At 67.4% G+C, this 112396-nt stretch carries 108 protein-coding genes and 2 pseudogenes (1 of these 110 cut by a window edge); 51 read left to right on the forward strand and 59 right to left on the reverse strand.

What is annotated here, in order from left to right:
* From EYR15_RS15520 to odhB, 3 genes and pseudogenes are all read left to right on the forward strand, one after another.
* A pseudogene (locus EYR15_RS15520) lies at positions 1 to 105 on the forward strand (succinate--CoA ligase subunit alpha); the annotation flags it as partial.
* 137 nt (positions 106 to 242) lie between these two features.
* Positions 243 to 3194, forward strand: coding sequence for a 2-oxoglutarate dehydrogenase E1 component (locus EYR15_RS15525; protein WP_131004488.1), 2952 nt, complete (start codon positions 243 to 245; stop codon positions 3192 to 3194).
* A 129-nt stretch (positions 3195 to 3323) separates the two neighbouring features.
* On the forward strand, positions 3324 to 4616 hold the full coding sequence (gene odhB / locus EYR15_RS15530; RefSeq protein ID WP_131004489.1) for a 2-oxoglutarate dehydrogenase complex dihydrolipoyllysine-residue succinyltransferase: 1293 nt from the start codon (positions 3324 to 3326) through the stop codon (positions 4614 to 4616).
* A gap of 34 nt (positions 4617 to 4650) precedes the next feature.
* Here odhB and EYR15_RS15535 read toward each other — a convergent pair whose 3' ends face one another.
* Entirely contained in the window at positions 4651 to 4974 is a 324-nt protein-coding gene (locus EYR15_RS15535; RefSeq protein WP_131004490.1) for an SWIB/MDM2 domain-containing protein, read from the reverse strand.
* Between the two features lie 143 nt (positions 4975 to 5117).
* Here EYR15_RS15535 and lpdA point away from each other — a divergent pair, with 143 nt between their 5' ends.
* A complete protein-coding gene (gene lpdA / locus EYR15_RS15540) occupies positions 5118 to 6518 on the forward strand; it encodes a dihydrolipoyl dehydrogenase (RefSeq protein ID WP_131004491.1) in 1401 nt (466 codons plus the stop codon).
* A gap of 184 nt (positions 6519 to 6702) precedes the next feature.
* On the opposite strand, the gene dapF is transcribed toward lpdA, so the two are convergent.
* The 9 genes and pseudogenes from dapF to EYR15_RS15585 form a co-directional block, all read right to left on the reverse strand.
* A complete protein-coding gene (gene dapF / locus EYR15_RS15545; RefSeq protein ID WP_131004492.1) occupies positions 6703 to 7575 on the reverse strand; it encodes a diaminopimelate epimerase in 873 nt (290 codons plus the stop codon).
* 60 nt (positions 7576 to 7635) lie between these two features.
* The gene (locus EYR15_RS15550) at positions 7636 to 8379 is read right to left on the reverse strand and encodes an ABC transporter ATP-binding protein (protein WP_131004493.1); all 744 of its coding nucleotides are present in this window, start codon (positions 8377 to 8379) and stop codon (positions 7636 to 7638) included.
* A gap of 3 nt (positions 8380 to 8382) precedes the next feature.
* Complete coding sequence (locus EYR15_RS15555) at positions 8383 to 9213, reverse strand: ABC transporter permease (RefSeq protein ID WP_131004494.1); 831 nt, start codon at positions 9211 to 9213, stop codon at positions 8383 to 8385.
* A pseudogene (locus EYR15_RS15560) lies at positions 9210 to 10198 on the reverse strand (aliphatic sulfonate ABC transporter substrate-binding protein). The gene EYR15_RS15555 and the pseudogene EYR15_RS15560 overlap by 4 nt, the downstream one beginning before the upstream one ends.
* An 84-nt stretch (positions 10199 to 10282) precedes the next feature.
* On the reverse strand, positions 10283 to 10801 hold the full coding sequence (locus EYR15_RS15565) for a flavin reductase (RefSeq protein ID WP_131004495.1): 519 nt from the start codon (positions 10799 to 10801) through the stop codon (positions 10283 to 10285).
* 47 nt (positions 10802 to 10848) lie between these two features.
* Positions 10849 to 12162 carry an NtaA/DmoA family FMN-dependent monooxygenase gene (locus EYR15_RS15570; RefSeq protein ID WP_131004496.1) on the reverse strand — a complete coding sequence of 438 codons (1314 nt, stop codon included), beginning with the start codon at positions 12160 to 12162 and terminating at the stop codon, positions 10849 to 10851.
* Positions 12163 to 12167: 5 nt separating this feature from the next.
* A complete protein-coding gene (locus tag EYR15_RS15575) occupies positions 12168 to 13007 on the reverse strand; it encodes an ABC transporter ATP-binding protein (RefSeq protein WP_131004497.1) in 840 nt (279 codons plus the stop codon).
* Positions 13008 to 13011: 4 nt separating this feature from the next.
* Positions 13012 to 13830 (reverse strand): ABC transporter permease, encoded by an 819-nt coding sequence (locus EYR15_RS15580; protein ID WP_131004498.1) that lies wholly within the window; start codon positions 13828 to 13830, stop codon positions 13012 to 13014.
* Between the two features lie 23 nt (positions 13831 to 13853).
* The gene (locus tag EYR15_RS15585; RefSeq protein WP_131004499.1) at positions 13854 to 14939 is read right to left on the reverse strand and encodes a putative urea ABC transporter substrate-binding protein; all 1086 of its coding nucleotides are present in this window, start codon (positions 14937 to 14939) and stop codon (positions 13854 to 13856) included.
* 105 nt (positions 14940 to 15044) lie between these two features.
* On the opposite strand from EYR15_RS15585, the gene EYR15_RS15590 reads away from it, so the two are divergent.
* Together EYR15_RS15590 and EYR15_RS15595 are read left to right on the forward strand one after the other, a co-directional pair.
* Positions 15045 to 15737, forward strand: coding sequence for a TetR/AcrR family transcriptional regulator (locus tag EYR15_RS15590; RefSeq protein ID WP_131004500.1), 693 nt, complete (start codon positions 15045 to 15047; stop codon positions 15735 to 15737).
* Positions 15738 to 15769: 32 nt separating this feature from the next.
* Positions 15770 to 16462: a cysteine hydrolase family protein gene (locus EYR15_RS15595; RefSeq protein ID WP_131004501.1), complete on the forward strand. Its 693-nt coding sequence runs from the start codon at positions 15770 to 15772 to the stop codon at positions 16460 to 16462.
* Between the two features lie 124 nt (positions 16463 to 16586).
* On the opposite strand, the gene EYR15_RS15600 is transcribed toward EYR15_RS15595, so the two are convergent.
* The 13 genes from EYR15_RS15600 to EYR15_RS15660 form a co-directional block, all read right to left on the reverse strand.
* Positions 16587 to 18572, reverse strand: coding sequence for an acyl CoA:acetate/3-ketoacid CoA transferase (locus EYR15_RS15600; protein ID WP_131004502.1), 1986 nt, complete (start codon positions 18570 to 18572; stop codon positions 16587 to 16589).
* A gap of 230 nt (positions 18573 to 18802) precedes the next feature.
* Positions 18803 to 19522 (reverse strand): cytochrome c biogenesis CcdA family protein, encoded by a 720-nt coding sequence (locus EYR15_RS15605; RefSeq protein WP_131004503.1) that lies wholly within the window; start codon positions 19520 to 19522, stop codon positions 18803 to 18805.
* Between the two features lie 11 nt (positions 19523 to 19533).
* Entirely contained in the window at positions 19534 to 19917 is a 384-nt protein-coding gene (locus tag EYR15_RS15610; RefSeq protein WP_131004504.1) for a thioredoxin family protein, read from the reverse strand.
* 12 nt (positions 19918 to 19929) lie between these two features.
* Entirely contained in the window at positions 19930 to 20511 is a 582-nt protein-coding gene (locus EYR15_RS15615; RefSeq protein WP_131004505.1) for a rhodanese-like domain-containing protein, read from the reverse strand.
* Positions 20512 to 20528: 17 nt separating this feature from the next.
* Positions 20529 to 21335, reverse strand: a complete 807-nt coding sequence (locus tag EYR15_RS15620; protein WP_131004506.1) for a quinoprotein dehydrogenase-associated SoxYZ-like carrier — start codon at positions 21333 to 21335, stop codon at positions 20529 to 20531.
* 119 nt (positions 21336 to 21454) lie between these two features.
* The gene (speB, locus tag EYR15_RS15625; protein ID WP_131004507.1) at positions 21455 to 22414 is read right to left on the reverse strand and encodes an agmatinase; all 960 of its coding nucleotides are present in this window, start codon (positions 22412 to 22414) and stop codon (positions 21455 to 21457) included.
* A gap of 2 nt (positions 22415 to 22416) precedes the next feature.
* Entirely contained in the window at positions 22417 to 23301 is an 885-nt protein-coding gene (speB, locus tag EYR15_RS15630; protein WP_205741667.1) for an agmatinase, read from the reverse strand.
* Between the two features lie 71 nt (positions 23302 to 23372).
* The gene (locus EYR15_RS15635; protein ID WP_131004508.1) at positions 23373 to 24146 is read right to left on the reverse strand and encodes a creatininase; all 774 of its coding nucleotides are present in this window, start codon (positions 24144 to 24146) and stop codon (positions 23373 to 23375) included.
* 10 nt (positions 24147 to 24156) lie between these two features.
* Positions 24157 to 24867, reverse strand: a complete 711-nt coding sequence (locus tag EYR15_RS15640; protein ID WP_131004509.1) for an SDR family NAD(P)-dependent oxidoreductase — start codon at positions 24865 to 24867, stop codon at positions 24157 to 24159.
* Positions 24861 to 25616 (reverse strand): SDR family NAD(P)-dependent oxidoreductase, encoded by a 756-nt coding sequence (locus tag EYR15_RS15645; RefSeq protein ID WP_131004510.1) that lies wholly within the window; start codon positions 25614 to 25616, stop codon positions 24861 to 24863. The genes EYR15_RS15640 and EYR15_RS15645 overlap by 7 nt, the downstream gene beginning before the upstream one ends.
* 1 nt (position 25617) lies before the next feature.
* Complete coding sequence (locus tag EYR15_RS15650; RefSeq protein WP_131004511.1) at positions 25618 to 26403, reverse strand: ABC transporter ATP-binding protein; 786 nt, start codon at positions 26401 to 26403, stop codon at positions 25618 to 25620.
* Positions 26403 to 27263, reverse strand: a complete 861-nt coding sequence (locus tag EYR15_RS15655; protein WP_131004512.1) for an ABC transporter permease — start codon at positions 27261 to 27263, stop codon at positions 26403 to 26405. Before EYR15_RS15655 ends, EYR15_RS15650 begins: the two co-directional genes overlap by 1 nt.
* Before the next feature lie 2 nt (positions 27264 to 27265).
* On the reverse strand, positions 27266 to 28258 hold the full coding sequence (locus EYR15_RS15660) for an ABC transporter substrate-binding protein (protein ID WP_131004513.1): 993 nt from the start codon (positions 28256 to 28258) through the stop codon (positions 27266 to 27268).
* A 108-nt stretch (positions 28259 to 28366) separates the two neighbouring features.
* Between EYR15_RS15660 and EYR15_RS15665 the strand changes: the two genes are divergently transcribed.
* Positions 28367 to 29293 carry a LysR family transcriptional regulator gene (locus EYR15_RS15665; RefSeq protein WP_245498355.1) on the forward strand — a complete coding sequence of 309 codons (927 nt, stop codon included), beginning with the start codon at positions 28367 to 28369 and terminating at the stop codon, positions 29291 to 29293.
* Here EYR15_RS15665 and EYR15_RS15670 read toward each other — a convergent pair.
* The 3 genes from EYR15_RS15670 to EYR15_RS15680 are packed head-to-tail and all read right to left on the reverse strand — an operon-like array spanning position 29290 to position 32464.
* Entirely contained in the window at positions 29290 to 30816 is a 1527-nt protein-coding gene (locus EYR15_RS15670) for a PhnE/PtxC family ABC transporter permease (protein ID WP_131004514.1), read from the reverse strand. The two genes, EYR15_RS15665 and EYR15_RS15670, sit on opposite strands and share 4 nt — an antisense overlap.
* A gap of 6 nt (positions 30817 to 30822) precedes the next feature.
* Positions 30823 to 31569: an ATP-binding cassette domain-containing protein gene (locus EYR15_RS15675; RefSeq protein WP_131004515.1), complete on the reverse strand. Its 747-nt coding sequence runs from the start codon at positions 31567 to 31569 to the stop codon at positions 30823 to 30825.
* 49 nt (positions 31570 to 31618) lie between these two features.
* Positions 31619 to 32464: a putative selenate ABC transporter substrate-binding protein gene (locus tag EYR15_RS15680; RefSeq protein WP_428977145.1), complete on the reverse strand. Its 846-nt coding sequence runs from the start codon at positions 32462 to 32464 to the stop codon at positions 31619 to 31621.
* 243 nt (positions 32465 to 32707) lie between these two features.
* Between EYR15_RS15680 and EYR15_RS15685 the strand changes: the two genes are divergently transcribed.
* Entirely contained in the window at positions 32708 to 33568 is an 861-nt protein-coding gene (locus EYR15_RS15685) for a transglutaminase-like domain-containing protein (RefSeq protein WP_131004517.1), read from the forward strand.
* On the opposite strand, the gene EYR15_RS15690 is transcribed toward EYR15_RS15685, so the two are convergent.
* Positions 33569 to 35362: a pyrroloquinoline quinone-dependent dehydrogenase gene (locus EYR15_RS15690; protein ID WP_131004518.1), complete on the reverse strand. Its 1794-nt coding sequence runs from the start codon at positions 35360 to 35362 to the stop codon at positions 33569 to 33571.
* Between the two features lie 264 nt (positions 35363 to 35626).
* Between EYR15_RS15690 and EYR15_RS15695 the strand changes: the two genes are divergently transcribed.
* Entirely contained in the window at positions 35627 to 38089 is a 2463-nt protein-coding gene (locus EYR15_RS15695) for a TonB-dependent receptor (RefSeq protein ID WP_131004519.1), read from the forward strand.
* Here EYR15_RS15695 and EYR15_RS15700 read toward each other — a convergent pair.
* Entirely contained in the window at positions 38076 to 39071 is a 996-nt protein-coding gene (locus EYR15_RS15700) for a LysR family transcriptional regulator (protein ID WP_131004520.1), read from the reverse strand. The two genes, EYR15_RS15695 and EYR15_RS15700, sit on opposite strands and share 14 nt — an antisense overlap.
* Positions 39072 to 39191: 120 nt before the next feature.
* Here EYR15_RS15700 and EYR15_RS15705 point away from each other — a divergent pair, with 120 nt between their 5' ends.
* From EYR15_RS15705 to rimM, 8 genes are all read left to right on the forward strand, one after another.
* Positions 39192 to 40451, forward strand: a complete 1260-nt coding sequence (locus tag EYR15_RS15705; RefSeq protein ID WP_131004521.1) for a sarcosine oxidase subunit beta family protein — start codon at positions 39192 to 39194, stop codon at positions 40449 to 40451.
* Positions 40452 to 40461: 10 nt separating this feature from the next.
* Positions 40462 to 40746 carry a sarcosine oxidase subunit delta gene (locus EYR15_RS15710; protein WP_131004522.1) on the forward strand — a complete coding sequence of 95 codons (285 nt, stop codon included), beginning with the start codon at positions 40462 to 40464 and terminating at the stop codon, positions 40744 to 40746.
* Positions 40743 to 43724, forward strand: coding sequence for a sarcosine oxidase subunit alpha family protein (locus EYR15_RS15715; RefSeq protein WP_131004523.1), 2982 nt, complete (start codon positions 40743 to 40745; stop codon positions 43722 to 43724). The genes EYR15_RS15710 and EYR15_RS15715 overlap by 4 nt, the downstream gene beginning before the upstream one ends.
* The gene (locus EYR15_RS15720; RefSeq protein WP_131004524.1) at positions 43717 to 44286 is read left to right on the forward strand and encodes a sarcosine oxidase subunit gamma; all 570 of its coding nucleotides are present in this window, start codon (positions 43717 to 43719) and stop codon (positions 44284 to 44286) included. The genes EYR15_RS15715 and EYR15_RS15720 overlap by 8 nt, the downstream gene beginning before the upstream one ends.
* Positions 44287 to 44366: 80 nt before the next feature.
* Entirely contained in the window at positions 44367 to 45020 is a 654-nt protein-coding gene (locus tag EYR15_RS15725; protein WP_131004525.1) for a helix-turn-helix domain-containing protein, read from the forward strand.
* A 659-nt stretch (positions 45021 to 45679) separates the two neighbouring features.
* The gene (gene ffh / locus EYR15_RS15730) at positions 45680 to 47215 is read left to right on the forward strand and encodes a signal recognition particle protein (protein ID WP_131004526.1); all 1536 of its coding nucleotides are present in this window, start codon (positions 45680 to 45682) and stop codon (positions 47213 to 47215) included.
* Positions 47216 to 47355: 140 nt separating this feature from the next.
* Complete coding sequence (gene rpsP, locus EYR15_RS15735; protein ID WP_131004527.1) at positions 47356 to 47715, forward strand: 30S ribosomal protein S16; 360 nt, start codon at positions 47356 to 47358, stop codon at positions 47713 to 47715.
* Between the two features lie 215 nt (positions 47716 to 47930).
* Entirely contained in the window at positions 47931 to 48473 is a 543-nt protein-coding gene (gene rimM / locus EYR15_RS15740; RefSeq protein WP_131004528.1) for a ribosome maturation factor RimM, read from the forward strand.
* 9 nt (positions 48474 to 48482) lie between these two features.
* On the opposite strand, the gene EYR15_RS15745 is transcribed toward rimM, so the two are convergent.
* The 10 genes from EYR15_RS15745 to EYR15_RS15790 all read right to left on the reverse strand — a co-directional run bounded on the left by EYR15_RS15745 (position 48483) and on the right by EYR15_RS15790 (position 59635).
* Positions 48483 to 48743 carry a hypothetical protein gene (locus tag EYR15_RS15745; RefSeq protein ID WP_131004529.1) on the reverse strand — a complete coding sequence of 87 codons (261 nt, stop codon included), beginning with the start codon at positions 48741 to 48743 and terminating at the stop codon, positions 48483 to 48485.
* Positions 48744 to 48904: 161 nt separating this feature from the next.
* Positions 48905 to 49375: an MmcB family DNA repair protein gene (locus EYR15_RS15750; protein ID WP_342635551.1), complete on the reverse strand. Its 471-nt coding sequence runs from the start codon at positions 49373 to 49375 to the stop codon at positions 48905 to 48907.
* Between the two features lie 75 nt (positions 49376 to 49450).
* The gene (locus tag EYR15_RS15755; RefSeq protein WP_131004531.1) at positions 49451 to 50080 is read right to left on the reverse strand and encodes an NUDIX domain-containing protein; all 630 of its coding nucleotides are present in this window, start codon (positions 50078 to 50080) and stop codon (positions 49451 to 49453) included.
* Positions 50077 to 51705: an ABC transporter ATP-binding protein gene (locus EYR15_RS15760; RefSeq protein ID WP_131004532.1), complete on the reverse strand. Its 1629-nt coding sequence runs from the start codon at positions 51703 to 51705 to the stop codon at positions 50077 to 50079. Before EYR15_RS15760 ends, EYR15_RS15755 begins: the two co-directional genes overlap by 4 nt.
* The gene (locus EYR15_RS15765; RefSeq protein ID WP_245498367.1) at positions 51702 to 52886 is read right to left on the reverse strand and encodes an ABC transporter permease; all 1185 of its coding nucleotides are present in this window, start codon (positions 52884 to 52886) and stop codon (positions 51702 to 51704) included. The genes EYR15_RS15760 and EYR15_RS15765 overlap by 4 nt, the downstream gene beginning before the upstream one ends.
* Before the next feature lie 14 nt (positions 52887 to 52900).
* A complete protein-coding gene (locus EYR15_RS15770) occupies positions 52901 to 54013 on the reverse strand; it encodes a microcin C ABC transporter permease YejB (protein WP_131004534.1) in 1113 nt (370 codons plus the stop codon).
* Between the two features lie 6 nt (positions 54014 to 54019).
* Complete coding sequence (locus EYR15_RS15775; protein ID WP_131004535.1) at positions 54020 to 54433, reverse strand: hypothetical protein; 414 nt, start codon at positions 54431 to 54433, stop codon at positions 54020 to 54022.
* 68 nt (positions 54434 to 54501) lie between these two features.
* Complete coding sequence (locus EYR15_RS15780; RefSeq protein ID WP_245498357.1) at positions 54502 to 56418, reverse strand: extracellular solute-binding protein; 1917 nt, start codon at positions 56416 to 56418, stop codon at positions 54502 to 54504.
* Positions 56415 to 58265 carry an extracellular solute-binding protein gene (locus tag EYR15_RS15785; protein ID WP_131004536.1) on the reverse strand — a complete coding sequence of 617 codons (1851 nt, stop codon included), beginning with the start codon at positions 58263 to 58265 and terminating at the stop codon, positions 56415 to 56417. Before EYR15_RS15785 ends, EYR15_RS15780 begins: the two co-directional genes overlap by 4 nt.
* Positions 58266 to 58426: 161 nt before the next feature.
* On the reverse strand, positions 58427 to 59635 hold the full coding sequence (locus EYR15_RS15790) for a c-type cytochrome (RefSeq protein ID WP_131004537.1): 1209 nt from the start codon (positions 59633 to 59635) through the stop codon (positions 58427 to 58429).
* 228 nt (positions 59636 to 59863) lie between these two features.
* Here EYR15_RS15790 and EYR15_RS15795 point away from each other — a divergent pair, with 228 nt between their 5' ends.
* The 11 genes from EYR15_RS15795 to EYR15_RS15845 all read left to right on the forward strand — a co-directional run bounded on the left by EYR15_RS15795 (position 59864) and on the right by EYR15_RS15845 (position 69856).
* Complete coding sequence (locus EYR15_RS15795) at positions 59864 to 60634, forward strand: 3-deoxy-manno-octulosonate cytidylyltransferase (protein ID WP_131004538.1); 771 nt, start codon at positions 59864 to 59866, stop codon at positions 60632 to 60634.
* The gene (locus EYR15_RS15800) at positions 60631 to 61506 is read left to right on the forward strand and encodes a prephenate dehydratase (RefSeq protein ID WP_131004539.1); all 876 of its coding nucleotides are present in this window, start codon (positions 60631 to 60633) and stop codon (positions 61504 to 61506) included. Before EYR15_RS15795 ends, EYR15_RS15800 begins: the two co-directional genes overlap by 4 nt.
* A gap of 142 nt (positions 61507 to 61648) precedes the next feature.
* Entirely contained in the window at positions 61649 to 62440 is a 792-nt protein-coding gene (locus EYR15_RS15805) for an SDR family NAD(P)-dependent oxidoreductase (RefSeq protein ID WP_131004540.1), read from the forward strand.
* A 76-nt stretch (positions 62441 to 62516) separates the two neighbouring features.
* Positions 62517 to 63119: a malonic semialdehyde reductase gene (locus tag EYR15_RS15810; RefSeq protein WP_245498358.1), complete on the forward strand. Its 603-nt coding sequence runs from the start codon at positions 62517 to 62519 to the stop codon at positions 63117 to 63119.
* Between the two features lie 184 nt (positions 63120 to 63303).
* Entirely contained in the window at positions 63304 to 63981 is a 678-nt protein-coding gene (tsaB, locus tag EYR15_RS15815; RefSeq protein WP_131004542.1) for a tRNA (adenosine(37)-N6)-threonylcarbamoyltransferase complex dimerization subunit type 1 TsaB, read from the forward strand.
* A 48-nt stretch (positions 63982 to 64029) separates the two neighbouring features.
* On the forward strand, positions 64030 to 64497 hold the full coding sequence (locus EYR15_RS15820) for a GNAT family N-acetyltransferase (RefSeq protein WP_245498359.1): 468 nt from the start codon (positions 64030 to 64032) through the stop codon (positions 64495 to 64497).
* Between the two features lie 127 nt (positions 64498 to 64624).
* Entirely contained in the window at positions 64625 to 65002 is a 378-nt protein-coding gene (locus tag EYR15_RS15825) for a Fur family transcriptional regulator (RefSeq protein ID WP_131004597.1), read from the forward strand.
* A gap of 16 nt (positions 65003 to 65018) precedes the next feature.
* A complete protein-coding gene (gene olsA, locus EYR15_RS15830) occupies positions 65019 to 65921 on the forward strand; it encodes a lyso-ornithine lipid O-acyltransferase (RefSeq protein WP_131004544.1) in 903 nt (300 codons plus the stop codon).
* A complete protein-coding gene (locus EYR15_RS15835) occupies positions 65921 to 66628 on the forward strand; it encodes a sulfate transporter family protein (RefSeq protein WP_131004545.1) in 708 nt (235 codons plus the stop codon). Before olsA ends, EYR15_RS15835 begins: the two co-directional genes overlap by 1 nt.
* A 103-nt stretch (positions 66629 to 66731) precedes the next feature.
* Positions 66732 to 69050: a transglycosylase domain-containing protein gene (locus EYR15_RS15840; RefSeq protein WP_131004546.1), complete on the forward strand. Its 2319-nt coding sequence runs from the start codon at positions 66732 to 66734 to the stop codon at positions 69048 to 69050.
* A gap of 47 nt (positions 69051 to 69097) precedes the next feature.
* Entirely contained in the window at positions 69098 to 69856 is a 759-nt protein-coding gene (locus EYR15_RS15845) for a methyltransferase domain-containing protein (protein ID WP_131004547.1), read from the forward strand.
* 4 nt (positions 69857 to 69860) lie between these two features.
* Here the strand turns inward: EYR15_RS15845 and metW are convergent, their stop codons facing one another.
* A complete protein-coding gene (metW, locus tag EYR15_RS15850; RefSeq protein WP_131004548.1) occupies positions 69861 to 70514 on the reverse strand; it encodes a methionine biosynthesis protein MetW in 654 nt (217 codons plus the stop codon).
* A gap of 149 nt (positions 70515 to 70663) precedes the next feature.
* Here metW and EYR15_RS15855 point away from each other — a divergent pair, with 149 nt between their 5' ends.
* A complete protein-coding gene (locus tag EYR15_RS15855) occupies positions 70664 to 71791 on the forward strand; it encodes a calcium:cation antiporter (protein WP_131004549.1) in 1128 nt (375 codons plus the stop codon).
* A gap of 315 nt (positions 71792 to 72106) precedes the next feature.
* On the opposite strand, the gene EYR15_RS15860 is transcribed toward EYR15_RS15855, so the two are convergent.
* Positions 72107 to 72715, reverse strand: coding sequence for a pyridoxamine 5'-phosphate oxidase family protein (locus EYR15_RS15860; RefSeq protein ID WP_131004550.1), 609 nt, complete (start codon positions 72713 to 72715; stop codon positions 72107 to 72109).
* A gap of 158 nt (positions 72716 to 72873) precedes the next feature.
* Between EYR15_RS15860 and EYR15_RS15865 the strand changes: the two genes are divergently transcribed.
* Positions 72874 to 73485: a PadR family transcriptional regulator gene (locus tag EYR15_RS15865; RefSeq protein ID WP_131004551.1), complete on the forward strand. Its 612-nt coding sequence runs from the start codon at positions 72874 to 72876 to the stop codon at positions 73483 to 73485.
* A 33-nt stretch (positions 73486 to 73518) separates the two neighbouring features.
* Here the strand turns inward: EYR15_RS15865 and coaA are convergent, their stop codons facing one another.
* The 7 genes from coaA to hisB all read right to left on the reverse strand — a co-directional run bounded on the left by coaA (position 73519) and on the right by hisB (position 78242).
* On the reverse strand, positions 73519 to 74475 hold the full coding sequence (coaA, locus tag EYR15_RS15870; RefSeq protein ID WP_131004552.1) for a type I pantothenate kinase: 957 nt from the start codon (positions 74473 to 74475) through the stop codon (positions 73519 to 73521).
* Positions 74476 to 74495: 20 nt separating this feature from the next.
* Complete coding sequence (locus tag EYR15_RS15875) at positions 74496 to 74813, reverse strand: phosphoribosyl-ATP diphosphatase (protein WP_131004553.1); 318 nt, start codon at positions 74811 to 74813, stop codon at positions 74496 to 74498.
* A 7-nt stretch (positions 74814 to 74820) separates the two neighbouring features.
* The gene (gene hisF, locus EYR15_RS15880) at positions 74821 to 75603 is read right to left on the reverse strand and encodes an imidazole glycerol phosphate synthase subunit HisF (protein ID WP_131004554.1); all 783 of its coding nucleotides are present in this window, start codon (positions 75601 to 75603) and stop codon (positions 74821 to 74823) included.
* On the reverse strand, positions 75603 to 76349 hold the full coding sequence (hisA, locus tag EYR15_RS15885; protein WP_205741665.1) for a 1-(5-phosphoribosyl)-5-[(5-phosphoribosylamino)methylideneamino]imidazole-4-carboxamide isomerase: 747 nt from the start codon (positions 76347 to 76349) through the stop codon (positions 75603 to 75605). Before hisA ends, hisF begins: the two co-directional genes overlap by 1 nt.
* On the reverse strand, positions 76337 to 76972 hold the full coding sequence (hisH, locus tag EYR15_RS15890) for an imidazole glycerol phosphate synthase subunit HisH (protein WP_131004556.1): 636 nt from the start codon (positions 76970 to 76972) through the stop codon (positions 76337 to 76339). The genes hisA and hisH overlap by 13 nt, the downstream gene beginning before the upstream one ends.
* Positions 76969 to 77472, reverse strand: a complete 504-nt coding sequence (locus tag EYR15_RS15895; RefSeq protein WP_245498360.1) for a DUF2628 domain-containing protein — start codon at positions 77470 to 77472, stop codon at positions 76969 to 76971. Before EYR15_RS15895 ends, hisH begins: the two co-directional genes overlap by 4 nt.
* A gap of 176 nt (positions 77473 to 77648) precedes the next feature.
* Complete coding sequence (gene hisB / locus EYR15_RS15900) at positions 77649 to 78242, reverse strand: imidazoleglycerol-phosphate dehydratase HisB (protein ID WP_131004557.1); 594 nt, start codon at positions 78240 to 78242, stop codon at positions 77649 to 77651.
* A gap of 217 nt (positions 78243 to 78459) precedes the next feature.
* Here hisB and EYR15_RS15905 point away from each other — a divergent pair, with 217 nt between their 5' ends.
* The 7 genes from EYR15_RS15905 to EYR15_RS15935 all read left to right on the forward strand — a co-directional run bounded on the left by EYR15_RS15905 (position 78460) and on the right by EYR15_RS15935 (position 85686).
* Positions 78460 to 80244 (forward strand): bifunctional diguanylate cyclase/phosphodiesterase, encoded by a 1785-nt coding sequence (locus EYR15_RS15905; RefSeq protein WP_131004558.1) that lies wholly within the window; start codon positions 78460 to 78462, stop codon positions 80242 to 80244.
* Between the two features lie 193 nt (positions 80245 to 80437).
* Positions 80438 to 80977: a Dps family protein gene (locus EYR15_RS15910; RefSeq protein WP_131004599.1), complete on the forward strand. Its 540-nt coding sequence runs from the start codon at positions 80438 to 80440 to the stop codon at positions 80975 to 80977.
* 154 nt (positions 80978 to 81131) lie between these two features.
* On the forward strand, positions 81132 to 81680 hold the full coding sequence (gene hslV / locus EYR15_RS15915) for an ATP-dependent protease subunit HslV (protein ID WP_131004559.1): 549 nt from the start codon (positions 81132 to 81134) through the stop codon (positions 81678 to 81680).
* 193 nt (positions 81681 to 81873) lie between these two features.
* The gene (gene hslU / locus EYR15_RS15920) at positions 81874 to 83166 is read left to right on the forward strand and encodes an ATP-dependent protease ATPase subunit HslU (protein ID WP_131004560.1); all 1293 of its coding nucleotides are present in this window, start codon (positions 81874 to 81876) and stop codon (positions 83164 to 83166) included.
* A 94-nt stretch (positions 83167 to 83260) separates the two neighbouring features.
* Entirely contained in the window at positions 83261 to 84103 is an 843-nt protein-coding gene (gene dapD / locus EYR15_RS15925; RefSeq protein ID WP_131004561.1) for a 2,3,4,5-tetrahydropyridine-2,6-dicarboxylate N-succinyltransferase, read from the forward strand.
* Positions 84104 to 84125: 22 nt separating this feature from the next.
* A complete protein-coding gene (gene dapE / locus EYR15_RS15930; RefSeq protein WP_131004562.1) occupies positions 84126 to 85271 on the forward strand; it encodes a succinyl-diaminopimelate desuccinylase in 1146 nt (381 codons plus the stop codon).
* A gap of 19 nt (positions 85272 to 85290) precedes the next feature.
* The gene (locus EYR15_RS15935; RefSeq protein ID WP_131004563.1) at positions 85291 to 85686 is read left to right on the forward strand and encodes an MAPEG family protein; all 396 of its coding nucleotides are present in this window, start codon (positions 85291 to 85293) and stop codon (positions 85684 to 85686) included.
* Positions 85687 to 85690: 4 nt separating this feature from the next.
* Here the strand turns inward: EYR15_RS15935 and EYR15_RS17030 are convergent, their stop codons facing one another.
* Together EYR15_RS17030 and EYR15_RS15940 are read right to left on the reverse strand one after the other, a co-directional pair.
* On the reverse strand, positions 85691 to 85864 hold the full coding sequence (locus EYR15_RS17030) for a hypothetical protein (RefSeq protein WP_165455526.1): 174 nt from the start codon (positions 85862 to 85864) through the stop codon (positions 85691 to 85693).
* A 94-nt stretch (positions 85865 to 85958) separates the two neighbouring features.
* Positions 85959 to 87680, reverse strand: a complete 1722-nt coding sequence (locus tag EYR15_RS15940) for a GGDEF and EAL domain-containing protein (RefSeq protein ID WP_131004564.1) — start codon at positions 87678 to 87680, stop codon at positions 85959 to 85961.
* A 219-nt stretch (positions 87681 to 87899) separates the two neighbouring features.
* Between EYR15_RS15940 and EYR15_RS15945 the strand changes: the two genes are divergently transcribed.
* A complete protein-coding gene (locus EYR15_RS15945) occupies positions 87900 to 88184 on the forward strand; it encodes a hypothetical protein (protein WP_131004565.1) in 285 nt (94 codons plus the stop codon).
* A gap of 81 nt (positions 88185 to 88265) precedes the next feature.
* On the opposite strand, the gene rpmF is transcribed toward EYR15_RS15945, so the two are convergent.
* From rpmF to EYR15_RS15965, 4 genes are all read right to left on the reverse strand, one after another.
* Positions 88266 to 88451, reverse strand: a complete 186-nt coding sequence (rpmF, locus tag EYR15_RS15950) for a 50S ribosomal protein L32 (RefSeq protein WP_131004566.1) — start codon at positions 88449 to 88451, stop codon at positions 88266 to 88268.
* A 149-nt stretch (positions 88452 to 88600) separates the two neighbouring features.
* Positions 88601 to 89308, reverse strand: coding sequence for a transglycosylase domain-containing protein (locus EYR15_RS15955; protein ID WP_131004567.1), 708 nt, complete (start codon positions 89306 to 89308; stop codon positions 88601 to 88603).
* A gap of 80 nt (positions 89309 to 89388) precedes the next feature.
* The gene (locus EYR15_RS15960) at positions 89389 to 89829 is read right to left on the reverse strand and encodes a cyclic nucleotide-binding domain-containing protein (RefSeq protein WP_131004568.1); all 441 of its coding nucleotides are present in this window, start codon (positions 89827 to 89829) and stop codon (positions 89389 to 89391) included.
* Between the two features lie 30 nt (positions 89830 to 89859).
* On the reverse strand, positions 89860 to 90546 hold the full coding sequence (locus EYR15_RS15965; protein WP_131004569.1) for a response regulator transcription factor: 687 nt from the start codon (positions 90544 to 90546) through the stop codon (positions 89860 to 89862).
* A 182-nt stretch (positions 90547 to 90728) separates the two neighbouring features.
* On the opposite strand from EYR15_RS15965, the gene EYR15_RS15970 reads away from it, so the two are divergent.
* Together EYR15_RS15970 and EYR15_RS15975 are read left to right on the forward strand one after the other, a co-directional pair.
* Entirely contained in the window at positions 90729 to 91202 is a 474-nt protein-coding gene (locus EYR15_RS15970; protein WP_245498361.1) for a L,D-transpeptidase family protein, read from the forward strand.
* A gap of 157 nt (positions 91203 to 91359) precedes the next feature.
* On the forward strand, positions 91360 to 92133 hold the full coding sequence (locus EYR15_RS15975) for a Bax inhibitor-1/YccA family protein (protein ID WP_131004571.1): 774 nt from the start codon (positions 91360 to 91362) through the stop codon (positions 92131 to 92133).
* An 82-nt stretch (positions 92134 to 92215) separates the two neighbouring features.
* Here EYR15_RS15975 and EYR15_RS15980 read toward each other — a convergent pair whose 3' ends face one another.
* Positions 92216 to 93280 (reverse strand): zinc-binding metallopeptidase family protein, encoded by a 1065-nt coding sequence (locus tag EYR15_RS15980; protein ID WP_131004572.1) that lies wholly within the window; start codon positions 93278 to 93280, stop codon positions 92216 to 92218.
* A gap of 184 nt (positions 93281 to 93464) precedes the next feature.
* On the opposite strand from EYR15_RS15980, the gene EYR15_RS15985 reads away from it, so the two are divergent.
* The 3 genes from EYR15_RS15985 to EYR15_RS15995 all read left to right on the forward strand — a co-directional run bounded on the left by EYR15_RS15985 (position 93465) and on the right by EYR15_RS15995 (position 100283).
* Positions 93465 to 96779 carry a transglutaminase family protein gene (locus tag EYR15_RS15985; protein ID WP_131004573.1) on the forward strand — a complete coding sequence of 1105 codons (3315 nt, stop codon included), beginning with the start codon at positions 93465 to 93467 and terminating at the stop codon, positions 96777 to 96779.
* A gap of 142 nt (positions 96780 to 96921) precedes the next feature.
* Positions 96922 to 99411 carry a circularly permuted type 2 ATP-grasp protein gene (locus tag EYR15_RS15990; protein WP_245498362.1) on the forward strand — a complete coding sequence of 830 codons (2490 nt, stop codon included), beginning with the start codon at positions 96922 to 96924 and terminating at the stop codon, positions 99409 to 99411.
* Positions 99408 to 100283: a transglutaminase family protein gene (locus EYR15_RS15995; protein ID WP_131004574.1), complete on the forward strand. Its 876-nt coding sequence runs from the start codon at positions 99408 to 99410 to the stop codon at positions 100281 to 100283. Before EYR15_RS15990 ends, EYR15_RS15995 begins: the two co-directional genes overlap by 4 nt.
* Here EYR15_RS15995 and EYR15_RS16000 read toward each other — a convergent pair.
* The 3 genes from EYR15_RS16000 to EYR15_RS17410 form a co-directional block, all read right to left on the reverse strand.
* A complete protein-coding gene (locus EYR15_RS16000; RefSeq protein ID WP_165455527.1) occupies positions 100280 to 101356 on the reverse strand; it encodes an HD-GYP domain-containing protein in 1077 nt (358 codons plus the stop codon). The two genes, EYR15_RS15995 and EYR15_RS16000, sit on opposite strands and share 4 nt — an antisense overlap.
* A 287-nt stretch (positions 101357 to 101643) precedes the next feature.
* Positions 101644 to 102300 carry a fructose-6-phosphate aldolase gene (fsa, locus tag EYR15_RS16005; protein ID WP_131004576.1) on the reverse strand — a complete coding sequence of 219 codons (657 nt, stop codon included), beginning with the start codon at positions 102298 to 102300 and terminating at the stop codon, positions 101644 to 101646.
* A gap of 85 nt (positions 102301 to 102385) precedes the next feature.
* A complete protein-coding gene (locus EYR15_RS17410) occupies positions 102386 to 102931 on the reverse strand; it encodes a hypothetical protein (RefSeq protein ID WP_382239081.1) in 546 nt (181 codons plus the stop codon).
* A 137-nt stretch (positions 102932 to 103068) separates the two neighbouring features.
* Here EYR15_RS17410 and EYR15_RS16015 point away from each other — a divergent pair, with 137 nt between their 5' ends.
* The 8 genes from EYR15_RS16015 (at position 103069) to grpE (ending at position 111417) form a co-directional block, all read left to right on the forward strand.
* The gene (locus tag EYR15_RS16015; RefSeq protein WP_245498363.1) at positions 103069 to 105243 is read left to right on the forward strand and encodes a primosomal protein N'; all 2175 of its coding nucleotides are present in this window, start codon (positions 103069 to 103071) and stop codon (positions 105241 to 105243) included.
* A gap of 255 nt (positions 105244 to 105498) precedes the next feature.
* On the forward strand, positions 105499 to 106059 hold the full coding sequence (locus EYR15_RS16020) for a F0F1 ATP synthase subunit delta (protein WP_131004578.1): 561 nt from the start codon (positions 105499 to 105501) through the stop codon (positions 106057 to 106059).
* Positions 106059 to 107591 (forward strand): F0F1 ATP synthase subunit alpha, encoded by a 1533-nt coding sequence (atpA, locus tag EYR15_RS16025; RefSeq protein WP_131004579.1) that lies wholly within the window; start codon positions 106059 to 106061, stop codon positions 107589 to 107591. The genes EYR15_RS16020 and atpA overlap by 1 nt, the downstream gene beginning before the upstream one ends.
* Before the next feature lie 36 nt (positions 107592 to 107627).
* On the forward strand, positions 107628 to 108509 hold the full coding sequence (locus tag EYR15_RS16030; protein ID WP_131004580.1) for a F0F1 ATP synthase subunit gamma: 882 nt from the start codon (positions 107628 to 107630) through the stop codon (positions 108507 to 108509).
* A gap of 25 nt (positions 108510 to 108534) precedes the next feature.
* Positions 108535 to 109950 carry a F0F1 ATP synthase subunit beta gene (atpD, locus tag EYR15_RS16035; protein WP_131004581.1) on the forward strand — a complete coding sequence of 472 codons (1416 nt, stop codon included), beginning with the start codon at positions 108535 to 108537 and terminating at the stop codon, positions 109948 to 109950.
* Positions 109951 to 110016: 66 nt separating this feature from the next.
* Positions 110017 to 110262: a hypothetical protein gene (locus tag EYR15_RS16040; RefSeq protein ID WP_131004582.1), complete on the forward strand. Its 246-nt coding sequence runs from the start codon at positions 110017 to 110019 to the stop codon at positions 110260 to 110262.
* Between the two features lie 14 nt (positions 110263 to 110276).
* A complete protein-coding gene (locus EYR15_RS16045) occupies positions 110277 to 110675 on the forward strand; it encodes a F0F1 ATP synthase subunit epsilon (protein ID WP_131004583.1) in 399 nt (132 codons plus the stop codon).
* Between the two features lie 88 nt (positions 110676 to 110763).
* Positions 110764 to 111417 (forward strand): nucleotide exchange factor GrpE, encoded by a 654-nt coding sequence (gene grpE / locus EYR15_RS16050; RefSeq protein WP_131004584.1) that lies wholly within the window; start codon positions 110764 to 110766, stop codon positions 111415 to 111417.
* Between the two features lie 3 nt (positions 111418 to 111420).
* Here grpE and EYR15_RS16055 read toward each other — a convergent pair whose 3' ends face one another.
* Together EYR15_RS16055 and EYR15_RS16060 are read right to left on the reverse strand one after the other, a co-directional pair.
* On the reverse strand, positions 111421 to 112260 hold the full coding sequence (locus tag EYR15_RS16055) for a C40 family peptidase (RefSeq protein WP_131004585.1): 840 nt from the start codon (positions 112258 to 112260) through the stop codon (positions 111421 to 111423).
* On the reverse strand, positions 112257 to 112396 hold the 3' end of the coding sequence (locus tag EYR15_RS16060; protein ID WP_131004586.1) for a leucyl aminopeptidase family protein. The gene runs 1219 nt beyond the window's last position; the window shows 140 of its 1359 coding nt (coding positions 1220–1359); its start codon lies beyond the right edge, outside the window — the gene reads right to left on this strand; the stop codon is at positions 112257 to 112259. Before EYR15_RS16060 ends, EYR15_RS16055 begins: the two co-directional genes overlap by 4 nt.

Below are 112396 nucleotides of genomic sequence, written 5' to 3' on the forward strand. Positions count from 1 at the left end.
GGCGGCGCCGAGGACAAGATCGCGGCGATGGAGGCCGCGGGCGTCCGCGTGTCGCCCAGCCCCGCAAGGCTCGGCAAGACGCTGGTCGAGCTGCTCAAGAGCTAAGGCCGCTTGAAGGATCGCGAAAGGTTTTGTGAACGGGCGACACGGGGATTTCGCAATTGAGGCGTTCTATCCCCCGGCATCGGGTCTATATTGCGATGCGATAGACGCTGCGGCTTAAACCTCAAGGCTCTCATCCGATGTCCCGCCAGCCGGCGAACGACGCTTTCTCCCGCACCTCGTTCCTCTGGGGCGGCAACGCCGCCTACGTCGAGGACCTCCAGGCCCGCTACCAGGACGATCCGTCGTCAGTCGACGCCGAATGGCGCGCCTTCTTCGAGGATCTCGGAGACGAGCCGGCCTCGGTGGAGCGCACGGCCGAAGGCCCCTCTTGGGAACGACCGAACTGGCCGATCCCCGCGAATGGCGAGCTGGTCTCGGCGCTCGATGGCAATTGGGGCGCGATCGAGATCGCGATCGGCGACAAGCTGAAGGCGCGCGGCGCCGAGAAGGGCGCGCCGCTCACCGAAGAGCAGATCAAGGCCGCGACGCGCGACTCCACGCGCGCGCTCATGATGATCAGGGCCTACCGGATCCGCGGCCATCTCGCCGCCGACCTCGACCCGCTGAAGCTGGACCATCGCGCCGAGCGCGAGGAGCTCGCCCCGGAATCCTACGGCTTCTCCGACGCCGACCTCGACCGCAAGATATTCATCGACCACGTGCTCGGCCTCGAATTCGCGACCGTGCGCGAGATGCTGGCGATCCTGAAGCGGACCTACTGCTCGACGCTCGGCGTGGAGTTCATGCACATCTCCGATCCGGCCGAGAAGGCGTGGATCCAGGAGCGCATCGAGGGGCCGGACAAGGGCGTCGCCTTCACCCCCGAGGGCAAGAAGGCGATTCTCAACAAGCTGGTGGAAGCCGAGGGCTTCGAGAAATTTCTCGACGTCAAATACACCGGCACCAAGCGCTTCGGCCTCGACGGCGGCGAGTCGATCGTCCCGGCGCTGGAGCAGATCATCAAGCGCGGCGGCGCGCTGGGCGTGCGCGAGATCGTAGTCGGCATGGCCCATCGCGGCCGCCTGAACATTCTGGCCCAGGTGCTCGGAAAGCCGCACCGCGCGATCTTCCATGAGTTCAAGGGCGGGTCTTGGACGCCGGACGAGGTCGAAGGCTCGGGCGACGTCAAGTATCACCTTGGCGCATCGTCGGATCGCGAGTTCGACGGCAACAACGTCCATCTGTCGCTGACCGCGAACCCCTCGCATCTCGAGATCGTCGATCCCGTCGTGCTCGGCAAGGTGCGGGCGAAGCAGGACCAGCATCGTGACGTCGACCGCGTGCAGGTGCTGCCGCTGCTGATCCACGGCGACGCTGCATTCGCCGGCCAGGGCGTGATCGCGGAATGCTTCGGCCTGTCGGGCCTGCGCGGCCACAAGACCGGCGGCTCGCTGCACGTCATCATCAACAATCAGATCGGCTTCACGACGAGCCCGCGCAACGCGCGCTCCTCGCCCTACCCGTCCGACGTCGCCAAGATGATCGAGGCGCCGATCTTCCACGTGAACGGCGACGACCCGGAGGCGGTGACCTTCGCGGCCAAGATCGCGACCGAGTTCCGGCAGAAGTTCCACAAGCCGGTCGTGATCGACATCTTCTGCTATCGCCGCTTCGGCCACAATGAGGGCGACGAGCCGTCCTTCACGCAGCCGCGGATGTACAAGGTCATCCGCAAGCACCCGACCACGCTCGAGCTTTATTCCGGGCGGCTGGAGAAGGAAGGCGTCATCAAAGCTGGCGAGGCCGACGAGATGCGTCAGGCCTTCCGGTCGAAGCTCGAGGTCGAGTACGAGTCCGGGCAGTCTTACAAGCCGAACAAGGCCGACTGGCTGGACGGCCGATGGTCCGGCATCAAGGCGTCTAAGGACGTCGACGACGCGCGCCGCGGCAGGACCGGCGTGCCGGTCGACATCCTCAAGAACCTTGGCGCCAAGATCGGCTCGGCGCCCGAGGGCTTCGCGGTCCACCGCACTGTGCAGCGCCTGCTGGATAACCGCCGCAAGATGGTCGAGGACGGCGAAGGCGTCGACTGGGCGATGGCCGAGGCGCTGGCGCTGGGATCGCTGCTCGTGGAAGGCCGGCCGGTCCGCTTCGTCGGCCAGGACGTCGAGCGCGGCACGTTCAGCCAGCGCCATTCGGTGCTGACCGATCAGGAGACCGAAGCGCGCTTCACGCCGCTCTCCAACCTTGATCCCGAACAGGCGCGCTTCGAGATCATCAACTCGATGCTTTCCGAAGAAGCCGTGCTCGGCTTCGAATATGGCTACACGCTGGCCGAGCCGAACGCCCTGACACTGTGGGAAGCGCAGTTCGGCGACTTCGCCAATGGCGCTCAGGTAATCGTCGACCAGTTCCTGTCGTCCGGCGAGCGCAAATGGCTGCGCATGTCGGGCCTCGTGATGCTGCTGCCGCACGGCTACGAAGGTCAGGGGCCGGAGCATTCCTCCGCCCGCCTCGAGCGCTATCTGCAGATGTGCGCCGAGGACAACATGCAGGTCGCGAACTGCACGACGCCAGCGAACTACTTCCACATCCTGCGGCGCCAGCTCGTCCGCGATTTCCGCAAGCCGCTGATCCTGATGACGCCGAAGTCGCTGCTCCGCCACAAGCGGGCAGTCTCGCCGCTCTCCATGATGGAGGACGGCTCCTCGTTCCACCGCCTGCTATGGGACGACGCGCAGCTTCACCCGGGTTCGACGCTCCAGCTCAAGCCGGACGCCGAGATCCGCCGCGTCGTCCTGTGCTCAGGCAAGGTTTATTATGACCTGCTGGAGGAGCGCGAGAAGCGCGGCGCGGACGACGTTTACGTCCTGCGCGTCGAGCAGCTCTATCCGTTCCCGGTGAAGGCCGCCGTCAACGAGCTCTCGCGCTTCAAGGACGCGGAGATCGTCTGGTGCCAGGAAGAGCCCAGGAACATGGGCGCCTGGTTCTTCGTCGAAACCTACATCGAATGGGTGCTGAACCAGATCGGCGCGAAGAACCGCCGGCCTCGCTATGCCGGCCGCCCGGCCTCCGCAGCGACGGCGACAGGATTGATGTCGAAGCACCTCGCGCAGCTCCAGGCTTTCCTGAACGACGCGCTCGGTTGATCGCGTATCTGCGGCGATCAAGCGGAATTTCCTATGAGGGGGTCGGATTTTCCTCTCAGGCCGCCTATCCTGCATCCAGGCGGCGTTTTCCGGACACGAATGGGGAGGCTCTCTTAGGGGAGCGATCTGATGGGCACTGAGATCCGCGTTCCGACGCTCGGCGAATCCGTGACCGAGGCCACGATCGGCCGATGGTTCAAGAAGCCGGGGGAAGCCGTCTCCGCAGACGAGCCCATCGTCGAACTTGAGACCGACAAGGTGACGCTGGAGGTGCCGGCGCCCGCCGCTGGCGTCCTCGGCGAATATGAGGCGAAAGACGGCGAGACCGTCGGGGTCGGCGCCTTGCTCGGCTCGATCGAGGAAAGCGGCGGCGCTACGGCCGCCCCGAAGAAGCAACCGGAGGCGAAGGCCGCGGAGTCTGCAAAGGCCGAAGAGCCGAAGCCGATCAGAGACGACGCCAACGAAACCAAGCCGAAGACTGACGCGCCGAAAGCAAATGGCGCGGCCGACGATCAGGCGCCTTCCGTCCGCCGTCTAGCCGACGAGACTGGCATCAATCCGGCGAGCCTTCAGGGCACCGGCAAGGACGGCCGCGTCACCAAAGGCGACATGCTCGCCGCCGGCGAGAGCGGGGCGAGAGCACCGCAGAAGCCTGCGACCTCAGCGCCCGCGCCCGAGCCCGAGCCCGCCAAGATGCGCGCGCCTTCCGCGCCCGACGACGCCTCGCGCGAAGAGCGCGTGAAGATGACGAAACTGCGCCAGACGATCGCGCGGCGCCTCAAGGACGCGCAGAACACCGCGGCCATGCTCACGACCTTCAACGAGGTCGACATGACGGGGGTCATGGCGCTCCGCGCGAAGTACAAGGACGTGTTCGAGAAGAAGCACGGCGTGAAGCTCGGCTTCATGGGCTTCTTCGTGAAGGCGGTGATCCAGGCGCTAAAGGATCTTCCGGCGGTCAACGCCGAGATCGACGGGAGCGACCTCGTTTACAAGAACTACTATCATATCGGCATCGCCGTCGGGACCGATAAAGGCCTTGTCGTGCCGGTGGTGCGCGACGCCGGCGAGAAGGGTCTCGCAGGCATTGAGAAGACGATCACGGATTTCGGCAGGCGCGCACGCGACGGCAAGCTCGGGATCGACGAGATGCAGGGCGGCACGTTCACGATCACCAATGGCGGGATCTACGGCTCGCTTATGTCGACGCCGATCCTGAATGCGCCGCAGTCGGGCATTCTCGGCATGCACAAGATCCAGGAGAGGCCGATGGCCGTCGGCGAGAAAATCGAGATCCGCCCGATGATGTATCTCGCCCTCAGCTACGACCATCGCGTGGTGGACGGGAAAGAGGCCGTGACCTTCCTCGTGCGCGTCAAGGAAAGCCTCGAAGATCCGTCGCGACTTGTGATGGATCTCTGAGAGGTCGGGGCGGCCGTGAGGCCGCCCGCTCGTCTCAGCTCAGATGGGCGTTGAGAAACTTGTTCATCTCGAACATCGTGGCCTTCTTCTTCCCGAAGATCTTCTCGAGCTTGTCGTCCGCAAGGATTTCGCGGCCGTCATCGGGGTTCTGAAGCTTATGCTTCTTGATGTATTCCCAGGTCTTGCTGACCACTGCGCTGCGCGCGAGCGGCTTGTCGCCTACGATGGCCGCGAGTTCGGCGGACGGCTTCACCTCGACGCTCAGCGCGTTGGGCTTCTTCGCTCCGGTAGACTTCTTCGGGGCGGCCGGCTTCTTGGCCGCCGCGGGCTTCTTTTCCGTGGTCTTCGTCGCCGCCATTTCGTTGCATCCTTCCTAGGAGAGCTTGCGAGGGTACGCGAAACGACGTTCCCCGTGCAACAAACTCCATCGGCCTGCCGACGTTCCACACGGCGACGCACCGTTTAGTTCGAAACTTGAAGATATCCGAGCGGAAGAGACAGATGGCCTACGACCTCATCGTCATCGGAACCGGCCCCGGCGGCTATGTCTGCGCGATCCGCGCGGCGCAGCTCGGCCTCAAGGTGGCGGTGGTCGAGAAGCGGCCGACCTTCGGCGGCACCTGCCTCAACGTCGGCTGTATCCCCTCGAAGGCCCTGCTCCACGCCTCCGAGCTCTATGAGGAAGCCGGCCACAAGTTCGAAAAGCTCGGCATCGGCGTCGGCGAACTGACGCTCGACCTCGCGAAGATGATGGCCTTCAAGGATGAGGGCGTAGAGGGCAACACGAAAGGCGTCGCCTTCCTGTTCAAGAAGAACAAGGTCGAGACTTTCACCGGCGTCGGCAAGATCCTCGGCGCCGGCAAGGTCGAGGTCGCGCTCGACCGCGGCGAAACTACGACGCTTGAGACCAAATCGATCGTCATCGCGACAGGCTCGGACATAGCGCGGCTCAAGGGTATCGAGATCGACGAGGAGACCATCGTGTCCTCAACCGGCGCGCTCACGCTGAAGTCCGTGCCGAAGAAGCTGGTGGTCGTCGGCGGCGGCGTGATCGGGCTTGAGTTGGGTTCGGTCTGGCGGCGGCTCGGCGCGGAGGTGCTGGTCGTCGAGTTCCTCGACCGCATCCTTCCCGGCATGGACGTCGACACCACCAAGCAGTTCCAGCGCCTGCTCGAGAAGCAGGGCATTCAGTTCAAGCTCGGCTCCAAGGTCACGTCAGCGGAGAAGGCCGGCGATGGCCTGAAGGTTTCCGTCGAGCCCGCCAAGGGCGGGGAGGCTGAGACGGTCGAGGCCGACGTCGTGCTGGTCGCGATCGGCCGCGTTCCCTACACCGCGGGCCTCGGCCTCGAAGAAGCCGGCGTGGCGCTCGACGAGCGCGGGCGGGTGAAGACCAACGGCCACTTCAAGACCAATGTCGACGGGATCTACGCCATCGGCGACGTCATCGCCGGTCCGATGCTCGCCCATAAGGCCGAGGATGAGGGCGTCGCGATCGCCGAGATCCTTGCGGGCAAGTCCGGCCACGTGAATTCCGGCGTCATCCCGAACGTGGTCTACACCTATCCCGAGGTCGCCTCAGTGGGGAAGACCGAGGAGGAGCTGAAGGCCGACGGCGCAGACTACAAAGCCGGCAAGTTCCCGTTCACGGCCAATGGCCGCGCCAAGGCGAACGCCACGACGGAAGGCTTCGTGAAGATCCTGGCTGACGCCAAGACCGACAAGGTCTTAGGCGTTCATATCGTCGGCCCCCGCGCCGGCGACCTGATCGCGGAGGCCGCCCTCGGGATGGAGTTTTCGGCCTCGTCCGAAGACATCGCCCGCACCTGTCACGCCCATCCGACGCTCGCCGAAGCCGTCAAGGAAGCCGCGCTCGCGGTGGACAGCCGCGCGATCCATATGTGAGGCGGAGGATGTGCGCGCTTTGAGACGCCCGCTGATGCGGGCTCCTCAGCATGAGGATCGTGGAGAACCTCTAACCTCCTCATGCTGAGGAGGCGCGAAGGGCCGCCTCGAAGCGCACGCAAGGGCGGCCGGGATAAAACGTCATCCCGGCTATACGCCGGGATGACGAGCTTGTTCGCGCGCCTCAGGCCGCTTCCGAAAACATCTCGGCGGTCAGCCTGCCCCGGTGCTCCAACTCGGCCGGGCCGGTCATCAGGATGTGGTCGTCACCCTCGCGCCAGACGATCCTCAGCGGCCCGCCCGGCAGCGTCACGGTGACGTCGCGTCCCGTGCGGCGGGTGCGGGCGGCGGAGACGGCGGCGGCGCAGGCGGCGGTGCCGCAGGCGAGCGTCAGCCCTGCGCCGCGCTCCCAGACCTTGAGCGTGATCGCCTCGGGCGACGTCACCTTGGCGAGCGAGATGTTGGCGCGCTCGGGAAAGATCGGGTGGTTCTCAAGCATCGGGCCGGCGCGGGCGAGATCGACCACGTCGAGATCGTCCACCCAGAAGATCGCGTGCGGATTGCCGACATTGGCGACAGAGGGCGAGTGGATCAGCGGGGCGTCGATCGGCCCGATCTGAAGCTCGATCGTGCGGGTGTCGGCAAACTCTTCCTCGAGCGGGATCTCCGCCCAGCCGAAGCGCGGCGCGCCCATATCGACGGTGACCTCGCCGAGCGCGCCCCCCGCGGAGCAGACCAGCAGGCCGGCCTTGGTCTCCAGTGTCAGCGCGTCGATTCCGGCTTCCCGCATCAGCAGATCCGCCACGCAGCGCGTGCCGTTGCCGCAGGCCGAGACCTCCGACCCGTCGGCGTTCAGGATGCGCATGAAGCCGGCCGTCCCGGGCGTCAGCGGATCGTGCAGCGCCATCAGCTGGTCGAAGCGGGTGTCCGGCCGGGCGCTCAGCGCGCGCGCCTCGCCCGCCGTCACGCGGGCGGACGTTCCCCGCAGGTCGACCACCAGGATCTCGTTGCCGAGCCCGTTCATCTTGGCGTAGGGGCGGTCGATCAGGGCGCTCATGTCGGGCGGTCCGGTTTATGCCGCCCCTATATGCCTCTTAACCCGCCGTTTCGCGAGGCCTCAGGCCGCGCGGCGGCCGATCGCTTCGCCAAGCGCCCGCGCCACGCGGCGGGTCTCGCGGTCGACGGTCTCCGAGCGCCGCTCGCGCGGGCGCGGGACGTCGATCGAGATGCGCTCGGCGATCCGGCCGGGATGGGCCGCCATCACCACCACCTCGTCGGCGAGATAGACGGCCTCGTCGACGTCATGGGTGACGAGCACCAAGGTCGGACGAAGCTCAGCCCAGAGCTCCAGCAGATGGTCCTGCAGATCGGCCCGGGTGATGGCGTCCAGCGCGGAGAACGGCTCATCGAGCAGCAGCACCTTCGGGCGCACCACCAGCGCTCGGGCGAGCGCGGCGCGCTGCGCCTGTCCGCCGGAGAGCTGGCGCGGCCAGGCGTTCGCCTTCGCGGCGAGGCCCACCCGCTCCAGCGCCTGCGCCACGAGCGCCTTCCTCTCGGCCTCAGAGCTGTCCTCGAGCCCGAAGCCGACATTGCCGGCGACCGTGAGCCATGGCAGCAGGCGCGGCTCTTGGAACACAAGCCCGATTTCCTCGCGCGGCGCCGTCACCGGGCTTCCGTCGAGCGCGATCGCCCCGGCGCTGGCGGACTCGAGGCCGGCGATCAGCCGCAGCAGCGTGCTCTTCCCGCAGCCAGAGCCGCCGACGATTGCGAGAATCCGTCCGGGCTCGACGTCGAGCGACAGATGCGACAGCGCCTGCGCGCCGTCGAAGGCCTTGGAGACGTCCCTGACGGAGAGCGCCATGGCTCAATCCTCCTCGCGCACGACGTCCTGCCAGCGCAGCCATGGCGCGGAAGCCGCGACTAGCAAAGCGTCGCTGAGCTTGCCGAGCAGCGCGAAGATCAGGATCGTCGCGACGATCTGATCGGGCTTGCCAAGCTGCTGGCCGTCGACCAGCAGATAGCCGAGCCCTTCGGACGCGCCCATGAATTCGGCGGCGACCACGAACATCCAGCCGAGGCCGAGGCCGGCTCGCAGCGCCAGCACATAGGCCGGCAGGATCGCGGGCAACAGAATGCGCCGGGCGAGCGCGACGCGGCCGAGCCGGAAGATGCGGCCGACCTCGACGGTCTTGCGGTCGACGGATGCGATCGCGCCCAAAACGCCGAGATAGACCGGGAAGAACACGCCGACCGAGATCAGCGCGACCTTCGACGTCTCGAAGATGCCGAGCCACAGGATGAACAGCGGCACCCAGGCGATCGACGGCACGGCGCGCAGGCCCTGCAAGGTCGGGTCGACCACCCGCCGGGTCAGCGCGGAAGACCCCGCGATCGCGCCGAGAGCCGTGCCCGAGGCGACGCCGATCGCGAATCCGACCGCGACGCGCCACACCGTCGCCCAGAGGTGGAGCGCGAGATCGCCGGTCGTCCAAAGCGCGCCCAGCGTCGCAAAGATGCGGCTCGGCGGGGCCATCAGCCGGCCGTCCGACAGGCCGAGGCGCACGGCGGCCTCCCATAAGAGCGCGAGGCCGACCGGCAGCGCGAGGCCGAGCGCCCAGCCCGCAATAAAACGGGAACGACGCCTTACGGCGTCGCCCTTCGCGTGCGTCAGCCCGGAGAGGCTGAAGTCCGTCATTTCGCGGCGGCCGTCGTTTCCGCGACCTTGGCGTCGAAGCTGCGGTCGATGAGGGCGGCGGTGAAGCCCTTCACATCCGTCTCGGCGGGAATGACGCCGGCCTTGGCGAGCGCCTCGCCGGCCGCGACCACGGCGGAGGCCTCCTCTTCGCCGATCGGGCTATAGCTCAGCTTGGTCCGTTCCAGCTGCCGGGCGACGACGTCCTCAGGCAGCTTGGCGGCCTTGGCGAGCAGCGCTTTCAGCTCGGCGGGGTTCTCGATCGCCCATTTGCGGGCTTCGGCATAGGCCGTCAGCACCGTGTCGACGAGCGCCGGGTTCTCCTTGGCGAAGCTTCGCGCACGTTCAACGCGCCCCAGCTGTTGAGCGATGGGTCGCGGTAAAACAGCTTCGCGCCGTCCTGCAGCTCGGCGGAGGCCATCATCGGGTCGAGGCCGGCCCAGGCGTCGACGTCGCCGCGCTGGAGCGCGAGGCGGCCGTCGGCGTGCTGCAGCAGGACGAGCTTCACGTCCTTGTCGCTCAAGCCCTCGCGGGCGAGCGCGCGGACGAGGAAGATGTGCGGATCGGTGCCGCGGGTGACCGCGACGCGCTTGCCCTTGAGGTCGGCCAGCGACTTGATCGGGCTTTCGGCCCCGGCGACGAGCGCCGTCCATTCCGCCTTCGAATAGATCGAGACCGACTTGATCGGGTTGCCGTTGACGCGTGCGATCAAAGCGGCGGCGGAGGCGGAGGAGCCGAAGTCTAGCGAGCCGGCGTTGAGGAACTCAAGCGCCTTGTTGGAGCCGAGCGACTGAACCCAGACGACCGAGATACCCTCGGGCTTCAAGGCCTTCTCAAGGAAGCCTTTCTCCTTAAGCGCGATGCTCACCGGGCTGTAAGTCGCCCAGTCCAGGCGGACTTCCGATGGCGCGGCGCTCGCGATCCCGGGAGCGAGAAGCATTGCGACGGCGGCGAAGGACAGCAGGCTGCGCCGGGACAGGAAGGCCATGACGAAGAGTCTCCGAAGAGCGCCCGACCCGGACGCATCTTTAAAGACACTCAGTCTATAAATTAAGTCAACTAGACTCTGCTGCTAGGTGCCTACGCAAGCCGGGAGGCTGTCGTAGCGCCGGCCGACATAGATCAGCGCGTCGCGCGGGGCGCCGCCGCCGATATGCAAGACCTCGCAGAAGAGCACCGCATGGGTGCCGACGTCGACGACGCTCGAGATGCGGCAATCAAATGACGCTAGCGCGCCTTCGAGCACCGGCGCGCCGGTGCAAGCCGTCGTCCAGTTTGCGGCCGCGAAGCGCTCCTCGGAAGGCGTCTTGCCGCCGAACATGTTGGAGAGCGCAGTATGCTCCGGCGCGAGCGTGTTGACGCACAGACCGCCATTGGCGCGGAACGCCTCGCCGACCGAGCTGTCGCGCTTCACGCAGACGAGCAGGGTCGGCGGGCTGTCGGTGACGCTGCAGACCGCCGTCGCCGTGAAGCCGGCGCGGCCCGCAGGCCCGTCGGTCGTCACGACATTTACGGCCGCCGCAACCGTCGCCATCGCGTCGCGGTACTGGTCCTTGGTTACGGCGCCGTATGCTTCCGCGCATTGCGTCATGGCTTTGTCCGTTCGGGTCCGGGCCGGTTTCGAGGCGCCTTGGCGTCTCAAAACTCCAAGAGGTTGTCGCGCAGCTTCTCGTGGGCATAGGAGGTGCGCACAAGGCCGCGCTTCTGCAGCGCGGGGACGAGCCCGTCCGCGATCTCCACGATGAACCGGCGGCTGACGCGCAGCACGGGCGTGGTGATCAGGAAGCCGTCGCCACCGACCTCCTCCATGATCTCGCCCATGCGATCCGCCACCGTGCCCGGCGTGCCGACCAGCTCCACGGAGGACACGAGCCCGCCGCCGCCATCGACCACGAGTTCGCGGAGCGTCTTGCCGCTGCCCCATTGCTGGAACTTGTCGAGCGTGCCGGACTCGCCGTTCGTCACGAGCTTTTCGGGAATCGGCTTGTCGACGTCGAACTGGGCGAAGTCGATCTCGGTGATGGCCGAGAGCGAAGCCAGCGTATCCACGATGAAGTGCTCGGAGCTCAGCATGCGCTCATACTTGGCGCGGGCCTCCTCGTCGGTCTCGCCGACAACCGGCGTGACGCAGAACATCACCTTGATCGTATCGGGATCGCGGCCGAGCTTTACGGCGCGTTCGCGGATGTCGTCGCGGAACTTCTTCATCTCCGCGACGCCGCTTGCGACCGAGATGATCGAATCCGCATGGGTCGCCGCGAAGTCGCGGCCCTTCGGCGAGGCGCCGGCTTGCACGTAAAGCGGCCGCCGCTGCGGCGAGGGCACCGTGTTGAGCGGCCCGCGGACCTTGTAGTATTTGCCCTCGTAGTCGATCGGATGGACCTTGGTCTCGTCGGCGTAGATGCCGGCGTCGCGATCGAGCACGACGGCGTCCGGTTCCCAGCTGTCGAACAGCTTGCCCATCACCTCCATGTATTCGTCCGCCATCTCGTAGCGCTGGTCGCGCGGCGGCAGCCGGTCCATGCCGAAATTCTTCGCCATCAGGTCTTCGGCGGAGGTCACGATGTTCCAGCCGAACCGGCCCTTGGTCAGGCTGTCGATCGTGGACGACAAGCGCGCCAGCATGAAGGGCGGATAGGCCATGGTCGACATGGTGGCGATGATCCCGAGCCGCGACGTCGCCATGCCCATGGCGACCGCGAGCGGCGCGGGGTCGTGCTTCGGCACCATCATGCCGTGGTTGAGCGAGGCCTTGGACGAGCCGCCATAGGTCTGCGGGACCATCAGCTTGTCTTCGATCATGATGTAGTCGAAGCAGGCGCGCTCCAGCGTCTTCGCCATCTCGACATAGAACTGGCCGTCCCACGGGCTGCCGCCCTGGCCGAACGGCTCGCGCCATTCGTCGGGGGTGAAGTTCATGAACCAGGCGAGGTGAAAGCGCTTGTCGGCCATGTCTGTCAGTCCTTACGGGATGCGGCAGGCGTCGCCCGCTCGGCAGGGATCGCCTGCTCGGCAAGCGTCTTTTCGGCGGCGGCGCGCAGGCGCGCGGCTTCGAATTTCATGCTGTCGCGCACGATGCGCGGCTTGGCGCAGAAGTCGGATGTGATGCGGGCGCCGAAGCGCTCGGGCGCCTGCAGGTCCTTGCGGGGCCGGTCCACGGCGACGACGCGCGTGCCGAGATGGAAGGCCTCCATCAGATCGTGCGTGACCATCACGATCGTCATCGCCCGCTCCTCCCAGAGTTCGCGCACCAACACGTGCATCGAGCGCCGGGAGCCCGGATCGAGAGCGCCGAACGGCTCGTCGAGCAGCAGCACCTTCGGCTTGTTGATCAGCGCCTGGGCGATCGCGAGACGCTGCTGCATGCCGCCGGAAAGCTGCGCCGGATATTTGTCCGCATGTTCGGCGAGGCCGACGCGCTCGAGCAGCGCCATCGCATCGTCCCTGAGGCTTTTGCGCTTCACCCCGAACAACCGGCCCAGCAGCGGCGAGCCTGCCCATTGCGGGCCCATCATGACGTTGCCCAGCACCGTCTTGTGCGGAAACACCGAGTAGCGCTGGAACACGACGCCGCGATCGGCGGTCGGCTCGGCCGCGATCGGCTGGCCGTCGAGCAGAATGCGTCCGCGCGTCGGACGCTCCTGGGCAAGCAGCATGCGCAGCAGCGTGGTCTTGCCGACGCCGCTCGGCCCGATGACGACCAGGAACTCATGGTCGGCGAGAGAGAAGTCGACGTCTTCCAGGACGATGTGGGCGCCATATTCCTTCCAGACGTGCTCGAAGCGGATCTCGGTCATGCCTTCAAGCCTCCTTCAACCCGTTCCAGGGGAAGGCGTAGGCGGAGAGCTTGCGCAGGCCGTAGTCGAGCAGGAAGGCGAGCAGCGTGATCCAGACGACGTAAGGCAGGATCACGTCCATCGCGAGATAGCGGCGGACGAGGAAGATCCGGTAGCCGAGGCCGCCTTCCGCCGTTATCGCCTCCGCGGCGATGACGAACAGCCAAGCCGCGCCGAGCGACAGCCGCACGGTGTCGATCAGGCGGGGCAGCACCTGCGGCAGCACGACGTCGAGGATCATCTGCCAAGTCGAGGCGCCCAGCGTCTGCGCCTTGATGATCTGCTCCCGCGGGATGGCGGAGACCGACAGCACCATGTCGCGCACCATCACCGGCGCGACGCCGAAGATGATCAGAATGATCTTGGACGCTTCGCCGAGGCCGAAGGCGATGAACAGGATCGGCAGCACCGCGAGCGGCGGGATGAGCGACAGCGCGGCGACGATCGGATCGAAGGTCGCGCGCAGATAGGGGATGAAGCCGATCAGCACGCCGAGGACGAGGCCTATCGCGGCCGAGATGCCGAGCCCCGCGCCGAGACGCGCGAGGCTGAGCCAGGTGTCGTACCAGAACAGCGGCTGGCCCGCGGTCGGATCGACCCGCCCGATCAGCCGCGCCATCGCCGCATAGAACGACGAGATCGCGGGCATGATCTTGTCGCCGGGATTGGCGGCGAGCCGCGCGTCCGAGGCGATGAGATAGGCCGCGATCGCGATCGCGATCGGAAGCGCGCCCAGCGCGATCCGCGCGGTCGTGCTCGGGTGATAGTTGACGATGCGCCGCATCGGCTTCCGCCCCCGCCGGCCCGTCAGAGCTTCCCGTCGGCCGCGAGCTTGGTGAAAGTCGGGTCGATGCGAATGCGGATGTTCTTCTCCGATCCGAGCACCGATCCATCGCTCATCTGGATGCCGATCGCGTCGACGCTGTCGGCGCCCTGGCCATAAAGCCCCTGCTCGAAGCAGAAGGTGCGGACGTAGTTCCAGATCTCCTTGGTCTTCGCGGCGGTCAGGAAGGCGTGCGCCTCGACCGGCGAGAGGAAGAAGTGCGTGGTGTCCATCTGCGTCTTAAGGCCCGCCTCGTCGGTGTTGAGGGCGGCCGCCATCACGGACTTCACCTCATCGGCCTTGGCCCCGCCTTCCTTGAGGTGGCCGAGGGCCTCGTACCAAGCGCCGGTGAAGGCCTTGCCGAAGTCGGGATTGTCCTTGAGCGTCTCGGTCTTGGCGACGAAAACGTCCATGATCTCGCCGGGGATCTGCGAGCTGTCGAAGATGATCTTCGAGCCCTGAGCGCCCTTCAACATGTCGGGGATCATCGGCTTCCACGAGACCGCGTGCTCCATCTGCGGCTGGCTGATGAAGGCGGCGGAGATCTCGGCGTCGGAGATATTGGTGGTCTTGACCGCGCCGACGCCCTTCATGCCGTTGATGATAAGCGCGCGGTTCAACAGGTAGTGCGAGACGCTGTACTGCAGCAGGAAGATGTCCTTGCCCTCGAGCTCCTTCACCGACTTGGCGGTCTTCGAAACGATGGCGTCGTTTCCGTTGGAGTAATCGCCGATCAGGAAGAGCGACGTGTCCACGCCGCCAGCGGCGGGCATCACCAGCTGGTCCATGTTCGCCATGGCGAAGGCGTCGAGGTCGCCGGCGATGAACTGGTTGATCCCCGCGACATAGTCGTTGATCTGAACGATCTCGACCTCAATGCCGTATTTGTCCGCCCAGCGCTTCATCGTGCCGGAGCTCTTCAGCCACTCCAGCGGCTCGAAGCCGACATAGACGGAATAGCCGATCTTGAAGGTCTTCTTCGCGGCGGCCTCGGCCGGTAGGGACAGCGCGGCGAAGGCGCCGATGCCGATCGCGAGGCCGAGGGCGAGAAAGCGCAGGAAACGACGCATCGCAGGCTCCTGGAACGGCGCGCCGGGGTCGACGGCGCTATTAAACGCGTGTTTAATATGAACGAAGGCGCAGTCATTGTGCAGCGCAAAATTTGGGCGCCGAAAATGGCTCGACAGTCTGGAATCAGAAGGGCGGCGCCTCAGTCGAATGCGCGGCCTGCGCACGCCGCGCGCAGCCTGGATGCGTCGACGAAAGGGGTCGCGCGCCGCCGGCTCGCGCCGGCCGAGCGCACCGAACTGATCCTCGACGGCGCGCTCAAGCTGTTCGCTGAACGGCACTACAGCACGGTCACCGTGCGCGATCTCGGGCTCGCCTGCGGCGTAAACCCGGCGCTCATCTATTATTACTTCGAGAGCAAGGAGCACCTGTTCGCCCAGGCGCTCGGCCACGCCATCGGCCAGCTCAACGCGGGCTATGCGGAGGCGAGCTCCGGCGGAGACGCCCGATCCCAGATCATGGCGTGGCTCGACATGCACGCCTCGATCGCGCCGACGCTGGTGCGCATGACGAAGCTCATGAGCGACTACGCCCCTAGCCGCCGGAGCGAGGATGCCGCCGCGGCGCTGATCGCGCAGTTCTACGCCCGCGAGCAGGCCCTCTTGGAGGACTGCATCGGACGCGGGATCGCCGCCGGCCAGTTCCGCGCGGTGGACGTCACCAAGACGGCGCGAGCGATCAGCCTCCATCTCGACGGCATCTTCTTTGCGTCCACGGCGCGCGGCGACGACCGCATCGCGGCCGACATCGAGGATTTGCGCGGGCTGGTCGCGGAGCTCCTCGACAAGTCCGTCGCCTAAGCCTGCCGAAAGCCATTTCGACGAGATCGCCGATGACGTCCTGGAAGACCGCCTACCGCTCGCTCTATTACGAAGGCGCCCCGGAGCCGCCGGACCCGATCCTCGTGAAGGGAAAAACGGCGCTGCTCGTGATCGACGTGCAGAACACCTATTTCGAGCGGCCGGATCGAGCGTCCCTATCGGGCGCCGAACGCGCCCGCTACGACGCCTGGACGCCGTTCCACGAACGCATGGCGGGTACGGTGATGCCCACCATCCAGCGGCTGCTGCAGCGCTTCCGTGACGGCGGCCTCGAGGTGATCTACGCCCGCATCGCCTGCCAGACGGGCGACGGCCGCGATCGCTCGCTTAGCCAGAAAAAGCCAGGCTGGAACGACCTGCTGCTTCCCAAGGACGAGCACGCTTCGCAGATCCCAGCCTCGATCGCGCCGAAGCCTGACGAGATCGTGGTCATCAAGACCACCGACAGCGCGCTGACCGGCACCAACCTCAGGCTGACGCTGACCAATATCGGGATCAGCCACGTGATCTGCTGCGGCGTGTTCACCGATCAATGCGTCGCGTCGACCGTCCGCAGCCTCGCCGACGAGAGCTTCGACGTGATCGTGGTGGAGGACGCCTGTGCAGCGGGCGACCACGCGCTTCACCTGAAGGAGCTCGAGATCATGAACATGATCTACTGCCACGTGATGAGCGCGGACGAGCTGATCGGCTATTTGCCTTAAAGGCCGACGCCGCTTGTCATCCCGGCCGAGCTCCAGCGAGAGCCGGGATCGTCACCGGGATGGAGCTCGATACAGCGCACGATCCCGGATCGGCCTTTCAGCCGTCCGGAATGACGGCTGAAACCTACGCCGCCGCGGCTTCCTCGTTAGGATCCTCTCCGAAGGCGGCGTTGACCCGGTCGGCTCGCTCAAGGAAGGCGTGGGCGTCCTCCTTGCGCTCGAACACGTGGGGGGCGAGGCCGCGCTTCTTGAGCGCCTCCTGCATCTTGAGGCGCAGAAAGGCGTTCGTCGCGTAGCGCGACGTCGTCTGGTAATAGTGCTCCATCAGATATTCGATCATCTCGGCGTAGTCGTCGTAGAGAGCTTCCGAGATGCGGAAGCCGTCGTGATTGACGACCGAGTTGACGCGCTTGCCGGCCTTTACGCAGGCGTCGACCAGCACCTTGCGCAGATCGTCGATGTCGCTCTTCTGGCGCGCATTCCAGCCCTCGAGGTTGAGGAACAGGATGTTGCGCTCCTCGTCATAGGAGACGCGCTCGGAGAGATTGAGGTTGAGCAGATCGGACAGCAGGTCCATCGGCTCGTCGCGGAAGATGCGCGCGTCCATCAGGACCGGCGCCTTCACGATCGGCTTGAAGTCCATATGGGCGAGGATGTCGCGCTCGATGTCGATCCCCGGCGCGACCTCGATCAGCTCCAGTCCGTCCTCGGTCAGCTCGAACACGCAGCGCTCGGTGACGTAGATCACCGGTTGCCCGCGCTCGCAGGCGTAGGGGCCGGAGAACGTGTTCTGCTCGACCTGTTTCAGGAATTTGTGGGAGCGGCCTTCCTGGATGATGTTCAACTTGCCGTCGGCGATCTCGATCTCGAGGCCGCCCACGGTGAAGGTGCCGGCGAACACGACGCAGCGGGCGTTCTGGCTGATGTTGATGAAGCCGCCGCAGCCGTTCAGCTTGCCGCCGAAGGACGAGGTGTTGACGTTGCCGGCCTCGTCGCACTCGGCCATGCCGAGGCAGGTCATGTCGAGGCCGCCGCCGTCGTAGAAGTCGAACATCTGGTTCTGGTCGATGACGCAGTCGGCGTTGGTCGCCGCCCCGAAGCTCGAGCCCGAGGCCAGCACGCCGCCGACCGCCCCGGCCTCGGTGGTCAGCGTGATGTAGGGCGTGACCTTCTCCTCGTTTGCGACCGAGGAGATGCCCTCCGGCGCGCCGACGCCCAGATTGACAACGCCGTTCGGCGGCAGCTCGAAGGCCGCGCGGCGGGCGATGACCTTGCGCGGATCGAGCTTCATCTTGGCGATGCCGGTGACCGGCACGCGGATCTGGCCCGCGAGCGCCGGATTGTGCATCACGCCGTAGTTCATGCGGTGCATCTCGGGCTCGGCGACCACGACGCAGTCGACCAGAATGCCGGGAACGCGAACGTCCTTCGGCAGCAGGAAGCCGTCATCGACGATGCGCTCGACCTGCGCCACGACGATGCCGCCATTGTTGCGGGCGGCCATCGCCTGGGCCAGCACGTCGAGGGTCAGCGCCTCCTTCTCCATCGAGATGTTACCCGAGGGGTCGGCCGAGGTGCCGCGGATGAAGGCGACGTCGATCTTGGTCGCCTTGTAGAACAGCCACTCCTCGCCATCGACCTCGACGACCTTGACGATCTCCTCCTGGGTGAGGTCGTTCACGCGGCCGCCGCCATGGCGCGGGTCGACATAGGTGTGCAGGCCGACCTTCGAGAACAGGCCGGGCTGACCGGCCGCGCAGGCGCGGTAGAGTTGAGAGATGACGCCCTGCGGCAGGTTGTAGCCGAGGATCTCGTTGCGCTTGGCGGCTTCCGCGACCTTCGGCATGCGGCCGAAATTGGCCGCGATGACGCGGTTGAGCAGCCCCTTGTGATGCAGGCGGCCCGTGCCGAGGCCCTTCGAGTCGCCCGCGCCCGCAGTCATCACCAGCGTGAGATTCTTCGGCGATCCGGTCTCGACGAAGCGGCTCTCCAGCGCAGCGTGCAGCGCCTCGGGGATGCAGCTCTGGACGAAGCCCGTCGTCGTGACCACGTCATCGTCACGGATCAGCGCGATCGCTTCGGCGGCGGTAATGACCTTGTTTTTCTTCATGGGCCCCGTCGATCCTCAACCTGACGTCGACAAGCCTTTCCGGCGCCCGGTTCGGCATGCCAAAGCGACGTCATCGCTCATGTATTTGATGCCCAACGGTAGTTGTTCATTTTCCATTACGCAATGCCGCCAATGTCGTAAGCCGAATTGAAGGCTTTCCATCTCGCACTTGCGAGATGACTTCAGAGAAAGCCGCGGAACGGCGTCAGCTAGACTTAAAGGTCTAGCGCTCAGAACCGCGTGGTGAACGCGGTGAGCCATTCAGGCGAGACTTGGACAAGCGCGGTCTCGACCGTCTTGTCGACGCCTGACGCCACGATAGCCCCGACGGTGATGAGCAGCACGCCGAGAACGATCTTAGCAGTCCGGCCCGCGCTCCCGAGTCGGGAGCGCCAACGCGTCGTAAGTTCGCGCGAGACCATGCCGAGCGCCAGCAGCGGGACCGCCGCGCCGAGCCCGAAGACCAGCATGGTGAGCGCGACGGCGCCGAGGTTTTCTCCGCGCGCGGCGAGCACGGACGCCGCCCCGAGCGTCGGCCCGACGCAGGGGCTCCACACCGCACCGAGCAGCAGCCCGACGACGAACTGACCTGAGAGACCCGTCCGCGACGCCCCGTCGAGCCGCTCCGCCGCCCAGTGTCCGGCTGGACCGGCCGCCAGTGCGAACCGCGCCTGCGCGGCCGGCAGCAGCACGACGGCGCCGACCACGATCATCATGACAGCCGCGACGGCGCGGAAAACGTCGCTGTCGAGGCCGATCGAGAAGCCGACGGTCGCCACGAACAGGCCGATGATGACGAAAGACAGCGCGAGGCCGCTCGCGAGCGCCAGTGGGCCGAGCCTGTGCTCGGAGGCCGCGGCCCCAAGCGCCAGCGGGACGATCGGCAGCACGCAGGGTGACAGGATCGAGACGAGGCCTGCGAGGAAGGCGAGGAGCAGGGTACCGGCCACGGCTTAAGGCCTTAGAGCGCGCGTTCGAGCAGATCCTCGATCCATTCAGGCTGCGGCTCGCCGACCGAGCGGCCGACCTCCTTGCCGCCCTTGTAGACGATCAGCGTGCTCTGGAGCTGCGCGCCGACCTTCCGCAGCGCGGGCTTATTCGTATCGAAGTCGATGTCGAAGGCCTGCATCTTTGCGAACCGAGGGTCAGCCAACAACTTCTCAAGAACCGGATGCTGCGCCTTGCAGATCGGGCACCACGGCGCCGCGACATGGACGAGCACGGGCCCGCCGGAGGCGACCGCCGCGTCGAAGGCTTCCGCCGAGAAGGGAGCAGCGAAGGCGGGCGCCGCGCAGCACAGGATGGCCCCGGCGCAGGCGCCCGGCAGGAGGGGATTGCGGATCATATCGGCTGTCCTTCAGCGCTCGGCTGCGGGCGCTGTCGTCGCGCGCCAATCCGCGTCGATCCCGACGGGCACGGTCGGACGGTCGGATTCCTGCCAGCCATTGATGCCGGCCGGGAACCAGTGGACGTTGGTGAAGCCCCAACCGACGAGCCGCTTGCCGAGGTTCCAGCTCCCCCAGCAGTCCGGCTTGCAATAGGTGACGACCGGCTTCGAAAGATCACCGCCAGAGAGCGCCGTAGCGCGGTCCTTCAGCCTCTTTTCCTGCTCAGGCCGAAGGACGCCTTCGCCGGCGCCAGGCATCCAGACCGAGCCCGGGATCGCCCGATGCTGAGGCAGCCAGATCGCGGTCTTCGGCAACGTATCGGGTCGACGGTCGGCGGGGCCGACGTCGAGAAGAACCGCGCCCTTCTCGGCGAGATCTGCGACGGCCGCAGTCTCGACCACCTGTGCGCCTTTCAGCGTCGAAGGCGTGTAGCCCGCAAGTGCGCCGGTCCACAGACCATCGGGCTCGGGCGCCGAACCCGGGCCGCCGGCGAGCGCTGCCGCCGGCAGGAGCGCCAAGACAAGCGCCGCCTTAAGGAAATCACGCGTCATGTCCCTGTCTCCCGAGCTCAGTTGCCCTGGGAGGGAACGTCGAAGGTCTTTTCCCAATGCGCGTTCGCGGTGTCGGTCGCCGCGACCGTGATCTTGCCGTTCGCCTCCGGCTTGAAGCCGAACTCGATCACCGGGTTCGAGGAGATCGAGATGTCGCCGTCGAGCGTGAAAACGTCCTTGTCGTTATAGGTGACCTTGATCGTCTTGATGTAGCGGGGCGGCGTGTAGGTGCGCTTCACCTGGTCCATCTGCATGCCCGAGAAGTTCGGATGGCGGATCATCAGCGTGGCGACGGCCGGCTTGCCGGGAGTCACCTCGTCGCGGACGCGCAGGCGCATGTCGCCCATCCCCTTCATCGCTTCCTCGTCGCTCGCGCCGACGGGCGCGGAGCAGCCGCCGCTCGCCTTCACGAAGTTGGCGGTCTCGACAAGGCGGCCGTCGGAGGTCTCAGCCACCGCGCGGACGTTGGAATAGGTGTTCACCCGCACGCGGAGCTTGGTGAGGCTGGCGTCGCCCGCGGGGCCGAAGGTGATCTTGCCGGCGACCGGCGCTGGATTGTCGTCGATGAACAGCGTCGCCGCCCTCACCTCGCCCGGACGAGAGGCCTTCAGCGCGATCGGCACCATGGAGGCGTCCTCGGCCCGAACCGGCGTGTCGAGCGAGACGAGGTCGCCATCCTCGACTTTGCGGTCGCCGAACACGGTCTGACGAAGCTCCGTCCAGCGCGCCTCGCGCTCGGCCTTGTCGTCGGCGGCGTGGGCGGCGGAGAGGGAAAGAGCGGCGGCGAGCCCGAAGGCCGCGGCGCGCGAGACATTCGCGATCATGTGTTCCTCCGTGCGGCGCTCTGCGTCGCCTTTGGCCATGGGCCGGGTTCGCCCGGATTATGCGGCCTCGGAGTATACGCGCCATCCCGAACCTTCGTTACGCCTCCCGCTCTTATTGTTCAGCGGAGCGCGCGGTTGTGCAGCATCCGGCCGATGAGGTTGAGCAGCACTTGCGCGGCGAGGATCGAGGTGACGCCCGCCGGGTCATATTCGCGGGCGACCTCGACGAGGTCGACGCCGACCACCTCGCCCTGCTTGGTCAGGCCGTCGAGCAGCTCCAGCACCTCGTAGTACTGGAAGCCGCCATGGCTCGGCGTGCCGGTGCCGGGCGCGATGGACGGGTCGAAGCCGTCGATGTCGATCGTGACGTAATAGCGAGCCCCGGCCGGGATCCGCGCCAGCACGGCCTCGACGCCGAGCTTGCGGATCTGCCGGACGGACAGGATGTCGGAGCCCATGGCCCGCGCGTCCTCATAGCCTTCGCGGGCGGTGGACGAGACGTTGCGGATGCCGAGCTGCGTCAGGCCGGTGACGTAATCCCGCTCCGCCGCGCGCCGCATCGGACTGCCATGGCCGTAGCGGACGCCGTGGCGCTCGTCGACGAAGTCGAGATGGGCGTCGAACTGCACGAGATGGATCGGCGCTTCGTCGGAAAAGGCGGCGATGCAGGGGATGTTGACGGAGTGGTCGCCGCCGAGCACGACCGGGATCGCGCCGGCCTTCAGAATCGTCCGGACCGCCGTCTCGATATTGGCGTGGCTGCGGATCGTGTCGGTATGGATCATGTCGGCGTCGCCGAGATCGACGATCCGGGCCTTGCCCGCCTCGAGATAGACGACGTCGTCTTCGTGGTCGTAGGCGCCGGAATGACCGAAGGCGAACAGGGTTGAGGCCTCGCGGATCGCCCGCGGTCCCGACCGCGCGCCTGAGCGCCATTGCGTGCCGAGATCGAACGGCGCGCCGAGGATGCAGACGTCCGCGTCAATCCGGTCCCAGTCGAGCTGCAGCGGATATTTGCCGAAGGTCGCGACGCCGACGAAGGGCAGATCGAGGCGCCCGCTTTCGTAGCCGTGGGCCATTGTCAGGTCCCCCGCGCGGCCACGTGGTCGGCCAGCACGCAGAGCAGCTCGAACATGATGGTCGCCCCCGTCATCGCAGTCAGCCCCGACGGGTCGAACGGCGGCGCGACTTCGACGAGGTCGGCGCCGATCACGTTCAGACCGGAGAGCTTGCGCACCATCGCCTGCGCCTCCCGGGTCGTGAAGCCGCCGATTTCCGGCGTGCCGGTGCCGGGCGCCTGGGACGGGTCGATGCCGTCGATGTCGAAGGTGACGTAGGTCGGCTTGTCGCCGAGGATCTCGCGCGCCTCCGCCATCACGTCGTCGACGCCGCGGGCGCAGAACTCCTCCATGAAGATCGTGCGCACTCCCGCGTCGCGCGCGAAGTCGAAGTTCCTGGGATCGCCGATCGAGCCGCGGATGCCGATCTGTACGAACCGCTTCGGGTCGATCAGCCCTTCCTCGATCCCGCGGCGGAACGGCGTGCCGTGATTGTATTTCTGGCCGAAGAATTCGTCATAGGTGTCGGAATGCGCGTCAAACTGGATGAGGCCGACTGGCTCCTCCGGTTTCAGCCCCCGCAGGATCGGCAGGGTGATGAGGTGGTCGCCGCCGCCGGTCAGCGGAAGCGCGCCGGCCGACTTGATGCGCGCATAAAACCCCTCGATGAGCGAAAGATTCTCCATCAGATCGAGCGGGTGCACCGGCGCGTCGCCGCAATCGGCGACCCGCGCGGCGTCGTAAGGCGAGCGCCACGTCGTATGATTGTAGCGGCGCATCAGCGAGGACTGGTTGCGCAGCTCCCGCGGCCCGTGGCGCGTGCCGGGTCGGTTCGTCACCGCGATGTCGAACGGCACGCCGACGATCGCGATGTCGACCTCCTCCGGCGCCATCACCGGCAGGCGCATGAAGGTCGACATGCCAGCGAAGCGCGGAACGGCGCCGCTGTCGAGCGGTTCGGGATGAGCGGGTGCGTCGCTCAAAGTCCGAATTCCTTCCTCACCGCCGCGGTGATCAGCGCGACATGGTCGTCCATCAGCCACTGGCCCTTTTCCGCACTCGACCCGTGAGCGACGGCGAGCACGCCGGACGCCGGGCCGAAGCCCCTCGGCGTCGGCCAGATGTCGTAGGTCGGGAATTGCGCGGGGCCGTCCGAGGGGACCTTGTCCATCTCGACGAGATCAGGCCGTAGCAAAAGCATCAGCGAGGTCTCAAGCAGGCTGGCGTGCTCGAGCTCCGTGCCGGGGAAGCCGTCCGGGAACAGGCGGTCGAGCGTCTCGCGGCGCACGAAGTCCCAATATTCCAGCCGCATGGCTTGCATGTCCGCGATCCCGTCGCGGCGGAGCTCGCGCAGGCCGAGATCGAGACCTTCGACGGACGGCCACATGTTCTCGTAGTGGCCGATCACGAGTACGATCCTGCGCACCCCGTCACGACCGAGGCCGCGGATGACATCGCGGATCACGAGCGAAAAAGTATGCGCGTCGAGGCTGGTCGTGCCCGGAAACGCCTCGCCGCCGCCCGACCGCGGCATCGATTTGCAGCCGTAGGGAATGCACGGCGCGACGAGGCCGCCGACCTCCCGCGCCACGCGCTCGCAGACGCCGGTCGGCAGCACGACGTCGACGTTCATCGCCATGTGCGGACCGTGCTGCTCGGTGGCCCCGAGGGGCAGGAAGACCGGCGCGCCAGCCTTCACCTTGGCTTCGTATTCCGGCCAGCTCAGTTCGGCCATGAAGACGCTGTCGACCATCTTGATCCCCTCAGTGCATAGCGGCGCCGCCGTCGACGCTCACGCACTGCCCCGTGGTGAAGGTCGTCCGGCGGCTGGTCAGGAAAAGGATCGCCTCGGCCACCTCTTCGGCACGGCCGATCCGGCGCATCGGATTCAGCGTTTCGAGCGCCTGCTGCTCGGGCGTCATCGCGGCGAAGTTCAGCAGCGGCGTGTCGATCGGCCCCGGCGCGACCGCGTTGACCAGCACCTTCGGCGCGAGCTCCCGCGCCCAGGAGCGCGTGAGCGCGAGGATGGCGCCCTTGGTCGCGCAATAGCCCGACGCGCCGGCGCGGCCGAGATAGCCGAGCTCGGAGGCAATGTTGACGATGCGCCCCCCGTCTTCACCGAAGTGCTTCAGCGCCTCGCGAGCGATAAGGATCACCCCGCGCACGTTGACGGCGACCATGCGGTCGAACGCGGCGAGGTCGAAGCGTTCGAGCGGGCTTTCGAGATCGAGACCGGCGGAGCTCACGACGGCGTCGAGCCCGCCGAGCGTCTTGGAGGCCTCGGCCATCGCGGAAACCACCTGAGCCTCGTCGGCGAGGTCGCACGCGACCATCGGGAATGCCGAGGATATCGGCGCGATGTCGAGGCCCACGACCCTTGCGCCTTCTTCCGTGAGCCGCATTGCGCCGGCTCGGCCGATCCCGCTCGACGCCCCCGTGACGACGACGCGCAGCCCCTGATGCGGGCTCACCATGGCGCTTCTCCCCTGTCTGCTCCGAGGCTCTGGCCGGTGACGCTCGCCGCAAGGTCCGAGGCGAGGAACAGGTAGGAGCCCGCAACGTCCTCCGGCTCCATGAAGCCCGGCAGCGCCTGGGCCGCGACGATCCCGTCGAGAAGCTCTTCTTCCGGCCGCCCTGCCCGCTCGGCCATCCGCGTCAGGGAGCGCAGCGACGCCTCCGTTTTGACCCAGCCTGGGCAGACGGCGTTGACGTTGATCCCGCGCGGGCCGAGCTCCTTCGCCCAGGTCTTGGTCAGCCCGATCACGGCGTGCTTCGACGCGACATAGGCGCCGAACTCCGCTTCCGCCGTGCGCGACCACACCGACGCCGTGTTGATGATGCGCCCGCCGGCCGACATCTTCGGCGCGAGCGCGCGGGTCATCAGGAAAGTCCCGACGACGTTGATCTCGAGGATGCGCCGGAAGGTCGCTTCGTTCTCGGACGAGAAATCGTCGAGCGGCGTCAGCCGCTCGTAGCCGGCGTTGTTCACCAGCACGTCGAGGCGGCCGATCGAGGCGGCGAAAGCCTCGACGGCGTAGGAGTCGGTGATGTCGGCGAGGACGCCGCGCGCGCCGAGCCGCTCGGCGGCCTCGAACACGCCCTCGTCGTCTGCGAGCATCGTGAGTTCCGCGCCGGCGGCGGAAAAGGCGCGCGCGATCCCGAGGCCGATGCCTCGGCTGGAACCCGTGACGACGACCGATCGGCCGGATAGACCCTGCAGCATCTCAGAGCTCCCCGCCGGCTGCCGCGCGCACCACGCCGATCGCCTCGCGGCGGAGCGCGAAAAAGTCGTCCCCGTCGCGCATCTCCAGCGTCCGCTCTTCGCCGAGGCGCGTCTTCACGTCGATCTCGGCGACGATCCGCGTCGGGCGCTTCGAAAACACCACCACGCGGTCGGCGAGGAACAGCGCCTCCTCGACGTCGTGGGTGACAAACACCACCGTTTTGGCGTCGCGCCGCTGGATGCGGCGGAGTTCGGCCTGGAGCTGCTCGCGCCTGAGCGCGTCAAGCGCGCCGAAAGGCTCGTCCATCAGCAGCACGTCGGCGCCGGCGGCGAGCGTGCGGGCGATCGCGATGCGCTGCCGCATGCCGCCCGAAACCTGGTTCGGATAGCTGTCGGAGAACTCGTAGAGCCCGACGAGGTCGAGATAGCGTTCCGCGCGGACCGCCTTCTCCTGCTCCGACAGGTCCTTCCGGTACTTCATGCCGAAGGCGACGTTCTGTCCGACCGTCAGCCAGGGGAAGGACGAATAGGACTGGAACACCATGCCGCGCCGCCGGTCCGGGCGGCCGACCGGCTCACCGTCGAGGCGGATCTCGCCCGAGCTCGGCTGGTCGAGCCCGCCGACCATGCGCATCAGCGTGGTCTTGCCGCAGCCGGAGGGGCCGAGGAACGCCACGAACTCGTGGCGCGCGACTTCGAGATCGAAGGGCTGCTCGACGACCTGCACGGAGCCGAACCGCTTCGTGACGCCGTCGAACACGAGATGAGGAGTTGGCGCGGTCGCCATCACAGATACCGGAAGGCGCGGCGGTGGATGGCGCGCAGAAGTTGATCGGTGGCGAGGCCGATCACGCCGATCAGCACCACGCCGGCCATCACCTCGGGCGTCTTCATGTAGCGGCGGGCGGCCCAGATCACGAAGCCGAGCCCGCTGTCGGCCGCGACGATTTCGGCGATGATCAGATAGGTCCAGCACCAGCCGAGCGTGATGCGGAGATTATCGATGAGGCTCGGCAGCATCGCGCGGAAGGCGACGTCCTTGAGCGCCTGCGCTTGGCTCGCCCCGATCGTGTAGGCGGTCTCGAAGTATTCGTTCGGCACGCGCCGCATGTCGTCCGCGACGAGCAGCACGAGCTGGAAGAAGGTGCCGAGCCACAACAGGAAGATCTTGGTCTCTTCGCCCACGCCAAACCAGATGATCGAGAGCGGGACGAGCGCCGGGACCGGCAGATAGCGGATAAAGTCGATCGCCGGCTCGAGCGCCGCGCCGACCGGCCGGAAGCCGCTCATCGCCATGCCGATGGGGATCGCCATCACCGCGGCCAGCAGGAACGCGCCCCAGACGCGCAGCGTCGACACCCAGGCGTGCCAAGCGAGATGCTGGGTGGAGAACATCCGGCCCATCGCCGCGAGGATCTCGCTCGGCGCGGGGAAGAACAGCGGCGTCGTCAGACCGAGCCGGGCGACGAACTCCCAAAGCGCAAGGATCGCGATGCTGGAGGCGACCGCGATCACGGCGCCCCAGGGACGGGGCAGCGCTGCGCGTAGCCGGAAGGCGCCTCCGACCGCGGAGGGGCGCCGGCGGAGGCCGGCGTCCCTTGTCGCAGGGAGGGACGCCGCATCAGGAATGACGCGTCCCTCGGTCATGCTCACTTTGCGCCGGAGACGGCGGCCATGACGGACGAGTCGATCTGCGACTTGACGTCGAGCTTGGCGTCGGCGGCCTTGTTCTCGACGTTGAGGTCCATCACCGTGTCGAAGATGGCGTAGAGCGTTCCCGGCTTGTCCGGCGTGCCGATCAGCTTGGCCGTCTCCTCGGCTCCCGTGAACGTCAGGCTGGTGTCGAAGATGCCCTTCACCTCGGCGTCGCTGAGATTGTAGTGCGGCGCGGTCGTCTTGATGAATTCGGCAGGGTCGGACTTGTAGAGTTCGACGGCCTTGAAGATGCCCTTCATGAACTTCTGGTATTTCGTCGGATTGGTCTTCAGGTCATCCTGCCGGACATCGATCACGTCGATAATGATGTCGCTATCCTTTGACGACAGCAGCATCTTGCCGTTGCGCTGCGTCTGCGAGGACACCGCCTGCGACATGAACGGCTCGTAGGTGCCGATCGCGGCGATCGAGCTGTCGGCGAACACCGCCACCGTGTCCGGCGTCATGATGTTCTTGATGTTGAGGTCGTCGAGCGTCATGCCCTCCTTCTTGAGCGCGAGCTGAAGCAGGAGGCGTGCGGGGATGTTCGGCTCCACCGCGACGGTCTTGCCCTTGAGATCCTTGATCGAGGCGATCGATCCGTCCGCGATCACGCCGTCGCCGCCGACAGACTTGTCAATCGTGCCGATGATCACGCCCGGGGTGTTCGCGTCGCGGGGACGCCCCTGGTGCTCTCCGACGGTGCGCATGTCGACTTCGATGTCGCCGCGCGTCATTGCCGCGAGAACGTTCGAGCGGTCGTCTTCGAACCGCATGTCGACGTCGAGCCCCAGTTCCTTGAAGTACCCTTTGTCGATCGCGACGAAGACCGGCGCATAGCCCGGCCAGGTCGGAGCGAGAACCCTGAGCGTGTCCGCCGCGAGGGCGGGACCCGCCGCAAGCAGACCCAGGCTGGCGACGACAAGCGTATGACGAAGACGTCCCATGGCGACCTCCATTCGGTGCTGGAGGGATCATTTCGCGCTTTCGCATCGACGGATATCGCTTTTGTTGGAATGATACATCGACCGACATCGATGTAAGACCAGACCCCCATGGACGCCCGCCCCAAAGCCCGCATGCGCAGGCTCGACAATATCGACCTGCGGCTGCTGCGCGTCTTTCTGACGCTGGCAGAATCCGGTGGCTTCGCGGACGCGCAGATCAATCTCAACCTGTCTCAATCGACGCTCTCGACCCACCTATCCTCGCTCGAGCGAAAACTCGGCGGTCAGCTCTGCGAGCGCGGCCGGGGAGGCTTCCGCCTGACGCCGTTCGGCGAGGCGGCCTACGCCGCGGCGCGACGGCTGTTCGACGACGTCGACGCCTTCCACGCCCGCATCGGCCGCGATCAGCAGCGTCTCGTCGGACGGTTGCGGGTCGGCGTGGTCGACGGCGTGGTGACCAATCCCAAGCTCGGCCTCCAGACTGCGTTCAGCCGCTACATGGGCTATGCGGCCGAGGTCTTCGTCGACCTCGAGCTTGGCACCCCGCTGGAGCTCGAACAGGCGCTGATGGACGGACGGCGGGACATCGTCGTCGGCCCGTTCAGCCAGAAGGCGCCGGGCCTCGTCTATGCGCCGCTCTGCCGCGAGCCGCACGCGCTCTATTGCGGCAAAGGGCACCCGCTGTTCGAGCGACCGGACAAATCGATCCGGCACGAGGACATCGAGGAGGCGCTGTTCTCGGTGCGCCGCTACCGCCACCTCGACGACCTCTATCGTGTGAACCATCCGCGGGCGAGCGGCGCAGTGATGCATATGGAGGCCCAGACGATGCTGATCCTGTCGGGACGTTTTGTCGGCTATCTGCCGAACCATATCGGCGATCACTGGGCGGCGCGCGGCGAGATGCGCGTCATCCGCCGCGAGGGCTACGGGTTCGAATCCCAGCACTTCGTCGCGACTCGGCGGCCGAAGGGAGAGCTTCCGCTGGTCGACGCCTTCGTGGACGAGCTGAAGCGGCAGGCGGCGGAAGGCTAGGCGCGGTCGATAGACGCCGTCGAGAGCCGCACCGGCAAGCGCTCGATCCTCAGCGATTTTCGGAGCGCCCGCGACAGCGCGTCCACGGCGATCGCCATGCAGCCCGTGGCGAGGATCAGCACGACGGCGACGTCGAGCCTCAGCTCCGAGATCGCGGCGTCGACGTGGAAGCCGAGGGTCGCGACGCCCAAGATGCCGAAGATCGCGCTTTCCCGGAGGATGATCTCCCAGCGATAGAGCAGATAAGCGAGGAACTGCCCGTAAGCGCGCGGCACGACTTCGTAGGCGTAGAGGTTCACGCCGCGCGGCGCGTCGGGGCGGTAGGCGAGACCGTCGACATGGCGGCCCATGAGATAGCCGATGATGCCGGCATTGTGGATCGAGAGCGCGATGATCGCGGGCAGCATGGATGGCCCGAAGAGCTGCAGCAGCACGTAAGCAAGGACATATTCCGGCGTCGAGCGCACGACGACCAGCAGAATGCGGCCGAGCGGCTGGCCGAGCCGGCCCGTGAAGCGGCGCGAGACCAGCGGGAGCAGTGCGAGCGCCCCGGCGCCCGTCGCAACCAGCGCAAGCTGCGACAGGACGAGCGTCTCGAGCGCGCCGGGCAGGATCTGCTCGGTCACGATCGACCTCAGCCATGCGCCGAAGCGGCTCCAGGTCTCGAGGCTGAGCCAGTCGCCGTTCCGGAGCGGCGCGGGCATGATAGCGCGACCGAAGCGAAGAAGGTTGCTCGAGACGTCTCCCGAACCGCCCATAGACGGCAGCGCGAGGATCGCGGCCGCGAACAGCAGCGGCAGCGTGCGGGCGCGCGCCCAGAGCCGCCGGGATCCGATCAGCACATAGAAGACAAGCAGCAGCGCGCCGGCCTCGGCGTAGCGCCCCTGCCGGAAGGCGCTCTCGAGGTAGAAGCCCATCGTCGGCAAGCCGATGAAGCCGAGCACGAGCGTCGAGCGCATGGCGCATTCGAGCCGGTACAGCGTGTAGGTCTTCATACGCACGGCCAAATCCGGCAGCCGCGCATAGAAGAACGCCGAGACGGTCGAGGTGGCCTTCGGCAGGGCGACGAGGGCGGAAAGGTCCGCCTCCTCGATCATCTCTGAATAAACCTTTGCGCAGATGCCGGCGTAGGGCAGCGCGATGGCGAGCACGCCTGTGATCGCCGACAGGCCAAAGACCTGCATCAACAGCAGCGCCCAGAACAATTCGTGCACCGACCGCACCAGCGCGCAGGCGATGCGCACCGTCCGCGAGCGCGCGAAGACGATCGCGAGCAGGAAGCCGGCCCCCGCGCCGAGCGTGACGCCGACCACCGCGAAGGCCAGCGTGCTGACCACGCTCCATCCCGCGATCGCGGCAAAATCCGGAGCCGCCAGGCCGGCGAACATCCGGCGGAGTTCGCCGAACGGATCCATCGTCGTGACCGCAAGATCGGCGAACAGCAGCGAGACGGCGGCGAGCAAGACGAAGGCCCGCGTCGCCGAGAGGTAGCCGCGCGGCAGGATGGCGGCCAATGCGGACATCGTGCCTCAGGCCTCGAAGAACGGCGCGAGGTCGGCTGCGGACAGCGCGCGGGACGGCTGATCCAGCACGATCCGCCCGTCGTCCAGCACGACGATCCTGTCCACGTGGTCGAGCGCAAGCGGCGCGTCGTGGAGCACGAGGATCGTCGTTTCCGAGCGCTCCGCGATGCGCGCGAGGATCGCCGCGCCCTGCCGGCGATCGAGCGCCGAGACCGGTTCGTCGGCGACGATCACCGGTCGTCCGTCATAGAGCGCGCGGGCCACAGAGACGCGCTGGCGCTGGCCTCCCGAAAGCGCGCCAGCCTTGGAGAACAGCTCGGCTTCCAGCTCGACCAGCGCCAGCGTTTCGCGGACCGCCGCGACGTCCGCCTGTGCCGGCCGGACGAGGGTCCAAAGATTCCGAAGCGTCGAGCGGCGATCGAGCCGGCCCATATAGACGTTGTGGAACACGCTGAGCGCGTCGACGAGCGCGGAGGCCTGCGGCGCGAGCGCGACCTGGCCGCCGAGTTCGCGGTGGATCAGGTTCACCAGCGTGGATTTGCCCGCCCCCGACCGTCCCATTAGCGCGACGCGCTCGCCCGCGTAAATCGTGAGGTCGATCCCTCGAAGAGCGGCGCGGCCGCCATAGCCCGCGGTGGCGTTCTTGAGATGGATGAGCGGAGCGGGCGTGCGTGCTTCGAGACGCCCCGGCTCGCGCCGCGGCTCCTCAGCATGAGGACCGTCTCTGCTGACGAGAGTCTTCTCGCCCCTCATGCTGAGGAGGCTCGAAGAGCCGGCTCGAAGCACGCAGAACCCATCCGCCTCAATCCAGCAGGCCTGTCGCTTTGCCGACCTCCTCGACGGGCGCATAGGCGGCGTTGTCGACCGGGATGAACTTCGAGCGGCCGAACGGATCGAGGATCGCGCGGTCCGTCACCTCGATCAGCGCCGCCTTGAGCCTTCCCGTGAAGCCTGCGCCATATGTCTCGTCGACGTCGCCGCGGACCGTCCACTGGTAGTCCGGGAAGGGCGGGCTCTCCCAGATGATCTTGACCTTGGCCGCATCGACCTTGCCCGCCTTCACGTCGAGATCCCAGACGGAATAATCGACCGCGCCGACCTCGAAGGCGCCGGACTGGACGAGTTGGATGGTGCGGCTGTGGTCGCCGGAGAAGCCGACCCTTGAGAACACCTGCTCGGGCGTCTTGCCCGGAAAGGCCTGCCGGATGAAGTGCTCCGGCATCACCCGGCCGGAGGTCGAGGAGCGAGCGCCGAAGGTGAAGGTCTTGCCGGCGGCTTCCTTTGGAAAGTCAGCCGTCTTCTCGAGACCCGTCGCGGCGTTGGCGATGAAATAGGTCTTGAAGGCGGCATCCTCGGCGCCTTGCGCAAGCGCCTGTGCGCCGGGATTGGCTTTGCGGGCCTGCACGCCGGTGAAACCGCCGAACCAAGCGAGTTGCACGTCGCCGTTCGTGAAGGCGGTGACCGCCGCGGGATAACTCTTCACCGGCAGATATTTGACCGAAACGCCGAGCTTGCCCTGAAGATACTCGGCGACCTTGGTGAACCGCTCGACCAGGCGGCTTTCGTCCTGGTCGGGGATGGCGGTGAAGACGAAGGCGGCTTGGCTGAACGCCTGACCGCAGAGCGCGAGCAAGGCGGCGAATGCGATGACGATGCGCCTCACGGGCGACCTCCTCGTGATCGTATGACGTCTTTGCCGCGATCTTTGAGCTCGCGGAGCGACTTTTGTCGCGCGTCATGCGTCCAAGAGGAAGCGGGTTATTTTGAAAAGCGAGGAGCCTTAGGTCGAAAAATCAGCTTTTCCGGCCCGGCGCCGGGCGGAAAATCCATTTACAGTCGCCGCCATCAAGAGCGGCGCGGACGCGCCCGCCGCGCCAAGGACCTTTTCACGATGAAGTTCAAGCTCGGCTGCGACCTCGAATATAAGATCCTCGAGGAGACCGTCTTCATCTTCAACTTCCAGGTCGCGAAGCTCCAGCGCCACAAGGCGCTGACGGACAGCCTGACGCTGAAGCCCGACCTCCCGGTCGTCGACTACACCGTCCCGGATCTTCAAAACCGCTACATCCGAGTGCTTGCTCAGCCCGGCGACTTCTCGGTGCACTACACAGCCGAGGTCGACCTCCACGTCCACCGCGCCGATCCTACTGGAGTGCGCGAGATGGACGTCCGAGACCTGCCGCTCGACATCCTGCCCCAGTTGCTGCCGAGCCGCTTCGTCCCGTCCGACCGTCTAGCGGATTTCGCCTATCGCGAATTCGGCGATTTTCCCCGTGGCTACGAGCGGGTCAGCGCGATCTGCAGCTGGATCTACCAGAACATCGACTACCGGCGCGGCAGCAGCAATTCCGAGACGACGGCGACCGAGATCTTGATCCGGCGCGCGGGCGTCTGCCGCGACTTCGCGCATCTCGGCATCGCTTTCTGCCGCGCGCTCGGCATCCCCGCGCGGCTTGTCAGCTGCTACGCGTTCGGCCTGTCTCCGGCCGATTTCCACGCGGTGTTCGAGGCCTATCTCGACGGCCGCTGGTGGCTGTTCGACGCGACGCGGCAGGCGGCGCTCGACGGGCTGGTGCGGATCGGCGTCGGCCGAGACGCCGCCGAGATCGCGTTCTCGACGCCGTTCGGATTGATGGAGGCCGGCCCGATCAACATCTGGATCGAGCGCGCCGACGGCGAGCCCGAGCCGACGCCGCGCACGACCGATGCGATCTCGACCGAAGAGCCCGCGCCGAACGCCGGCGCGGCGTGATCAGTCCGGCAGCCCGAACGCGATCACCGCGCCGCCCTGGCGAAAGCCCCAGATCTGGCTGCCGCCGGCGGCGACCGCGACATACTCCGTTCCGTCGACCGCGTAGGCCATCGGCGGGGCGTTGACGCCGGCGCCGCAATTGAAGCTCCACAGCGTCTCGCCGGTCGCTGAATCGAAGGCCGAGAGGTCGCCGCTTCCCTCCCCGTTGAACACCAGCCCGCCGGCGGTCGCGAGCGTGCCGCCGATCAGCGGCTCGGGCGTCCGGCGTTGCCAGAGGATCTTGCCGCCGGCCTTCAGGTCGATAGCGCTCAGGAGCCCGTACATCCCCTCCTTCACCGGCTCGATGCTGAAGAAGCGCACGGCGGGCTTGTCGGCCGTCGCCGCAATCTCCTGGGCTCGATAGGTCGAGGGCCAGTGCATGGCGGCGACGAAGGCGCGGCCGGCCTGCTCGTCGACCGCCGCGGGCGACCAGTTCGAGCCGCCGCCGACGCCGGGCGCGATGACGATTCCCTCCTTCGTCGGCGCGCGGAACAGGTTGGTCTGCGGCGCGTAAGGCTCGGACTTGAACAGCAGTTCGCCGGTCGCGCGGTCGTGGACGAAGTACCAGCCGAGCTTGCTCGCCTGACCGACCGCCGCGACCTTGCGGCCACTGACTTCGACGTCGAACAAGGCCGGCGGGCTCGCGACGTCGTAGCCCCAAAGGTCGTGCGGCACCTGCTGGTAGTGCCAGACGAGCTTGCCGGTCTTGGCGTCGATCGCGACCAGCGAGGAGGTATAGAGATTGTCGCCCGGCCGGCTTTCCCCCGCGACCTGCGGACTCGGATTGCCGATGCCAAGGTAGAGCAGCCCGGTTTTCGAATCGAGCGCGGGCGCGTGCCAGATCGAGCCGCCGCCGAACTTCCAGGCGTCCTTGTGCTCGGGCGCCGCCGCCTTCTCGGCCGGGATGTCGCGCTCCAGCTTCACGCCATAGGCCGTCTCCTGCGAGAACGCGCCCTCCCAGTCTTCCCTGGTGCTCTCGAAGGTCCAGATTCGCGCGCCGGTCTTGGCGTCGAAGGCGGCGAGGAAGCCCGGCCTTCCGTAGCGCCCGGCGACGCCGACGACCGCGCCGAGCGGCGCGCCGGGCCGGTCGCTGTCGAGATGCAGGCCGTAGCCGACGCCGGTGATGCCGACGATGACCTTGCCGTCATAAACCAGCGGCGCCGAGTTCGCCCCGATGCCCGTCGCGCCGGCGACTGCGCCCTTCATCGCCGCGTCGCCGCCTCGAATCGTGGCGCTGTCCTCGCTCGGCGCCTCAGCGTCGGTCGCGGGCGCAAGCGCCACATCGAACACGACCTTTCCAGTCGCTTGATCAAGCGCGACGAGGCGGGCGTCGACGGTCGCGACATAGACGAGCCCGTAGCCCAGCGCGACGCCGCGATTGGCCGGGCCGCAGCAGAGTTTCTTGGTCGTCGCCTTGTGTTCGTAGCGCCAGCGCTCGCGGCCCGTCTTCGCGTCGATCGCGATGACGTGGGAGAACGGCGCGGAGAGGTACATCACCCCGTCGGCGACGAGCGGGGTCGTCTGGAAGGTCGCGGCGTAGCCGGTCTGATAGATCCACTTCGGGACGAGACGCTTCACCGACGTCCGATCAATTGCGGAAAGCGGCGAGAACCGGCTGTCGCCATAGTCGCGGCCGGGCAAGATCCAGTTCCCCGTGTCCGAGCCTGCGCTTTGCAGACGGGCGTCGTCGATCGGCGCGGCCCTGCCTGGCGCTGCGGCGAGCAGAAGCGCCAGGATGATGTGGAAACGCTTCATGACGCTGCTCTCTCCGGCCGCTCAGGCGAGGCGGGATAATGGAGCGCGCGCGTTTTCAAGCAACGCCTGCTTTAGCCGCGATATGAGCAGACCGCGCCCCGTTCTCTCCTAAGAGATAATAATAATGTTGCAGATCAGCATCTTAGGCGATCAAATCAAGTTGTGTTCGCAGGATGGCAACTTGATGGCGGGAAGGTTTCCCGTCTAATGGGGCCGAGCCGTCCTACGAGGCGGCCGGGGAAACGTTTGCGTTCGGGGGCCGAGATGATTCGTGGCGCGTCGCGTCTATTGTTGTGTTCGACTGTCAGCCTTTCGGCGCTGCTCGCAATCGCTCCTGCCAAGGCGCAGGACGGGTCAACCTCTCTCGAAGAGATCGACGTCATCGGCACCACGCCGATCGGAGGTGACGGGCTCGACCGTGACAAGGTTCCGTCGGCTGTCACGAGCGTGACGCAGAGCGACTTCTCCGGCGTGTCCCAACGCTCGGTCTCTGAAGCGATCGCGCGCAAGACCCCCTCCGTCAGCCTCGCCGACGTGCAGGGCAATCCGTACTTCAAGGACTTCTACTTCCGCGGCTTCGTCGCCTCGCCGCTGAACGGCACGCCGCAGGGCATCGCCGTCTATCAGAACGGCGTCCGCCAGAACGAGGCGTTCGGCGACACCGTCAACTTCGATCTCATCCCGGAGGTCGCGATCGACCGCGCCGACGTCTTCACCAACAATCCGGTGTTCGGCCTCAACGCGCTCGGCGGCGCGCTGAACATCAAGATGAAGAACGGCTTCACCTATCAGGGCCTCGAGACCGAGTTCCTGGCGGGCTCCTTCGGAAAGTATTCCGGCAACGCCCAATGGGGCCAGCAGTTCGGAAACTGGTCGGCCTATCTGGCGCTCGAGGGCGAGCGTGACGGCGGCTGGCGCGACTTCTCGAACTCGAACGTCAAACGGCTCTACGGCGACATCGGCTACAAGGGCGACGCCGCCGAGATCCACTTCAACGTGTCGCTGGCTGACACCCATCTCGGCGTGGTTGGCCCGACCCCGCAAGAACTGCTCGACCGCGATGGGCGGAAGGCCGTCTATACCGGCCCGCAGACCACCGACAACAAGGCCGCCCAGTTCAACCTGACGGGCCAGTTCGACCTTTCGAACGCCTGGTCGCTGCAGACCAACGCCTATTATCGCCGCTTCAAGCAGAGCCATGTCGACGGCAACGACACCGACGTCCGACTCTGCGAGGATCCTGTGCTCGCAGCAGCCGGAAATCTCTGCCTCGAGGCCGATGACATCATCGACCCCGCGACCGGCACAAATCCGGACGACGACGATCCGCGCCTGATCGTGCGGGACAAGAACGGGAACCCGGTCGTCGCGCCTGCCGGCTTCGAGGACCGCCCGGGTTCGATCGAGCGATCCTGGACGAAGTCCCAGACCGTCGGCGGCACCGCTCAGGCCACCAACACAAATGAATTGTGGGGCAAGACCAACCACTTCGTGGTGGGCGTCAGCTACGACCACGGTTGGACCGATTTCCGGGGCAACAGCGAACTCGGCATCATCCCGGATGACCTGCAGGTCGACGGGACGGGCGACATCTATCACACGACCATTCCCGGCGGGATTCTGCCGACGGACGTGAAGACCCGGAACGACTATCTCGGGATCTACGCGAGCAACACGCTCGATGTCACCGATCGCCTGTCGGCCACCATCGGTGCGCGGCTGAACTACGCGCATATCTCGCTCAAGGACTTCAGTCCGTTCGTCAACTACTCGGATGAAGCCATGACGATCCCCGCGGGGTCGGGCATCGATGGCAAGCACAACTTCACCCGCTTCAATCCGATGGCGGGCGTGACCTACAAAATCACGCCTGAGACCACGGCTTACGCCAGCTATTCCGAGACGAACCGCGCGCCGACGCCGCTCGAGCTCGCCTGCGCCGATCCGTCGAATCCCTGCCAGCTCGAGGGCTTCCTGGTCTCTGATCCGCCTCTGAAGCAGGTCGTGACCCGGACCGGCGAGATCGGCCTGCGCGGCCACACGACTCCCGGCTTCGGCGGCCTCCTCAACTGGAAGGTCGGCGGCTATTTCGCCTACAACAACAACGACATCCTAACGATCCCGAGCTTCATCACCGGCCGCGGCTACTTCCGGAACGCCGGGGACACCCAGCGCGCAGGCGTCGAGCTCTCGGCGGACTACCAGACCGACACCTGGGGCATGTACGCGAACTACAGCTATATCGACGCGACCTTCCGGTCGAACGTGACGCTCGGTTCGCCGAACAGTCCATCGGCGAACGGCGCAGGCGAGATCAACGTCCGCAAGGGCGACCATCTCCCCGCCATTCCGGAGCATCAGGCGAAGATCGGCGTCGCCTGGCGGCCCGTTCCGAAGCTGACGCTCGGCGCGGACGTGGTGATCATGTCGAGCCAGTATCTCGTCGGCGACGAGTCCAATCAGGAGCGGAAGCTCAAGGGCTATGCAGTGTTCAACGCCAACGCGTCCTGGCAGGTCACCGACCAGATCCGCGTGTTCGGCCTGATCGATAACGTGTTCAATCAGCGCTACGCGACCTACGGCACGTTCTACGACAATGACGACATCGAGTTCCTGAACCTCTCGGGCAGCCGGAGCATCACGCCGGCCCGCCCGCGCGGCGCCTATGTCGGCGTGGGCTACAAATTCACGGCCGACGCCGCCCCGGTGCTCGTCACGAAGAACTGACGGCTCCGTCCGATCCAAGCACCGAAAAGGCCGCTCCGAGCGCCGGGGCGGCCTTTTTCAGTTCCGGGGCGACCTCTCTCGCGAGAATCCCGCGCGCGAGCGCTGCGACGTCGGCGGGCAGGCGGCCGAATTGGTGGCGGAAGGCGACGAGGGTGAGTTGGCGGCGGAGCTGCGGCCCTGGGGTCGGGACGAATTCGATCGTCGAGAGGTCCCCGCCCCCCTCGTAGAGACAGAGCGGCGTCGTAATCGCGAAATGTCCGCCTCTGGCGACCATCGCGGAGACGCCGTAGGGCGTGTCGAACTCCATCGCTCGCGGGATCTCCAGCCCGAGGCGCCTGAGATGGCGGTCGATGTCGACGCCAGTGGAGGAGCGCGCGCTGAAGCGGACAAAGCCGAGCTCGGAGGCCAACGCCGCGAGATCGGCGACGGACGAAACAGGGCGCGATCCCCTTGGCTTCGCGAGCAGATAGTTTTCGGCGACGATCGGCCAGCGCTCCAGACCGGTCATGTCGCCAAGATCGTCGACGCCGATCATCAGGTCGAGATTGCGGGTGACGAGCGCCGAGGCGTGGGCGCTGGTTAGGCCGGAATAGACCGAGGCCTCGTCGGCGCGTGCGGCGAGGTGCTGCGCGAGCGGGGCCGCGAAGGCGCGCGACAGCGAGTCCACAAGCCCCACGCGGACGAGCGACAAGCGCCCGCGAGACGCTTCGCGCATCATTGGTCCAATCTGCCGCGCCTCCGACAGCAGCGCGCTCGCGCGCTGGCGGAGCAGTGCGCCGGCGGTGGTCAGCGCAAGTGGCCGAACACTGCGGTCGAACAGCGGTGCGCCGAGCCGCGACTCGAGCTCGGCGATCGCAAGCGAGACGGCGGGCTGCGTAAGCCCCATCCGTCGCGCCGCGGCCGCCATGCCGCCCGCTTCGCAGACGGCGAGGAAGATCGAGAGCGACCGGAGGTCGAAGGGAAGGTCGTCAGAGCGTGACATGGGCCGGGAACCTCGTCATCCGCCAATGCCCTGCAAGCTAGCACTATAACTCAAACTTATATTGAGCGCTCTGTCGACGCAGTCCATCGTCCCGGCTGACGAACCGTGGACTTGGCGCACATGTCGACCGATCGCTACTCGATCTTCTCCGTGCTCCGTGAATCCCTGCGCGGGCATTCCGGCTGGAAGCCAGCGTGGCGCGACGCCGAGCCCAAGGCGGCTTACGACGTCGTCATCGTCGGCGGCGGCGGCCACGGTCTGGCCACCGCCCATTATCTCGCGAGCCGCTACGGCATCAGGAACGTCGCCGTGGTCGAGAAGGGCTGGATCGGCGGCGGCAATGTCGGCCGCAACACCACGATCGTCCGCTCCAACTATCTGCTGCCCGGCAACATCCCATTCTACGAGCACTCGATGAAGCTCTGGGAGGGGCTGGAGCAGGACCTTAACTATAACGCCATGGTCAGCCAGCGCGGCGTGGTGAACCTGTTCCATTCCGACGGCCAGCGCGACGCCTATGCCCGGCGGGGCAACGCGATGCGGCTGCACGGCGTCGACGCGGAATTGCTCGACGTCGCGGAGCTCAAGCGCATCCTGCCGATGCTCGACTTCGACAATGCGCGCTTCCCAATCAAGGGCGCGCTGCGCCAGAAGCGCGGCGGCACGGTGCGACACGACGCTGTCGCTTGGGGCTATGCCCGCGCAGCGGACGGACGCGGCGTCGACATCATCCAGAATTGCGAGGTCACCGGGTTCCGCATCGAGGACGGCCGCATCCGCGGCGTCGAGACGACCCGCGGCTTCATCGGAGCGGGGAAGGTCGGGCTCGCCTGCGCCGGAAACTCATCGCGCGTCGCCCAGATGGCGGGCCTGAGGCTGCCGATCGAGAGCCACGTTCTGCAGGCCTTTGTGTCGGAGGGCATAAAGCCGTTTATCGACACGGTCTGCACCTTCGGCGCCGGGCACTTCTACATCTCGCAGTCCGACAAGGGCGGCCTGGTCTTTGGCGGCGATCTCGACGGCTACAACTCCTACGCCCAGCGCGGGAGCCTGCCGACGGTCGAGGACGTCTGCGAAGGCGGCATGGCGCTGATGCCGTCGATCGGCCGGGTGAAGATGCTGCGCTCCTGGGGCGGGATCATGGACATGTCGATGGACGGTTCTCCGATCATCGACACGACGCCTGTCGACGGGCTCTATCTCAACGCCGGCTGGTGCTATGGCGGCTTCAAGGCGACGCCGGCCTCCGGCGACTGCTTCGCCCATCTGATCGCCCGAGACGCGCCCCACCTTGTCGCGACCGCCTATCGCCTCGACCGTTTCGCCCGCGGGCGGACGATCGACGAAAAGGGCGTCGGCGCGCAGCCCAATTTGCACTGAGGCTGATCCCATGCGCATCGCCTGCCCCCATTGCGGCCTCCGCGGCGTCGACGAGTTCGCCTATTTCGGCGACGCGAGCGTAACGCGCCCCGCCGCCGACGCGGCCGAAACCGCGTTCGCGGATTACGTCTATCTCCGCGACAACCCCGCCGGCGCTCACCGCGAGCTCTGGAGCCACGCGCTCGGCTGCCAGTCCTGGCTGGTGGTGACACGGGACACCCGCAGCCACGCGATCGAGACCGTCGAGGCGGCGCGAGACGTGGCGCTGGCGCGGACTTCGGAGGCGCAGTCGTGAGCCAGTCCCATCGCTTGCCCCAAGGCGGGCTGATCGACCGCGCTAAGCCGGTCTCCTTCGCCTTCGACGGCAAGCGGCTCGACGGCTACGCCGGCGACACGCTGGCCTCCGCGCTCGTCGCGAACGGGGTGAAGCTCGTCGCCCGTTCGTTCAAGTATCATCGCCCGCGCGGGATCCTCACCGCGGGCTTCGAGGAGCCGAACGCGCTGGTCGAGCTCAGAAGCGGCGCCCGGCGCGAGCCGAACGTGCGGGCGACGACAGCCGAACTGTTCGAAGGCCTCGAGGCGCGGAGCCAGAACCGCTGGCCGTCTCTCGCCTTCGACCTGATGGCGGTGAACCAGCTCGCCTCCCCGGCCTTTGTCGCGGGCTTCTACTACAAGACCTTCATGTGGCCGGCGGCCCTCTGGGAGAAGCTCTATGAGCCTCTGATCCGCCGGGCTGCGGGTCTTGGCCGCGCGGCGGACGCAGCCGACCCCGACTCCTACGAAAAGGCTACGGCGTATTGCGACGTGCTGGTGATCGGCGCGGGGCCCGCCGGCCTCGCTGCAGCGCTCGCCGCCGGTCGCTCCGGCGCACGGGTGATCCTCGCCGACGACGACTTCCTGATGGGCGGCCGCCTGAACGCGCAGCGCTTCGAGATCGACGGGAACTCCTCCTCGTCCTTCGCGTCGTCGATCGTCGCCGAGCTTAGGAGCCTTCCTGAAGTCACGCTGTTGCCGCGGACCACGATCACCGGCGTGCATGACGGCGGCGTCTATGGCGCGCTGGAGCGGGTTTCGGACCATCTCGCGACGCCCGCCCCGCACCAGCCGCGCCAGCGTTTCTGGCGCATCGTCGCCAAGCGCGCGGTGCTCGCGACCGGCGCGATCGAGCGGCCGATCCCGTTCGGCAACAACGATCTGCCGGGCGTGATGCTCGCAGGCGCGGTCAGCGCCTATCTCAACCGCTTCGGGGCGGCGCCGGGCAAGCGCGCGGTCGTCTACGCCAACAATGACGACGCGGCGAAGACCGTCGGCGATCTCGTTGCGGCGGGCTGCGAGGTGGCCGCCGTCATCGACGCGCGCGGCGACGCGCCAGCCCTGCACGAGGCGGCGAGGGCCTGCGGCGCGACGCTGGTGTTCGGCCGCACTGTCGCGCGCGCCTATGGCTTCCAGGAGGTCTCCGGCGTGGAGGTCTCCGGCCCCAAGGGCGACAGCTTCAACGTGCCCTGCGACCTCGTCGCCGTCTCCGGCGGCTGGAGTCCCGCGATTCAGTTGACGAACCATCTGAATGGACGGCCGAAATGGGACGAGCGGCTCGCCGCCTTCCTGCCCGGCGTCACGCCACCCGGCATGATCGTCGTCGGCTCCGCGAATGGCGAATACGGTCTGCGCGACGCCTTCGTCACCGGCGCGCGCGCCGGCGCCGAAGCGGCGGATTCCTGTGGGTTCAGCGGTCCAGGCTTCCAGACGCCTCGGCTCCTGCCGGAACCAGAAGAGGCGTACGGCGACGGTCCATGGCGCCCGACGATCAAGCGCGGCAAGGCGTTCGTCGACTTCCAGAACGACGTCACGGTCGCCGACGTCGAACTGTCGGCGCGCGAGGGCTTCCGCTCCGTCGAGCACCTCAAGCGCTACACCACGCTTGGCATGGCGACCGACCAGGGCAAGACCTCAAACGTCATCGGCCTCGCGCTGATGGCCGAGATCACGGGCAAATCGATCCCCGACACCGGCGTGACGATGAACCGGCCGCCTTACACGCCGGTCGCGATCGGCGCTCTCGGCGGCGCGCATCGGCACAAGGAGTTCAAGCCGACCCGCCTGCCGCCCTCGCATTTCTGGGCGGAGGAGCAGGGCGCGGTCTTCGTCGAGACCGGTCAGTGGATGCGCGCGGCCTACTTCCCTCGAACCGGCGAGACCGACTGGCTACAGATCGCGACCCGCGAGATCAACACCGTCCGCTCCAAGGTCGGCGTCTATGACGCGTCAACGCTGGGCAAGATCGACATCCAGGGGCCGGACGCCGCGACCCTGCTCGACAAGGTCTACGTCAACGCCTTCGCGTCGCTTGGCGTCGGCAAGGCCCGCTACGGGCTGATGCTGCGCGAAGACGGCATGGCGATGGATGACGGCACCACGACGCGGCTGGGCGAGAACCACTATTACATGACGACCACGACCGCGAACGCGGCGGGCGTAATGCGTCATCTCGAGTTCTGCAAGCAATGGCTCTGGCCGGAGCTCGACGTCCACATGACGTCGGTCACGGACCAATGGGCGCAATACGCCATCGCCGGTCCGCGCTCTCGCGACGTCGTGGCGGCTTTGGTCGACGACGGGTTCGACGTTTCCAACGAGGCGCTGCCTTACATGGGCGCGACCGAACTGACGGTGTGCGGCGGCGTGAAGGCGCGGCTGTTCCGGCTCTCCTTCTCGGGCGAGCTCGCCTACGAGCTGGCGGTTCCCGCGCGCTACGGCGACGCGATGATCCGCGCGATCGTCAAGGCGGGCGAGCCCTTCGGCATCTGCCCCTATGGGGCCGAGGCTCTCGCGATCATGCGCATCGAGAAGGGCCACGCCGCCGGTCCCGAGCTGAACGGGATGACCACAGGCGCTGATCTCGGCATGGGCCGAATGATGTCCAAGAAGAAGGATTTCATCGGCCGCGCCATGGCAGGCCGCGAAGGCCTTGCCGATTCGGCTCGCCCCGTCCTCGTCGGCTTCCGGCCGGTGGACCGCTCGGCGCGGCTGCGCTCCGGCGCGCATTTCCTGCCGAAGGGCGCCGGCAACGAGGCTGCGAACGACGAGGGCTACATGACCTCGACGGCCTACTCGCCCTCGAACGGGCACTGGATCGGCCTCGGCTTCCTTTCTCGCGGTTCGGAGCGCATGGGCGAGATCGTCCGCGCCTACGACCCCGTGCGCGCCGGCGACATCGAGGTCGAAGTCGTCTCCCCCGTCTTCGTCGATCCGGAAGGAGCGCGTCTTCGTGCCTGAGCCCCTCCTCGCCCGCTCCGCGCTCCGAGCGCACGTCGCCCCGGAGATCGCCGCACCGGCCCCTGGCGTCGTTCTCCGGGAGCGCACAGATCTCACCCTGGCCTCGGTCGCCGCCTTCAAGGGCCGAGAGGCGGAACTCGCGGACGCGGTGCGCTCGGCCTACGGGATCGAGCTGCCGACGACGCCGACGCGGGTCGCCGCCGGAGAGGTCGCCTTCGTCTGGGCCGGCCCCGGCAAATGGCTCGCGACCGCGACAGGACCCGTGGATTTCTCGACGCTTCCCGCAGCCGTGGCGGACCAGTCGGACGGCCGCTCTGTCCTGTCGGTTTCCGGCGAGAGAGCGCGCGAGACGCTTGCAACGCTGATCGCGATCGACCTGCATCCCCGCGCGTTTACGTCCGGCGACGCGGCGCTGACGCATGCGGCGTCGATCTCGGTCCATCTCTGGCAGACGGACGACGCCCCGACCTACGAGATCGCGGTCTTCCGCTCCTACGCCGCGACGCTGTGGCGTTGGCTGGTCCATGCCGGCCAGAGCCGCGGGATCGACGCGAAGCTCTGAGACCGACGGCAGAGCCGCGCCGCTTTCGATTTTAGCCCGCCTCCGATAGCCTGCGTGAAATTTCCTCCGAGGAAAACACCATGGCCGAGGGTTCAGCGGGAGCAGCGAAGGCCGAGGCCGACGAAGCCTACGTCACCGGCTCCAACGCGCCGGCGGCCGTCGAGCGGCGCACGCTCGAACAGGCGATCGGCCTGCAGATCCGGCATCACCGCAAGCTGATGGGCCTGACCGTCGCCGAACTCGCGGCGGCCGCGAGCGTGTCGACCGGCATGCTCTCGAAGATCGAGAACGGCCAGATTTCGCCCTCGCTCACGACGCTGCAGACGCTGGCGGCCGCTCTTAACGTGCCGATCAGCCTGCTGTTTTCGGAGTTCGAGGAACGCCGGGACTGCTCCTACGTGGCGGCCGGCCAGGGCGTCGTCATCCAGCGGCGCGGCACCAAGGTCGGCCACAAATACGAGCTGCTCGGCCACATGCTCGGCGGGCCCGTGGCGTGCGAGCCCTACCTCATCACGCTCACCGAGGACGCCGCGCCCTACACCGCCTTCCAGCACGAGGGCACGGAGCTGATCTACATGCTGACCGGCGAGGTGATCTACGCCCACGCCGGCAACAGCTATCACCTCAGGCCCGGCGACAGCCTGCTGTTCGACTCAGGGGCGCCGCACGGGCCGGAGCGGCTTGTGGCGAAGCCGATGACCTATCTTTCGATCATCATGTACGAGAAGGAGTGACGCGCGCATCCGTCCGCCGCCGCGCAATCCGCAGCAGGGCATGACGGTTCGACCCGACGCACTAACGCGGCCCTAGGGCACGTTAGTCATTCGACCGCGGCGACGGTCTGGGGCGGAGGCGTAGCGACGCTGTAATAGGCCTCCATTCCCCAGCTCGCCGTCAGCGCGATCAGGGACATAGCCCCGATCCTCGACGGCCAGCAGGCGAAGGCGCGACGCAGATTCATTCTGACGTGGATCGATGTCATGGCTCTCTTCCGCTTTCAGCGGCCAAGACCCGCACGCGCCCCGTAATCGGAGAGCTTTTAAGTATCGACGTCCAGTTCTTCGCAGTTGCGAGACGAACTGGAATTCGTCCAAGTAGAGCCGCGTGCGCGCGATTACCGTCGATATAGTCGACTTCGTTCGGCGAGGCGACAGCGAATGCCGGGAAAGACCCGTTGCGCGACCCTCGGTCGCAATTGGGACGCCAGCGCAGGTTGACGCGAGAGAGCGCCGCCTGTACCTCCACGACCATCTGACGAGGTCAGACCGCAGCCAAGCCGCCCGTGCCGACGAGTCCGGGGGGTCAACGTCCGCCGACGCGATGCGTCCGCGGGCGCGATTTGCGTTGTGGTCGTCGGCCTGGACCAGAACTGAACTCCAGCCCTGAGAGGCGCATGTTCGACGCATTGACCGACCGCCTCGGCGGCATTCTCGACAGGCTGACCCGCCGCGGCGCGCTCACCGAGGCGGACGTCGCCGAGGCGATGCGCGAGGTGCGCCGGGCGCTGCTCGAGGCCGACGTCGCGCTCGAGGTCGCGCGCGACTTCATCGACCGGGTGAAGGCTCGCGCCGTCGGCGTCGACGTCGTGAAGTCGGTCACGCCCGGCCAGATGGTCGTCAAGATCGTCCACGACGAACTGGTGAAGACGCTCGGTTCGGAAGCGCAGGGCATCAGCCTCGCCGCCTCCGCGCCGGTGCCAATCCTGATGGTCGGCCTGCAGGGCTCGGGCAAGACGACCTCGACCGCCAAGATCGGCCGCCGCCTCACCACGCGCGAAAAGCGCAAGGTGCTGATGGCCTCGCTCGACACGCGCCGTCCGGCAGCGATGGAGCAGCTCGCGATGCTCGGAGAGCAGACCGGCGTCGCCACGCTGCCGATCGTGCCCGGCCAGACCGCGGTCCAGATCGCCAAGCGCGCGATGGAGGCGGGACGGCTCGGCGGCTACGACGTGGTCCTGCTCGACACCGCCGGCCGCACGACCATCGACGAGGCGCTGATGGCCGAGGTCGTCGAGGTCAAGCGCGCCGTCAGTCCGCACGAGGTGCTGCTGGTCGCTGACGCGCTGACCGGCCAGGACGCGGTCGTCACCGCCCGCGCCTTCGATGGCGCGCTTGGCGTCACCGGCATCGTGCTGACCCGCCTCGACGGCGATGGTCGCGGCGGCGCCGCGCTCTCGATGCGCGCCGTCACGGGCAAGCCGATCAAGCTCGTCGGCGTCGGCGAGAAGTTCGACGCGGTCGACGAGTTCGATCCGCAGCGCATCGCGAACCGCATCCTCGGTCAGGGCGACGTCGTCGCGCTCGTCGAGAAGGCCGCCGCCGCGATCGACGCCGAGCAGGCTCAGAAGGCCGCTGAGCGCATGCGGAAGGGTCAGTTCGACCTGAACGACCTGAAGGAGCAGCTCTGCCAGATGCAGAAGCTCGGCGGCATGTCGGGCATCATGTCGCTGATGCCCGGCGTCGCGAACCTCAAGAAGCAGATGGCCGGCGCGAACATCGATGAGAGCGTGTTCAAGCGCCAGGCCGCGATCATCGACTCCATGACCAAGGCCGAGCGCCGCAACCCCGACCTGCTGAAGGCGAGCCGCAAGAAGCGCGTCGCCGCGGGTTCGGGCGCCAAGGTCGAGGACGTCAACAAGCTCCTCAAGATGCACCGCCAGATGGCGGACATGATGAAGATGATGGGCAAGGGCGCGAAGTCCGGCCGCGGCCCGCTCGCAGGCTTGGGCTCCGCGCTCGGCTTCGGCGGCGGCGCCCCGCAGCTGCCGCCCGAGGCGCTGGAGGAGCTGAAGGCCGGCAAGATGCCGACGAACCTGCCGCCTGGCTTCCCAGGCGCCGGGGGCGGCCTGCCCCCCGGTTTTCCGGGCATGGGCGGCGGCCCGAAGCTGCCCGGACTCGGCGGCTTCCCCGGCATAGGGAAGAAGAAGTGAGTTTTTGGCGAGACGTCATCCCGTTCGAAGCGCAGCGCAGGGCCGGGATCGTCAGCCGAATGGAACGCAGATCCTGAGAACGATCCCGGACCGGCAAGAGCCATCCGGGATGACGAGCTAGAGAAGAAGGAAAGATAAAGATGTCCCTGAAGATCCGTCTCGCCCGCGGCGGCGCCAAGAAGCGTCCGTTCTACCGCATCGTCGTCGCCGACTCGCGCTATCCGCGTGACGGCCGGTTCATCGAGCGGATCGGCTCGTTTAACCCGCTGCTCGCGAAGGACGCCGCCGACCGCGTGGTGCTAGACCTCGAGAAGGCCAAGGAGTGGCTGGCGAAGGGCGCGACCCCGACCGACCGCGTGCACCGCTTCCTAGACGACGCCGGCCTGCTGAAGCGCGAGGCCCGCAACAATCCGAAGAAGGCCGAACCCGGCAAGAAGGCTCAGGAGCGCGCCGCCGCCGCCAAGGCCGCCGAAGGCTCGAGCGACGAAGCCGCAGCGTAAAGCTGCGCCTGAACGGACGTCGTCCCGGACCGCCTACGGTCGATCCGGGATCGTCCTAAACATAACGCATGAAGCGCTGCCTCGCGTTCCCGGCCTTGAGCCGGGACCCAGAGCCGTTCGGTCGCCGAGCGACGCGCAGATCTCCTGCTAACGGAGCGCGTCTGGGTCCCGGCTCAAGGCCGGGACGCGGATGCAGCGGATGATCGAGAATTCTCATGCCCCCTCGCCTCGTCCAGCTCGGCGTCATCGGCGCGCCTCATGGCGTGCGGGGAGAGCTCCGCGTCAAATCCTTCACGGCGGACCCGAAGGCGCTCGCCGGCTATCGCCCTCTCACCGACGCGGCAGGGACTAAATCCTTCGAGATCGCCTCGGCGCGGCCGATCAAGGACGACATGCTGGTGGTCCGCTTCAAGAGCGTCGGCACGCGCGAAGCCGCGGCTGCGCTGACCGGCGTCGGGCTGTACGCGCCCCGCGAGGCGCTGCCGCCGGCCGAGGATGACGACGAGTTCTATCACGCCGACCTGATCGGCCTGCGCGCCGAGACGGCGGATGCCGGCCTCGTCGGCGAAATCACCGCGATGCAGAATTTCGGCGCCGACGACCTGCTGGAAATCAAGCTCGCGGGCGAACGGCGCACGATCTATCTGCCGTTCACCAAGGCGGTCGCGCCGATTGTGGACATCGCCGGCGGACGCGTCGTGGTCGATCCGCCGGAAGGCGCGCTCGACGCGCCGGGGAAGGACGAGCCGGAAGGCTAGCCTAAGGCCTTATGCTACGCGCGTGGTCGGGCGGAACGGGATGACGGCGGCCATTTTCGACTTCTCGCGCCGAGGCAGCGCGCCGAGCGTCATGACGGTCTCCACCGCCGCGCGCATCTGCTCCAGATCGTCCGGATCGATTTCGGCGTCGGGCGCGATCGTCGCCGCGGCGCCGATCAGCGCCCCGAACACGACGCGGGGGTCCTCGCCGCAGCGCTGAAGGGTCAGCGCCAGCCTCAGCACCACTGCGTTCACGTCGTCATTGGACATGGCTGCAATCACCTGAACGAGTTACTAAGAACATTTCTGAAGCCGATCGGCTGCAGGCCTGGATCACAGGGACGGTCGCTGCGAATCATTTGGGAAACTCAGCCTTTACTTCGCATCGAGCGGAACTGAGAAGAAAACGCGGCGGAATACGGGCGACTCCATCATGCGAGCCGTAGCTCCGGCGGGTCGAGCGTCGCCTGCAACCGCCGGGCGGCAAGCCGGGCGAAGCGCAGGCTGACCGCCTTGCGGCGCGCGCCGGCGAGCCTGTGAGGCTCGCCTTGCCGGATCACCGCCGCGCCGTATCGGTCGGCGACGATCAGCCCGACCTCCGCCGGAATAAGCGTCTGTGGAAAGTCTCCGCCGACGCAGAAGAAGAAGTCGTCGCAGAAGTCGCGATAGTCGCGCCACTTCCTGTCCGTACGGAAATCCTGGGGCCCGGATTTGATCTCGACGACCGCGATCTCGCCCGAGGGACCGAGCGCCATGACGTCCGCCCGCCGGCCCGACTTCAGCGGGAACTCCAGCAGGCACGAATAGTCCGCTGCCGCAAAGTAACGGCACACGCCGCGGGCCAGCCCCGCCGCCACGCCGGAAAGCGACGACCCGCGCTCCGCGGGAACAGCGTCCGTCAACTCATCCAGTGAAAGCCTGTTCTCCATACGTTCCAGTATGCCACGAAAGAGAAACGCTGCAAGTGGATAAGCGCGTCAGCCTCGCAACAGCGTGGACAGCCGGTCGCGATTTAGCGCAAGCCATTGCAGCGCGAGCAAAAGATAGGCCGTGCGCGGTCGTGGGTCGCCGAGGCTTGCTATAGCGTCGTCGATCAAGACCACAAAGGGGCGTGTGGCTTCCCGCTCCTCCGCCGCCCCGGCATGTTCGAGGGCTTTCGACGAGTCCACCTCGACGAGGAAGAGCGCGGCGTTCTCGTCGGCGATGCCGGGGGACGGCATGAAATCGAACAGCCGCACGGCCCGCCCGGCTTCGAGCCCGGTCTCCTCCATCGTCTCGCGACGGGCGGCGATCTCCAGGTCCTCGCCGGGCTCGACGCGGCCGGCGACGATCTCGACAAGGTCGCCCTTCCCCGTCGCAAGCGCGGCGGGCGCGCGGAACTGGCGGATCAGCACCAGCGCATCGCGCTCGAGATCGACCAGCAGCGCGCCGATGCAGGGGCCGGCGCGCAGCACCTCGCGATTCTGCTCGATCTCAGCCCGCGGACCCGAGGCCGGCAGCGTGACGCGCCACCGCTCAAGCCGACGATAGCCGTCATGCAGCAGTTCCGGCCCTTCAAGCTCGGCGTCCGCTTCAGCGTCGGCGAGCCGCTCGTCATATCCGCTCATTGTGCGACGGCCTCGGTCTTCCGCGCGTCAAGGTCGAAGGCCGCGGCGAGCAGCGCGCGGGTGTAGTCAGACTTCGGCGCGGCCATCAGCTCGCGCGCCGGGCCCTGCTCCACCACCTTGCCGTTCCGCATCACCACCACCTCGTTCGCGAGAGCGCGCACGACCTTGAGGTCGTGGCTGATAAACAGGAAGGCGAGCTTCCGGCTCGCCTGCACGGCGCGCAGCAGATCGACGATCTGCGCCTGCACGGACATGTCGAGCGCGCTGGTCGGCTCGTCCAAAACGATGAAGGAGGGCTCGAGCGCGAGCGCGCGGGCGATCGCGATGCGCTGGCGCTGGCCGCCGGAGAACTCGTGGGGGTAGCGGTCCATCGCGGCGGGATCGAGCCCAACATCCTCGAGCGCGCGGGCGACCGCGGCGCGTTTGTCACGGGCGCCCAGCCGCTTGCCCTGCACGCCAAGGCCTTCCGCCACGATGTCGAGCACCGCCATGCGGGGGCTGAGCGAGCCATAGGGGTCCTGGAAGACGATCTGCATCTCGCGCCGGAGCGGCCGCATCGCGGCGAAGCCAAGGCCGTCGATCGGCTTGCCCAGCCACGCGATGCGGCCCTCGCTCGCGATCAGCCGCAGGATCGCGAGGCCGAGCGTCGTCTTTCCCGAACCGCTCTCACCGACAACGCCCACCGTCTGGCCTTCGCGCAAGGTCAGGCTGACGCCGTCGACGGCCTTCACGTGGGCCACCGTGCGGCGGAAGAAGCCGCGCTTCACCGGGAACCAGACCTTGAGATCCTCGACGGTTACCAGCGGCTTCGCGTCGGGCTGGGCCGCGGGCGGCGCGCCCTTCGGCTCGGCGGCGAGGAGCTTCTTGGTGTAGGCGTGCTCAGGGTTCGAGAACACCCGGCCCGTCGGCCCCTGCTCGACGATGCGGCCGCCGGTCATGACGCAGACCCGGTCGGCAACGCGCCTGACGATCCCGAGGTCGTGGGTGATGAACAGCATCGCCATGCCGAGCCGGGACTGCATCTCCTTCAGCAATGCGAGGATCTGGGCCTGCACCGTCACGTCGAGCGCGGTGGTCGGCTCGTCGGCGATCAAAAGATCCGGCTCGTTCGCGAGCGCCATCGCGATCATCACGCGCTGGCGCTGCCCACCGGAAAGCTGGTGAGGAAAGGCGTCGAGCCGTTCTTCCGGGTTCGGGATGCCGACCTGCGTCAGCAGCTCGATCACGCGCGCGCGGCATTTCTGAGCGGACCAGCCGCAATGGATTTTCAGGATTTCGCCGACCTGCCGCTCGATCGAGTGCAGCGGGTTGAGCGACGTCATCGGCTCCTGAAAGACCATGGAGATATCGGCGCCGCGCACGCTCCGCAGCGCCTTCTCCGGCGCCTTCAGCAGATCCTTGCCCGCGAACAGGATTTCGCCCGAGGGATGACTCGCCGCGGGATAGGCGAGCAGCCGAACGATCGAGAGCGCGGTGACGGACTTCCCCGACCCGCTTTCCCCGACGAGCGCCAGCGTCTCTCCTTTGGCGAGGTCGAACGACACGCGGTCGACGGCGAGCGACGAGCCGCCCTCGACGGCGAAGGCCACCGACAGGTCGCGGACGGAGAGGAGAGGGGCGGTCACCGGAACGTCTTCCGCGGGTCGAAGGCGTCGCGCACCGCCTCGCCAACAAAGATCAGCAGCGACAGCATCACGGCGATCACCATGAAGCCCGAGATTCCGAGCCAGGGGGCCTGAAGGTTGGACTTGCCCTGGCTGAGCAGCTCCCCAAGCGAGGGGGAGCCCGGCGGCAGGCCGAAGCCGAGGAAATCGAGCGCGGTCAGCGTGCTGATCGAGCCCGAGAGGATAAAGGGCATGAATGTCATGGTCGCGACCATGGCGTTCGGCAGAAGATGGCGGCCCATGATCGCGAGGTTCGAGACGCCGAGGGCGCGGGCTGCCCGGACATATTCGAAGTTGCGGCCGCGCAGGAACTCCGCGCGCACCACGCCGACCAGCGAGACCCAGGAGAACAGCAACAGGATGGCGAGCAACGTCCAGACGCTGGGCGCGAGCACCGAGGACAGAATGATCAGCAGATAAAGCGTCGGCACCGAGGTCCAGATCTCGATGAAGCGCTGGAACAGCAGGTCCGTCCAGCCGCCGAAATAACCTTGCACCGCGCCGGCGGCGACGCCGACGATCGACGACAGGATGGTGAGCGCTAGTCCGAACAGCACCGAAAGCCGAAAGCCGTAGAGCAGACGCGCGAACACGTCGCGGCCCTGGTCGTCGGTGCCGAGCCAGTTCCACTCGATGTCGGCGCAGCCGCGGGCTTTCGGGGCGTCGGCCGAGGTCTGCGGCGCGGGATCGCCGGAGGGCGTGCGCCCGGCGCGGGCGCTGGCGCATTGCGCGTCGGTCAGCATCCAGGTCGGAGGCGAGGGCGCGGGCGTCGGCAGGTTGAGGTTGATCGTGTTGAAGCTGTAGCGCACGGGCGGCCAGAGCATGTAGCCGCCGGACTTGCGGATCAGCTCCTGCAGATAGGGGTCGCGGTAGTCCGCTTCGGTGTCGAAATCGCCGCCAAAGGTCGTCTCGGAGTAGCTCTTGAACGCCGGGAAATAGAACGCGTCGTCATATTTCACGAGGAACGGCTTGTCGTTCGCGATCAGCTCCGCGAACAGGCTGACGACGAAGATCAGCATGAAGGCGAGGAACGACCAGTAGCCGCGCTTGTTGGCGCGGAAGTTGGCGAGCCGCCGGCGGTTGATCGGCGACAGTCCGCGACGGGGAGCCGGAACAGGCGGGGCCGCGGGCGAGGCGAGCAGGGCGTCGGACACGCTCAAACCTCCCGCGTCTCGAAGTCGATGCGCGGGTCGACCCACATGTAAGAGAGGTCGGAGATCAGCGCGACGACGAGGCCCAAAAGCGAGAAGATGTAGAGGTTGGCGAACACCACGGCGTAGTCGCGGTTGACGATCGACTCGAAGCCCAGCAGCCCGAGCCCGTCGAGCGAGAAGATCGTCTCGATCAGCAGCGCGCCGGAAAAGAACGCGCCGATGAAGGCGCCCGGAAAGCCCGCAATCAGCAGCAGCATCGCGTTGCGGAAGACGTGACGGTAGAGCACCTGGTTCTCGGTCAGCCCCTTCATCCGCGCGGTCTGGACGTATTGCTTGCGGATTTCGTCGAGGAACGAGTTCTTCGTCAGCAGCGTGGTGGTCGCAAAGGCCGAGATGGCAAGCGCCGACAGCGGCAGCGCCATGTGCCAAGCATAGTCGACGACCTTCCCCCACAGCGACAGCTGCGCCCAATTGTCGGAAGTCAGGCCCCTGAGCGGAAACCAGTCCAGGAACGTGCCCCCGGCGAACAGCACGATCAGCAGGATCGCGAACAGGAAGCCGGGGATGGCGTAGCCGATCACGATCACGCTGGAGGTCCACACGTCGAAGCGCGAGCCGTCGCGCACCGCTTTGGCGACGCCGAGCGGCACCGAGATCATGTAGGAGATCAGCGTCATCCAGAGGCCGAGCGAGATCGACACCGGCATCTTCTCGAGGATGAGGTCGACCACGTCGATGTCGCGGAAATAAGAGCGGCCGAAGTCGAAGCGGGCGTAGTCCCACATCATCTTGCCGAAGCGCTCCAGCGGCGGCTTGTCGAAGCCGAACTGCTTTTCGAGCTGCTTGATGAATTCGGGGTCCAGCCCCTGCGCCCCGCGATATTTCGAGGTGACGGGGTCGTTCGAAGCGGCGCGATTCTGCGTCGCATTGGCCATGTCGTTGCCGGACCCGCCGGAGATGCGGCTGGTCGCGTCGCCGCCCTGCCCCGTCACCTGCGCGATGACGCGCTCCACCGGCCCGCCGGGCGCGAACTGGATGATGACGAACGACACCAGCATGATCCCGATCAGGGTCGGGATCATCAGCAGGACACGGCGCAGGAGGTAAGCGGGCACTAGGCGTCAGCCGTTTACTTGCGGAGAGACGACAGACGCACCCAACGGCAACAGCTGATTCTTTTCGTAATGGTCGGATAAAAACAAGAGAGCGTTCTTATCAGCGGGGCTGAGCTTCGCCTTCGTTAGATCCCAAGAAAGGCGGCTCTTTCGATCAAGCCACATGATCTGATTATAGACGTCGATTGGCAGAGGCTCGATTGAGTCGATTACGGCATCCCCGCCCTCAACCTCCGCTCCGGTCCTCCGGTCGAAGATGTAGTCGCGCGGAACGATCAGCCGCCTTGCGTGAATCGCCGTCTCGTCAATCGACGTTATTATGCAAGTCATATTGGCGGACGAGCCGGGCGAACTTGCATGCACGACATCGCCCGCAAGAAGCCTAGTCAGCATTTCCTCGCGCGGCGGCTGGACGCTCAAGTCTTCTCCGGAGCAGATCGCGCAAGTCTGCTCCTGCGCCTCTCTCTTACGCGCCGGATCGCCGTCTCTCACGCCTTCACCCCCGCCTTATCGGCCTTCTCCGCATCCCACCACCAGAACTCCGGCGCGCCGCGCGTGTAGCGCGGTTTCTGCGCGGGGTGCGAGAAGGCGTCCCAATAGGCCAGCGTATGGCTGTCCTTGTACCAGGCGGGGACCCAGAAATTCAGCGACCGCAGCACCCGGTCGAGCGCGCGGCACGCGACGTTCAGTTCCTCACGCGACTTAGCCGACAGGATCGCCTCAACCATCGCGTCGACGGCGGGGTAGGCGATGCCGGAGAGGTTCTGCGAGCCCTGCACGGCGGCCGATTCCGAGGAATAGACCTGCCTCAGGCCCTCGCCGGGTGTCGAGGACATCGACATGCGCTGGCTCACGACGTCGTAGTCGAACGCGTTCATGCGTTGCTGGTATTGGGCCGCGTCCACCATGCGGATCGACGCCTCGACGCCGATGATCTTGAGCCCGGCGATGAACTTCGAGACATGCGGGTCGAGCCCGGGATCGAACTCCAGGAACTCGATCGTCAGCGGCTCGCCCGCGGCGTTCACCGCGCGGCCGTCCTTCGGCGCGTAGCCGGCCTCGCGCAGCAGCCTTTGCGCCTGCCGGAGTAGATTGCGGTCCTGACCCGAGCCGTCGGACACGGGCGGAACAGGCGGTTCGCCGAACACGCTATCCGGCAGCTTGTCTCGGAACGGCTCTAGCAGCGCGAGCTCCGGCCCTTGCGCCGCGCCCATCGCCATCATCTCCGGCGCGCCCTGGAACACCGAGACCGTGCGCTTGTAGGCGCCGAACATCAGATTCCTGTTCATCCACTCGAAATCGAAAGCGAGGTTCAGCGCCTCGCGGATTTTCGGGTCCTGAAACTTCTTCCGACGGAGATTGAAGAACCAGCCCTGCCCGCCCGAGGGCGTCAGGTCGGGAAGCGTCTCGCGCACGACCTTGTTCTCGCGCACGCCGGGGAAGTCGTAGCCGGTCGCCCAGGTCCGAGAGGTGAACTCCTCGCGGAACAGATAGGCGCGGGCCTTGAAGGCCTCGAAGCCGACGTCGCGGTCGCGGAAGAACTCGAAACGCTGGCGGTCGAAGTTCGACCTGCCGACGTTCACGGCTAAGTCCTTCGCCCAATAATCGGCGACCCGCTCGAACTCGATGAAGCGGCCCTGCTCGAAGCGGCCGACCTTGTAGGGGCCGGAGCCGAGCGGCGGCTCCAAGGTCGAGGCGTCGAACGGCTTTGCTGAATAATACGCCTTCGAGAAGATCGGCAGCGCAGCCAGCGTCAGCGGCAGGTCGCGGGTCCGCTTCGGCGACAGGCGCAGCGTGACGACGTCCTCGGACTCGATGTCGACGCGCTCCAGGTCGTGGATCGACTGCGCGATCAGCGGATGGCCCCGCGCTTTAAGCGTCTCGAGCGACCATTTCACGTCGTCAGCCGTCAGCCGCGAGCCGTCGTGGAACCGCGCCTCGGGACGGAGGCGAAAGCGATAGGCGAGGCCGTCGCCGGAGACCGCGACGGACTTGGCGATCAGCCCGTAGAGCGCGTCCGGCTCGTCGTCGGCGCGCGCCATCAGCGTGTCGAAGACGAGGTCCATCCCCTGCGCGCCGTCGCCCTTGAGGATGTAGGCGTTCAGCGTGTTGAAGGTGGTGAAGCTCTGGTTCAGCGAGCGGTTCGGCGGGACCTGACTGAACGTACCCCCCTTCGGCGCGGCGGGGTTCACATAGTCGAAATGGGGGAAGTCGGCGGGATATTGGAGCTCGCCGAACGCGGAGAGCCCATGGCGTTCCGGCCCGAAGGCCTTCGGATCGCCGTCGACTGCTCCGGCCGCGGCCGGAGCGCCCTCCTGCGCCCAAGCGCGCGGCGCGAACAGGCCCAACGCGGTCGCGGCGCCGACATAGGCCAGCGTTTCACGGCGAGAGGGCGCCCCGCTCAAGGCCGTCCGCCCACGGCTTTGGCTTTCTCGGCGTTCCACCACCACACGGTGGGGAAGAGCGAGCCGACCGGCGGCAGCCTGTCGGGACGGGAGAAGCGATCCCAGCGCGCGGTGCGGTCGGCGACGCTGGAGAACTGCGGCACGACGTAATTGTGCGCGAGCAGCACGCGGTCGAGCGCGTGCGTCGCGGCGACGAGTTCCTCGCGGTCCTTGGCGTAGATCAGGCGATCGATCAGCGCGTCGATGCCTGCGTCCTTGATGCCGACGACGTTCTGCGTGCCGGCCACGTCGGCCGCCGCCGAGCCCCACTGGTCGCGCTGCTCGTTGCCCGGCGAGAGCGACTGGCCCCAGCCCATGGTGATGACGTCGAAGTCGAAGCTGCGGATGCGGTTGACGTACTGGCTGTCGTCCAGCAGCCGCTGGCGGACCTCGATCCCGAGCCGCTCCAGCGCCGGGACATAGAAGCTCAGGATCCGCTCCGCGCTTGGGTCGGCGTAGATGAACTCGACGACGAAGGTTTCGCCCTTGGCGTTCTTCAGCGCCGGCTTGCCGCCGTCGCGGCTGACGGTCCAGCCCGCCTGCTTCAGCAGGTCCACCGCCTCGCGCAAATTCTTGCGCGCGAGCTCCGGCGAGCCGCCGACGGGGTTCGCATAAGGCGTCGTGAACACCTCGGCCGGGATCTTGTCGCGGACGCTCTCCAGGATCTCCTTCTCACGGCCGTCCGGCAGGCCCTTCGAGGCGAGCTCCGTGCCGAAGAAATAGCTGTCGATCCGGACGTATTGGCCGAACATGATCGTCCGATTGATCTCCTCGAAGTCGAAGGCGAGGTTGAAGGCGCGGCGCACGCGCGGATCGGCGAACTTTTCGCGGCGGGTGTTGAAGGCGTAGGCCTGCATGCGGCCGGACTGGCTGTCCCTGAACTGCTCGAGCACGACGCGCTTCTGCTCGACCGCCGGGAAGGCGTAGGCCGTCGCCCAGTTCTTCGCGCTGTTCTCCTCGCGATAGTCGAACTGGTCGCCCTTGAACGCTTCCACCAAGACGGTCGTGTCGCGGAAATAATCGTAGCGGATTTCGTCGAAATTGTTGGTCCCGACGCGCACCGGGAGCTTCGCGCCCCAATAGTCCGGCACGCGCTCGTAGGCGATCCAGCGGCCGGGCGCGAAATCCTTGATGCGGTACGGGCCGGAGCCGACCGGTTTTTCGAGCGTGCCCTCATCGATGTTGCGCTTCTTGCCCGAAGCGTCGGCGCCCTCCCAGAAATGCTTGGGCAGGATCTGGAGCTGGCCGACGATCTGCGGCAGTTCGCGATTGCCGGGGCCGGAGAAGGTGAAGGTCACCTCGCGCTCGCCCGTGGCCTCGGCCTTCGTGACGTCGTGATAGTAGCGCTGGAGCAGCGGGTTGACGCGCTTCAGCGTCTCGAACGACCAGACGACGTCTTCAACGGTCACGGGCGCGCCGTCGTTGAACCGGGCCTCGGGGCGCAGCCGGAAGGTCGCCGACGAGAAGTCGGCGGGATATTTCACGGCCTCGGCGATCAGTCCGTATTCGGTCGACGGCTCGTCGAAGGCATGTTCCATCAGGGTGTCGTAGACGAGGCTCAGGCCCGCGGCCTCGCTGCCGCGCGGGATGAAGCCGTTGAAGCTGTCGAACCCGCCGAACGCGCCAAGCCGCACCCGACCGCCTTTGGGCGCATCGGGATTCACATAGTCGAAATGCGCGAAGCCTTCTGGGTATTTGACGTCGCCCATCAGCGAGACGCCGTGACGCCACGCCTTCGGCGCCTGGGCTGTCGCGGGCGCGGCGAAGGCGAGGATGGCGACGAGAAGGCTTGCTGCGCGGAACGTCATCTGGCGGGGCGAAGACCCTTCGGGCTCGGTTGGTGCGATGGCGGCGATTATGCGAGTTTATCGCGGCGCCTTCCAGACCGCGGGTCCCACGCGCCGCGGCATGTGAAAAGGCCGGGCGCTTTGGCCCGGCCTCCTCGGTTCTTCAGATCGCCAAGCTGGGATCAGGGCTGCTTCGGCTGTTCGGCTCCGGGGGCAGGCGCTGCAGGGGCAGGCCCGGCGGGAGCCGGCGCAGGCTCTGCCGGGGCAGCCGGAGCCGCAGGGGCCGGAGAGGGCTCCGCAGGAGCGGCGGGCGCCGGAGCGGGCTCGCCCGGCTTGTCGGCTTCCGAGCCGCCGCCGGACTGCTCGTTCGCGGGCTTCGGGGCCTGCTGCTCCGGCGCGGCGGGAGCCGACGCTGCGGGAGCCGCGGGCGCGCCGGCCGGGGCCGCCGCGGGCGTCGCGCCGCCGAGCTCCTGCGGCTTGTCGGAGTTCTTGTTCAGCCAAGCGATCAGCGCCGCGCGCTCGTCCTCGTTCTTGATGCCGGCGAAGGCCATCGTGGTGCCGGGCACCATGGCCTTCGGATCCGTCAGCCACTTGTCGAGCGACGCGATATCCCAGACGCCGCCGGTCTTCTTCATCGGCTCGGAATATTCGAAGCCTTCCATGTGGGCGTGCTTCAGCCCGACGATGCCGTAAAGGTTCGGCCCGAGCTTGGCGGGCTCTCCCTTGCCGAACGAGTGGCAGGCCGCGCACTTCTTCGACGTCTGCTGGCCCTTGGCGGGATCGGCGGAGGCGACCTTCGCCTCGAAGCCGCCCGCCGCGGGCGCGCCGCCGGCCGCAGCCGCGGGTTCGGCGGCCTTGGCCTCAGCCGCGGGAATCGGCTTCGGGGCGTCCGAATTCTTGTTGAGATAGGCGACGAGGTTCGCGCGCTCTTCCGGGTTCTTGATGCCCGCGAACGCCATTGTCGTACCGGCGATGTACGCCTTCGGATCCGTCAGCCATTTGTCGAGCGAGGCGAAGTCCCACTCGCCGCCCGACTTCTTCATCGGGTCGGAATAGCCGAAGCCTTCCATGTGGGCGTGCTTCAGCCCGACGATGCCGTAGAGGTTCGGCCCCATCTTGGCGGGCTCGCCCTTGCCGAACGAATGGCAGGCGCCGCACTTCTTGGAGACCTGCTCGCCCTTCGCCGGATCGGCCTTGGCGAGCAGCACGTTGAAGTCTTCGCCCTTGGGCGCGCCGCCGGCGGGCGCAGCCTCTTTGACCTCGACGGGATAACCAGCCTTTTCCGGCTTCTTGTCGTGGAAGATGCCCCCAGCGAGCACGTTGACGCCCACCACGACGGTCAGCGCGCCAAGGATCGCCCCCGCGATCTTGTTCAGTTCAAACGCGTTCATGGTCTCTCCGGCTCGTCGGCGGCCGGATCTCGCCAAAAGACCGCCTGGCGCATTTTTGCGCTTCCTCCAAAAAATCGCTCAACGCAGGCGGAAATGAACGCCTGCGGCCGAGCGGAGGGGACGCTAACCGGTTTTGCCGAAGCGCCGCAACTCGGCTATCAGGGCGCCGCTCACCTTTTGGAGAGCGCGCTAGCCGAAGGTCTACGCGCGCCGAACCGGACCTGATCGATGCCGACCGTCCGCGCCCCGTCGCGCCCCCTCGTCCTCGTCCCCGCGCGTCTCGCGGCGACCCGCCTGCCGAACAAGCCGCTGGCCGACATCCACGGCGAGCCGATGATCGTCCACGTCTGGCGCCGCGCCACCGAGGCCGGCGTCGGACCTGTCGTCGTCGCGACCGATTCCGTTGATGTGGCGGAAGCGATCAAGAGCGTCGGCGGACAGGCCGTGATGACGCGCGCCGACCATCCTTCAGGCTCGGACCGCATCGCCGAGGCGCTCGATCAGATCGATCCGGCGCGCGATTTCGGCGTGGTGATCAATCTGCAGGGCGACTTGCCGACGCTCGACCCGCTCAGCGTGCGCCGCGCGCTGACGCCGCTCGAAGACCCCGACGTCGATATCTCGACCCTCGTCGCCGAGATTACGCGCGAGGAGGAGAAGACTGCGCCTGATGTTGTGAAGATGGTCGGCTCGGAGGTCACGCCCGGCCGCTTCCGCTGTCTCTACTTCACGAGAGCGACCGCCCCGACCGGGCCGGGGCCGCTCTACCACCACATCGGACTTTACGCCTATCGCCGCGAGGCGCTGGAGCGCTTCGTCAAGCTGCCGCCTTCGCCGCTCGAGATGCGCGAAAAGCTCGAGCAGCTTCGCGCGCTGGAGGCCGGGATGCGCGTCGACGCGGTGAAGGTCGACGCGGTTCCGCTCGGCGTCGACACGCCGGAGGATCTGGAGCGCGCCCGCGCGCTGCTGATCCATGCGGCCGAAGGGGTTCCCTCGTGACGGCCAGGATCGCCTACCAGGGAGAGCCCGGCGCCAACTCGCACGTCGCCTGCGCGGACGTCTATCCCGCGCTGGAGGCGCTGCCCTGCCCAAGCTTTGAGGACGCGCTGGACGCGGTCGCCTCGGGCAAAGCCGAGCTCGGCATGATCCCGATCGAGAACTCGGCGAACGGCCGGGTCGCCGACGTCCATCATCTCATGCCGTCGTCGAAGCTCCACATCGTCGGCGAGTACTTCATGCCCGTGCACCACCAGCTGATGGCGGTTCCCGGCGCGACGCTCGATACGGTGAAGACCGTGCAAAGCCATGTGCAGGCGCTCGGCCAGTGCCGCAAGCGCATGCGCGCGCTCGGGCTCAAAGCTCTGATCGGCGCCGACACCGCGGGCTCCGCGGCCGAGATCGCGCAGGCCGGCGACCCGACCCGCGCCGCGATCGCCTCCACGCTTGCGGCGGAGGTTTATGGCCTCGACATTCTGGCGCGCGACGTCGAGGACAGTCCGAACAACACCACCCGCTTCGTCGTCCTGTCGCGCGAGAAGGCCTGGGCGCGGCCGGGCCGTGGGCTCGTGGTCACCACCTTCGTGTTCAAGGTCCGCAACCTTCCGGCGGCGCTCTACAAGGCGCTCGGAGGTTTCGCGACCAACGGGCTGAACATGACGAAGCTCGAAAGCTATCAGCTCGACGGCGGCTTCGTCGCGACGCAGTTCTACGCCGACGTCGAGGGCCACCCGAAGGACGCCGGCCTGAAGCGCGCGCTCGAGGAGCTGAAGTTCTTCTCGAGCGAACTTGCGATCCTCGGCGTCTACCCCGCCCACGATTTCCGGGTGGCGGCGCGCGCGCTGGAGGCGCAGGCGGCGGCGAAGCGGCGATAGAGGCTTTACCCCCGTCAATCGTTCGCGGAACGGCGATCGCCTGCGTGCAGCACGGTCGCCGGAACTTCCTTGCAGCCGCGCCGCTGGACGGACCGCCCTCTCCGCACGACCTAAGCGCTCTCATCAGACGCGGAGCGCTTCCATGAACATCGACCTCACCGGCAAGATCGCGATCGTCACCGGCTCGACGGTCGGCATCGGCCACGCCGTCGCGATCGGCCTGGCGCGCACCGGCGCGACCGTGATCGTCAATGGCCGCAAGCAGGAGGCCGTCGAGAAGGCGATCGCCAAGATCAAGGAGGCGGTCGCCGGCGCCAAGGTCGAGGGCGTCGCGGCCGATCTCGGGACGGCGGACGGCGTCTCCGCCTTTGTCGCGGCGATCCCGTCCGCCGACATCCTCGTCAACAATGTCGGCATCTTCGATCCCAAGGATTTCTTCGACGTTCCGGATGAGGAGTGGTCGCGCTTCTTCGAGGTCAACGTCATGTCGGGCGTGCGCCTGTCGCGGGCCTATGCCCAGGCGATGGCGGAGCGCGGCTGGGGGCGGATCGTGTTCATCTCCTCCGAGTCGGGGATCAACATCCCCGTCGAGATGATCCATTACGGCTTCACCAAGACCGCCCAGCTCTCGATCTCGCGCGGCCTCGCCAAGCGGCTCAGGGGAACCGGCGTCACGGTCAATGCGGTGCTGCCCGGACCCACGCTGTCGGAAGGCGTCGCGGAGATGCTGAAGGACGAGGTGGCCAAGACCGGCCAGACGCTCGAGGAGGTCGGCGAGGCCTTCGTGAAGGCGCACCGGCCGAGCTCGATCATCCAGCGCGCGGCGACCGTCGAGGAGGTCGCGAACATGGTCGTCTACGTCTGCTCCGAGCAGGCGTCCGCGACCACCGGCGCGTCGCTGCGGGTGGACGGCGGCGTCGTCGATACGATCTGAGGCGCGCCCTTTTCGCGGATGCGAAAGGCGCGCTAGAACGCTCCTCCCTCCCGTTCTTCCGAGAAGGATGATCCCCGTGTCCGGACCGCACCGCCCGCCGCTTGACGACGCGAGCCTCGACGCCCTGTTCCGCGCCGCCCGCACGCATAATTCGTTCAAGCCGGAGCCGGTGTCAGAAACGACGATCCGGGCGCTGTTCGAGCTCGTGAAGATGGGCCCGACCAGCGCGAACGGCCTGCCGGGCCGCTTCGTGTTCATCACCTCCGAGGCCGGCAAGGCGAAGCTCGCGCCCGCTTTGTCCTCGAACAATCGAGAGAAGACGCTGAAGGCGCCCGTCGTCGCCATCGTCGCGCACGACATGCGCTGGCTCGACAACCTTCCGCGCTTCTTCCCGCATGTGGACGCCAAGAGCTGGTTCGAGGGCAACCAGGCCTCCATCGAGGAGACCGCTTTCCGCAACGGCACGCTGATGGGCGGCTACCTCATCATGGCCGCCCGCTCGCTCGGCCTCGATTGCGGCCCGATGTCGGGCTTCGACAAGGCCAAGGTCGACGAGGCCTTCTTCGAGGGCACGACCTTCCGCACGAACTTCCTCGTCAACCTCGGCTATGGCGACGGAGAGAAGATGTTCGAGCGCCTCCCCCGCCCGGACTTCGACGAGTTCTGCAGGATCGCGTGAGGGGGCTTTCGAACGTAGAACGACGCCGTCATCCTCCGGCTTGACCGGAGGATCCATCTCGGACGTCGAGCGCGGGCTCTGACATGGATGGTCCGGTCGAGCCGGACCATGACGCTTGATGATGCGCGGCGTCACAAAGTCTCGCCTGCTGGCGCAGCTTCTCGAACCTGATACTCCACCCCGCATGCGCATGCTCGCGATCGATACGGCGCTCGGCGCCTGTTCCGTCGCCGTCGTCGAGACGGAAGGCGGTGAGGCGCGCGTGGTCTCCGTTCCCATGGAGCGTGGCCACGCGGAGGCGCTGATGCCGCTCGTGGCCGGGGCGCTGGCCGCGGCTGGAGGCCTTCAGACCATCGAGCGGATCGCCGTCACCGTCGGTCCCGGCAGTTTTACGGGACTGCGCGTCGGGCTTGCTTGCGCGCGGGCGCTCGCGCTCGGCGCCAAGATCCCCGTCGTCGGAGTTTCGACGCTGACGGCGCTCGCGGCCCCTGCGCTCGATAGCGGTGAAGGCGTAGCGCCGGTGGCGAGCGCGATCGACGCGCGGCACGGCCGCGTGTTCTTCCAGGTTTTTTCCGGCGACGGACGGCCGCTCGTTGCGCCGCGCATCACCGACGCCCGCGACGCCGCCCGCGCGCTTGGCGATGGGCCGGCGCTCGTCGTCGGCTCGGGCGCCGGACTCGTGATCGCCGCGGCGGAGAACGGCGCGGCGGCGCTCTCCGATGGACCGCACGTCGCGCCGGATCCGATCTGGATCGCGCGGCTCGGCGCCGCTGGTGATCCCGAGACCTCGCCGCCGAGGCCGCTCTACCTCAAGGCCGCCGACGCGCACCCGTCGGTCAGCGGTCTTATCGCGCGCGTCTGAGAACGAGGGAACGGCGTCGAGATGTTCTGGTGGTTCTGGGAGGCGTTCATGCCGCAACCCGTCTGGGCGGTCGAGCCCGCGGACGCCGGCGACGCCGCCGAATTCGCAGACATCCACGAGGCGTCGTTCGCGCGCGGCTGGAGCGTCGACGAGATGGACGCCCTGCTCCGCGACCGCGCCGTGATCGCCTGCGCGCTCCGCCGCGAGGGAGATCGGCGCGCCTGCGGGTTTGCGCTGTCGCGCATGGCCAAGGACGAAGCGGAGGTGCTGTCGATCGCGGTCGAGAGCGCCGGCCGCGGAAAGGGCGGCGGGGCGGCGTTGTTCGGGCGCCATCTCGGCAGGCTTTCGGCCGAGGGCGTGCGCCGCGTGGTGCTCGAGGTCGACGAGGACAATCAGGCCGCGCTCGCGCTCTACGCGCGCTTCGGCTTCCGCGAGGTCGGCCGCCGCAAGGCCTATTACGCCCGCGCCGACGGCTCAAAGGGCGTCGCGCGCGTCCTCGCGCTGGACAGTCTCTGAACCCAGGCCGAGAGTTTACGATTCGGGGGGCCGATCCTATAAGCGGCTCAAGGCGATCACGGACTAAGGCGGCCAAGTGACCACGCAGGACGCGAGCTCGATCGAGCGCCAGTGCGCCGCCAAGGGCATGCGCATGACGGACCAGCGCCGCGTGATCGCGCGCGTGGTCGAGAGCGCCGACGACCATCCCGACGTTGAGGAGCTCTACCGCCGCGCGTCCGCCGTGGACCAGCGGATCTCGATCTCGACCGTCTATCGCACGGTTAAGCTTTTCGAGGACGCCGGCATTATCGCCCGGCTCGATTTTCGCGACGGGCGCTCGCGCTATGAGCCGGCGCCCGACGAGCATCACGACCATCTGATCGACCTCCGCTCCGGCAAGATCATCGAGTTCCGCGACGAGGAGATCGAGGCGCTGCAGGCGGCGATCGCCCGACGGCTCGGCTACCGGCTGGTCGACCACCGGCTCGAGCTCTACGCGGTGCCGACGGAAGACGAGGCGTGAGGCTCGCCGCCGCGCCATGCTGAGCGATCCGAACGACACCTCGCACGGCCGACCGGTGAAGCGCCCGGTTCGCGCCCTCGCCGCGACGCTCGCGGTCGCGCTATTCGTCGCGATCGCCGGGCCTGTTCAGTTTCTCATGCTCAAGCTCCGGGCGTCTTCTGCGCCGGCGCTCCCCCTGCTGTTCCACCGCCTCGCGCTCCGGGCGATCGGCATGCGCGTCACGGTGATCGGCGCGCCTTCGGCCGCAAGACCCCTCCTGATCACCCCCAATCACTCGTCCTGGATCGACATACTGGCGTTCGGCTCGCTCATGCCGCTGTCCTTCGTCGCGAAGTCTGAGATCGCGACCTGGCCGGTCTTCGGCTGGATGTCGACGCTCCAGCGCACGATCTTCGTCGATCGCTCGCGCAAGACGGCGACCGCCGCCGTCAACCGCGAGATGGCCGAGCGCATGGCGTCGGGCGAGCCGGTCGTTCTGTTCGCCGAGGGCACGTCGAGCGACGGCAACCGCGTGCTGCCCTTCCGCTCTGCGCTGCTCGGGGCGACCCAGGGCGCGATCCTGTCGACCGGCGGCGGCTCCATGGCGGTGCAGCCGGCCTCGATCGCCTATCTCAGGCGGAACGGTCTGCCGCTCGGCCGAGGCGGGCGCCCCTTCGTCGCCTGGTATGGCGACATGGAGTTCGCTTCCCACCTCTGGTCGATCCTGACAAACGGCGCGATCGACGTCGTGATCACCTTCGGCGACACCGTGACAGCTGACGCCACGACCGACCGCAAACGGCTCGCGCGCGATCTCGAACGCGAGTCGCGCCGCATGACGGCCGACGCGCTGCGCGGGCGGGCCGCCGCTCCGCGGCAAGTGAAACTGCCGGACGAACAGCCGGCGCCAGTCGCCGAGCCCCAGGCGAGTCCCGCCTGATGCTGTCCGCAGCCCTCAAGGCCGCTGTTCAAACCGTCTCGCGGCCGTTCCGCGCGGTCCTGCTGAAGTCGCTTGGGCTGACCGTCCTGCTGCTTATCCTCGGCTGGATCGGGCTCCAGGCGCTCGCCGACCGGATGCTCGTCCTGCCGAACGAAACCGCGACGTGGATCGCGCATCTGGTCGCGGGCCTCGGGACCGCTTTCGGCCTGCTGTTTCTGGTGACGCCCGTGACCGCAATCGTCGCGGGCTTCTTCCTCGACGACGTCGCGGAGATCGTCGAGCGCACGCACTATCCGGCGGACGCTCCGGGGCAGCCCGTGCCGCTGGTGAAGGGGCTGTTCCTGTCGCTGCGCTTCGCGGCGCTGGTGCTCAGCCTCAATCTGCTGCTGCTCGCGCTGCTGTTCATCCCCGGCGTCAACCTGATCGCCTGGCTCGGCGTCAACGGCTATCTGCTCGGCCGTGAATACTTCTCGCTCGCCGCGATGCGGTTCCGCGACGAGGACGGCGCGACGGCGCTGCGCCGGCGCCACCGAGGCGAGGTGTTCGCCGCCGGCCTGCTCGTGGCTACGCTCGCGATCGTGCCGTTCGCGAACCTGCTGACGCCGCTGTTCGCCACCGCCTTCTTCGTCCACCTTCACAAATCGATCGCTGCCGAAGACGCAAAACTGCTAGGAACGGAAGGTCGGACGCCGCGTTTGGGCGCGTAACGTCCCTTAAACTCGCCGCATTCAAAGTCCACCCCGGTGAACAGGGACGGCTACCCCACTGAGGGGCGTCGATTGTGCGGCTGCGTGACGAGGCTGGTGAGCCATGGCGATCGGACGGGGGTCCGGGCGAGAGGAACGACGCGAACCGCGCTTCGACGCGAACGGACAGTCGTCTCCCGATCTCCGCGTCACGCCGCAGGACCGGCCGACGGGCGGCGGCGACTTCCGCGCCTCCAGCGACCGCGAGCCGCGGTTCGAGCCGCGCGACGAAGGCCGGCGCGAGCCGAACTTCGGCGGACGCTCGGAAGGGCCGGACGTGGGCGCTAAACCTCAGCGCCGCAAGTCGTCCTACTGGGCCTGGGTGATGGGCCGCTCGCAGCCGGCGCGTGAGCGCGGCGGCGGCGACGGCGGCGGCCGAAAGCGGCGCGGACTCCTCGCCAAGCTCGTCTCGCTCGTGGTTGCGCTCGGCCTGTTCGGCGCCATCGGCGCCGGCGGCGTGGTGGCCTATTACGCCTCGCGGCTTCCCGCCTACCAGAACCTCGAGGTCCCCAAGCGACCGCCCAACGTCCAGCTGATCGGCTATGACGGCAAGCCGCTCGCCAACCGCGGCGAGACCGGCGGCGCCAACGTGCCGCTCGGCGAGATGCCGAAATACGTGCCGCAGGCCTTCATCGCGATCGAGGATCGCCGGTTCTACGACCATTGGGGCGTCGACATCTTCGGCCTCGCCCGCGCGGTGAAGGCCAACATCCAGCGCGGCGGCGTCGCTCAGGGCGGGTCGACGCTCACACAGCAGCTCGCCAAGAACCTGTTCCTGACGCCTGAGCGCTCGATGGAGCGCAAGGTGCAGGAGGCCGTGTTGGCCTTCTATCTCGAGCGCAAGTTCGGCAAGCAGAAGATCCTGGAGATGTACCTCAACCGCGTCTATTTCGGCGCGGGCGCCTATGGCGTGGAGGCGGCCTCGCAGCGCTATTTCGGCAAATCGATCCGCAAGGTGAACGTCACCGAGGCGGCCATGCTTGCGGGCCTCGTCAAGGCGCCGTCCCGGCTGTCGCCGAGCCGCGACCCGGACGCCGCCCGTGCCCGCGCCGACGTGGTGCTCGCGGCGATGGCGGACGAGGGCTACATCACCCGCGATCAAGCGCAGAGCGCGTTCAAGACGCAGCCGCCCTCGCCCGCGCCGAAGCCGGAAGGCGCGATCGGCTACGCCGCCGACTGGGTCATGGACCAGATCGACTCTCTCGTCGGCGTCTATGACGAGGACCTGATCGTCGAAACGACGATCGACCCTGCGCTCGAGACCGAGGCGGAGCGCGATCTCGCCGACGTGATCGCCAAGAAGGGCGGCAAGCTGAAGGTCAGCCAGGGCGTGCTGGTCTCGCTCGGGCCGGACGGCGCCGTGCGCGCGCTGGTCGGCGGCAAGTCCTACGCGGAAAGCCAGTTCAACCGCGCGGTCGACGCCAAGCGCCAGCCGGGCTCGTCGTTCAAGCCCTTCGTCTATCTCACCGCCCTGCAGATGGGCCTGACGCCGGACACCGTGCGGGTCGACGAGCCGCTGCAGCTCAAGGGCTGGAGCCCTGAGAACTACACCCGCCGCTATGCGGGCCCGATGACCCTGACCTATGCGCTATCGCAGTCGATCAACACGGTGGCGGTGAAGCTCGGCGTCGAGGTGGGACCGGACCACGTTGTTCAGACCGCGCACGATCTCGGCATTACTTCGAAGCTCGATCCGAACCCCTCCATCGCGCTCGGCACGTCCGAGGTCAGCCCGCTCGAAATGGCGGCGGCTTACGCGCCGTTCGCGAACGGCGGAACGGTCGCGACGCCCTACATCGTGCGCTCGGTCAAGTCTTCGACGGGCGAGCCGCTCTATGTCCGCAAGACGGACGCGCCGAAGCAGGTGCTCGACGAAGAGCGCGTCGGCATGATAAACGCGATGCTGTCGGAAACGCTGAAGTCGGGCACCGCCCGGGGCGCGACCTTCAAGGCCTGGCCGGCGGCCGGCAAGACCGGCACGAGCCAGGATTTCCGCGACGCCTGGTTCATCGGCTACACCGCGCAGTTCGTGACAGCCGTCTGGCTCGGCAACGACGACAACAGCCCGACCAAGCACGCTTCCGGTGGCGGGTTGCCGGTCGAGATCTGGTCCCGCTTCATGGCCAAGGCTCATGAGGGCATGCCCGTCGCCGAGCTTCCCGGCGAGTGGAGCCCGCGCGTTGCGGGCTACGAGCGCAGCGGGCCGGATGACGTCTATCAGACCGGTCCAGGACAGGGCGGCGGCGAGCCGCCGGAGGAAGGGCCGTACCAGGGCAGCTATCCGGACGCCGACGATGGGTATGTCGCGCGCCAGCGCGAGCGCCGAACCCCCGATATCGTTCGCGAACCGCTGGGCTTCCTGAAGCATCTGTTCGGGGGCTGAAGCCCCTCATAGGTTCGCCTCGCCGGAAATGCGCTACATAGAGCGCCATGCCTCTCGACGTCGTCGACCTCCGGGACTTCTACGCCCGCCCGCTCGGCGGCATCGTTCGCCGCATCGTGCGCGCCAAGATCCGCGCGCGCTGGCCGAATTTGCGCGGCGAGCGCGTGCTGGGCGTCGGCTTCGCCACCCCCTTCCTCGGCGTGTTCCGTGAAGACGCGGAGCGGATTCTCGCCTTCTGCCCCGGCCAGCAGGGCGTCGCGGCGTGGCCGGCAGAGCGCGCGAACGCTGCGGCGCTTGTCGAGGACGGCATGTGGCCGCTGCCGGACGGCGCGGTCGACCGCATTCTGGCCGCCCATGCGCTTGAGACATCGGAGAGCGCGGTCGAGTTCCTGCGCGAGGCCGGTCGCTGCCTCGCGCCCGGCGGACGCCTGCTCGCGATCGTGCCGAACCGCCGCGGCGCCTGGGCGCGGATGGATTCGACGCCTTTCGGACATGGCCGCCCTTTCAGCCGCAGCCAGCTGACCGACCTCATGCGGCAGGCGCAGTTCGCGCCCGCTGGCTGGGACGAGGCGCTGTTCATGCCGCCGGTCGAGAGCTACCTCGTCGTGCGAACGGCGTTGGCTCTGGAGCGCGTCGGGTCCTGGGCCTGGGCGCCGTTCGCCGGCGTCCATATCGTCGAGGCGACGAAGCAGGCGACGCGGCCGACGCTCGCCCGCAAGGTCCGCAAGTCTAAACCCGCGCCGTCGCTTGCGCCCGCGAGCCTTGGCGCCCCGCAGCCGGCTTCGCGCGGCGCCGCAGGCCCTTAACCCGTCACTTTCGGGTCAGCAGGAACACGCCCTGCGCGCCGAACAGGTTCCAGAACCACCAGGGCGCATTGACCCGCACCGGCCGGCCGGTGGCGTCGAGCGCGATCGCCCGCTCCATCCGCGCGCCCATCATCTCCACGAGGTCGACGAAATCGCCGATCGTGCAGAGGTGGATGTTCGGCGTGTCGTACCAGGTCTCCGGCAGATTGACGTTCTGCGGCATACGGCCTTCGGCGAGGAACTGCAGCCGCGTCCGCCAATGCCCGAAATTCGGGAACGAGACGATCGCCCGCCGCCCGATCCTGAGCAGATCTTCGACGACCTGCTTCGGCCGCCGCGTCGCCTGCAGCGTCTGAGACAGGATGACGTAGTCGAAGGCGTCGTCCGGGTAATGCATGAGGTCGGCGTCGGCGTCGCCCTGCACCACCGAGAGCCCGTGCGCCACGGAGGCGTTCACGCCGGACTGCGACAGCTCGATCCCCCGCCCGTCGACGCCGCGCCGCTCGACGAGCAGCCGCAGCAGATCGCCGTCGCCGCAGCCGACGTCGAGTACGCGCGAGCCCCGCTGCACCATCTCCGCCACCAGCAGGTGATCGGGACGGGGCGCCGCCGCCAAGGTTTCGGCAGGAACGGGCGAAGCGGCGTCGAGGACTGTCATACCGACGGTTTCACGCAAACGTACTGGACTTCGCGGGTGGTCCCACGGCGCGCGACGCGCTAGACCCGAGCCTGATTACGGCATTGGCTGCGGCCCGCAAAGTGGCTCGCGCGGCCGCCATCCGTCAAAGCCATAGGAGACGCAGGCTCTTGAGCCCCGAAAGCCATGTCCGCAAGGATCCCCGTCCGCCCCTCACGAGTTGGGCGTTCCCCCTGCTCGGCGTCGTCTTCTTCGGCGTCGTCACTGCGCTTGGCCTCGGAAAGACGTTCAGCGGCGCGCCCGCCGACATCGCCGTCGCGGTCGCGCTGATCCCTATTTTGTTCGGAGCGGTGTTCGCAGCCGTCTACCATGCCGAGGTGATCGCCCATCGGACAGGCGAACCCTACGGCACGCTGGTGCTGACCATCGCGGTCACCGTCATGGAGGTCGCGCTCATCGCCTCGGCGCTTCTCGGAGACCAGTCCAACCCGGCGCTCGCGCGTGACACGATCTTCGCCGTCATCATGATCGTGGTGAACGGCCTCGCTGGGCTCTGCATCCTGCTTGGCGGCCTGCGCCACCGCGAACAGAGCTTCCGCATCACCGGTGCCAACGCCTATCTCGCGGTGCTGATCGCGCTCGCCAGCCTTTCGCTCGTGCTGCCGAACTACACGACGACGGCCCCTGGCGGCGCCTATTCGGCGAGCCAGCTCGGCTACGTCGCGGTGGCGACTTTGGCGATCTACCTGTCCTTCCTCTACACGCAGACCGTGCGCAACCGCGAGTATTTCGCGGTGGTGATCGCCGACGACGAGGTCGCCGACAAGGCGCACCGGCCGAGCGCGCGCACGACGCTGATCTCCTTCGCCTTGCTCGTCGCGGCGCTCTTGGCCGTCATCCTGCTGTCGAAAACCTTCACCGCCGCGGTCGAGTTCTCGCTGGACAGGCTGGGCGCTCCGGACGCGCTCGCGGGCGTGTTCATCGCCCTTCTCATCCTGCTTCCGGAGTTCACGGCGGCAGTGAAGGCGGCGCGCGCGGACAAGCTGCAGAAAAGCCTGAACCTCGCGCTCGGCTCGGCCTGCGCCACCATCGGGCTGACGATCCCCGCCGTCGCGATCCTGTCCATCGTCTACGGCGCCAAGCTCGAGCTCGGCCTCGGGGAGAAGGACACGGTCATTCTGCTCGTCACGATCGCGGTCGCCCTGCTCACCTTCGGCACGGGCCGGACAAACATCCTCTACGGGATGATCCACATCGTGCTGTTCGCCACCTACGCCTTCCTGATTCTGGCGCCGTGACGGGCGGTCTAGCGAGGAGTGGCCCGGCCGAGCGCCTTCAGTATTCGTTAAGCATACTGATCGGCGCGTGAGTCTTCGCGAGTCCGCTTGCGGCAGGCTCGAGTCGAATCATGTTTCGTTCTAATAGAACGAATCGCGCACAAGCGCCTGATTCCCGATTCGTTCTAACAAGAACCTGGCAGGCCTCGACTTCATCAAGCATTTGTTAACCATGTCTGCGAATTTCCGCCCGTAAGACTCCCCGCGGCCGCCTCGCTGCGCGGCCGACAGTGTGACGATGACGTCAATCGCTGGGAATGGCGTCACGCGAGGGTCTCACCACATCGTCCTCGCCGCACGGATCGGCCACGCCGTGTCGTAGGCCTCGCCGCCGACGCGGCCTTCCGTAATGGCCGCCAGCATGCGCCCGGCCGTCGGCAGGGACTTTGGGTCTACTTGAGCCGCAGGGTCCCAGAGTTTGGAGCGGATGATCGCGCGGGCGCACTGGAAGTAGACGGCCTCGATCGCGATCACCAGCGCCGTTCGGGGCGCGTGACCATCGACGGCGAAGGAGGCGAGCAGCTCCGGTTCGGCCGAGATCGTCCCGCGCCCGTTGACGCGCAGCGTCGTGCCCGAACCCGGAACGAGGAAAAGCAGCGCCACGCGAGGATCGCGCACGACGTTGCGCAACGTGTCGATCCGATTGTTGCCGCGCCGGTCCGGCATGATCAGCGTGCGCTCGTCCGCTACGCGCACGAAGCCCGGCAGGTCGCCGCGCGGCGAGCAGTCGAGCCCTTCCGGCCCGGCTGTTGCAAGCGCCGCGAAGGGCGAGGCCTCCACGATGGCGCGGTATTCCGGCGTCAGCCAGCCGGTCTCCTTGACGATCGAGGTCTCCTGCGGCTGGCCATAGATCGCCTCGAGCTGCTCGACGGTCTCGATCTTCATGGCGCTTTCCCTTCTCGTAGCCGCGCGTTCGACGTCGAGCCTATAGCCGCTTCGCCCGCGAGAAGCGCGACGGATTGATGACGCCAAGCTCGCACCTTGACAAACGATATATCGTTTGCGAGATAGATCTCATGCAAAACCTATTGAGAGAACGACACATGCATTCCCATCAGAGAGGATTCTTCGGTTTCGGCCGCGGCGGCGGCCATCGCTGCTTCGAGGCTCATGACGAACGCGGCGGGCGCAATGGCGAAGGCCACGGGCCGCGTGGACGCGGCGGTCCTTTCGGCCGCCACCGCGGCGGTCCGTTCGGCGGACGCGGCGCAAGGCTGTTCGACGCCGGCGCGCTACGTCTCGTCGTGCTCGGCCTGCTCGCGGAGGCGCCGCGGCACGGCTATGACGTCATCAAGGCGCTGGAGGCCCGCTTCCAGGGCGCCTATTCGCCAAGCCCCGGCTCGATCTATCCGATGCTTCAGATGATGGAGGACGCCGACCTCGCGACTTCGACCACGGTCGGAACCAAGCGGCTCTACGCGGTCACCGATCAGGGCCGCGCCTATCTCGAGGAGAACCGCGCCGAGCTCGACAAGATCAACGCTCAGCTCGAGGAGGCTTCGGGCGCACTCGGCGAGGCGGCGCTCGGCGAGGTCCTGCACGACCTTAGAAAGACGCTGTTCGCCAAGCTCCGCGGCGGCGCGCTCAGCGCGGAACAGGCCGCGAAGGCGCGCGCGGTACTCGAACAGGCGGTGAAGGATCTCGAGGCGCTGTGAGCGGCGCCCGGGCCGAAGATGAGATGCTGCGACTCAGATCTTCCTGAGCCGCACCTCGTCGATCCTGTGGCTCTCGCCCTTCTTCAGGATCAAATCCGCCCGCGGCCTCGTGGGGCGGATGTTCTCGCGCAGGTTCGGCAGGTTGATGTCGGCCCACAGCGTCTCGGCGGTCTCGAACGCTTCGGCCGTCGAGACCGCCGCGTATTTGCGGAAATAGGATTGCGGGTCGCGGAACGCGGTCTCGCGCAGTTTCATGAAGCGCTCGACATACCAGCGGCGCAGCTGCGGCTCGTCGGCGTCGAGATAGATGCCGAAATCGATGAAATCCGAAACGAAGGGCGTGACGCGGCCGTTCTTCGGCCGCTCGCCGGTCTGGAGCACATTTAGGCCCTCGATGATGACGATGTCGGGCTTCTCGACCGTCGTCGTCTCGCCCGGCACGACGTCGTAGACGAGGTGGCTGTAGACCGGCGCGGTGACATGCGGCTTGCCGGCCTTGATGTCGGAGACGAAGCGCAGCAGCGCCTGCACGTCGTAGCTCTCCGGAAAGCCCTTGCGGCCCATCAGCCCCTCGCGGGCCAGAACCGCATTTGGCAGCAGGAAGCCGTCTGTCGTGACCAGATCGACCTTCGGCATATTGCTCCAGCGCGCGAGCAGCGCTGCGAGCACGCGGGCCGTGGTCGACTTGCCGACGGCGACGGAGCCCGCCACCGCGATCACGTAAGGGACGCGCGTCTCCTTGTGGCCGAGGAAGCGCTGCGTGGCGCGGAACAGCTGCTGGCGCGCGGCGACGTAGAAGGCGAGCAGGCGCGAGATCGGCAGATAGATCTGCTCGACCTCGTCCATGTCGATCGGATCGTTGACCGAAGAGAGGCGCTTGAGGTCCGCGTTGTTCAGCGTGAGCGGCGTGTCCGCGCGGAGCGCCGCCCAGTCCTTACGCGAGAAGGTGGCGTAAGGCGAAGGGCTCTGGCTGCGCGGCAGATCGTCCATCAGGGCTCTTTCCGCCAAGACTATTGCCGCGAAGCCTTTTCGGCGAGGCCGGATTGCGCGGTGCGCCGCTCAAGCTCCGCCATCACGTCGGCGAGCGGAACGTCTCGCGCTCTCAGCGCCACGAGCAGATGATAGAACACGTCGGCGGCTTCCGAGGCGAGTTCGACCTTCGTGCCGGCGACGGTCGCGAGCGCCGCCTCCACGCCTTCCTCGCCGAGCTTCTTCGCGCAGCGCGCGGGGCCGGCTTCGATGAGCGAGCGGGTGTAGGACGCGTCGGACTTGGCACCCGCGCGCGCAGCCACGATCGCGTCGAGGTCGTCGAGGGTGAAGGCCATCAGCTCCGCCTCACGCAGCCGGATCGAGCCGGACGGCGATACCCGCCGCCGCCATGCGGGCCTTGGCCTCGCCGATCGTATGCTCGCCGAAATGGAAGATCGAGGCCGCGAGCACCGCGCTCGCGCCGCCTTTCGTCACGCCCTCGACCATGTGGTCGAGCCCGCCCACGCCACCCGAGGCCACGACCGGCACCGGCACCGCATCGACTACCGCGCGGGTGAGCGCAAGGTCGTAGCCGTCGCGCGTGCCGTCGCGATCCATCGAGGTCAGCAGAATCTCGCCGGCGCCGAGATTAGCGACTTCGGCGGCGTAGGCGACCGCATCGAGCCCGGTCGGGCGGCGGCCGCCATGGGTGAAGACCTCCCAGCGGTCGGCCTCGCCCTCGCCCGAGACCTTCTTGGCGTCGACCGCGACCACGATCGCCTGCGCGCCGAACTTCTCCGCCGCCCGCGCCACCACGGAACGGTCGTTCACGGCAGCCGACATGATGGAGACCTTGTCGGCGCCCGCCAGCATCAGCGCCCGCACGTCCTCGACGGAGCGCACGCCGCCGCCGACCGTCACCGGCATGAAGCAGTTTTCCGCCGTGCGTCGGACGACGTCGAGCAGGATCGCCCGCTCCTCATGGCTCGCCGTGATGTCGAGGAAGCAGAGCTCGTCGGCGCCCGCCGCATCATAGGCGATCGCCGCCTCCACCGGATCGCCTGCGTCGCGCAGGTCGACGAACCGCACGCCCTTCACGACACGGCCGTCCTTGACGTCCAGGCAGGGGATGACGCGGGTCTTCAGCATCAGGCCGCCCTCGCCGCCCGCACGAAGGCCAGCGCCTCGCGGCCGTCGAGCCGTCCGTCGTAGAGCGCCCGGCCGGTGATCGCGCCGGCAATGGCGGCGTTCTCGGGCTCGAGCAGGCGGCGGACGTCCTCGATGTCGGCGAGGCCGCCGGAGGCGATCACGGGGATCGTCACCGCCGCGGCGAGTTCGCGGGTCGACTCCAAGTTCAAGCCCTTCAGCAGGCCATCGCGGGCGATGTCGGTGTAGATGATGGCTGCGACGCCGGCGTCCTCGAACCGCTTTGCGAGATCAAGGACGGTCATGTCGGAGACCTCGGCCCAGCCCTGCACGGCTACGCGGCCGTCGCGCGCGTCTACGCCGACCGCGACCTTTCCGGGATGCGCCTGCGCTGCGGCCTTCACGAACTCGGGGTCGCGCACGGCGGCGGTGCCGAGGATCACGCGGCTGACGCCGCGCTTCAGCCAGGCCTCGACAGCCTTCATGTCGCGGATGCCGCCGCCGAGCTGCACGGGAACGCCGGACGCGTCGAGGATGTCGTCGACCGCCGCCGCGTTGACGCTCGCACCGGCAAAGGCGCCGTCGAGATCGACGACATGGATCCATTCGAAGCCGGTTTCGGCGAAGGTGCGGGCCTGCGCGCCGGGATCGCGGCCGTAGACGGTCGCGCGGTCCATGTCGCCCTCCTTGAGGCGCACGACCGATCCGCCCTTCAAGTCGATGGCGGGATAGAGGATCACGGCCGCCACTCCACGAAGTTCTTCAGAAGCGCGATGCCGAGGCGCTGGCTCTTCTCGGGATGGAACTGGACGCCCGCGACGTTGCCGCGCGCGACAAGCGCCGTGACCTCGCCGCCATAGGCCGCGTCCGCCACGACGTCGTCGCGGTCATCCGGCGTCAGATGGAAGGCGTGCAGGAAATAAGCGTGCAGGCCGCTTTCCCCAAGCGGCAGGCCGCCGATGAGTTTGTGGTCGCGATGGGCGCGGAGCGTGTTCCAGCCCATATGCGGCACCTTGAGCCGGTCGTCGCCCGGCTCGATGCGGACCACGCGACCGGGAATCCATCCCAAGCCCTCGGTCGTCTCGAACTCCTCGCCAACATCAGCGAGCATCTGCATGCCGATGCAGATGCCGAGGAAGGGTTTTCCGCGGGTCCGCACCGCTTCGTCCAGCGCCTCGCCGACGCCAGATGCGTGCGCGAGCGCCGCGCGGCAATCCGGGAAGGCGCCGTCGCCCGGCAACACGATGCGGTCGGCCTTCGCCACCACGTCCGGATCGCTCGTCACGACCACGTCTTGCCCGCCGGCGCGCAACAGCGCCTTCTCGACCGAGCGCAGATTGCCCGCGCCATAATCGACCACCGCGATCGTCAACGCGCCGCTCTCGGCTGGGGAAACACGCCGAGCACGCCGGGCGGCGCCGGACGATAGGGAGCGGAACCAGCCGAGGCGGAGGGCGCCGGCCGCTCCTCAGGCGTCGTAATCAGCCATTCGCGGAAGAACACCGCTTCGGCCTCCTCCGCGCTCCGCGCGAGGACGGTCGCGACGGAGCGATAGCCCCTCTTCTCCAGCGCCCGGCTGCGCAGCCACGAGGCCTCAAGGCCGACCGCGACATTGGGCAGAGCGGACAGGACGAGCGCAACGCCCTGCGACAGCCCGAGCGCAGATACGATCAGCGCCAGAATGGCCTGGACCGCGACATAGACGGCGAGTGCGAGCCAGCAGCGCCGGAACGGCAGCCAGAGGATCGGGACGAGGAAAGCGATCTTCGAGAACCCGTCGCGCAGCGTGACGAAGCGCGCCGCTCCGTCGAGCGTGCGCTCGGCGCCGCCCGGGGGCTCGAAGATCGTCCAGTTCCGCATGCTCGAAGCCATGGAAGTTCCTAGAATTTCACGTGGCGTCTCGACAAGACCCGCCGCCGTCATGCCCGCCTTCGAGCATCCACGCCTTGATCATCAAGCAAAGCGCCGGAAGAAAGACATAGATGCTCGAGAGAGAAATGCCGGTGGACGCCGAGGTGACCGGACCGCGAGGCGGCGCCCGCTCGCCTTCAATCCCCGAGCCGCTCCTTCGTCGACGGCAGGCGGTCGCCCGCCCGCGGGTCGATCGCGACCGCAGCCTTCAGAACGCGCGCGAGCCCCTTGAAGCAGCTCTCGGCGATGTGGTGCGCGTTCGCGCCGTAAAGCGTCTCGACGTGCAGCGTCACGGCGGCGTGGGTGGCGAAACCCTGGAAGAACTCGCGCACGAGCTCGGTGTCGAACTCGCCGATCTTCGGCGCCGGAAACGCGGTGCGCCAGACGAGGAACGGCCGCCCGGAAATGTCGAGCGCGACGCGGGTCAGCGTCTCGTCCATCGGCAGCAGAACGTCGGCATAGCGCGTCAGGCCCTTCATGTCGCCGAGCGCCCTGCGCACGGCCTGACCGAGCGCGATGCCGACATCTTCCGTCGTGTGGTGGAAATCGACCTGAAGATCGCCCTTGGCGGATACGTCGAGGTCGATCAGCGCATGGCGCGCGAGCAGCTCGAGCATGTGGTCGAGGAAGCCGATCCCGGTCGCAATCCTGGTCGCGCCCGTCCCGTCTAGGTCGACGGTCAGCGTGATGTCGGTCTCGGCCGTCTTCCGGGTGATCTCGCCCCGCCGCATAGCCCGTGTCTCTTTTCCAAGGAAATCAACGGCGGCTGACTATCACGCCCGCAGCGCGCGCGCCACGCCTTCGCGAGCGACGGCGGTCGGGAAGGCGTGGCTGTTGAACAATCGACAAGTTTAACGATCCGCTGACGCTGTTCTACGGCGTTTCAACCATCCACGACTATTTGCGGTATGATGATATTCTGTCGGATGAGGCGAAGGCGCGCGGTTCATGGCTCAATCGGAAGCGGCGCGGATCGAGGCCCTCCGCAATCTCGGCATTCTTGACACCGCGCCGAGCGAGAGCTTCGACCGCATCACGCGCATGGCCGCCCGGATCTTCGACCTGCCGGTCGCGGCGGTCTCGCTGACGGATAGCGACCGCCAGTGGTTCAAGTCACGTGTCGGCGTCGATCATTGGGAGCTGCCGCGCGAGAAGGCGCCATGCGCGGAAGTCGCTGAGAACGCTGAAGTCGTCCTCATACAAGATCTGCTGAAGAGCGAGAACTATCACGACAGTCCGCTCGGCAAATCCGGCGTCCGGTTTTACGCGGGCGCCCCCTTGGTCACCCGCGAGGGCCATGGTCTTGGCGCGCTGTGCGTGGTGGGGCCCAGTCCTCGAAGCGCCACGGACGAGGAGATCAGCGCGCTGAAAGATCTCGCGGCCATGGTCATGTCGCAGATCGAGATGCAGCACGCCTTCGGACGGATCGACCCTGAAAGCGGGCTGCCGAACCGGCATCAATTCTTCGAAGATCTCGAGGACCTGGCGCGCGACCATGCGGGCGAATGGCGCCATGCGGTGGTCGTGGACCTTCTGAGCGGCGACGACCTGACCAACCTTCTCCGCGTCGCCGGGCCGTCGGCCCTGGAGAACCTCACGGCCCGGTCCCTTCGCGCGATCCGCGCGGCGCTCTCCTCGGCAAAGCTCTACGCCGTCGGCCAGACGCAATACGCCTTCGTGGTCGAAAGCGCCGAAATCGGCGACGTCTTGGCGATCGTGGCGCAGATCCGCGACGAGACGGCGGGCCGCGCGGACACGATCGACGCCGCTTTCACCGCCAACACGACGATCGGCGTTGCGCCGGTCGAACTCGGCAAGGTTTCGGCGCGGGACGTTCTGCGCATGGCGAGCGGCGCCAGCCATGACGCACGCGACGCTGGCGAAGCGATCGGTCTCTACAGCCGATCGTTGGACGATGCGCACCGGCGCCGATTTTCCATGCTTGAGAAGCTCCGTCGCGCTCTCGTCGAAAACGCCGGACTTTCCCTCCATTTCCAGCCCCGCGTCGATCTCCGCTCCGGCGGCTGCATCGGAGCTGAAGCCCTGTTGCGCTGGACCGATCCCGAGCTGGGTTCGGTGTCGCCGGCGGAATTCATCCCGCTCGTCGAAAAGACGACACTGGCGCGGTCGGTGACGGAATGGGTGGTGGCGGCGGCCGTGGCGCAGGTCGCCGGATGGCGGGCGCTCGGCATCGATCTCGTCGTGTCGTTGAACATCAGCGCGGCGAATCTCGTCGAGGTCGATTTCGCCGACCGGCTGATCGCCGAGCTTGAAAAGGCCAGTCTTCCGAGTTCAGCGATCGAGATCGAACTTACCGAGAGCGCAGTGATCGCGAACGGCGCAAGCGGGTTCGCGCAGCTCGACCAGATCGCTGCAGCCGGAATCCGCATCGCGATCGACGATTTTGGAACCGGCTATAGCAGCCTGTCCTACCTCGAGCGCCTTCCCGCCGACGTCATGAAGATCGACCGTTCGTTCATGGCGAATATCGGCCGGGACGCACGAACAGACACGCTTGTCGGTACGATGATCACGCTCGCGCACGATCTCGGCTACCGCGTCGTCGCAGAGGGCGTGGAGACGATCGAGGTCTACGACTTCCTGGCGGAGAAGGGCTGCGACGAAGTGCAGGGCTATCTGATCGCCCGCCCGCTGACCCCTTCAGCGTTTGTCGACTGGTTCAAGGACGCAGAATCGCGACTTGAGCCGGAGCCGGCGCGTCTTTCTGCGTAAACGCCTCGCCGTTCAGACGCTGACAGCGCGTAAGAAGGCCTGACGCCGACGCATGACCTTCACGCAGGAACCTTAATGCTCGTTTCGCATTCGTGGGATGCGCGCCTACAGTCTGGCGCCGTCCGCGGCTGAAACGTCATTACTCAACAGGAGAAGCCCCATGGCGCAGGCTGCGCCCAAGGCTGCGAACACCATGGCCAAGTCCTCTCCGAAGCCGGTGAAGTCCGATGCCGTGAAGGCGCGCCGCAAGGCGGCGCTCGCGACGCCGACGGACCTCGGCTCCAATGCGACGCGCGACATCCAGGGCGGCATGAACGCGCTGCTCGCGGACACTTTCGCGCTCTACCTCAAGACCAAGAACTTCCATTGGCATATGAGCGGTCCGCATTTCCGCGATTATCACCTGATGCTCGACGAGCAGGCGGCGCAGATCCTCGCCAGCACCGACGACATGGCCGAGCGCGTCCGCAAGATCGGCGGCACCACGCTCCGGTCGATCGGCCACATCGGCCGGCTTCAGCGCGTCCAGGACAACGACGCGGAGTTCGTGACGCCGCAGGATATGCTAGCCGAGCTTCGCCAGGACAATCTGGACTTCGTGAAAAGCGCGCGTGAGGTGCACGACCTCTGCGACGAGCACGAAGACGTCGCCACCGCGAGCCTGATCGAAAACTGGATCGACGAGGCCGAGCGCCGCGCATGGTTCCTGTTCGAGACCAGCCGCGGCGCGTAAACGAGCCTCCCCGGCTATAGCGATGCGGAACGTCATCCCGGCTGAAGCGAGCCGAAACGCCGGGATGACGGCGGCAGGCGTCACCAACTCCGTCCCAGTTGCGAACCGCTCGCGGATGCTTACCTGAGGCTCCGAATTCCTCCCCGGAGCCTTGATGTCCGACATTCAGATGCATGGCACGACGATCCTGCTCGTGCGCAAGGGCGGCCGCGTCGTGATCGGCGGCGACGGCCAGGTCAGCCTCGGCCAGACCGTGATGAAGGCGACCGCCAAAAAGGTCCGCCGGATCTCCAAGGGCGACGTAATCGCAGGCTTCGCCGGCGCGACCGCGGACGCCTTCACGCTGTTCGAGCGACTCGAGGCCAAGCTCGACCAGCACCCCGGCCAGCTGCTGCGCGCCGCCGTCGAGCTCGCCAAGGACTGGCGCACCGACCGCTATCTCCGCCATCTCGAGGCGATGATGCTGGTGGCGGATTCCAAGACCGCCCTCGTCATCACCGGCAACGGCGACGTGCTGGAGCCCGAGGACGGCGTCGCCGCGATCGGCTCCGGGGGCAATTACGCGCTCTCGGCGGCCCGCGCGCTGATTGACACCGACGCGGACGCCGAGGCGATCGTCCGCAAGGCGATGAAGATCGCCGCCGATATCTGCGTCTACACCAACAACAACCTTACCGTCGAAAGCATGGAGACGGAGGGGTAGAGCCCTTGTCATCCCGGCCGAAGCGGCGGAGCCGCGAAGACCCGGGATCGTGCGCGGGATAAAGCGCGCCTCGTCCTGACGTCATCCCGGCTCTCGCTCCGCTCGGCCGGGATGACGTTTTTTCTTACGATCCAGCCGGCGCTTCGGGCCGGCGATCCAACTGGGCCGCATCGCGCGGCGCCGAAAGAAAGACATGACCGACCTCTCTCCCCGCGAAATCGTCTCCGAACTCGACCGCCACATTGTCGGCCAGCGTGACGCCAAGCGCGCGGTCGCGATCGCGCTCAGGAACCGCTGGCGGCGCCTGCAGCTGACGGGGCATCTGCGCGAAGAGGTGCTGCCGAAGAACATCCTGATGATTGGGCCGACGGGCGTCGGCAAGACCGAGATCTCGCGCCGGCTGGCGCGGCTCGCCAATGCTCCGTTCCTGAAAGTGGAGGCCACCAAGTTTACCGAGGTCGGCTATGTCGGGCGCGACGTCGAGCAGATCGTGCGCGACCTCGTCGAAGTCGGCATCGGCCTGGTGCGGGACACCAAGCGCAGGGACGTCCGCGCCAAGGCGGAGCTCGCGGCGGAGGAGCGCATCCTCGTCGCGCTGGTCGGCGCGACCGCGAGCCCTGCAACCCGAGACTCGTTCCGCAAGAAGCTGATGGCCGGCGAGATGGAGGACAAGGAAATCGACATCGAGGTCGCCGCCACCGGCGGCGGCATGATGGAGATCCCCGGAATGCCGGGGCAGGTCGGCATGATCTCGCTTGGCGACATGTTGAAGAACATGGGTGGGCAGAAGAAGACCAAGCGCGTGCTGGTGAAGGACGCTCGCGAGCAGCTGGTGGCGGACGAATCCGACAAGCTGCTCGACCAGGAGCAACTGACGGCGGAAGCTATCCATGTCGTCGAGAACGCCGGCATCGTGTTCCTCGACGAGATCGACAAGATCTGCGCGCGCGATGGCCGCTCCGGCGACGTTTCGCGGGAGGGCGTTCAGCGCGACCTGCTCCCGCTGATCGAGGGCACCACCGTCGCGACCAAGCACGGGCCGGTGAAGACCGACCACATCCTGTTCATCGCCTCAGGCGCCTTCCACGTCGCCAAGCCCTCCGACCTGCTGCCCGAGTTGCAGGGCCGGCTGCCGATCCGCGTCGAGCTTTCTGCGCTGACGCGCGAGGACTTCGTCCGCATCCTCACCGACACGGAGGCGAGCCTCGTCAAGCAATACGTGGCGCTGATGGCGACCGAGGGCGTGACGCTCGACGTCACCGAGGAGGGCGTCGCAGCGCTCGCCGACATCGCCGTCGAGGTGAACAAGAGCGTCGAGAACATCGGCGCGCGGCGACTGCAGACCGTGATGGAGCGCGTGCTCGACGAGATCAGCTTCACCGCCGCCGACCGCGGCGGCGAGACGGTGACTGTCGACGGCGATTACGTTCGGAAGTACGTCGGCGATCTCGCGAAGAACGCGGATCTGAGCCGGTTCATTCTGTGATGGGCCGGCGACGTTCTGCGCCTACGCGCGATTGACACCCCGCCGCCGCCGTCCGAAACGTCCTCGGCTAAATTCCCGCCGGAGCCCAAATACCATGAGCCACGCCGATCTCGCCGCGACCGTTGACGCCGCCTGGGAGCGCCGGGCCGAGATTTCCGGCTCGACAAAAGGCGCCGAGCGGGACGCCGTCGAGACGGCGCTTGGCCTGATGGACAAGGGCGAGCTGCGCATCGCGACGCCGGAGAACGGCGGCTGGACCGTGCATCAGTGGGTCAAGAAGGCGGTGCTGCTGTCGTTCCGCCTGAACGACATGGAGCGCATCCCCGGCGGGCCGGGTCAGGCCTCGTGGTGGGACAAGGTCGCGTCCAAGTTCGACGGCTGGGACGATTCCCGCTTCAAGCAGGCCGGCTTCCGGGCCGTGCCGGGCTCGATCGTGCGCCGCTCGGCCTTCATCGCGCCGAACGTCGTGCTGATGCCGTCCTTCGTGAACGTCGGTGCCTATGTCGATTCAGGCACGATGGTCGATACCTGGGTGACGATCGGCTCCTGCGCTCAGATCGGCAAGGACTGCCACATCTCGGGCGGCGTCGGCATCGGCGGCGTGCTCGAGCCGCTGCAGGCAGGGCCGGTGATCATCGAGGACAACTGCTTCATCGGCGCCCGCTCCGAGGTCGCGGAGGGCGTGATCGTCCGCAAGGGCTCGGTGCTCTCGATGGGCGTGTTCCTCGGCGCCTCCACCAAGATCGTCGACCGCGAGACCGGCGAGGTCTTCATGGGCGAAGTGCCGGAATATTCGGTGGTCGTGCCGGGCTCGCTCCCGGGCAAGCCGCTCAAGGACGGGAAGCCGGGCCCCTCGCTCGCCTGCGCGGTGATCGTGAAGCGGGTGGACGAGAAGACCCGCTCCAAGACCGGCATCAATGAGCTGCTGCGGGACTGATCCGACGCCCGCGAGGAAGGCCATGACCGTCGAGCCACGCGATCCCGTCGCCGTCGCGCAGGCGCTGATCGCCTGCCCGAGCGTCACCCCGGCCGAGGGCGGCGCGCTGGCGCTGCTCGAAAGCCTTCTCGCGCCGCTCGGTTTCGCCGTCGAACGGCCGGTCTTCTCGGCCGACGGCACGCCGGATGTCGAGAACCTCTACGCCCGCCGCGGCGACGGCGAGGCCTTCGTGTTCGCCGGGCACACCGACGTCGTTCCGCCGGGCGACGAGGCGCGCTGGACGAGCGGCCCGTTCTCGGCCGCGATCGAGAACGGCGAACTGATCGGCCGAGGCGCGGTCGACATGAAGGGCGCGATCGCCTGTATGGTCGCGGCCGTAGCGCGCGCGGCCGATGAGGGCATGAATCGCCCGGTCGCCTTCCTCATCACCGGCGACGAGGAAGGCCCCGCCGTCAACGGCACGAAGGCGCTGCTGGAGTGGGCGCATGCGCGCGGAGAAGCGTTCTCCGCCTGCCTGCTCGGCGAGCCCACCAATCCGAACGCGCTCGGCGACGAGATCAAGGTCGGCCGCCGCGGCAGTCTATCCGGCACGGTGACGATCCCGGGCGTGCAGGGCCATGTCGCCTACCCCCATCTCGCCGACAATCCCGTGCGGAAGCTCCCGGCCGCGATCGCTGGCCTGATGAGCGAGCCGCTCGACGAGGGCTCGGAGCGCTTCCAGCCGTCGAACCTTGAAATCGTCGGCGTCGAGAGCGGAGCGGGCGCGTTCAACGTCATCCCCGGCGCCGCGAGCCTACGCTTCAACATTCGCTACAACGACCGGCATACAGCCGAAAGCCTGACGGCGCTGATCGCTGAACGCCTTGACCGCGCGCTTGGGCCAGGCGCCTACCGTCTCGCCTTCGAGCCGCCGACAGGCGACGCCTTCCTCGCGCCGGCCGGCGCCTTCGTCGACGCGATCGCCGACGCCGTCGAGGCCGAGACCGGCCGCAGGCCCGCGCTCACCACCAGCGGCGGCACCTCGGATGCGCGCTTCATCAAGGCGTACTGCCCCGTGGTCGAGTTCGGCCTTGTCGGCCGCACCATGCATCAGGTCGACGAACGCGTCTCGGTCGCCGATCTCGAGACACTGACGCGGATCTACGAGCGCGCGCTCCGCGTAGTCTGAGCATTCAAGGAGCGTGGAAATGCCGATCGCCATCTGGTGCGTGCTGATCGCGGGGCTGATGCCGATCGTCGTCGCGGGCGTGGCCAAGCGCGGCGACCGGAGCTTCGACAACAACGACCCGCGCGGCTGGGAGGGACGGCTGGAAGGCTGGCGAAAGCGCGTCTACGCTTCGCACCGCAACGGGCTCGAGACGTTCCCGTTCTTCGCAGCCGCCGTGCTCTGCGCTTGGACGCAAGGCGCATCGCAGGATTGGGTCGACGGTCTGGCCGCCGCCTTCATCCTGCTCCGCCTCGTCTACCATTGGGCCTACTACGCCGACCGGGCGTCCCTGCGCTCGGCCGTTTTCGGCACCGGCCTGCTCATCACAATCGCGATCTTCCTGTCGCCGCTCTGGAGCGCCGCTCCCGCGGCCTGAGCAGCTACTCCGCGGAGAGCGACAGACCCAGCTCGGACGCCTTCGCGCGCACGTCGCTCTGCGAGCGGCGGAGCCGCATCGCGATCAGCGACGCCGGCACCTTCGCTCCAGCGAGCTCCTGCAGTTCGCGGACGTTCTCCAGCGTCCACGGGCGCTCTTCGGTGACGGTCTCGACCATGTCGTCCTCCATATCTGACGATCGGTGATGGAGACATTGGCGGCCGTGCCCCTCGAAACGAGCTGTAGGCAGGCCTAAAATTTGGGCGTTGAACTCAGCCCTGTTTTGACGCGGAGGCCGCAGGTTCTTCCGGTTCCTCGACCAAGGCTGCCGGCGCCAGCAGGTCGCCTTGGAGATAGTCGGCGCCGAGCGCTTCCAGCATGGCGGCCTCGGCTTCCGTCTCAACCTGCTCGGCCACCGTCTCGAAGCCGAGTTCGCGGGAGAGCGCCAACAACGCCCTGACAAAGGCCTCCGAGTCGTGCGAGGTCGCCATGTCACGGACAAAGGAGCCGTCGATCTTAACGAGATCGATCGCAAGCTCCTTCAGCGCCTTGAACGAGGTGTGGCCTGTCCCGAAATCGTCGATCGCGACGCGGACCCCGAGCGTCCTCAGATCCGCGACGAAGCGCGCTGTCACCGCGATATCCGCGATTGCGGCTGTCTCGGTGATCTCGACCATCAGCCGCGGGGCGAGGTCCGGCCGAAGCGAGAGCCACGCGCCCAGCGCGTCGAACCAGGTCATGTCGCCCGTCGTCGCGGCCGACACGTTGAGCGCGATGCGCGCTTCCGGCTTCTCGGCGAGGTAGGCGAGCGCGAGGTCGAGCACGCGGCGGTCGAGCATGTGGATCAGCCCGACGGCCTCGGCTGCTTCCGCAAGCGGGCCGCCGGCGACGATCCCGCCATCCTCCTTCACGACGCGCACCAGCGCTTCGCTCCACACCGGAACCCGAACGCCGGATCGGAAGACCGGCTGCAAAGCGAGACGGACGCGCCGGTCGTTCAGCGCTCCGATCAGTTCGTCGGCGCGGCGCATGTTGGCGCGGCGCTTCGCCTCCCGCTCTGGATCCGGCGCGTAGATCGACACGCTGGCCGCGGTCGTCGCGGCGTGTCGGAGCGCCTCGCGGGCGCGCGCCGTCATCTCGACTGTGTCGCGCGCGTGGCGCGGGGCCACGACCGCGCCGACCGCGATGCGGACCGCGACCGGTCCGACCGGCGTCATCGCGGGCGCGTCATGCATGGCGCTGGCGAGCCGGCGCAGCGCAACGTCGAGATCGGCGCGGTCGCAATCCTGGAGAACGATGCCGAAGGTCGAGGTCGAGAACCGCCCGAGCGCGTCCGCCCCGCGCATCGCGGCCTTCAGGCGCCGCGATGTCTCGACGATGACGAAGTCGCCGACATCGTGGCCATAGGACTCGTTGATCGCACCGAGATTGGTGATCGAGGCGAGCACCAGCGCGCAGGATCCCTGCAGACGCTGGGCCGAGCTGAGCGTCGCGCCTGCGACCTCGATCAGCCGCGCACGGGCGAGTTGGCCGGTCAGCGGGTCGAAGCGCGAGAGCATCGCGGCCTGCGCAGCGCTCTCGTAGCGCGCGCCCAGGCGGCGCACGACGCCTATGACGGTGACGGGCTCCCCGTTGGGCCCGGCGTTCCATCGTCCGCGATCCTGCACCCAGAGCCGCTGGCCGCGCGGGCCGCTCGACAGGGGATACTCGATCTCGAAGGCGACGCCCTTGCCGCGGTCCAATTGGTCGGCGCCGAACACCGCCTCGCGACGGGTCGTCAGAGCGTCCGGGTCGATGACGGCGGCATAACCGGAGGCGGAGTCGATTGCGGCGGACGCGGAAAGGCCCAGCACCTCGCGCGCCCCGGGCGTCCACCGCAGGCGGTCGCTCGCGACGTCCCAGACATAGGCCGCCTCGCCGATCGCGGTCAGCAGATCGTCCAACGGCCATTCGACCGGGGCGTCGGGTTCGGGCCTACGCTTGGCCTCGGCCATGTTTACCTTCCTCGGAGATCGTCTGTGCAAGACGAATCGCTCGTATGGACTCTAGGCGGAAAGCCCCTAGATTCCGTTACAGAAACACAAACACCTCGTTCTTACTTGGCCGGGGGACCGGAACGCGGACGAAACCGAATTCGGTCAGACAGGTCGAACCCTATGTTGAGCTTGCCGCCGGTCGATAAGGCTGAGCGTCCCGTTCGGGTTTCCCGTCGCATGCGCGACGACGACGAGGCGCAGACACAGCCGGAGCGCCGCGAACGCGTCCAGCCCGCCGAAGAGCGGCGCAAGAGCGGCGGGCGCCGGCGAGAAGACCGCGAAGCCGCGCGCTCGAAGTCCCGCCCAGCGAGAGCCTATGCCCCGCTCGTCGCGCAGTTGATCGCGACCTCGATCGGCGCGCCACAGACCCGCTCCCGCAGGCGGGCGACCGTGCAGGCCGCCATCGACGCTTATGAGAAGGCCGCGGAGCCCGCTCCTTCCAAGGGCGGCTCGACCGCCTGATCGGCCCCGGTCAAAGGAACAAGAAAAAAGCCGGCTCTCGCGAGCCGGCTTTTTTTATTTCGTCGCCCGCGCGATCCGCTCTCAGGCTTCGGCCTTCGGCGTCAGGATCTGGCGGCCGCGATACATGCCGGTCTTCAGATCGAGATGGTGCGGGCGGCGCAGTTCACCGGAATCCTTGTCCTCGACATAGGTCGGAGCCTGGAGCGCGTCCGCGGAACGGCGGTGCCCGCGCTTCATCGGGGAGGTCTTTCGCTTCGGAACGGCCATTTCGAAACTCCGTCAGATCGTCTTTGCGCTGCCGCGAAGGCGCGCCAAAAAGCGGGCGGAGCTTTTATCCCGCCTCGTCGAGGCCGGGCTTATAGCGGCGTCTTGGCCGAAACGCCAGCGGAAACCGGCCGCCGCCGCATCTCCAGCGCTCACCTCAGGCATGCGGCGATCGCCGCCGCGCCGCGAGCGCGCGCCGCGACGATCGCGGCATGAGCGCTCGCCTGCCGTCCGCCGAGCTTCGGATCGCGCGTCACGGGGTTCGGTAGGGCCGCCGCCATCCGCGCCGCCTGCTGGGGAGTCAGCGCTCCCGCGCTTCGGCCGAACGCGCGCCGGGCGCCGGCCTCGGCGCCGAACACGCCGTTCGGTCCCCATTCCGCGATGTTGAGATAGACCTCCATCACGCGCCTCTTCGTCCAAACCAAGTCGATCCAGTGCGCCAGCACGATCTCGAGCGGCTTGCGGAGGTACGGAGCTCCCTGCCAGAGGAACAGGTTCTTCGCGACCTGCATCGGGATGGTCGAGGCGCCGCGGGCCGGGCCGCCGTGCCGGGCGAAGACCCCGCGCAACGCTCCCCAGTCGACGCCATGGTGGCTGCAGAAGCGCGCGTCCTCGGACACCAGCACCGCCTGGGGCAGAGCCGGCGCGATACGGTCGATCGGCGTCCAGACCCGCTCGACCGGTCTCAGCGTCGCCCAACGCGCGATCATGAGTGTCGAGACCGGCGGAACGACGGAATAGAGAAGGGTCAGCAGGAAGGGGAGCGCGACCAGCACGAGCGCGATGCGCCCGAACAGTCCGAGCGGCGAAAGTCGAGGCTTCAGGAGCCGGGCTGTGGAGCTCCGCGCCAGGAAAGCCATCGCGTCCGCAAGCCCCCGTCGCGGCCACGCGCCGCCGCCTCACTCTAGTCGAAACCCCGCGGGCGCAAAGCCGTGGCGGCTCACTTCCTGAGCGCCGCCTCGATCTTCTTGAGGTCAATGATGTCGTTCTGCACGCGGGCTGCGAGCCGCGCGTGAAGCTTGCGGGCGAGCTCCGGATATTCGGTGAACAGCCGGCCAAAGGATTCTCGGGCGATCCTCAGCAGGACCAGCGGCTCGCGGGCGGTGGCGGTGGCTGGCCGCAGGATGTCGGCGACGAGCGCGAGCTCGCCGATCAGGCTCGCGCGGCCCACGACCGTCTCCTTGCCCCCGCGCTCCAGCGTGATGCGGCCCGCGACCACCACGTAGCCGCAATCTGCGGAATCGCCCTCGCTGAACAGCACGTCGCCGCGCGAGAGCCTGACGTGATCGGCCGAGAATGCGATCAGGCGCAGGGCGTCGCGCCCCAACTCGCTGAGCAGCGGCGTCTCGCTTAAAACGCGAATGTCGTCTTCGAGCGCCACCCGTCCCCGCTTCGCACGCCGAACCCCTACTCAGGGAACGAGCTTGTAGCCCCCGGCTTCCGTGACGAGCAGACGCGCATTCGACGGGTCGGCTTCGATTTTCTGGCGAAGCCTGTAGACGTGCGTTTCGAGCGTGTGAGTCGTCACGCCTGAATTATAACCCCAAACTTCCTGAAGAAGGGTTTCGCGTCCAACGACCGCCGCGCCTGCCCGATAGAGGTAGCGGAGGATCGAGGTCTCCTTCTCGGTCAGGCGGATCTTGGCGTTCTTGTCGGTGACGAGCAGCTTGGAGCCGGGCTTGAAGGTGTAGGGCCCGATCGAGAAGATCGCGTCCTCGCTCGCCTCGTGGCTGCGGAGCTGCGCACGGATGCGGGCGAGCAGGACCGCAAAGCGCACGGGCTTGGCCACATAATCGTTCGCGCCCGCCTCGAGGCCGAGGATCGTGTCGGAATCGGAATCCTGACCGGTCAGCATGATGACGGGTCCGCGATAGCCCTCGCGCCGCATCATCTTGACCGCCTCGCGCCCGTCGATGTCCGGCAGGCCTACATCCATCAGCACAAGGTCGACATGCTCTTCGCGCACGATCGCGACGCCGGCGGTCGCGACGCCGGCCTGGAGCGCCTCGAACTCGTCGTGGAGATCAAGCTGCTCGGCAAGCTCGCCTCTCAGGTCCGGGTCGTCCTCGACGATGAGTATCTTGCGCTTGGCGGCCATCGGAAGTCTCTACAGGCCCGTCGCCGGGCGAAGTTCGAGGATTAAAGGGCCTGATGCGGATTAGACAAGGCGGGCGGGTACCCCCGGAGGGACGAAAGCCCGTCAAATCGCGCTCAATTCATCGTATCACGGTCCGCCGATCGGTCTTAGAGCCGTCGCATGGGCAGCTCGCAGCCGGCGCCATGCGCTTTCCCTGCGCGCTCGGCCGCGGCGGCTTGAGCCGCTCCAAGCGAGAGGGAGACGGCGCGACGCCGGTTTCCGCCTTGGCGCTCAGGCGATTGTGGCTGCGGGGGGACCACGGCCAACGCCCGCCGACCGGCCTCCCCGTCCGGCTGATCCAAGCCGACGACGGCTGGTGCGACGCCGCCTCCCATCCCCGCTACAACAAGCCCGTTCGACTGCCCTTCCGCGCCTCTCATGAGCGGATGCGTCGCGACGACGCGCTTTACGATCTCGTGATCGAACTTGGATGGAACGACCGGCCGGTGCGGCGGGGCCGCGGCAGCGCGATCTTCATGCACGTCGCGAAGCCGGGCTTCTCCCCAACCGAGGGCTGCGTTGCGCTGAACGCCAAGTCGCTGAGGCGCCTCGCGGGACGTCTTGGCCTCGAAACGATCGTCTCAATCGGCCTTGGTCCGCGAAAGCTACGTGGTTAACGAGGATTAGCGCGTCGTCATCTGACGAAGTTGTCAGAACGGCCGGGCCTCGCGCCGCTTGTGCGCCCTCTGTGCATGCCCATATCCTTGGCGTCCAAAGGGATCGTGCGCTTCTTGGCGTCGGTCCGCTTCGGGAATGTTTTCAAGGGGACCTGAGATGTCCGAATTCCAACGCAACGCCTTCGGCAGGCCTATCGGCGGCGTCGCGGCGCCGAGCGCCGCGGTCGACCAGGGCCTGCGATCCTACATGCTGAGCGTCTACAACTACATGTCGATCGGCCTGGCCATCACCGGCTTCGCCGCGATCGGCGCGTTCATGCTCGCCGTCTCGAGCGAGCCGACCGGCGTGGCCGCTCGGGGCATGCACCTCACGCAGTTCGGCGTGCTGCTCTACACGAGCCCGCTGAAGTGGGTGGTGATGCTGGCTCCGCTCGGCATGGTGTTCTTCCTCTCCGCCCGCTTACACAAGATGAGCGCGGCCGGCGGACAGATCGCCTTCTACGTCTTCGCGGCGCTGATGGGCCTATCCCTGTCGTCGATCTTCCTGGTCTATACCGGAGGCTCGATCGCGCGGGTGTTCTTCATCACCGCGGCCGCCTTCGGCGCGTTGAGCCTCTACGGCTACACGACGAAACGCGACCTGACGGCGATGGGCTCGTTCCTTATCATGGGCCTGTTCGGCATCGTGCTCGCGATGCTCGTCAACATCTTCCTTCAGTCGTCGATGCTGCAGTTCGTCGTCTCGGTGGTCGGCGTCCTCGTGTTCGCGGGCCTCACCGCCTACGACACGCAGCGCATCAAGGAAATATATTACGAGCTCGACGACAATGGCACGATGAGCCGCAAGGCCATCATGGGCGCGCTGTCGCTTTACCTGAACTTCATCAACATGTTCACGATGCTGCTGTCGCTGTTCGGCAACCGCGAGTGATCATCGACTGAAGCTCGAAAACGCGAAGGGCCCCGGTGGCGACGCCGGGGCCCTTTTGTTTGTCCCTGTCAGGTCCGGACGCCTAGTTCACCCGGCCGTGAACGAGGTCGTGGATGAAGCCGAGCTTGTGGATCACGGTCTCGGACAGCACGAAGGGATAAGGGTCCGCGGCGCCCATCGAGCGATTCAGCGCGTTGAGAGCCGCCGCGAGAGCAAGCCAGGAACCGCTGATCTCGCGGATCGTGGTCGTGTCGGAATAGGCGTTGAAGTCGATCTTCGCCGTCAGCACGTCGTCGCGGTCCGCACGCGGATCGATGCGGAACCCCCAGGCCCGGCCGGTGTCGAGCGTGTCGGTGATGTGCAGGTAATGCGCCCAGGTCTCGGCGAAATCCTCCCACGGGTGGGCGCCGGCGTAGCTCGAGACATAATCGTTCTGCCAGTTCGGCTTCGGCCCGTTGGCGTAGTGAGCCTGGAGCGCCTGGTCGTAATCCTGACTGTCGTCGCCGAATACCGCGCGGCAGGCGTCGAGCTTGCCGCCGTCGCGGACCAGGCGATCCCAGTACCAGTGGCCGATTTCGTGACGGAAATGGCCGATCAGGGTGCGGTAAGGCTCGCCCATCGCGGTCCGGCGCGACTCGCGTTCGGCGTCGTCCGCTTCCGCGAGCGCAATCACGATCAGCCCGTCATCGTGACCAGTCATGACGTGGCCCGGCAGATTCGGGTCGTTCGATAGGAACTGGAAGCCAAGGCCTTCCGGATGTTCCGCACGGGTCTCCAGCGGAAGCTTCAGGCGCAGCAACTGATAGAACAGCCGCCGCTTCGCGATCTCCATCTTCTGCCAGAGCGCGACGTTGGCGGCGTCGGCGAGGTTCGGAACCGTGAGATTGTGTCGGCAGGCAAGGCAGAACGGCTCCTCCTGCTCGCCGGGGACGAGCCAATTGCAGGTCCCATGCTCGTAATTTGCGCAATACCGCCACGGACGGTTGGCTTCGATCTTGCCGACCGACGTCCAGCCCGTCCCGCCCGCCTCAAGCGCCAGCATCGCGTTCGAGCCGGGATCGTATCCGAGCGCATGGTTGCAGCGCTCGCAGACGACGTTCTCGAAGAAAACGACGTGGTCGCAGTGCGGGCAATTGAACAGTTTCATCGAAGACCTTCGGGGAGCTAGCGCCTGACGCGGCTGCGCGCACAATCGCTCAGAGGTTCAATCGGTTCCGTCGCAATCGGACCGCCCCGCGCCGGCCTTAGCCTCCGCGCAAAGATGCGGGTTGCTGCGATGCAGAAGGCGTCTAAGTTGAACGGAGCCCGCCCACAGGAGCCGCCTCCCCCGTATGTCCATACTCGCCGCGCTTCATCACCTGACGCATTACAAATACGACCGTCCGGTCTCGCTCGGCCCTCAGATCATCCGGCTCAGGCCCGCCCCACATTCCCGCACGAAGGTTCCGTCCTATTCGCTGAAGGTCACGCCGGCGAACCACTTCATCAACTGGCAGCAGGACCCGTTCGGCAACTACCTCGCGCGCTTCGTCTTTCCGGAGAAGACGACGGAGCTGAAGATCGAGGTCGACCTGCTCGCCGACATGACGGTCTACAATCCGTTCGACTTCTTCGTGGAGGAATACGCCGAGACCTGGCCGTTCCAATACACCGACGACCTCAAGGTCGACCTCAAGCCCTATCTCGAGCTTGAGAATGACGGACCGCTGCTCGACGCCTTCTTGGGCGAGATCGACCGTTCGGAGAACCGCACCGTCAACTTTCTGGTCGGGTTGAACCGCGCGATCTCGCAGAAGGTGAACTACACGATCCGAATGGAGCCCGGCGTGCAGACGCCGGACGAAACGCTCGGCGCGGGGTCCGGCTCATGCCGGGACTCGACCTGGCTGCTGGTGCAGACCGTGCGCCGTCTCGGCTTCGCCGCGCGCTTCGTCTCCGGCTACCTGATCCAGCTGAAACCCGATCTCGTCGCGATCGACGGCCCGGCGGGAACGTCGGTCGACTTCACGGACCTGCATGCCTGGGTCGAGGTCTATCTCCCCGGCGCCGGCTGGATCGGCCTTGATCCGACCTCGGGCCTGCTCACCGGCGAAAGCCATGTGCCGCTCGCCGCCACTCCACATTATCGCTCCGCCGCGCCGATCGCCGGCGCCGCAAGCTACGCCGAGGTCACCTTCGACTTCGCCATGGGCGTCGACCGCATCGCGGAGCGGCCGCGGGTCTCCTATCCGTTCTCCGACGACAGCTGGGCGGCGCTCGACGCGCTCGGCGAGAAGGTCGACGCCGACCTCAAGGCGAACGACGTGCGCCTCACGATGGGCGGCGAGCCGACCTTCGTGTCGATCGACGACTACCAGTCGGCGGAATGGAACGCCGACGCCACCGGCCCGCAGAAGCGCGCGCTCGCCGACGACATGATCCGCCGTCTGCGCGATCGTTTCGCGCCCGGCGGCTTCCTGCATTACGGGCAGGGCAAGTGGTATCCCGGCGAGACGCTGCCGCGCTGGACGTTCTCGCTGTTCTGGCGGCGCGACGGCAAGCCGATCTGGAAGAACGCCGACCTGATCGCCCGCGAGAAGATCGAGGGGCCGTCGGACGCCGGAGCCGCCGAGAGCCTGATCCGCGGCGTCGCCCAGCGGCTCGGCGTACCGTCCGACAACGTCGCGGCGGCTTACGAAGACCCGTCTTATTGGCTGTCTCGCGAAGCGCAACTGCCGGAAAACGTCGACCCCACCAATCCGAAGCTCGCCGACGCGGAAGAGCGCGCCCGCATCGCGCGGGTGTTCGATCGCGGGCTTACCAAGCCGTCCGGCTTCGTGCTGCCGGTGCAGGCCTGGCAGGCGCAGGGCGTGCGCTGGATTTCGGAGCGCTGGTCGACGCGTCGGGGCAAGCTGTTCCTCACCCCCGGCGACAGCCCCGTCGGCTATCGCCTGCCGCTCGGTTCGCTGCCCCACCTCAGTCCAGCGCAGTTCCCGTTCTTCTCGCCCGCCGATCCCGTGCGGGAGTTCGAGCCGCTGCCCGACCCCGAGGAGATCGCTACGGGCCACGACCAGCGCACGCTCCGTTCGCCCGAGCCCGACCAGCCGGCGCCGTTGGGTCCGTTGCTGAACTCCGACATCTACGGCTCGGTCCGCACCGCTTTGACGGTCGAGCCGCGCGACGGGCGGCTCTCGATCTTCATCCCGCCGATGGAATCGGTCGAGGCCTATTTCGACCTGCTCGCCGCGATCGAGGCGTCGGCCGAAGAGCTCGGTTCGCCGATCCATATCGAGGGCTACCCGCCGCCGCACGATCCGCGCGTCAATGTCGTGCGCGTCGCCCCGGACCCCGGCGTGATCGAGGTCAACGTCCACCCCGCGGCGTCGTGGCGCGAGGCGGTCGAGATCACTAGCGGCGTCTACGAGGACGCGCGCCAGTCGCGGCTCGGCGCAGACAAGTTCATGGTCGACGGCAAGCATGTCGGCACCGGAGGCGGCAACCATGTCGTGGTCGGCGGCGCAACGCCGCTCGACAGCCCCTTCCTGCGCCGCCCGGACCTGCTGAAGTCGCTGATCCTGCACTGGCAGCGGCATCCTTCGCTCAGCTACCTGTTCTCCGGCATGTTCATCGGCCCCACGAGCCAGGCGCCGCGGGTCGACGAGGCGCGCCACGACGGGCTCTACGAGCTCGAGATCGCGATGAGCAACCTGCCCGCGCCCGGCGAGGGCCAGGCGCCGCCGGCCTGGCTCGTCGACCGGCTGTTCCGCAACCTGCTGATCGACGTTACCGGCAACACCCACCGCTCGGAAATCTGCATCGACAAGCTCTATTCGCCGGACGGGCCGACCGGCCGGCTGGGCCTCGTCGAGTTTCGCGGTTTCGAGATGCCGCCGGACCCGCGCATGAGCCTCGCGCAGCAGCTGCTGATCCGCGCGCTGATCTCCCGCTTCTGGCGGGAGCCCGCCACGGGGAGCTTCGCGCGCTGGGGCACAAGGCTGCACGACCGCTTCATGCTGCCGGCCTTCATCTGGGCGGACTTCCTCGATGTGCTCGAGGATCTCAAGCGCGCGGGCTATCCCGTGCGGCCCGAATGGTTCGAGGCGCAGTCCGAGTTCCGCTTCCCGTTCTGCGGGAAGATCGACCGGGACGGCGTAAGCCTCGAGCTTCGGCAGGCGCTCGAGCCCTGGCACGTCATGGGCGAAACCGGCGCGATCGGCGGAACGGTGCGGTTCGTGGACAGTTCCGTCGAGCGGCTTCAGGTGAAGCTTTCCAACGCCGATCCGGCGCGCCACGCGGTCACCTGCAACGGGAGGGCCGTGCCGCTCGCGCCGACCGGAATCGCCGGCGAATTCGTGGCGGGCGTGCGGTTCAAGGCGTGGCAGCCGGCGACAGGCCTGCATCCGACGATCCCGGCGCACGCTCCGCTGACCTTCGACCTCTACGACCGCTGGTCGAAGCGCTCGATCGGCGGCTGCGTCTATCACGTCGCCCATCCCGGCGGCCGGAACTATGACACCTTCCCGGTCAATTCCTATGAGGCCGAAGCCCGCCGCCTCGCCCGCTTCGAGGATATCGGCCATACGCCGGGCGCCTATGAGCCCGCGATCGAGACCCCGAACCCGAGCTTCCCGCATACGCTCGACTTGAGGCGGCCGGCCGGAATCTGAACGCGGCTGATCCTCCGGTCGAGCCGGAGGATCACGCCATAGTCTGCGAACGAGGCGCGTCCGGGTTCCGGCTCAAGGGCGGCCGCGACTATCGGCGCCCGTTGCGCCCCTACCCTCTTTCCCTGCTGGCGCCTTCTGCGCCATGATCGCGCCGCCCTCCATCCTACCGTCCGGCTCAAAAACATTGGTTCGACCGCCTGCCGCTGAGCTCCTTCAAGCGCGTCCGAAGGGGCCCGGGCTGCTGGACGGCTACGCGCCGCCGCCGGGCGTGTTCGACGAGATGCTCGGCGCTGACGACAAGGTGCGCCCGCACTATCGCCAGCTGGTCTCGACGCTCGCCACGATGAGCGAGCCCGAACGGGAGCGCCGTTTCTCGAGCGCAGCGCAATATCTGCGCGAGGCCGGGGTCTATTACCGGGTCTATGGCGCGGCCGAACAGGGCGAGCAGACGCGCTCCTGGCCGCTCGCGCATCCGCCGCTCGTCATCGAGCGCGGAGAATGGGCGGCGCTCGCGGCCGGACTCATCCAGCGCGCCGGCTTCCTCGAAAAGCTGATGGCGGATCTCTACGGCGAGCGCCGGCTGATCCGCGACGGCGTGCTGCCCCCCGCGATCCTCGGCCGCAACCCGGAATTCCTCCGGCCGCTCGCAAACCAGGCCTCGGGGCGGCCGCTGATCCGCTTCATCGCGGTCGATCTCGGCCGCGGCCCGGACGGACGCTGGTGGGTGCTGGGCGACCGCGCGCAGGCCCCTTCCGGCGCGGGCTTCGCGCTGGAGAACCGGGTCGCGACCTCGCGCGCGTTCCCCGACCTTATCCGCGATCTCAAGGTCGAGCGGCTCGCCGGCTTCTTCAAGAAATTCCGCGAGACGCTGCTCGCGCTCGACGACGGCAAGGGCCTGCGCGCCGGACTGCTCACGCCGGGTCCCGCCAACGAGACCTATTTCGAGCACGCTTACCTCGCGCGCTATCTCGGCCTGCTGCTGCTCGAAGGCGGCGACCTCGCGGTGCATGGCTCGTCGGTGGTCGTGCGCACGGTCGACGGCGAAAAACCAATCAGCGTGCTCTGGCGCCGCCTCGACAGCGACTTCGCCGACCCGCTGGAGCTCCACCCGCGCTCGCGCATAGGCACGCCCGGTCTCGCCCGCGCCAGCCGCGAGGGGGGCGTTGAAATGGTCAACGCGCTCGGCTCCGGCATTTTGGAGACGCGCGCGTTGCTCGCCTTCCAGCCCGCGCTCGCCAAGGCCCTGATCGGCGAGCGGCTGACGCTGCCGACGGTTGCGACCTGGTGGTGCGGGCAGGAGGCGGAGCACGCCTTCGTTTCTGAAAATCTCGAAAGGCTTTCGCTCGCGCGCGCCTTCCCGCAGACGATCGGAAACGAAGAGCAACGCCGCCCGCTCGATCTCGGCATCCGCCTGTCGCACTCCGAGCGGCTGCTGCGCGATCTCGACATCGACCCGCAGGCGGTGGTCGGCCAGGAGATCGTCGCGCTGTCGACGGCGCCGGTCTTCGTCGACGGCAAGCTCGAGGCGCGTCCGGTGACGATGCGGGTCTATCTCGCCCGCCACGCCGACGGCTGGAGCGTCATGCCCGGCGGCTTCGCCCGCGTGTCGAGTTCGACCGATCCGCTTGCAGTCGCCATGCAGTCCGGCGGGCATTCCGTCGACGTCTGGGTGTCCTCCGACCGGGAAGAGCGCCGCGTCTCGTTGCTTTCGAACGGCGCCGCCTTCTCCCGGCGGCTGCCGAGCGCGCCGCCCGCCCGTGCGGCCGACAACCTCTATTGGCTCGGGCGCTACGTCGAACGAGCGGAAGCCGCGACCCGTCTGGTGCGTCTGTTCACCGCCCGCCTCGCCGAGGGCGAGCGCCGTGGCGCGCTCGAGGCGCTGGTGGCGGAGCTGCTGGCGGAGATCGGCGTCGACGCGCTGCTCGCCGATCCCGCGAAGGGGCTGCTCGACCGGGCGAAACGTGCTTTCGACACCGCTTCCCGGATCCGGGACCGCTTCTCGCCGGACGGCTGGCGCGCGCTCGGGGACGTCGTGCGGCTGATCGAGCAACACCTCGACGCTCCCGAGGGCAGCGACCTCGTAGCGCTCTCCAGCGAGGTGCTGACGCGGCTCTCCGGCTTTACTGGCCTCGTCCACGAGAACATGTACCAGTTCACCGGCTGGCGGTTCTTGCAGGCCGGACGCCTGATCGAGCGCGGACAGCTCACCGCGCTGGCCGCCGCCGCCCTCGGCGGCGAGGAAACGCCGGAAGGCGGACTCGAGGCGCTGCTCGAATTCTGCGACAGCCGCATCAGCTACCGCCGGCGCTATTCCGTGGATCTTTCGCGCGAGACGGTGCTCGATCTCGTCGCGCTCGACCCGCTCAACCCGCGATCGATCGCGTTTCAGGTCAACAGCCTGAAGACGCTGCTTGACGAGCTTCCCGGCATGCGCCGCGGCGAGTCGCTCGCTCCAGTGTCTCGCCGCGCCGCGCGGCTCGCGGTCCGGCTCACGACGGGCGACGCCTCTGAGGCGAACGCGAAATTCCTGAGCCGTATCGCCGACGATCTCGGCGATGTCTCGGACCTGCTCAGCGAGCGTTATTTCACCTCCGGGCCGAAGGCCAACGCGGACAGGCTCGACGTCGAATGATCTACGACCTCGCGCTGAAGATCGGCTACGAGTACCCGTCCGACGTGAAGGACGCCCGCCACATCCTGCGGGTGCGGCCTCTGACCGAGCGCGGCCAGCGTCTCGTCACCAACCGGCTGACGATCACGCCCCAACCCGACGAATCCCGCGCCGATCGCGACTTCTTCGGCAACGCGCTCGATCACGTGCTGATCCTGCCGAGCCATGACGGGCTCTCGGTGACGATGCGCGCGCGGGTCGAAGTGAACCGCGCCAGGCCTGACCTCGCGGCGACGCCTGATGTCGCGGAGATTCGCGCGATGGCGGCGGCCGCGCGCGACAGCGACGGCGACGGCCCGATGCATTTCCTCGGCGACAGCCGGATCGTGCGCCTGTCGGAGCCGCTGACGGCCTACGCCGCAGAGACGATCAAGGACGACCAGCCGATCGGCGAGGCGATGCTCGCCTTTTCGAAGCGCATCCGCGAGGAGTTCGATTACGCGCCGGGGAAGACGACGGTGAGCACGCCGCTCGAGGACGCGTTCGCCCGGCGCGAGGGCGTCTGTCAGGACTTCGCCCACATCATGATCGCGGCGTTGCGCGGGATCGGCCTTCCTGCGGCCTATGTCAGCGGCTTCCTGCGCACCACCCCGCCGCCGGGCAAGCCGCGCCTCGAAGGCGCTGACGCCATGCACGCCTGGGTCGACGTGTGGCTGGGGCCCGATCACGGCTGGGCCGGTTTCGACCCGACCAACGCCATGCTCGCGCTCGACGATCATGTCGTGGTGGCCGTCGGGCGGGACTATGGCGACGTCGCTCCGATCGACGGGGTGCTGATCACCGCCGGCCCGCAGAAGACGACCCACTCCGTCGACATGAAGGAAGTCGGTTAGCCCCGACCAGCCGCCCGCGCAAAGGCCGGCTCACCGCTCGCGAGCGCCACGGGCTTGAACGCCCGCACGAGATCCCTGTCGAGCTTGCCGTCCATCTTGGAGAGGATGCCGTAAGCCTCCTCGCAGCTGATCGCGCGCCTGTAGGGCCGCTTCTCGATCAGCGCGGCGAAGATGTCGCAGATCGTGACGAGGCGGACCACGTCAGCGATGGCGTCGCCGCGCAGCCCGTCCGGATATCCCGAACCGTCCAGAAGCTCGTGATGGGAGCGCACGATGGCGAGGGTCTCATCGTCATAGCCCTGACCTGCGAGTAGTTCGAAGCCGGTGGGCGCGTGAGTCCGCATGACCGTCCACTCCGCCTGGGTGAGCGATCCGGGCTTGTTGAGGATCTCGATCGGAATCCGCGCCTTGCCGATGTCGTGCAGCAACGCCCCGCGCGTCAGGCGCAGGGTGTCGGAGCGGGAGAAGCCGAGCGTGGAGGCGAAAGCGGCGGCGAGGCCGGCGACGAGCATGCAATGCTGATGCGTGGCGTCGTCGAAGCGCCAGACGAACTCCAGCCAGCCGCGGATCGCGACGTCATCGAGGGCCTTCCGGACCACCTCGGCGCCCTTGTCGGCGAGCGCCGGCGGGACGAATCCGCCGCTGCGGGCCGCCTCCAGCAGGTCGGTCATCGCACGGCTGGCGGCGACGGATGGCTGCGTCTTGGGCGCGGCCCGGCGGGGAAGAAAAGGCGCAAGACCGGCGCGCAGACCTTCCGCCCGCTGTTTTACATTCACGATCGAGCTCGCGCCGAGAGCGTTCGCCTGGGCGCGGTCGTGCGGGGTGTCGCGTCGAATGACGCAGACATGGGCGCGGACAGGGCTCGCTGCGCGCGCGAGCCGCGCGCGCAGACCTGCGATGGAGGATGGCCGCGAGAACGCGATGTCGCTGACCACGAGCGCGGCGTCGAAATCGTCGGCCGCGTCGGTCACCAGCCGAACGGCGATCCACTCGGTCAGGAGAGACAGATCGGACGCGATCTCACGACCGCGGCGGAGATCATCCGTCAGGATCAGTACCGGATTTTCCCGCATGCCAACCGATCCCCGCGAACGCGCCGGATCGATCAGCCGCCCATTCTCGGGCTTTGCGTCCGGCAAGTTAAGGTCGTTCGGCGTCGGCATGAAGCGTTCGAAAATACGCCCGGCCGTCCGACCACGAGCGAAACGTACATCCAAAACCTGATCTAAGAAGATACTCCGTCGATGAGGATTTTATCTAAGTCGTAGATCGCCGTTCTGTCCGCGAGCGCGGATCGGCTCAAGCGTGGTTGGCGCGGCGAAAGATCAGGCGGCGGAAGACCTCCGCCGCCGCGCTTTCCTCAACCGATCGTCTGGCCGGTCTTCTTCCAGTCCGCGACGAACTGATCGAGGCCCTTGTCCGTCAGCGGATGCTTGACGAGGCCCTTTATGATCGCGGGCGGGATCGTCGAGACATCGGCGCCGGCGAGCGCCGCCTGCTTGACGTGATTGGTCGTGCGGAGCGAGGCGGCGAGGATCTCAGTCGGGAAGTCCGGGTAGTTGTCGTAGATCGTCCGGATGTCCTGGATCAGCTCCATGCCGTCGATCCCCATGTCGTCGAGACGTCCGACAAAAGGAGAGATGAAGGTCGCGCCGGCCTTGGCGGCAAGCAGCGCCTGCGGCGCGGAGAAGCAGAGCGTGACGTTCACCATCGAACCGTCGCCGGTAAAGGTGCGGCAGGCCTTGAGGCCGTCCCAGGTCAGCGGCACCTTGATCGCGACGTTGTCGGCGATCTTCCGCAGGATCTCGCCCTCGCGGATCATGCTGTCATAGTCGAGCGCGCTGACCTCGGCCGAGACCGGGCCGTCCACGACGTCGCAGATGTCCTTGATGATCTCCATGATCGGCCGGTTGGCCTTCAGGACCAGGGACGGGTTGGTGGTCACGCCGTCGAGAATGCCCATCTCGGCGAGTTCGCGGATCTCGCCGATGTCGGCGGTGTCGACGAAGAATTTCATCGTGGATCGTCCTGACGTTTGGAGCTCTGGCGCGCTTGTCGCATTTTAAGCGCGCGCAGTCGACCGCGAGACAGGCCGCCGCGGTTTATCGCCAGCCGCCGTCTGGCCCAGTGCAGCCGTAGGGCGGAAGCGCGCGGCCCTCGAACGTGGCCTTGAGGCGGGCGCAGCCCCAGGCGTTGATTGGACCGGGAGCGGCCGCGTTCAGCGAAATTCCGACCTCGTCATACGGGTCTGTGGTGTTGACGACATAAGAGTGCCAGCGCCATCCGATGGTTCCCGCGAGGCCGACCAGAATCGCCGCCACCGCGAGCAACGCGGTGGCCCCTGGGTTGCGGCGGACGGGAGCCGCCGTCGTCGGGTTCGGCGCGCGCTTTTCCCGCCACGCCAGGAAGCGCTCCACGACAAGCAACGCCAGCCCGAGGCCGAGAGCGCCGCCGCCGAGCTCGCCCAGCCGGGGTAGGATCTCGGGCTTGAACCGGTAGCCCGGCAGATGCGGGGTCACGAACGCGGCGTCGACGCCGGTCCCTTCACGCGGCCAGCCCGAAATCCAGACCATGAAGCCGAGGGCGACCAGCCCCAAGACGATGAGGATGCCGACGAGCAGGCGGACGGGCAGGAGACGGCTCTTCATCGGGCGGGCTCGCGACAAGGGATCATACCGCGCTCTAGCACGCGGGCCGCTGTTTTAGAGCCCACTTGCGCTTGACGATGGCGCGGTCCACCGCCGAAGACGCAGGACGCCGCCGCCAAGAACGGATCGAGAGTCGCTTGCCCGTCCTTAAAACCGTCGAGGTGCTGCTGCCGGTCGCCCTCGACCGGCCGCTGACCTATGCCGTTCCGGAGGGACTCGACATCGTGCCGGGCGACCTGGTGGTCGTCCCGCTCGGAACCCGGCCGACGGTCGGGGTGGTCTGGGACGGCGAAGGCGCGGCCGTCGACGCGGCCAAGCTGAAGCCGCTCTCCGGGAAAGTCGACGCGGCCGGCTTCTCGAAGCCGATGCGCTCCTTCATCGACTGGGTGGCGGTCTACACGCTCGCGCCGCGCGGCCAGGTGCTCCGCATGGCGCTGCGGGGTCTCGCGGAGGATCCGGGGCCGCCTCAGCCGCGCATCGGCCTGCGCGCGACAGGCGTCGCGCCGAAGCGTCTGACGCCTGCGCGCGAGAAAGCGCTCGCGGCGGCATCCGACGGTGTTGTCCGCTCGAAGAAAGCTCTCTCGGAAGCGGCGGGCGTCTCGACCTCGGTCCTCGACGGGCTTGTCGCCGAAGGCGCGCTCCAGCCGGCGCCGCTGCCGCCGCCCCCGCCTCCTCGGCAGCCGGATCCCGATCTGCCCGGCCCGGAGCTCTCGGTCGAGCAGGCGGCCTCAGCCCGCGCCTTGCGGGAAGCGGTCGCGGCGCGCGCCTTCTCCGTCACATTGCTCGACGGCGTCACGGGCTCCGGGAAGACGGAAGTCTATTGCGAAGCGGTCGCGGAGGCGCTGTCCGCCGGGCGGCAAGCGCTGATCCTCGCGCCGGAGATCGCGCTAACGATCCCGTTCCTCGACCGTTTCGCTAAACGGTTCGGCGCACGCCCCGCGGTGTGGCACGCGAGCGTCGGCGAGAAGGGCCGCGCGGCGGTGCGCGCCGGCGTCGCCGACGGCTCGGTCCGCGCCGTCGTCGCCGCCCGCTCGGGACTCTTTTTGCCGTTCAAGGACCTCGCGCTCATCGTCGTCGATGAGGAACACGACGCCGCCTACAAGCAGGAGGACGGCGTCGCCTACAACGCCCGCGACATGGCCGTGGTGCGCGCCCGCATCGAGGACGCGGCGGTCGTGCTCGCCAGTGCGACGCCCTCGATCGAGACCCGCGTCAATGTCGAGCGCGGACGCTACGACAAGCTCGCGCTGCCGGCGCGCTTCGGGGGGCGCGCGATGCCCGCGGTCCAGGCCATCGACATGCGGCGGGTTGGCCCGCCGCGCGGCAGTTGGCTCGCGCCGGCGATGGTTCATGCCGTGACGGAGACGCTGGCCGCGGGTCAGCAGGCGCTGCTGTTCCTCAACCGGCGCGGCTATGCGCCGTTGACGCTCTGCCGCCGCTGCGGCCACCGCATGAAATGCCCCAACTGCTCGGCCTGGCTGGTCGAGCACCGGTTCCGCGCGAGCCTCGTCTGCCACCATTGCGGCCATTCCGCCCCGACGCCGAAGACCTGCCCCGCCTGCGCGGCGGAGGATGCGCTGGTCGGCTGCGGGCCCGGCGTCGAGCGCATCCGCGACGAGGCGGCGGAGCGTTTTTTGGGCGCTCGCATCTCGATCCTGTCAAGCGACGTGATGGGCGCCGGAGAGCGCCTGAAGGCCGAGCTCGAAGCCATCGAACGCGGCGAGATCGACATCGTGGTCGGCACGCAGATGGTGACCAAGGGCCACCATTTTCCCAACCTGACGTTTGTCGGCGCGATCGACGCCGACTTTGCGCTCGGGGCCGCCGATCCGCGCGCGGCGGAGCGCACGTTCCAGATGCTGCAGCAGGTGACGGGGCGCGCCGGGCGCGGCGAGAAACCCGGACGCGCGCTGATCCAGACCCATGACCCGGACCATGCCGTGATCCGCGCGTTGGTCGCGGGCGACCGCGAAGGCTTCTATCGCGCGGAGACTGCGTCGCGAGAGGCGGCGATGATGCCGCCCTTCGGCCGTCTTGCCGGGATTGTGATCTCGGCCCCGACCAAGGAGGCGGCGGAAGCCCACGGCCGGGCGCTCGCCCGCATCGCGCCGAAGGTGGAGGGGGTGCGGGTGCTCGGCCCGGCGGAAGCGCCGCTCGCCATGGTGCGCGGACGGGCGCGGGTGCGCCTGCTGGCCCAGTCCGTGCGGGACTTCGACATGCCCGGCTTTCTGCGCGACTGGCTTGGAGCGGCGCCGCCGGCGCGCGGCGGAGTGCGGATCGCGGTCGACGTGGACCCGCAAAGCTTCATGTGACGCCGGACGCGGCGTCGCGCCGCAAGGCGGGTATCTCGCTCAACGAGCTACTAACGTACTGCCTACGCTTCAATTTTCGTTCGTTCGCCACAACCGCGCCATTATGTTGCGGCCGCTCGCGGGGCATGTTAGTGACCCCCGGCATCCTGAGGCCTGCCTGAGGGATGAGGGCATTGCGCCCATTCGACGGATCGGGAGGTTCGGAGCGTCCGCTCCGGTTTCAGCCCTTGGCTCCAACCAGCGAGAGACGCCCAGGTGGCAGGTAAGGACACCATCGTGTCAGGAATGGCGGGGCGCTACGCCTCCGCCCTGTTCGATCTTTCCAAGGAGAGCGGCGCGATCGACGCGGTCTCCGCCGACCTCAACACCCTTTCCTCTCTCCTGGCTGAGAGCGAAGATCTCCGGCGGCTCACGAAGAGCCCGGTTTTCTCCGCCGAGCAGCAGGAGAAGGCGATCTCCGCGGTGCTCGACCGCGCCGGGATCGCCGGGCTCACTGCCAAGTTCGTGAAACTCGTCGCCAAGAACCGCCGCCTGTTCGCGCTCGAGGCGATGATCAAGGGCTTCCGTGCGCTGGCCGCCGCCGATCGCGGCGCTGCGACCGCGGAGGTGACCGTCGCCGAGCCGCTGACCGACAGCCGCCGCCAGGCCGTCGCCGACGCGCTCGCGGCCGTCACCGGCAAAACTGTCGATATCGACGTCAAGGTCGATCCGAGAATTCTGGGCGGGCTCGTCGTGCGCCTTGGTAGCCGCATGGTCGACGCCTCGCTGAAGACCAAGCTCAATTCCATCAAACTTGCGATGAAAGAGGTCGGCTGATGGACATTCGCGCCGCCGAGATCACCTCGATCCTGAAGGATCAGATCCAGAATTTCGGCCAGGAGGCTGAGGTCTCCGAAGTCGGCCAGGTGCTGTCGATCGGCGACGGCATCGCCCGCGTCTACGGCCTCGACAACGTCCAGTACGGCGAAATGGTCGAGTTCCCGGGCGGCGTGCGCGGCATGGCGCTCAACCTCGAGAGCGACAATGTCGGCGTCGTGGTATTCGGCGCGGACCGTGGCATCGCCGAAGGCGACACCGTCAAGCGCACCGGCTCGATCGTTGACGTGCCGGTCGGCAAGGCCCTGCTCGGCCGCGTCGTCGACGCGCTCGGCAACCCGATCGACGGCAAGGGGCCGATCGAGACCACCGAGCGTCGCCGCGTCGACGTGAAGGCGCCGGGCATCATCCCGCGCAAGTCCGTCCACGAGCCGATGCAGACCGGCATCAAGTCGATCGACGCGCTGATCCCCGTCGGCCGCGGCCAGCGCGAGCTGATCATCGGCGACCGCCAGACCGGCAAGACCGCCGTCGCGCTCGACACGATCCTGAACCAGAAGTCGATCAACGCCTCCGGGGACGAAAAGCAGAAGCTCTACTGCGTCTATGTCGCGATCGGTCAGAAGCGCTCCACCGTCGCGCAGTTCGTGAAGGTGCTCGAGGAGCAGGGTGCGCTCGAATATTCGATCGTGATCGCGGCCACCGCCTCCGATCCGGCCCCGATGCAGTTCCTGGCGCCGTTCGCCGGCTGCGCCATGGGCGAGTTCTTCCGCGACAACGGCATGCACGCCCTGATCGTCTATGACGATCTCTCCAAGCAGGCCGTCGCCTACCGCCAGATGTCGCTGCTGCTGCGCCGCCCGCCCGGCCGCGAGGCCTATCCCGGCGACGTGTTCTACCTGCACTCGCGCCTGCTCGAGCGCGCCGCGAAGCTCAACGACGACAACGGCGCCGGTTCGCTGACCGCCCTGCCCGTCATCGAGACCCAGGCGAACGACGTCTCCGCCTACATCCCGACTAACGTGATCTCGATCACCGACGGCCAAATCTTCCTCGAGTCCGATCTGTTCTATCAGGGCGTACGCCCTGCCGTGAACGTCGGCATCTCGGTCTCGCGCGTCGGCTCCGCCGCGCAGATCAAGGCGATGAAGCAGGTCGCCGGCAAGATTAAAGGCGAGCTCGCGCAGTACCGCGAGATGGCGGCCTTCGCGCAGTTCGGCTCTGACCTCGACGCCTCGACCCAGCGCCTGCTGAACCGCGGCGCCCGCCTGACCGAGCTGCTCAAGCAGCCGCAGTTCTCGCCGCTCCGCGTCGAGGAGCAGGTCGTCGTGATCTACGCCGGCACCAACGGCTATCTGGACAAGCTGCCGGTTGACAAGGTGCGCGCCTATGAGCGCGGCCTGCTCGAGCGTCTCAATGGCGCCGAGAAGCCGCTGCTGGACACGATCCGCGACGACAAGCAGCTCAAGGACGAGACCATCGCCAAGGTGAAGAAGCTCCTCGAGGACTACACCAAGTCCTTTTCGGCCTGATTTTTAGACCGGTAGCAGCGGAGTTTCGGGCGCCCCATGGCGAGCCTAAAGGACCTCAGGAACCGCATCGCCTCGGTTAAGGCGACGCAGAAGATCACCAAGGCCATGCAGATGGTCGCGGCGGCGAAGCTGCGTCGCGCCGAAATGGCCGCGGCGGCGGCGAGCCCCTATGCCGAGCGCATGGAGCGGGTGCTGTCGAACCTCGCCACGAGCATGAAGGGGGCCCCCGAGGCGCCGCTTCTGCTCTCCGGCACCGGCAGCGAGCAGCGCCATCTGCTCGTCGTGATGACGGCGGACCGGGGCCTTGCCGGCGGCTTCAACTCGTCGATCGCCCGGCTGGCCCGCGACCACGCCCGCCGGCTGATCGCGGAGGGCAAGGACGTCCGTATCCTCTGCGTGGGCCGCAAGGGCGCGGACATCCTGCGCCGCCAGTTCCCGGGCAAGATCGACGACGTGATCTCGCTGCGTGAAGTGAAGAGCATCGGCTTCGGCACGGCCGATGAAATCGGCGCGCGCATCCTCTCGGAATATTTCGAGGGCAAGTTCGACGTCGCCACCATGTTCTTCTCGAAGTTCCGCTCGGTGGTCAGCCAGATCCCGACGGCGCAGCAGATCGTGCCGGCGGAGATCCCCGAAGGCGACGGCGCGAGCGACCTCAACGGCGCGATCTACGAGTACGAGCCGTCCGAGGAGGAGATCCTCGAGGAGCTCCTGCCGAAGAACGTCAAGATCCAGATTCTCAAGGCGCTGCTGGAGAACGCGGCGTCGGAGCAGGGCGCGCGCATGTCCGCGATGGACAACGCCACCCGCAACGCCGGCGACATGATCAAGAAGCTGTCGCTGGTCTACAACCGAACACGCCAGGCGCAGATCACCAAGGAGCTGATCGAGATCATCTCCGGCGCCGAAGCGCTCTGACGATTATCCGACGAGGACCAATCCTATGACCGAAGCAGTCGGCCGCATCACCCAGGTCATCGGCCCCGTCGTCGACGTGCAGTTCGACGGGCACCTGCCTGCGATCCTGAACGCGCTCGAGACCCAGAACAACGGCTCGCGCCTCGTGCTGGAAGTCGCCCAGCATCTCGGCGAGTCGACCGTCCGCACCATCGCGATGGACTCGACCGAAGGCCTGACCCGCGGTCAGGAAGTCAAGGACAACGGCGAGCCGATCGCGGTTCCCGTCGGCGCAGGCACGCTCGGCCGCATCATGAACGTGGTCGGCGAGCCGATCGATGAAGGCGGGCCGATCCAGAACGAAGGTCTCCGCCCGATCCACCAGCCGGCCCCGTCTTACGCCGATCAGGCGACGGAGACCGAGATCCTCGTCACCGGCATCAAGGTCGTCGACCTGCTCGCGCCATACGCCAAGGGCGGCAAGGTCGGCCTGTTCGGCGGCGCCGGCGTCGGCAAGACCGTGCTGATCCAGGAGCTGATCAACAACGTCGCGAAGGCGCACGGCGGCTACTCCGTGTTCGCCGGCGTCGGCGAGCGCACCCGCGAGGGCAACGACCTCTACCACGAGTTCATCGAATCCGGCGTGAACAAGCAGGGCGGCGGCGAGGGCTCCAAATGCGCCCTGGTCTACGGCCAGATGAACGAGCCGCCCGGCGCCCGCGCCCGCGTCGCGCTCTCCGGGCTCACCGTCGCCGAGCACTTCCGCGACCAGGGCCAGGACGTGCTGTTCTTCGTCGACAACATCTTCCGCTTCACGCAGGCGGGCTCGGAAGTGTCGGCGCTGCTCGGCCGCATCCCGTCGGCGGTGGGCTATCAGCCGACGCTCGCGACCGACATGGGCGCGCTGCAGGAGCGCATCACCACCACCAATAAAGGCTCGATCACGTCCGTGCAGGCGATCTACGTGCCGGCTGACGACCTGACCGACCCGGCGCCTGCGGCCTCCTTCGCCCATCTCGACGCGACGACCGTGCTGAACCGCTCGATCGCCGAAAAGGGCATCTACCCCGCGGTCGACCCGCTCGACTCGACCTCGCGCATCCTGTCCGCGCAGATCATCGGCGACGAGCACTACAACACCGCCCGCCGCGTCCAGGAGACGCTGCAGCGCTACAAGTCGCTGCAGGACATCATCGCGATCCTGGGCATGGACGAGCTCTCGGAAGAGGACAAGCTGACGGTGTCGCGCGCCCGCAAGGTCGAGCGCTTCCTCAGCCAGCCGTTCCACGTCGCCGAGATCTTCACCGGCTCGCCGGGCGTGTTCGTCGATCTCGCTGACACGATCAAGGGCTTCAAGGAGCTGATCGAGGGCAAGCACGACGCGCTGCCGGAGGCCGCCTTCTACATGGTCGGCACCATCGAGCAGGCGATCGAGAAGGCCAAGAAGCTCGCCGAGGGCTGATCGGCATAGTCTCCGTCGCGGGCTTCGTCCGCGACGGATTTTGCTAACGCGTGAGTACAGCCAGGCATGAACGCCAAGATCATCCTCCTCGTCGTTGGCCTGCTCGCCGGCGCGCTCGTCGGCTGGCTCACTCGGCCGCAGGCGGCCGAGATCAGCGTGCTCGGCATGCAGATCGAGGTTCAGGGCGACAAGGCGGCGTCGCCGCGCGACCAGTCGATGACGACCGGCCAGACCCAGCACGTCGCGGTCTTCGCCATCGTCGGAGCGCTGATCGGCTTCGGCCTGGGCTTCGTCGCCGATCGGCGGCGCTGAGGAGGATTTCGGTCATGGACAGCTTTCCCTTCGAACTGGTCTCGCCCGAGAAGCTGCTGATCTCCGAGGACGTGCAGCACGTCGTCGTGCCGGGCGTCGAGGGCGAGTTCGGCGTGCTGGCGCACCACGCTCCGTTCATGTCGACGCTGCGTCCGGGCATCGTCCAGGTCTACAAGACCGAAGGCGGCGCTCCCGAGCGGCTGTTCGTGCGCGGCGGGTTCGCCGATGTGAACCCGAAGGGCCTCACCATCCTCGCCGACGAGGCGATCCCGATGAGCGAGCTCGACGCCGGCAAGCTCGAGGCGGCCATCGCGTCCGCCGAAAGCGCCGCCTCAGCGTTCGAGGACGGCCCGCTGAAGATCAAGGCGCAGTCCGAGGTCGACCAGCTCAAGGCGCTGCGCGCCACGCTCTGAGATACGTCGCCGCCGCTTGATTTTCAGGCCGGCGCGCCTGATATCCGGGCCACCAGCCTGGAAAACAGAACGACGACGAGAGGCCCGTATGACGGACCCAGCGCAGAGCGCATCCATGACCGATGAACACGCCAAGCCCGCCGCAGGCGCGCCCGAGACCGACGAGCAGCGCGCCGACGCGACCGTAGAGGCCGAGGTCACGGAAACCGTCGACCGCACAGCCGAACTGGAGGCCGCGGTAACGGACATGCGCGACCGCCTGTTGCGCAGCCACGCCGAGATGGAAAACCTGCGCCGCCGCACCGAGCGCGAGGTTCAGGACGCCAAGCGCTACGCTGTCTCCGCCTTCGCGCGCGACCTGCTCGGCGTCGCCGACAATCTCCGCCGAGCCCTCGACGCCGCGGCGAGCGGCGGCGAGAACGCCGATCCGACGCTTGCGGCTTTGGCGCAGGGCGTCGAGCTGACCGAGCGCGAGCTCCTCAAGACGCTTGAGAAGAACGGCGTCAAGAAGCTCGACCCCAAGGGCAAGCCGTTCGACCCGCACCACCACGAGGCGGTGTTCGAAGCGCCGGATCCGAGCGTTCCTGCCGGCACCGTCGTGCAGGTTATGCAGGACGGCTACGTGATCGGCGACCGCATTCTAAGACCGGCAATGGTCGGCGTCGCCCGCGGCGGCCCGAAGGCCGGCGCGTCCGCCGCCGAGCCGACGCCGACCACGGAAAGCCTCGATCGTACGGTTTGAGCCCTAAGCCAACCGCTTCACGCTCGTGACTTCGTCGCCCGCATCCCTGATGCGGGCGATCGCGTTTCGAAGGCCTTCGACCGCGACCGCCATGGCATGCGCGTTGGCGTGCAGGATCGTGTCGGCGTTGCGCACGAAAGCGACGTGCCCCTTCCAGAAGATCAGGTCTCCGCGCTGCGCCTCTTCAAGCGCTAGGGCTGAGCCGAGCGCCGCCTCCTGCATGTCGCTGTCGCGCGGCGCTGCGATCCCACAGGAGGCCAGCGCCGTCTGGACGAGCGCGGAGCAATCGAGGCCGAGGCTGGTGCGCCCGCCCCAGAGATAAGGCGCGCCGACGAAGCGTTCGGCGACAGCGACCGGGTCGGCTTCATAGACGCCGAGCGGTCTCAGATGCGCCGCGATCGCGTAGCCGCCGCCATGGAGCGCCACGAACTTCCCCTCCTCCGCCGCCACGCTGACGACGGCGTTCATCGACAGGGCGTCGAGCGGCGGGACCTTGATCGAAGTCTGCGGAAACAGCAGCGTCCGGAGCGCCGAGACCCGATGCGTCGGGCTGGCGCCGAGTTCCGCCGTCAACGCCGCGGATGGGAGGTAGCCGACATAGCCGTCGGTCTCGAGCTGCCCCCACGACCAGCCTTCGAGCTCGTCATAGACGACGAATTCCTCGCCATGCAGCGCCTCCGTCTCGAGCATGGCGTCGGGTCCAGGCGCGCGGCGGATACCGACATGGCCGACGGCGACCCGCCGGCGCTCGCCCTCCACGAAGCGAAGCGCCTCCACTTTCCCCTTGAGGTGAGCTGCGGCGACATCGGGGCGCGCGGGGGTGAGGCGACGGTCGAGGGTCACCGTCCGTAACGCTCACTGAACAGCGCAAACAGCGCCCGAGCTGACTGGACCTCGCCGCCTTCCGGACGGCCCGGCCGGGCCGAGGGATTCCAGGCAAAGATGTCGAGATGAGCCCAAGCCTTCGCCTTCTCGACGA

Source organism: Hansschlegelia quercus, assembly GCF_004310425.1.
Taxonomy (GTDB): domain Bacteria; phylum Pseudomonadota; class Alphaproteobacteria; order Rhizobiales; family Methylopilaceae; genus Methylopila; species Methylopila quercus.

Bases quoted from the DNA above. Each gene is read 5' to 3' on its own strand.
- EYR15_RS15790 (WP_131004537.1), bottom strand. From the start codon at position 59,635: ATGAACGCGTTTGAACTGAACAAGATCGCGGGGGCGATCCTTGGCGCG.
- EYR15_RS15700 (WP_131004520.1), bottom strand. From the start codon at position 39,071: ATGTCACGCTCTGACGACCTTCCCTTCGACCTCCGGTCGCTCTCGATC.
- EYR15_RS15570 (WP_131004496.1), bottom strand. From the start codon at position 12,162: ATGGCCGACAAGCGCTTTCACCTCGCCTGGTTCATGAACTTCACCCCC.
- EYR15_RS15935 (WP_131004563.1), top strand. From the start codon at position 85,291: ATGCCGATCGCCATCTGGTGCGTGCTGATCGCGGGGCTGATGCCGATC.
- EYR15_RS15755 (WP_131004531.1), bottom strand. From the start codon at position 50,080: ATGAGCGGATATGACGAGCGGCTCGCCGACGCTGAAGCGGACGCCGAG.
- EYR15_RS15940 (WP_131004564.1), bottom strand. From the start codon at position 87,680: ATGGCCGAGGCCAAGCGTAGGCCCGAACCCGACGCCCCGGTCGAATGG.
- dapD (WP_131004561.1), top strand. From the start codon at position 83,261: ATGAGCCACGCCGATCTCGCCGCGACCGTTGACGCCGCCTGGGAGCGC.
- EYR15_RS15845 (WP_131004547.1), top strand. From the start codon at position 69,098: ATGCCTCTCGACGTCGTCGACCTCCGGGACTTCTACGCCCGCCCGCTC.
- EYR15_RS15725 (WP_131004525.1), top strand. From the start codon at position 44,367: ATGGCCGAGGGTTCAGCGGGAGCAGCGAAGGCCGAGGCCGACGAAGCC.
- dapF (WP_131004492.1), bottom strand. From the start codon at position 7,575: ATGAGCGCCCTGATCGACCGCCCCTACGCCAAGATGAACGGGCTCGGC.
- grpE (WP_131004584.1), top strand. From the start codon at position 110,764: ATGACGGACCCAGCGCAGAGCGCATCCATGACCGATGAACACGCCAAG.
- EYR15_RS16040 (WP_131004582.1), top strand. From the start codon at position 110,017: ATGAACGCCAAGATCATCCTCCTCGTCGTTGGCCTGCTCGCCGGCGCG.
- EYR15_RS15635 (WP_131004508.1), bottom strand. From the start codon at position 24,146: ATGGTCGACAGCGTCTTCATGGCCGAACTGAGCTGGCCGGAATACGAA.
- EYR15_RS15595 (WP_131004501.1), top strand. From the start codon at position 15,770: ATGACGTCCTGGAAGACCGCCTACCGCTCGCTCTATTACGAAGGCGCC.
- EYR15_RS15555 (WP_131004494.1), bottom strand. From the start codon at position 9,213: ATGACGGACTTCAGCCTCTCCGGGCTGACGCACGCGAAGGGCGACGCC.
- rpsP (WP_131004527.1), top strand. From the start codon at position 47,356: ATGTCCCTGAAGATCCGTCTCGCCCGCGGCGGCGCCAAGAAGCGTCCG.
- EYR15_RS15955 (WP_131004567.1), bottom strand. From the start codon at position 89,308: ATGGCTTTCCTGGCGCGGAGCTCCACAGCCCGGCTCCTGAAGCCTCGA.
- atpD (WP_131004581.1), top strand. From the start codon at position 108,535: ATGACCGAAGCAGTCGGCCGCATCACCCAGGTCATCGGCCCCGTCGTC.
- EYR15_RS15645 (WP_131004510.1), bottom strand. From the start codon at position 25,616: ATGCTGCAGGGTCTATCCGGCCGATCGGTCGTCGTCACGGGTTCCAGC.
- hisB (WP_131004557.1), bottom strand. From the start codon at position 78,242: ATGCGGCGGGGCGAGATCACCCGGAAGACGGCCGAGACCGACATCACG.
- EYR15_RS16000 (WP_165455527.1), bottom strand. From the start codon at position 101,356: ATGCGGGAAAATCCGGTACTGATCCTGACGGATGATCTCCGCCGCGGT.
- EYR15_RS15685 (WP_131004517.1), top strand. From the start codon at position 32,708: ATGAAGTTCAAGCTCGGCTGCGACCTCGAATATAAGATCCTCGAGGAG.
- lpdA (WP_131004491.1), top strand. From the start codon at position 5,118: ATGGCCTACGACCTCATCGTCATCGGAACCGGCCCCGGCGGCTATGTC.
- EYR15_RS15590 (WP_131004500.1), top strand. From the start codon at position 15,045: ATGGCTCGACAGTCTGGAATCAGAAGGGCGGCGCCTCAGTCGAATGCG.
- EYR15_RS15965 (WP_131004569.1), bottom strand. From the start codon at position 90,546: ATGGCCGCCAAGCGCAAGATACTCATCGTCGAGGACGACCCGGACCTG.
- EYR15_RS15990 (WP_245498362.1), top strand. From the start codon at position 96,922: ATGATCGCGCCGCCCTCCATCCTACCGTCCGGCTCAAAAACATTGGTT.
- EYR15_RS15705 (WP_131004521.1), top strand. From the start codon at position 39,192: ATGTCGACCGATCGCTACTCGATCTTCTCCGTGCTCCGTGAATCCCTG.
- EYR15_RS15970 (WP_245498361.1), top strand. From the start codon at position 90,729: ATGCGCTTTCCCTGCGCGCTCGGCCGCGGCGGCTTGAGCCGCTCCAAG.
- hslV (WP_131004559.1), top strand. From the start codon at position 81,132: ATGTCCGACATTCAGATGCATGGCACGACGATCCTGCTCGTGCGCAAG.
- atpA (WP_131004579.1), top strand. From the start codon at position 106,059: ATGGACATTCGCGCCGCCGAGATCACCTCGATCCTGAAGGATCAGATC.
- EYR15_RS15535 (WP_131004490.1), bottom strand. From the start codon at position 4,974: ATGGCGGCGACGAAGACCACGGAAAAGAAGCCCGCGGCGGCCAAGAAG.
- EYR15_RS15585 (WP_131004499.1), bottom strand. From the start codon at position 14,939: ATGCGTCGTTTCCTGCGCTTTCTCGCCCTCGGCCTCGCGATCGGCATC.
- tsaB (WP_131004542.1), top strand. From the start codon at position 63,304: ATGCGCATGCTCGCGATCGATACGGCGCTCGGCGCCTGTTCCGTCGCC.
- EYR15_RS15565 (WP_131004495.1), bottom strand. From the start codon at position 10,801: ATGACGCAATGCGCGGAAGCATACGGCGCCGTAACCAAGGACCAGTAC.
- EYR15_RS15865 (WP_131004551.1), top strand. From the start codon at position 72,874: ATGCATTCCCATCAGAGAGGATTCTTCGGTTTCGGCCGCGGCGGCGGC.
- EYR15_RS15620 (WP_131004506.1), bottom strand. From the start codon at position 21,335: ATGATCGCGAATGTCTCGCGCGCCGCGGCCTTCGGGCTCGCCGCCGCT.
- rimM (WP_131004528.1), top strand. From the start codon at position 47,931: ATGCCCCCTCGCCTCGTCCAGCTCGGCGTCATCGGCGCGCCTCATGGC.
- EYR15_RS15905 (WP_131004558.1), top strand. From the start codon at position 78,460: ATGGCTCAATCGGAAGCGGCGCGGATCGAGGCCCTCCGCAATCTCGGC.
- EYR15_RS15910 (WP_131004599.1), top strand. From the start codon at position 80,438: ATGGCCAAGTCCTCTCCGAAGCCGGTGAAGTCCGATGCCGTGAAGGCG.
- EYR15_RS15820 (WP_245498359.1), top strand. From the start codon at position 64,030: ATGCCGCAACCCGTCTGGGCGGTCGAGCCCGCGGACGCCGGCGACGCC.
- EYR15_RS15575 (WP_131004497.1), bottom strand. From the start codon at position 13,007: ATGACCGAGATCCGCTTCGAGCACGTCTGGAAGGAATATGGCGCCCAC.
- EYR15_RS15995 (WP_131004574.1), top strand. From the start codon at position 99,408: ATGATCTACGACCTCGCGCTGAAGATCGGCTACGAGTACCCGTCCGAC.
- dapE (WP_131004562.1), top strand. From the start codon at position 84,126: ATGACCGTCGAGCCACGCGATCCCGTCGCCGTCGCGCAGGCGCTGATC.
- coaA (WP_131004552.1), bottom strand. From the start codon at position 74,475: ATGGACGATCTGCCGCGCAGCCAGAGCCCTTCGCCTTACGCCACCTTC.
- EYR15_RS15710 (WP_131004522.1), top strand. From the start codon at position 40,462: ATGCGCATCGCCTGCCCCCATTGCGGCCTCCGCGGCGTCGACGAGTTC.
- EYR15_RS15860 (WP_131004550.1), bottom strand. From the start codon at position 72,715: ATGAAGATCGAGACCGTCGAGCAGCTCGAGGCGATCTATGGCCAGCCG.
- hslU (WP_131004560.1), top strand. From the start codon at position 81,874: ATGACCGACCTCTCTCCCCGCGAAATCGTCTCCGAACTCGACCGCCAC.
- metW (WP_131004548.1), bottom strand. From the start codon at position 70,514: ATGACAGTCCTCGACGCCGCTTCGCCCGTTCCTGCCGAAACCTTGGCG.
- rpmF (WP_131004566.1), bottom strand. From the start codon at position 88,451: ATGGCCGTTCCGAAGCGAAAGACCTCCCCGATGAAGCGCGGGCACCGC.
- EYR15_RS15785 (WP_131004536.1), bottom strand. From the start codon at position 58,265: ATGACGTTCCGCGCAGCAAGCCTTCTCGTCGCCATCCTCGCCTTCGCC.
- EYR15_RS15580 (WP_131004498.1), bottom strand. From the start codon at position 13,830: ATGCGGCGCATCGTCAACTATCACCCGAGCACGACCGCGCGGATCGCG.
- EYR15_RS15895 (WP_245498360.1), bottom strand. From the start codon at position 77,472: ATGGCTTCGAGCATGCGGAACTGGACGATCTTCGAGCCCCCGGGCGGC.
- ffh (WP_131004526.1), top strand. From the start codon at position 45,680: ATGTTCGACGCATTGACCGACCGCCTCGGCGGCATTCTCGACAGGCTG.
- EYR15_RS16030 (WP_131004580.1), top strand. From the start codon at position 107,628: ATGGCGAGCCTAAAGGACCTCAGGAACCGCATCGCCTCGGTTAAGGCG.
- EYR15_RS15655 (WP_131004512.1), bottom strand. From the start codon at position 27,263: ATGACCGAGGGACGCGTCATTCCTGATGCGGCGTCCCTCCCTGCGACA.
- EYR15_RS16045 (WP_131004583.1), top strand. From the start codon at position 110,277: ATGGACAGCTTTCCCTTCGAACTGGTCTCGCCCGAGAAGCTGCTGATC.
- EYR15_RS15795 (WP_131004538.1), top strand. From the start codon at position 59,864: ATGCCGACCGTCCGCGCCCCGTCGCGCCCCCTCGTCCTCGTCCCCGCG.
- EYR15_RS15615 (WP_131004505.1), bottom strand. From the start codon at position 20,511: ATGACGCGTGATTTCCTTAAGGCGGCGCTTGTCTTGGCGCTCCTGCCG.
- EYR15_RS15600 (WP_131004502.1), bottom strand. From the start codon at position 18,572: ATGAAGAAAAACAAGGTCATTACCGCCGCCGAAGCGATCGCGCTGATC.
- speB (WP_131004507.1), bottom strand. From the start codon at position 22,414: ATGGCCCACGGCTACGAAAGCGGGCGCCTCGATCTGCCCTTCGTCGGC.
- EYR15_RS15640 (WP_131004509.1), bottom strand. From the start codon at position 24,867: ATGGTGAGCCCGCATCAGGGGCTGCGCGTCGTCGTCACGGGGGCGTCG.
- EYR15_RS15550 (WP_131004493.1), bottom strand. From the start codon at position 8,379: ATGGCGCTCTCCGTCAGGGACGTCTCCAAGGCCTTCGACGGCGCGCAG.
- EYR15_RS15985 (WP_131004573.1), top strand. From the start codon at position 93,465: ATGTCCATACTCGCCGCGCTTCATCACCTGACGCATTACAAATACGAC.
- fsa (WP_131004576.1), bottom strand. From the start codon at position 102,300: ATGAAATTCTTCGTCGACACCGCCGACATCGGCGAGATCCGCGAACTC.
- EYR15_RS15835 (WP_131004545.1), top strand. From the start codon at position 65,921: ATGCTGTCCGCAGCCCTCAAGGCCGCTGTTCAAACCGTCTCGCGGCCG.
- EYR15_RS15670 (WP_131004514.1), bottom strand. From the start codon at position 30,816: ATGTCCGCATTGGCCGCCATCCTGCCGCGCGGCTACCTCTCGGCGACG.
- EYR15_RS15975 (WP_131004571.1), top strand. From the start codon at position 91,360: ATGTCCGAATTCCAACGCAACGCCTTCGGCAGGCCTATCGGCGGCGTC.
- EYR15_RS17410 (WP_382239081.1), bottom strand. From the start codon at position 102,931: ATGAAGAGCCGTCTCCTGCCCGTCCGCCTGCTCGTCGGCATCCTCATC.
- EYR15_RS15745 (WP_131004529.1), bottom strand. From the start codon at position 48,743: ATGTCCAATGACGACGTGAACGCAGTGGTGCTGAGGCTGGCGCTGACC.
- speB (WP_205741667.1), bottom strand. From the start codon at position 23,301: ATGCGCCTGCCGGTGATGGCGCCGGAGGAGGTCGACATCGCGATCGTC.
- EYR15_RS15690 (WP_131004518.1), bottom strand. From the start codon at position 35,362: ATGAAGCGTTTCCACATCATCCTGGCGCTTCTGCTCGCCGCAGCGCCA.
- EYR15_RS17030 (WP_165455526.1), bottom strand. From the start codon at position 85,864: ATGGTCGAGACCGTCACCGAAGAGCGCCCGTGGACGCTGGAGAACGTC.
- olsA (WP_131004544.1), top strand. From the start codon at position 65,019: ATGCTGAGCGATCCGAACGACACCTCGCACGGCCGACCGGTGAAGCGC.
- EYR15_RS15980 (WP_131004572.1), bottom strand. From the start codon at position 93,280: ATGAAACTGTTCAATTGCCCGCACTGCGACCACGTCGTTTTCTTCGAG.
- hisF (WP_131004554.1), bottom strand. From the start codon at position 75,603: ATGCTGAAGACCCGCGTCATCCCCTGCCTGGACGTCAAGGACGGCCGT.
- EYR15_RS15945 (WP_131004565.1), top strand. From the start codon at position 87,900: ATGCGCGACGACGACGAGGCGCAGACACAGCCGGAGCGCCGCGAACGC.
- EYR15_RS15665 (WP_245498355.1), top strand. From the start codon at position 28,367: ATGGACGCCCGCCCCAAAGCCCGCATGCGCAGGCTCGACAATATCGAC.
- EYR15_RS15675 (WP_131004515.1), bottom strand. From the start codon at position 31,569: ATGAGGGGCGAGAAGACTCTCGTCAGCAGAGACGGTCCTCATGCTGAG.
- EYR15_RS15825 (WP_131004597.1), top strand. From the start codon at position 64,625: ATGCGCATGACGGACCAGCGCCGCGTGATCGCGCGCGTGGTCGAGAGC.
- odhB (WP_131004489.1), top strand. From the start codon at position 3,324: ATGGGCACTGAGATCCGCGTTCCGACGCTCGGCGAATCCGTGACCGAG.
- EYR15_RS15525 (WP_131004488.1), top strand. From the start codon at position 243: ATGTCCCGCCAGCCGGCGAACGACGCTTTCTCCCGCACCTCGTTCCTC.
- EYR15_RS15610 (WP_131004504.1), bottom strand. From the start codon at position 19,917: ATGATCCGCAATCCCCTCCTGCCGGGCGCCTGCGCCGGGGCCATCCTG.
- EYR15_RS15695 (WP_131004519.1), top strand. From the start codon at position 35,627: ATGATTCGTGGCGCGTCGCGTCTATTGTTGTGTTCGACTGTCAGCCTT.
- EYR15_RS15660 (WP_131004513.1), bottom strand. From the start codon at position 28,258: ATGGGACGTCTTCGTCATACGCTTGTCGTCGCCAGCCTGGGTCTGCTT.
- EYR15_RS15805 (WP_131004540.1), top strand. From the start codon at position 61,649: ATGAACATCGACCTCACCGGCAAGATCGCGATCGTCACCGGCTCGACG.
- EYR15_RS15650 (WP_131004511.1), bottom strand. From the start codon at position 26,403: ATGGCGACCGCGCCAACTCCTCATCTCGTGTTCGACGGCGTCACGAAG.
- EYR15_RS15840 (WP_131004546.1), top strand. From the start codon at position 66,732: ATGGCGATCGGACGGGGGTCCGGGCGAGAGGAACGACGCGAACCGCGC.